Consider the following 115,343-nt stretch of genomic DNA (forward strand, 5'->3'; position numbering starts at 1 on the left):
ATCTTCCTGACCGGAATCTGCAAGGCGTGCGGCCCCGTCAAGGCCGACCTCAACGCGCACCGCCTCAACAAGGACGCCGACCCGCGGCGGATCGTCCCCGCCGAGGAACTGCGCCTGAACATGGCGGTAGCGCCCTCGGCAAAGCCCAACCGCCTTGGCGTCCTCGCCGGAGACCTCGGCGGGTTCCCCAACGGCCGCCGCCTGGGCGACGACGTCATCGACATCTCGCTCCAGGCCGTCGAGGGCGCGGCCCAGACGGGCAAGCTCGTGCCCGCGCTGGCCGACGGCGACAAGGTGAATGCCAACGACGCTGCCTTCGGCTCGTCGTTCCCCTATCTGGCACTGCCCAACACCAAGAGCGTCAACAAGTCGGCTGCCGGCAGCCCTGGCGCCCAGCAGTCGTCGCTGAAGACGGCACAGACATCGGCCGTCACCGCGGCAGGAGCGCTCCTGCTCGGCGTCGGCGGCTTCCGGATGCGCCGCAAGCGCACCACCGCCTGACCCTTTCCACCGCACACCACCTTCGGCGGGCCAGACGAATGCCTGGCCCGCCGGGGCCCACGCCTTGTCCCGGAGGTCTTCGTGGCCAGCGACCATCTTCGCCGAACGCCTCTGCGGCGTAGACATCTGCGCAGCGCGGCCGTCTGCATCGCTCTGGGGGCCGCCCTGTTCGCCGTCGGGGCGCTGGGCTTCTCGCCCCTGGGCTCCGCCACACCCGACGAGGCGGCTTCCTCCGGCGCTCCGCATGGCGGGTCCCTGCCCGCACTCCAGCAGCGCGCCCGCCAGTTCCCTACGGATCCGGACGCCTGGTCGGCCCTCGGGATGGCATACGTGCAGCAGGCCCGGCAGAACGCCGACCCGACCACCTACGCGAAAGCCGAGTCCGCGCTGCGCAGGTCGCTGAAGGTGCAGCCGGCCGGCAACGACCACGCGGAGACCGCTATGGCGGCTCTCGCCGCAGGACGGCACGACTTCGAGCGAGCCCTGACCTGGTCCCTCCAGGCCACCACGACGAATCCGTACAGCGCACCGGCATACGGCGTCCTGGCCGACGCCTACACCCAACTCGGCCAGTACCAAAAGGCATTCGACGCGGTGCAGCGCATGACCGACCTCCGGCCGGACAGCACGTCCCTGGCCCGGGCCTCCTACACGTGGGAACTGCGGGGCGACGAGCGCCAGGCTCGCCTTCTGATGAGTCGCTCCCTGACGGCCGCCGGCTCGCCGACCGAGCGCGCATTCGCCTTCACCCACCTCTCTCTCCTGGCCTCAGATAACGGCGACCCACGGACCGCGCTGGACGAAGCCCAGTCAGGACTGCGGGAGACTCCGCACGACAGCGGGCTGTTGGAAGCACGGGCCCGCGCCCTCACAGCGCGCGGGAACACCACGCGGGCCGTGCGGGACTACACCGAGGCCATCGCCGTCGCGCCCTTGCCCCACTACCTGCTTGCGCTGGGTGAGCTCCAACAGTCCCTGGGGCACCAGGATGAAGCCGAGGACCAGTACCGCGTCCTGCGTGCCCAGGAGGCGGTCCGCAAAGAGACCGGAGCGCGGCCGGACACGGACGCGATCCTCTTCGAGGCCGACCACGGAGATCCCCGAGCCGCCGTCGGCATGGGCCGCCAGGCCATCGCCGCACGCCCGTTCATCGCCGTGCACGACGCCTACGCCTGGGCACTGCATCGAGCTGACCGCGACGAGGAGGCGCTCGTCGAGGCAGACCGCGCTCTGACGCTGGGCACCCGAAGCGCGCTCTTCCTCTTCCACCGCGCGATGATCCATCAGTCGCTCGGCCACACGGCGGAGGCACGCGGCGACCTTCGACGAGCTCTCGCGATCGACGCGCACTTCCATCCCGTGCACGCCCCCGAGGCCCGCGCCGCTCTCGACAGAATCGACGGACGCCGATGAACCCGACTCCCCCACGCAGCCTTGCCACCGTGCTGGCAGCCATCACCTGCCTCGGTGCCGCCGCCATCGCCACCGCGACTCCCGCGACGGCGCACCCGCTGGGCAACTTCACCGTCAACCACCACACCGGACTCGTCCTGCACCCGCAACGCATCGACGCCCGCATCGTCGTGGACCGCGCGGAGATCTCCACCGCCCAAGAGCTCCAGGACATCGACACCGACCACGACGGTCGCGTCAGCGACAACGAGAGCACGCACTACGCGAGCCGGGCATGCAGTGCACTGGAGCGGCAACTCGTCGCCACCGTGGATGAGGGCCGTCTTCAGTGGCACCTCTCCTCCAGCCGTTTCAGCCGCCGCCCGGGAGAGGCCGGACTCCCGACCAGCCGCGTTCAGTGCGATGTGACAGCGCACGCGGATCTGCGCTCTGCGGCCGTCATCGCTCTACGCACCACATACGACACCCGGCGCGTCGGATGGCAGGAGATCACCGCGCGGGCCGACGGCTTGGCCCTGGCCTCCTCCAATGTGCCTGCCCAGTCCTCGACCGACGAACTGCGGAACTACCCCAAAGATCCGCTTGCGTCGCCTCTCAACCAGCGCGCGGCCGACCTGCGTACCGAGCCGGGCCGCGCGCAGGCACTGGCCTCGGTGCGCGACGTCCTGCCCTCGACCGGCCCTATCGCCACGGCGCTGTCCACCGTGCAGAACACCTTCGACTCGCTGCTGGGCGCCCGCGAACTGACCGTTCCCGTAGGACTGCTGGCACTTCTGCTGGCGCTCATTCTGGGCGCGTCCCACGCCGCCATGCCGGGGCACGGCAAGACGCTGATGGCGGCATACCTCGCCGGCAAGCGCGGCACTCCGCGAGACGCTCTGACCGTCGGTGCGACCGTGACCTTCACCCACACCGCAGGTGTCCTGGTGCTCGGACTGGCCCTCCCCCTCGCCACGAACCTCGCCGGCGAAGCAGTCCTCACCTGGCTCGGCGTCATCAGCGGCCTCATGATCACTGGCATCGGCCTGTGGCTGCTGCGCTCCGCACTCCTCAACCGCGACACGACGTCTCAACACCACGGCCACCACCATCATCACGACGGCCACGACCATCACGCGCATCATCACAGCGATCCCGGCCGTGCGGCGCACGCCCATCACCATTCGCGGCTCCCCCCACCTCACCGCGATCACGCTCAACCGGCCGAATCGGCGCCCGGATCTGTCGCACTGCTCACCAAAGAGGATCACCACCCCCATAGCCACTCCCACCACCACGCTCCACGGGCAAGGCGCAGCGGCCTCATCGGCATGGGGATTGCCGGCGGTCTCGTACCGAGCCCCTCCGCTCTCGTCGTGCTTCTCGGCGCCACCGCGCTGGGGCGAACCGCCTTCGGCATCACCCTTGTCCTCGCCTACGGCATCGGCATGGCCGGAACACTCACCCTCGCCGGACTCCTCCTGGTGCGCCTACGCGTGCGCATCGAGAACGGTCTGCGCTCAACGGACTTCACCCAGTGGAGGCGGCTGCGCCGCCTGGCTCGCTACGGTCCCGTAGGCACGGCCGCCCTCGTGTCCATCGTGGGCCTCGGCCTCGTCGCTCGCGCCGCCGTCGGCCCCTGGTGAACGACAGAAACTAAAGGAGCAGGAGCGGACCTGTCCCGTGTCCCGGGACTTCCTCGCTCCTGCTCGTTGCGGTGCCTACGGCTCAGAGGCCGATACCCAGGCCCAGACCGAGGCCGAGCCCGATGCCTCCGCCGTAGTAGTGGTCGTGACCCCAGTAGCCACCGTGGTGGTGCCACCCGGGACCGTCGTCCGTCGGCAGGGTACGGACCGCCTGAACGGTGCTCTGGGCGGGGGTCGCGGCCTGTGCGGCCCCGATCATGGGAAACGCGGCGGCGCAGGTGAGTGCGGCGACAACCGCACTTCTGGCGAGTGTGATGCGCATGAGGACTCCCATGTCCGAAAGCAACAACACCTCCGACGCTACGACCCCCCTCAGGCCCACGCCCGTTGGATCATGACGCTCAGCGAGCGTGGTGACACAAGGTGAAAACTGCAGCGTCCGAGAGGATCCGCTGTCAGCCGCGGGTTATGCGCCGGTATCGGCTGACCGCAAGGGGCATGAAAATTGCGATCACTGCGCATGAGCACAACAGCGCGTACACGGCGGCATGTTGGGTGGGCCAGCCGCTGGGTTCGCCGACGCCACGGGGGACCTCGTTGCCGAACAGGAAGCGGGCTGCCGTGGCTGTCGCGGAGACCGGGTTCCATTCGGCAACGACCCGCAGCGGAGTCGGCATCGTCGTGACCGGGACGAACGCCCCGGAAACGAAGGTGACGGGGAAGAGCCAGATCAGTCCGGCGCTCTGCGCGACTTCGACACTGCGGGCCATCAGGCCCACCGTCGCCCCGACCCAGGACATCGCGAAGGCGAAGAGCAGGATCACCCCGTACGCAGCCAGGGCGCCGGCCGCGGATCCTTCGACACGCCAGCCGACCAACACTCCGCACAGCGATGTCACCGCGAGGGTGACGGCGCTCATGGCCAGGTCGGACAGGGTGCGGCCGAGGATGACGGAGCCGCGCGGTGTCGGCAGCGCACGGAAGCGGTCCACCATGCCCTTGTCCATGTCGGCGGCCAGACCGATCGCGGTGAACGAGGCGTTGAAGGTGACGGCCTGCGCGAAGATTCCTCCCATCAGGAACGTGCGGTACTGGGCACCTCCCAGGCTTCCTCCGAAGACGTAGGCGAGGAGCAGGACGAACATGAGGGGCTGGACCAGCGCGGCCACCACAGCACCTGGGGTGCGGCGCAGGTTCACGAGATTGCGCCAGGCGATCAGGCCGCCGTCGCGCACGGTACGCATCGATCCGGTCGGCAGCCGGGTGCCGAGGTTCACTGTTGTCACGCGTGGGCTCCTTTTCGGCGGTGTCCACGACGTGCGGTTGTGGCGGGGCCTTCGGCGGCGCTGGGATCGCGACGTGGCCGGCCGGTGAGTGTGAGAAACACGTCGTCGAGTGTGGGGGGCGCCAGAGAGATGTCCGTCACCGCGATTCCTGCCGCTTCCAACGCGGCCAGGACGTACTGGAGATCAGCTGAACCGTTGTCGGTGGCGACCGAGACATGGCCTGTGCGTCCATCGGTCTTCGGCTGGTGCGGGCCAAGTGCGGCCAGCACCGAGGCTATCGCGCCGACGGCGTCGGACGCCGTGGCACGCAGCGAGATCCGATTTCCGCCGACGGCCGCCTTCAACTGGGTGGCCGTGCCGGTGGCGATGACGCTGCCGTGGTCGATCACGGCGACGGAGTCCGCGAGTTGGTCGGCCTCCTCCAGGTACTGGGTCGTCAGCAGGACAGTGGTGCCGTCGGCCACCAGATCCTGTACTGCCTTCCAGGTGTCGGCTCTGCCGCGCGGATCGAGCCCCGTCGTGGGCTCGTCGAGGAAGACGACCGAAGGCCGGGTGGTCAGCGCGCCCGCCAAGTCGAGGCGACGGCGCATACCTCCGGAGAAGCCCCCGCTGGGACGGTCCGCGGCCTCGGTGAGGGTGAACCGGTCGAGGAGATCGGTGATCCGCGCACGCGCGGCCCGACGGCTCATGCCGTGGAGCCGGGCGACGAGATAGAGGTTTTCCCGGGCGGTCAGGCGTTCGTCGACGGCGGCGTACTGGCCGGAGAGCCCGATCCGTTGGCGCACTGCCCATGGCTCGCTGCTGACGTCGTGTCCGGCAACCGTCGCCCGGCCGCCGTCCGGCTGAAGCAACGTGGTCAGGATGCGCACCGTCGTGGTCTTTCCCGCGCCGTTCGGACCCAGCAGCGCGAGCACGCTGCCCGCGGGGGCCCGCAGGTCGACCCCCGCGAGGGCCCGGCGCTCTCCGAAACTGCGTGTCAGCCCTTCGGCAACGATCGGGTCCCCGCCGCCGGGGAACGTGAGGTCGGGCGTTGCGACCGCGGCGAGCGGCAGGGGTTGGCGTGTTGCTCCCCGCAGATCCGTACGGGACGGGCTCATCGGCTGGCCAGCGCGCTGCGCGGCGTGAGGTCGGTCCAGTTGGCATCGACATAGGCGATGCAGTCCTGGCGGGACGCGGGCCCGTGGACCGGCTGCCAGCCTGCCGGCACGTCGGCGAATTCGGGCCACAGGGAGTGCTGGCCTTCGTCGTTGACCAGTACACGGTGCTGCACGGCAGGGTCGTCGAAGGGGTTGGTCATGGCGGGGTGCCTCGTTTCGTTCGCAGGGTGGGGTGTGGCCGGCCGGGCCGCAGTGTTGCGCCCGGGTTGCGCCCGGCGGTCCCTCGATGGGGACCGCCAGGCAGGTATGCGGTCAGTGGATGCGCAGCGCTGCTTCGAGAACGGGCCCGATGAGGGCCCGCGACTCGGGACGCAGCATCTGCGCGTGACCGCAGGGCACGTCGTGGACTTCGAGATCGCCCTTGACGTAGGGAGCCCACAGGGAGGGAGTCAGTCCGTTCGCCGGGTCCTCTTCCGTGGCGCGGAAGAACAGGACGCTGCCGTTGAAAGGGCGCGGGGTGTAGCCGCGCATCAACCGGGCCTGGTGGGCGAAGTTGTCGACCATGGTCTCGATGGTCGACGGGTCCAGCGCTCCCAGCGGACTGCCGGTGTCCCGCAACGCATCGCGTACGACCGCCGCGTCGAGTGGGGCATTTTCGTTCCATCCGGACAGGTCGAGGCCGAGCGCGGTCAGCAGGGCGCGGAAGACGGTGTCGCGTCCGGCGTCCTCCAGACCGTCGGCCGGTGCCACGGGGAAGGCGTCGAGGACAGCCAGCAGGGCCACTTCCTCGTCGGCGTCCTGCAGCTGGACGGCGATCTCCTGGACGACGTTGCCTCCGAAAGACCAGCCGAGCAGGTGGTAAGGACCGTGCGGCTGGACCGTGCGGAGCTGCGCGACGTAATGAGCCGCCATCGCCTCGATGCTGTCGGGCAGGTGATGGGTGCCGTCGAGATTGGGTGTCTGCAACCCGTAGACCGGCCGGTCAGTGACGTGCTGCAACAGACCTGCGTAGGACCAGGCGAGGCCGCCTGCCGGGTGGATGCAGAACAGCGGCGGCAGAGTGCCGGTCGTACGGAGCGGGAGCAGGCACGCCAGGTCAGCAGCGGCGCGGTCACCGCCCGCCGGCTGCTTGTCGTACTCGGTCAGGGCCACGGCGAGCCCGGCGGGTGTGGGTGTCTCGAACAGCGCGCGGATGCCGAGCTCGGTGCCGGTGGAGTCGCGCACCTGTGCCAACAGCCGGGCAGCCAGCAGCGAGTGCCCGCCGAGGGCGAAGAAGTCGTCGTCCGCCCAGCAGTGGTCGAGGCCGAGGGCCTCGGCGAACAAGGCGCACAGGAGATCCTCGCGCGGTCCGGCGGGTGGGCGGCCGGTTCCTCGTGCCATGAGTTCGTCGTCGGGGTCCGGCAGAGCGCCGGCGTCGAGCTTGCCACTGGCCGTGAGTGGCAGCGCGTCGACGGTGACGAATGCTGCGGGCACCATGTAGTTGGGCAGTTCGGCCGCCACGGCCGCTCGCAGGACGTCGCGGTCCGGGAGAGCTGGTGCGTCGGCCGCGGCCGATCGATATGCGGGCACGACATAGGCGATCAGCTGGTCCGCTCCGTTGTCCTCCGGTCGTGTCCTCGAACGGGCGATGACAGCGGCCTGTGCGAGACCGGGCTGCAGTTCCAGCACTGCCTCGATCTCCCCGGGTTCCACGCGGTAGCCGCGCACCTTGATCTGCTGGTCCGCTCGGCCGCGGAACTCCAGTCGGCCGTCCGCGGCGCAGCGGACAAGATCTCCGGTCCGGTACATGCGCTCGCCCGGCGGGCCGAAGGGGTCCGGTACGAAGCGGGTGGCGGTTTCGCCCGGCCTGCCGACGTACCCGCGGGCCAGGCACGCACCGGCGAGGAACAACTCTCCGGTCGAGTTGGGTGCGACGGGGCGCAGGAAGCGGTCGAGAACGTAGGCCCGCGTTCCGGCGACGGGTCGGCCCAGGACAGGAGTGTCCGTACCGTCGACGGGCGCGTAGAGGGTGTCCACTGTGGCCTCGGTGGGGCCGTAGAGGTTCCATACGGTCAGGTCGGGTGTTTCGCGAAGGCGCCGCCACAGGCCGGGCGGGACGGCTTCTCCGCCGAGGGCCAGCACGGACGGCCGGTGGCTGCCGGCAGGGTCGCAGAGTCCGGCGTCCAGCAGCGCGGCAGCATGGCTGGGCGTGGTTTCCAGTACGTCGACGGCTTCTTGGCGGACCAGGCGGACGAGGGCCGCGGGGTCCCGGCGGGTGTCGTTGTCGACGATCAGCAGTTCGTTCCCGTCGAGCATCCACAGGACCGGGTCCCAGGAGGCGTCGAAGGACAGGGAGGCGGTCAGGGCGACACGCAGCCTGCGTCCTCCGACGGCGGTGCGGGCCGGGGCGAAGAGGGCGTGGCGGTGGTGCTCCCACAGCTGGGCCAGTGACCGGTGCTCGACGGCAACTCCCTTGGGACGTCCCGTGGAGCCGGATGTGTGCAGGACGTACGCCGTGTCGTGGGGGCCGGGTGACGCCGCTGGCGGAGGGATGGCGGGCAGCGCGGCCAGAGCGGACTCGGTCTCGGCGGCGTCCAGCAGGACCGTCTGCCAGGGACCGTCGGGGATCCGGTCCCTGGTGGTCGTGGTCGCAAGGACCACCACGGGTTCCGCGTCCTCCAGCACAGCGCGGACCCGCGCCGCGGGCAGGGCGTCGTCGAGTGGGGCGTAGGCGCCGCCTGCGGCCAGCACGGCGAGCATCGCGGTGATGGATCCGGCCGAGCGCGGCAGCAGGACAGCGACCGTCCGGTCCGGTCCGACACCGTGGGCTCGTAGGAGCTGGGCCAGCCGCGCGCTGTCCTGGGCCAGTTCGGCGAAGGACAGGGAGTGTGTGCCGTGGCGTACGGCGATGTCGCTGCTGCGTGCCGCTGCGGCCGTGGTTTCGAAGCCTGCGACCACGGTCGGGTGGAGCGGAGTCGACTGGGGGTCCTGCCCGCGGGCGAGCAGACCCTCGCTTTGCCGGGTCAGTGCGTCATGGCGGGAGAGCGGCACGTCCGGCTCCGCGACGACGAGCCTGACCAGCTCGACGAAGGAGTGCGCCAGGCTCTCGGCCGTCTCGGGGTCGAAGAGGTCCTTCGAGTACTCCAATTCCCCGGTCAGCTGTCCGTCGACGGACTGCTCCGAGAAGTTGAACGACAGGTCAAACTTGGCCGCCGTCGTGTCCACTCCCCGCACTGTGGCCTGGAGGCCCGGCAGGTCGAGAACGGGCTGCCCGGCGTTGTTGAGCGAGAGCATCACCTGGAAGAGGGGATGCCGGGCGAGCGAGCGCGGCGGGGCCAGATGCTCCACCAGTGATTCGAAGGGCAGGTCCTGGTGTGCGTACGCGGCCAGGTCGGTCTGGCGGGCGCGCGCCAACAGGGCGCGAAAGTCCGGATCACCCTCGGTACGCACGCGCAGCGTCAGGGTGTTGACGAAGAAACCCACAAGTCCTGCGAGGGCCTCGTCGGACCGTCCGGCGACGGGGCTGCCGACGACGATGTCATCGCCTGCTCCATGCCTGTCCAGCAGCGCGCAGAGGACGGCGTGCAGGGCCATAAAGGTGCTGGCACCCTCGCGCCGGGCCAGGGCGCCGAGCCGGTAGCCGTCCTCCTTCGTGAGCGGCAGGGTGATCCGGCCGCCGCTGCCGGAAGGGTGTTCCGGGCGGGGCCGGTCGGTCGGAAGGGACGCTTCGAAGGGCGCACCCGCCAGGACGTCCTTCCAGTGGCTGAGCTGGCGGGCGTGGAGGCTGTCGGGGTCCTCGGGAAGGCCCAGGACGTCCTGCTGCCAGAGCGTGTAGTCGCCGTACTGCACCGGTAGCGCAGCCCACGCGGGGGCGCGACCGCTGCTCCGGGCGGCATAGGCGGCGGCCAGGTCCTGTGCCAGCGGACCCATGGACCATGCGTCGGCCACGATGTGGTGCAGCGTCAGGAGCAGGACATGCTCCTCCTCAGTGATCCGCAGCAGGTCTGCGCGCAGCGGCAGGTCCTCGGAGAGGTCGAACCCCTTTCGGGCTGCTGCGGCCAGCGCCTCGGCGATTCCTTCCTTGGTGCACGGCGTGACGGTGAGGGCTGGGCTGAATCCCTCTACGGGCAGGACGTGCTGGACCGGGGTGCCGGACCGGTCGGCCGGTTCACGGAAGACCGTGCGCAGGCTCTCGTGGCGGGCGACGACGTCGCTGAGCGCACGGTGCAGCACTTCTGTGTCCAGGTGCCCCCGCAGGGTCACCGCCATGGGGAGGTTGTACGAGGGGTCCGCCGGGTGCATGCGGTTGAGGAACCACAGCCGGTTCTGCGCGGAGGACAGCGGGAGGTCGGCGGGCCGGACGGTGCGGGCGCGCAGCGACGGCCGGCCGCGGGCGGCTCCGTCGAGATGCGTGGCGAGCCCCGCCGGGGTGGGGTCCTCGAACAGGGCGCGCACCGGGACCTCTACGCCGAACGCGTTGCGGATGCGGTTGACGATCCGGGTGGCCAGCAAGGAGTGACCGCCGAGCGCGAAGAAGTCGGCGTCGCGGCTGACCGGACCGGTGCCCAGACACTCCGCGAAGAGCGCGCAGAGGATCTCCTCCTGCGGCGTGCGCGGACGTTCTCCGTCGTGGGCCGCATCCGCCTCCGGCTCCGGCAGGGCGGCGAAGTCCGTCTTGCCGTGCGCGGTCAGGGGAATCTCGTCGACCAGTGCGAGGCGGGTCGGTGTCATGTATGCGGGGAGCCGGTCGGCGACGAAAGAGCGCAGCAACGCGGCGGTCGGCTCTCCCGCCGCCGTCTCGGGCACGGCCCAGGCGACCAGCCGGCCGCCGTCCTCACCCTCCTGGACGGTGACCACCGCCTGCCGGACAGCCGGGTGTGCGGTCAGTGCCGCTTCCACCTCACCGGTCTCGACACGGAATCCACGTACCTTGACCTGGCTGTCCGTACGGCCCATGAAGACAAGGGAGTTGTCCGGGCGCCTGCGGACCAGGTCGCCGGTCCGGTACATGCGAGTGCCAGGGGGGCCGTAGGGGTCGGCGAGAAAGCGGTCCGCGGTCATGCCGGTCGCTTCGTCGTATCCACGGGCCACACCGGCCCCGGCGAGGTACAGCTCCCCGGTGACGCCGGGCGGCGTGGGACTCAGGCGGGCATCGAGCACCCGCGCGTGCATCCCTGTGATCGCCCGGCCGATGGCAGGTAGTGAACCACGCGTCACCGGAGCGATCACGCTGTCCACGGTCGCCTCGGTCGGCCCGTAGAGGTTCCACACCGTGACGCCGCTCAGCTCCGCGAGTTCGTTCCACTGAGTCTCGTTGACGGGCTCGCCACCCAGCGCCACGACGCGCGGCCAGGGCTTGCCGGGTGCGAACAGCCCGCACGCGCGCAGCTGTTCGAGGAACGAGGGAGTTGTCTCGATGACGTCGATCCGTCGTTCGTGCAGCAGCCGCACGAGCGCCTCGGGATCGCGGCGGCTCGCGTCGTCGACCAGATGCAGTTCGTGTCCCGCGACCATCCACAGCAGGGGGTCCCAGGAGGCGTCGAAGGTCGCCGCCGCGGTGAGGGCCACACGCAGCGGACGACCATTGTTCGCACGCTCGGCGGGGGCGATCAGATGACGCGTGTGGTGCCGCAAAAGATTGGCCAGTGCCCGGTGCTCCACGACCACGCCCTTGGGCCGGCCGGTCGATCCTGAGGTGTGCAGGACGTAGGCGGGAGCGGAGGCGTCCGGTGAGCTCGAGGGAAGGGCGATCGTGTCCACGTCCCCCACGGGCATCTCGTCGAGACAGTGGACGGGGACGCGCACGTCCGCCAGCTCCACCAGGCACTGCCGTTCGGTGAGCAGCACGGCCGGCTGTACGGAGTCCAGGATGTGCGCATTCCGTTCTGCCGGGTGCGTCGGGTCCAACGGTACGTAGACCGCTCCCGCGCGCAGCACGCCGAAGATGGCTGCGATCTGCCGTCCGGACCGGGGCAGCGCGACAGCGACGCGGTCCCCTGGCCGGACGCCCGCGGCAACCAGGCGCCGTGCCACGCCGTTCAGCTCGTCGGACAGTTCACCGAACGTCAGGGAGCGATGCCCTTCGGCCACGGCGATGCGGTTCGGGGTGACCGCCACCTGCATGTCGAGCACGTCGTCGACGCTGTGCACCAGGTCCTGCCCCCGGTGCACCTCACCATCGCGCGGGCCGGTGTCGAGGGCCGCCTCGCGTTGTTCCCTGGTGAGCATGTCCAGGGTGCTCAGGGGGGCGTCGGGAGTGGCGAGCGCCGAGCGCAGCAGGCGAACGAAATGGTCGACGAACCGGCGCACCGTGCTTTCGTCGAAGAGATCGGAGCTGTACTCCACCTCTCCGCTCAGGCCCGCGGGCAGCCCGTCGGGGCCGTGCGATTCGGTGAGGTCCCAGGTGAGGTCGAACTTCGCGCTGTGTCGGTCGGCGGTCAGCACGTGCGCCTTCACACCCGGCAGTTCGAGGCGGGGCGCGGCTGTGTTGTTCAGCGCGAGCATCACTTGGAAGAGGGGGTGCCGGGACAGCGACCTCGGCGGGGCGAGCGCTTCCACCAACTGCTCGAAGGGCAGATCCTGCGCGCCGTAGGCACGCAGGTCTGTCACGCGCGCACGCTCCAGGAGCTCCCGGAATGCCGGGTCGCCTCCAGCATCGACACGCAGGACCAGCGTGTTGACGAAGAAGCCTACGACGTCGTGGAACTCCTCTTCGTCACGGCCCGCGACCGGCGTTCCGACGACGATGTCGTCGCCCGCACCCAACCGTTGCAACAGCGTGGCGAGCACACCGTGCAGCACCATGAAGGGGCTGACACCCGCCCGCCGGGCAAGGGCGACCAGAGCGCGGTGCTCTGCGGCCTCCACCCGCACGGGTACGCGGCCTCCGCGGAAGGTGGCCCTCTCCGGCCGCGGCCGGTCGTAGGGCAGGGGGATTTCGGGCGGCAGGCCCTTCAGCGTCTCCCGCCAACCGGTCAGCTGGCGTGTGGTGAGGGAGTCGGTGTCCGTGCGGACGCCGAGCCGCACCTGCTGCCGCAGTGCGTAGTCCGCGTACTGCGCGGGCAGTGGCGTCCAGCCGGGCGCCTGCCCCTTCAGACGGGCTTCGTATGCCTCGCTCAGGTCGCGGATCAGGGGCCTCATCGACCATCCGTCGGCGACGATGTGATGGAGCGTGAGCAGGAGGAGGTGGCTCCGGGTGGTGGCGCTCGGATCGCTGGTGGGCACCAGCACGGCATGGATCGGGGGCTGCCGGGAGAGGTCGAAGTCGGGGCCGGGGAAGTCGCCGGGGCGGGCGTCGGGCCGTAGGGGGCTCGTCCGCAGGGCCACGGTGCACGCGTCCGGAGCCAGCACGACCTGGTGCGGTCCCTGCTCGTCGTGCCGATAGACGGTGCGCAGGCTCTCGTGCCGCGCCAGGAGGTCGGCGAAGGCAGCCTGGAGGGCGTCCACGTCGAGATCGCCCTCAAGACGAAGGGCGATGGGGATGTGGTAGCGCTCACCGCCCTCTCCCATGTGCTCCAGGAGCCACAGGCGGTGCTGGGCCGCTGAGAGGGGCAGCCGGGCCGGGCGCTGCCGGGCGACGGCTGAGGCCGCCCCGCCCGCAACCTTTGTGCGGGTGCGCTGGGCGTCGACGGCCAGCGCGAGTGCGGCGGCCGTCGGTGCTTCGAAGAGGGCGCGAACCGGAAGCCGGACGTTCGTACGCTCGGCCACGGAGCTCAGCAGGCGCGTGGCCAGCAGGGAATGGCCCCCGAGGGCGAAGAAGTCGTCCTCCCTCCCGACTTCGGCCACGCCGAGCAGATCGGCCATCGCTGCGCAGACCTGCTCCTCCGTCCTCGTGACCGGTGCGTTCGAGGAGCCGGCGGAGACGGCGGTGGCCTCCGGGAGCGCGGACGTGTCCAGTTTCCCGTTCGGGGTCAGTGGGAGCCGCTCGACGAGCGCGTAGGCGGCGGGCACCATGTGAGCAGGCAGCGACGTCACGAGCGCGTCCCGGACCGGGCGCACGTCGTCGCGTACCTGTGCGCCCGCTGCGTCGCCGGACGGTACGAGGTAGGCAGCCAGCCGCTGTCCGTCCGGGCCGCCCCCGAGGACGACCGCGGCCTGCGCGACTCCCGGCAGCGCAATGAGCGCGGCTTCGATCTCCGCCGTCTCCACCCGGTGCCCGCGGACCTTGATCTGCCCGTCGCTGCGCCCGACGAACTCCAGCGAACCGTTCTCGTGCCACCGCACCAGATCTCCGGTCCGGTACATCCGTGCCCCCGGCTCCCCGAAGGGATCGGCGAGGAAACGGTCCGCGGTCAGGCCGGGCTGTCCCACGTAGCCGCGCGCCACCCCCTCTCCGGCGAGATAGAGCTCCCCCGTCACACCGCTCGGCAGCAGATGCAAGGCCGCGTCCAGGACGTAGGAACGTGCCCCTCGGACAGGGCGCCCGATCAGCGGATCCGTCCCGCGCACGCGTGCGGTGACGGCGTCCACCGTCGTCTCGGTCGGTCCGTAGAAGTTGTAGGCGACAAGGGAGCGCTCGGCGGCGAGGCGCTGCCACAACTCGGCGTTGACCGATTCGCCTCCGAGGGCGATCACCGTGGGACGGTGCGGCGTTGTCCCGCCTGTGCTGGTGTCATCGGCGGTGAGGCCGGCCGCCAGGAGCTGTTGCAGGAAACTGGGGGTGGTCTCGATGACGTCCACGCGCCGGGTGCGCAAGAAGGCGACCAGCGCCTCGGGATCACGGCGCGTCATGTCGTCCACGATGTGCAGGTGATGTCCGCTCAACATCCACAGCAGCGGATCCCAGGAGGCGTCGAAGGAGGTCGCAGCGGTGAGCGCCACGCGCAGCTGACGCCTCTGAGCGGCTTGCGCACTCGCGTGGGACTCCGAGCGATGGTGGGCCAGCAGGTTGCTGATCGAACGGTGCTCGACTAGCACTCCCTTGGGCCTGCCCGTCGATCCGGACGTGTAGATGAGGTAGGCCGCGTCCTCACCCCGCGGGGCGCTCGTGGCAGGGTCGGGCGCCTCGCCCGGGCCGTGGGACAGGGTCCGGACCTTCGTGCCGGTCGGTGCCAACGCGGCGACCGGGCTGTCGGACGCGCAGATGAGCAGCGCGGGAGCCGCATCGGCCAGCAGATGAGCGATGCGCTCATCCGGATAGGACAGGTCCACGGGCAGGTAGACGGCACCGGCGCGCAGGACGGCAAGCGGAGCGACGACCGTGTCGAGTGAGCGGGGTAGCGCGACCGCGACGACCGCACCGCGCTCTGCGCCGTGGTCCCGCAGGGCGGTGGCCGCTACGTCGACGGCTCGGTCCAGCTCGGCGAACGTGAGGTCTCCCGTGCCGTCACCGACGGCTGGTGCGTCGGGCATCTCGCGGGCCAGCCGTGACAGGACCTCCGGCAGAGTGGGCTCTTCAGCGGCCGTTCGCCCACCCAGCCTCGTGCCCTCCCTGTCGTCCGACAGGCCGGTTCCCATGGCCAGCAGTACGTCCTTCTCCTGCGGGCTCGCCAGTTCCAGTGCGCCGAGGCAGCGCGCCGGGGACGACGCCAACTCCTCGGTCACCCGCACGATCCGTTCGAGGTGTCCCGCTGCCGCGCGGTCGTCGTAGAGAGCCGCGTTCGCCAGGACATCGACCCGTGCGCCGGTCCCGCCGGGCGCGGGATGCACGGCGAGCGTGAGGTCCTCGACCGGCCCGATCGAGAGATTGTGCAGCGTGCCGGACGCAGCACCGAAGCGGAGATCCCCGTCGAAGGCGAGCACGTTCACCGACGGCCCGGTCAGGGGCTCGCCCTGCCGAAGGCCCCTTTGCCGCCGCAGTTCCTGGGCCGGGAACCGCTGGTGACGCAGCACGGCCCGCAGGGCGAGCGTCGTCTGTCGCAAGAGGTCCTTGGCCGCGTCCTGGGCGGACAGCCGCAGGCGCAGCGGAAGGACCTGGGACATCATTCCAGGCGTCGCCCGTGCGACCTGGGTTCGCCTCCCGGTCACCGGCATGCCGAGCAGCACGTCGCCCGCTCCGCGCATCCGGTGCAGATACGCGGCCGTCCCCGCGACAAAGAGCGTGGGCCAGGCCACCTTGGCGCTCCGCGCGCCGTCCCGCAGCCGCTGCCACCGTTCGCTGTCCAGCACGACCGACTGCCGCAGCACCTGTTGCCCCGCAACACCCGGGGCATCGCTGAGCCGTTCTGGCGACGGGGCTCCCGCGAGTTGGTCGCGCCAGTACGCCGCGTCCTCGCTGTACTGCGCCGACTCGCGGTACTGACGGGCCTCGGTGACCAGTGGTTCAAGGGGACGAGATTGGAAGGGTACGTCGGCGCCGTCCGCGAGCAGGCCGTACGTCTCGGCGATACGGCTCAGCGCCAGGGCCGCACCGTAACCGTCCAGCACCAGGTGATGCGTGCGCAGGTACAGCAGATGACGTGCCCGCGAAAGCCTGTACAGAGCGAAGGACGTGACCGTCGCACCACTCACGCCCACAGGTCTGGCGAGATCCCGGCGCATGGCCTCGTGAGCCTCGGCCTCACCATTCGCATTCGCGGACAAGTCGATGAGTGGAACCTCGACAGGCAGGTCACGTCGAACCACCTGCCGCGCCGTGGAGTCTGCCCCCTCATCGGATATCGCGGCACGCATCGCGTCGATCTCGCCCGTCACATGGGCCACGGCCCGAGACAGTGTCGTAGGGTTCAACTCCCCCTGGATGTCGACGTACTCCGCGATCGTGAACTCACTGCTCAGCGGACGAAGCGTGTGCGCGAACCACAACGACTCCTGGGCGGGAGTCACCGCGAGCGAGTCGGCAGAGTCTTCAGTGATGCGCTCTCCCCCAGTACCTGTAACGCGTGCCGACACCCTCGATCACCCTTCCGGTCTAACACGACTCGATGCATGTGCGAAGACCCCCACACATCGACTTCCGCGCTTAATCCGAGACGCATGGGACTACGGATTGGTGTGTGACGCGAGACACCCTTTGTTACCACTGCGTAGAACGTCCGCATCGAACCTCGAACGCGTACCCATCCATCGCACGGGAGGGCTACGGATCAACGACGTACGGCATCGCGGCGGCAGCTCGCCGTCATTCGAACGAGAGGGCACACTCGATGTATCGATCAGCGTGGGGCAGGGCATTGAGCGGTATAGCCATGGTCGGCAGCGTCGCAACGTTGGGCCTCGCAGGGGCAACTGGCGCGTCAGCAGCTGACACGTCCGCCGCAGCGGCTGCGAAGAACTCAGCGCACTCCTCGCCGCTCATGGACGACAGGGCAGCGGGCTTCAAGGACTACCAAGGCTCACAGGGCTTCAACCTGTGCCTGCTCTCCCGGTGCTCCATCGGATCGGAGAACCACACGTCCGGCGGAATAGGGCTCGTACAGGGAGGAAACCTGTGCCTGTTGGCTTCATGCGAGTTGCGGCCGTGAGAGCTCGTCACAGGATCTCGCTGAACGGTCCTGGTCGGGCGTGACTGTCACGAGCGGGTAGCTCTCGGAGATGTGACGACCCAGCCGGTGATCGCGGACGATGACTCGTGGAAGCCGTTCGCGCCGTAGTGCCACTCTGGCCCCGGTCGGCCGCTGGGGCCGCCGCCCTGAGGACGACCGGCTGCGCCGGCAGGCGTTCTGGACGTCCTGCAACAAGCCTCGCCTGGCAACTCCTCCCCCTGGCGTTGGGTTCGGCTCCAGGGGGAGACCTGCTTGCAGCGACAACGAGAAGCGCACGTAGATGGGGATCGCTCGCTTCAACTACACCCATCCAATGCCGTGTGGTTCACCCCTTGCCTGCGTGACAGCTGCCTTCTCCCAAAGGCCCGCTTCCTGCGTCACCTCGGGGAGTTGGGCTTCCGAAGGGCGAGCCCCTATGACTTTGGGCAGGGGAAGGGGAGATGCGTCGAGTCGGTGAGCCAGGCAGCCTGGCGCGGTGGCCGAACTGTCGCGGATGACGTGACGTGCTTCTTCATCCCGGACTTAGAGGTCGTTGCCGGACCTGCATGTCCCGGATGCCTCGGTGGAGCACTGGCAGGCCGTCCTCGACAGAGAAGGGCTGGAAATGTCACTACCCTGAAAGGAGGAGGTGCTTCCGGCCCCCCCCGGTCGGAGGCCGCGCTGTCACAATCTTCCGTTTCCACGCTGACGTCGACGTCGACCTGCGGGAGGCGCAAGGCCAGAAGCGACTGAATGTGTTCTGCAGGTTCCTCGGGAGATCGGGCGGCGGCAGGGCAAGCCCGTGCTGATGGACACGGCGGGCGACTCGGCGCCACCGCGCTGGGCCGAACCGCCTTCGGCATCACCCTCGTCGACGACGGCATCGCCATGATCGGAACACTCACCCTCGCCGGACTCCCCCGGTACGCACCGCGCATCTGCCTGTACGCACCAAACCGACAGCCGATGAGAGCGACAAGCACAAGGCGCTCAAGAAGCGGATCGCGCGTGCCGCACACCATCACGGCCTCTCCGCGCAGATCGAAGCCCGCAGCACGGACGGCAAGATACGCAACGACGTCTTAGTATCAGGCAGCGCAGGCCATATCGGCTGGGAGGCCCAATACTCCCCGATCACCGCATCGACCGTTCGACGGCGTTCAACCGCCGCTGCAGACCGAGGGATCATGCCCTTATGGGTGACCAACGATGACCGGGCGGCCCTGATCGACCGAGCGCCCTGGGTGCGCGTGGATGACCTGCCCTGGCGGGCCATCGCCTCCGACCGCGCGATGCTCGTACGCGGCGGGGTACGGCATTTACAGGACTGGGCCTGCACGCCGGCCGCCCCCAGACCCTGCCCGCTCAACGGCAGTTCGTGCGGTGGCCTGCACGTCGCCTGGTCCCTGCCGGCGCTCTGCCTGCCGCCCAAGCCCCACACCGGGGTCGACGCCCTCGTCGCAGCCAGCGCCGAGGGCGACTACGTGCCCATGAAGATCCCTGCCCAGCACAACCCCCGGGCCTCGACCCGGCTGTGGACCCCGGCAGCCGACCGGGACCGCTGGCGCAACATCATCGGCGAGGACGAGGCACTGCCCGACGCGGAACCACCGATGCAGGCGACTCTGACGTTCACCGAGGAAGATCTCGACTCGACCTGCCGCTACGGTGAGGACACCCGGGTCTTCGACGACCGGCGACCGCGCCGCGACCACGCTGACGCATCGGGCCTGCACACCTTCCCCGAGGTACCTCAGCGGATCTTCCGTATCCCCCGCCAACCTCAGCGCCTCAACGTCAGCCCCGAGCAGCGCGCCTAAGCATCCCAACGCTGCGGTTGTCGCATCTGGCAGATCGGTCCCTGTGCCGGCTGCGGCACACCGATTCACCGCTACGGCCCAGGGTCCGCGCATGCCTGCGCCGACTGTCGACGGCGTGCGCGCTAGACGACGGCGTAGGACGGCCACCTAGAACCACGGCGGGCAGCATCCCGGGACCATCCCGGCGGGCCAGGTCCTGGCCGCGCGAGTGCCGTCGCCACCGACCAGATCGCGGCGTCGTCTCTCAGCCGACCCAACGGTACGAGCAGCCGTCCGACCGCCCGCTGGCGCTCACCACGGACGCCACCGGATCCGCCTGCGTGAAGCGGCCCTGTTATCTGTGGCAAGGGGGGAAGCGGTGCCAACCGTCGTGCAACTGCCGGCCGGGAAGGCGTTGACCGTCCGCGCGGTGGCCGACGCCTTCCTCGGCTCGCTCCGCAACCCGAACACCGTCCGCAGCTACTCGACCGGGCTTGGCAAGACCGCCGAGTGAATCGGGGAGGCCCGCCCGCTGGTCGGTCGCGGACGACGAGATCGGCGAGGCCCTGGAACTGCTGTGGGGCACTGCGGCGGTCAACACCTGGAACGCCCGCCGGGCGACGGTCCTCTCGTGGCTGGGCTGGTGCACGGAGTACGGCTACGACAGTCCGTCCGTTCCGGCCTGGACGAAGCGCCTCGCGGTGCCGGACTCCGAGACCCCGGCCCGCTCGAAGATGGCCCTGGACCGGCTCATCGCCCGCCGCGATGCCCATGTGCGGGAGAAGACGCTGTGGCGAATGCTCTACGAGACCGCAGGGCGGTCCGAGGAGATCCTCGGTGTGAACATCGAGGACCTGGATCTCGCCGCCCGCCGCTGCCCAGTGAAGGCTAAGGGTGCCCGGAGCAAGGCCCGCCGGCACGGGCAGGCCCGGGAGGACTTCGTGCTGGAGACGGTCTACTGGGACGCCGGCACCGCCCGGCTCCTGCCCCGGCTGCTGCGCGGCCGCACCCGGGGCCCGGTCTTCGTCACCCACCGCCGTCCCGGCCCGGGGAAGGTCGTCAGTCCGCGCGACGTGTGCCCGGATACCGGCATGGCCCGCCTCTCCTACGGCCAGGCCCGCGCACTGCTCGATGAGCACACGGCCGTGCGCGGGCCGGGAACCGGCTGGGACCTGCACGAGTACCGCCACTCCGCCCTCACCCACCTTGGTGAGCAGGGTTCTTCCCTGCTGATGCTCATGGCGAAATCAAGGCACAAGAAGCCGGAGAGCGCCCGCCGTTACTTCAAGCCGTCGCACGAGGCGATCTCGAAGCTGACCAGTCTCCTCGCGCCCGGTGACAACTACAGGTGACCGCCGGGGGTCAGGAAGTCAGGATGCGGACCTGTTCGTGAGAGCACTTCAGGGCACCGGCGATGCGGCGCAGGGGCCAGCCTTCTTCTCGGGCGGCGTGGATGGCTTCGCGCTGGGCGCATGCGTACAGGTCGGCGAAGGCTTCGTTCAGGGTGCCCAGGGCGTGCAGGCGGTCGGCCACCGGGGCCTGGGCGAGTTGGTCGCACAGGTCGTTGAGGTGACGGGCCTGCTCGTCGACGGCCGTGGTCCAGTCATTGGAATGGGACACGGGCGATGCCTTTCGTACGCGGCAGGGGCCGGGCGGTTCGGTCGTCCTTCAGCTTATGACGCGCTCGGACGCCGAAGGGACCCGTAGCGCGAGCAGGGCGGTGTCATCGGCGGCCCAGCCCTCGCCGTAGGCATCCAGAACATCGTTCAGGCGGGCAATGGTGGCTTCGGCGTCCAGGCCGTGGCACTGGGCGAGGACACGCGCCAGGGCCTCCTCGCCGAAGGGGACGGGCTTGGCACGGCCGGGGCGGTGTGGGGGGCGGGCGTCAGTGGCGCCGTCGGTGTAGAGCAGAAGGAGGTCGCCGGGGGCCAGCCGGAAGCGGACGTCGGTGAGACGGACCTCGCGGAACGTTCCGAGCATGCTGCCGTGACGGCCGAGTTCCTGGACGCGGCCGTCGGCACGGCGAATGAGGGCAGGGGGGTGTCCGGCCAGGCAGAGACGACCGGTGATGCCGCCGGCGGAGGGGCGGAAGGTGGCGTAGGCGGCGGTCAGGAAGCGTTCCCCGCCGCGCTGGTCGATCAACGCCTCGTTCAGCCAGTTGCACACGGCGGCCGGGGACAGGACGCGCGAGCCGGCGGCGCGCAGGGTGTAGCGGGCCAGGGTGGTCTCCTTGGCCGCGGCGATGCCCTTGCCGCACACGTCGCCGATGTACGCGCACCACCAGGGCCCCTTGGCGTGGTAGAGGTCGTAGAAGTCGCCGCCGACGCCCGCGTCGGCGACGGCGGGGCGGAAGGAGGCCGCGGCCTGGACGTGGTCGGGTGTGACGGCCAGTCGCGGGGGCCGGAAGCTGTCCTGGAAGCTCACGGCGAGCTCCCGGCTGGTCTCCAGCGCCGCGCGGCAGTCGGCCAGCGACTGGCGCAGATGCAGTTCGTTGCCCACAGCCCGAGCGAGGGTGGCCAGCGTCGTCGTCTCGGTCGCCGACCAGGTGCGCGCCTCGGTGTCGATCACGCAGACGCTGCCCAGCACCTCCCCGCCCGGCCCGAGGATCGGATGCCCGGCCCAGGCGCCGATCTTCATCGCCTCCACCGAGGGGTGGCGGCGGGTACGGGGGTCGCTGCGGGCATCATCGACGACGAAGGGCTCTCCCTCCAGGCCGACGACGTAGGAGCAGAAGCTCTCCCGCACACTGTTCTGCCGCTCCCGCACGCCTTCGGCCGGTACCCCCAGGCACGCCTTCCAGAACGAACGCTCGCCGTCGACGAAGGTGACGAAGGCGCGGGCGCAGCCGGTGACGCCGGCGGCGACCTGGGCCAGGTCGTCGAAGACGGCCTCCGGGTCGGTGTCCATCATCCCGGTGGCCCGCACCGCGGCCAGCCGGGCCGGGTCGCTGAGCGCGGCCGGGAGGCCGTCGTCGCGCAGACCACGCGGGTAGATCACGCCGCTGCTGTCGTCCATCAGGCCGTTTCCGCTCGTCTTCGGGACTGCTCCCGGACGGAGCAGCGAACAGCGTCAAATTTCTTGACGGCGGTCCAGAGTAGCGCCACCTCCCAAGGCGACAGGCCCGCCGGTGCGGTGAGGAACCTCACCGCCCGCCCGGCCATGGATCACATCTCGTCCGCGGCATGCCGGTCGCGCAGGGGCCGCAGCCCGCCAGGCAGGTCGGAGAGCTGGAAGGAATACCGGCCGAGCACGTTGATGTGGTGGCGTACGAACGGCGAGAGCCGGGCCACATCCTCGCCGAGGACGTCGAAGCCGTCGGCGCGCAGCTGGTTCACCGGTGCGGGCACCTCGACGACGACGCCCTGCTGTGGCTCGCTGCCACCCGCATCACGCTCGCGGTATGGCGCAACACACCCGCCGAGACCTGACATGCGGCTAAGAGTCCGCTCCACAGCGGCACCATAATGCGGATCAACACGGCAACCACCCGACTCGTGCGCTCGATGCTGTCGTTCGACCATGTCGACTGGATCGGTCTCGGTCTCGCGAACGTCGACCCGTCTCGGGTTCTACCGGCCGGGCAGTCTGTTCTCGAGCTCGGGCTGGCCTGCCACAATCCTGACGACCCGGCGCACGAGGATGATCCACGCGAGGAACTCGCGGAGATGGCACAGGACGCGATCGCCTGGAGGCGAGCGTACTGCCTTCGCGAGAAGACGTTCGGCCTGCGAACCCGTGTCGACGACCGGGAGAATGCGCGCTGGAACGTGCACGAGCTCGTAAGCCTAAGGGCTGTCCCGTAACTGTGGTTGCGGGACAGTCGTCAGGCGCTCGGTTTCCTCCACAGGTGCCGCTCGTCCAGGGTCCCGAATCGCACGTCTCCGCGTTCAAGGTCGACGAGGATGGGCCAGCAGTCCAACAGTTGCTCTCTCGCATCACGCGAGGCGAGGTACTGCACAGAGTTGTAGGGCACGATCAGGAGCCCGTTGCTCTCACGGACCCGCTCTGCATCGATGGCGAGAGGCGGCTCGTCATCGCGTTGGCTGTGCGCGAGAAACGCCACCGCGAGTTGCAGGGCCTCGCCCGGCTCCACCATCCGTCTCCAGTCCGTCGGCTCGGAGAAGGCACTCTAACCCGGCCTGGGATGATCTTGGTGTGGCTGGTGTGATCACGGCGTCAGAGCCGTCTTGGATACGTCCGTTCACCGGGCTGAGCCCGCGCTCCTTCGGCAAGTTGGTGACCGCGGTGCAGCGCGAGAGTGCCGCCGAATCACGGACGGGTCGTCCGTGGGGCCTGTCGCTTGAAGATCGTATTCTCCTGGTCGCGGCCTACTGGCGAACCAACTTGACCATGCGCCAACTGGCCCTGCTATTCGGGGTTTCGAAGTCGGCGGCCGACCGGATCATCGACCACATTGGCCCTCTGCTGGCCTTGCCGCCCCGAAGCCGGTTCGCGAAGGGCACTGTGTTGATCGTGGACGGGACGTTGGTGCCCACTCGAGACCATGCGGTGGCCGAGCAGTCGAAGAACTATCGGTACTCCACAAATCACCAAGTCGTCATCGATGCCGACACCCGCCGGGTCGTTGTGGTTGGTCGGCCGCTGCCCGGCAACCGGAACGACTGCAAGGCGTGGGAGGAATCGGGGGTCAAGGCAGCGGTCGGCCGGACGACCGTGATAGCTGATGGCGGCTATCCAGGGACCGGATTGATCATGCCTCACCGCCGCACCCAGGGTGAGGAACTGCCCGGCTGGAAGCGGGAGCATAACCGCTCACACAAGCAGGTTCGTGCCCGAGTGGAGCACGTCTTTGCCCGGATGAAGACCTGGACAATCCTCCGCGACTGCCGGCTTAAGGGCGACGGTGTCCACCATGCCGTGCGCGGCATCGCCCGACTGCACAATCTCAACCTTGCTGGATAGCGCCATGACCGAACTCAGGCAGGTCCCTCACCCTCGTCCGCCAGCGGCGTGCGGCGTGTGCCGCGGCCACTGCGCGCCCACCTGTTCCACCACAGCGGCCCGGAACGCTTCCAAAAGGACGTATCCGGGATACGTCCCAAACGCTCCGTACTTCCAGCGGTAGTAGCACGACCAGTAGCTCACCACGCGCCGCTCCGTGCGCGCGAAGAAGGCCGGATTCCGAGCGATGAACTCACCGTAGGCACGGCGCTGGGCCGAGCCCGGGTCAGCGAGCCCGGGTAGGCCCCGGCCGATCGCCTCGATGATCTCCAGCACGTACTCGCCGGCCAACTGCATTACAAACGGGACCACCCACGGCTTGCCCGACGCCACGATCCGCTCAAGGTGCCGCTGGCGAACCCGGCCATCGTGGTGCCGGGAGTACAGGCAGTGCAGAATCGCCTGCTGTGTCTCGGACAGTTGCCCATCCGAGCCGACGCCCGGTTCCTCGTTGTAGATGCGCGACGGGATGGCGACGGTCTCGCCCTGCACCTCAACCTCGAAGGGCATTACCGGCGCGAACCTAGCCTCCGGCATGACCCCTAGGACGCTGCGCACATCGTCGGCAAGACGGGTCGGAAACGCTGCCGTCAGCGCATGGGCGACGTTCGACGGGTCCCGGGGCAGCTGCACCACAGGAGGATATGCGGCGAACCTCTCGGTCACTCAACCGCCCGCCTCAGCGTTGCGGGACAGCCCTTAGGTTCGACGAGTGGCTCACGAACCGCCCGGCCGACATCGCGGACACCACAGAACTCCGTCGGCTGCTCCATGCCGGGCCCGACCTGCTGCCCGAGGAGGCCGCCGAATGGTGCGTGGATGGTGGCATCGGCTACGTCTGCGGGGACGACCACGCGAACGGCTGCTGGCGGTGCGGCATCCCGCTGGCAACGGAGCATTCCACGGGCGAGCGGCCCCGGCCGCCGACACCGTACCCGGCACTGGCCGAACTCGCGGGCCCTCACCCGTAGATGTCATCTGAACGAAGCACTGTCCTTCAGCCTGCCTGAATTCCCGTAACGGGAACGGGCATCGTGAGCGGGGCAGCGCAGGTGCACAACCGTGGGAGGGCCGCGTGCGCGGGGACCTGAACGAGCGGCAGCACGCCGTACTCTCCTGGGTGAGTCAAGGGTGCCCCTCCGGGTTTTGGCCGGACAGTACGTACAAGGTCAGCGCTCAGGCTCTGCAATGCCGAGGACTGATCAAAGTCAGCAAACGACGTGGGTGTTGGAACGCCGAGCTCACCGATAAGGGACGACAGTATCTCGCCGATACCGGTATCGGCCCACGGGACCACGACGCCGAAGCACCTGAGGCGCCGGAGGATCTGGCGACACGACGCCCCCAATCGACGCCGAAGACCCGCACGAACTACACCGACCAGCTCCTCGAAGAGCTGGCAGCCAACAACAACCACCTCGTCAAGGCAATCGGATCCGGCCCGCACGCAGTGAACTGGGCATCGCGGATCAGCGCCGCACGCCAGTCCGGCAAGATCCCGCACTCACAAGAGCTCCGCGGAAAGCAGACCTACTACGGCTACGAAATCAAGCTCGTCGACATCCCAGCCTGGCGGCTCACCGAACTCACCCCCATCAACGTGCCCGCGAGACTCACCCAGCCCCATCCAGTGGTCATGGCCCTCCAAAGGCGCCCCCAGGGCATGGGGCTGACCAAATCCGTACACAACCGAGCCCTGCGCCTCATCCAAGCCCTTGTCACCGACGCCGAATCAAAGGGCCACACGACCACGCTCGGCCCCACTCCGGACGCTCCCCCGCCACGCCACCGCCGGCAGGCGGCACCGCACTTCACCATCACCGCGCAAGACGAACCCGTCGACGTCCTCGTCCTTCAGGAAGACCACAGCAAACACATCCCCACCGACAAGGAACGCGCCGACGCCCAGAAGCACACATGGATGCGCATCCCCCGCTTCGACTACACCCCCGCCAACCGGCTGCGTTTCATCCTCCGGGGCGGCACCCCGCACCGCGGTAGCGAATGGGCCGACCTACCCAACCGCCCACTGGAAGACCAACTTGCCGAAGTCGTGCAGGAAGTCGACCTCCGCGGCGAAGCCGCGGAACAACGCCGGCACGCAGACGAGCAGGACCAGGAGGCGGCACGGCAGAACCGCGAAAACGCCCTGCACAAAGCGCATTCCGCATACACCCGCGCCTACCGCGTCGAACGCCTCGAAGAACAGACAGACGCCTGGCACGAAGCCAAGCGCCTGACCGAATTCGTCACAGCAATACGCAACCGCACCGCTTCCCTGTCACCTGGGCAGGAAAGGACCGAGATCGAAGAATGGCTCGCATTCGCAGACGCCCACCTTCAGCAGCTCACCAAGGCGACCTCGGCGCCGAAGCTGCTCTCGCCGCCAGCACCCAGCAACGCGGATCTTGAGCCGTATCTCGCTCCTCTGAGGCCCTCGCGAACCGAGGTCTCCCGCAGCCCCCGAAGACGGGAAGCCAGAGCCCCCCAGACCAGACCTGATGGGTCGTCAGAAAACCAAGAGCGATCCTGACGATCCATCAGTTCATGCGTCAAACGTGCGTCAAATATGCGTCGAACATGCGTCAAGATATCGCCCGTAACGCACACAACGCACATAACGCACACTGGCTAAAACAGCAGGTCAGCGGCCTTTTTCGGCAGGCTCAAGGATCGCGACGCACTCAACATGATGGGTCATCGGAAACACGTTGAGACGAAGGCGCCCCTCGCATCTCCAAGCACAACACCCAAAGGCCGCCGTACACGTAGAGTGACAGCAAGAGGCAAGCCCTGAGCACCGCCCCAACACCCAGAGCGCAACGCCCGCTGGGGAGAATCTGGGGAGAATCCAGCCCGCCGGGGAGCGCCTGGGGAGAATCGACTGCATAAGACCGCGCAACTGTGAAAGACCCAGAAAGACCCATCGGCCCAGTTCAGCGCACCTCATGAGCACGAACCCCCAGGTCAGCGGGACGCGGTAGAGGACTTCAAGAAGATCTCGTCGTGGGCGGCCATTCTGTTTGCACCCACGTTGGTGGGAACGATTTACGGGATGAACTTCGAGAACATGCCGGAGCTGGGCTGGAGCTTCGGATACCCCTTCGCGATCGGCTTGATGGGAGTGGTCTGCGCCGGTTTGTATGTGGTTTTCAAGCGACGGGACTGGCTCTGAGGCTCTCCTGGGAGCCCGTGCGGCGGCTACGCCGTGAACCAGGCCTGCAGCCAGGGCTCGTAGTGGGGGCTGTTCCGCTGGGCGAGGAGGCGATACAGCTTGGCCGCGGGGGATGTGGGGTCGATCGCCCGGGTGCCGTCGCGGTGGGGTGGGGGCAGCGCGCTGAGTACGCCGGCGTCCCAGTTGCGGCGGCGTAGGTAAGCGGCTGCGGCGTCGGGCCTCAGTTCGATCAGGGGCAGTCCGTAGCGGGGCGTCGTCGTGTTGACCGTGTCGGGTGAGGAGAAGAGGAAGTCCAACGGCTGCTGCACCATGCGTCGTTTGCGGTCGTCCATGTCCTCGAGGCGGAGGGTGGGCAGGCCTCCTTGGTCCAGGAACCCGATGGCGAGGGCGAGTTGGGCGATCTGTGGCCCGTCGGTCCGCTCGGTGATCTCGTCCAGCTGCAGGATCCGGTGGTAGTGCCAGGACAGAGAGTCGAGTTCGAGGATGCCCGGGTCGATGGGCTCACCGGCGTGGGGCAGATCGTGGGTGAATTCCTTGCGGCTGCCCAGGCCCGCGGCGAGCGCAAGATGGGCGGCGGCCTGTGTCCGGGCATGGATGAGTCGGGTCTGCACTCGCCATCGACTGGTGCTGATGCGCTTCTCTTTCCACCGCACGTCCTCGGAGGGCGGGGGCAGCGGGAAGGCGCCGTCCAGGCTTTCCAGGCGTTGCAGGGCAGCGTGGGCCCAGTAGCAGGCGTGGCGGGCCGGGACCCAGGCCGGCATCCGGGTGGGGCGGGGGCTCTTGAGGACGTCCTCGAGCCACTTCAGCCAGATGCCGGCAAGGCCGAGACAGTGCTGGTGGGCGGCCTCGGCGATCTCGAGCTGTGATCCTGCCCGGTCGTAGCTGCGCAGATCCGCCAGGCGGGTGACTCCGGTCATCGCGTAGTGCAGGGCGGTGTGTTGCTGTCCGCCCTGTTTGTTGGCGACCATCGCTCTGCCGCGGAAACGGTGGGTGGCGTAGCCCTGGTGCTGCTCCGTCCGGAAGGCCCTGATCATGCGGTGCAGTTCGTCCAGCTGTGCTTCGGCTTCGGGTATGGCACTGCTGATGCAGACCGCGTCCCACTCCACGTAGTGGTCGGCCAGGGCGAGTGCTTCGAGTTCCTCGCTGTCCAGGGTTCGGTCCGCGATCTCGGCTCGCTTGCGCAGATAGGAGTCGATGAAGGGGTACTTGTCCTCGGGTGAGGAGCGGCCTCGGATCAGCAGGGCCAGTTCGACGAGGTCGTCGGCATGGACGCGGTCGGTCTCGTGCAGAACGCGGTGGCTGCGGGCGGGCAGGGTCTGCGGGCGCAGCCGGGGCTGATCGTTGCGGTGGCGGGCGAGGAGTATCTGGGTGGCAGCCGCTACGGCTGGGGCGTAGCGGCGCAGCGGCAGGGCCATGTCGGCGGGGCCCACCATGGCCGCCACGGCGGTGCCGTCCTCGAGGAAGCGGGCCATGCTGTGCAGCACCGCGGCCTGGAGGAACTTCGGCGAATCGATGCTGGCGAACACCGCGCGGCTCAGCGCGGCGGCCGCGGCCTGGCGGAAGTGTTCTCCGCCCGCGCGGTAGGCGGAGGGGCGCTCGAGGTGGGGAACGCCGTGATGGCTGAGGAGCCACAAGCGGCCCGCGGGCGACCAGGTCGGCGTCAGCGTGTAGTGCAGGTAGCTGTGGGCGCGCAGCGCCGCGGTGTTCTGGTGTTTCCGCAGCGTGTGGGAGGTGGCGGTGGCGTCGCGCTGGACGGCGGCGGAGATGTCGTGCCGGGTCAGGTCGAGGTAGTGCTCGGCGTGCTCGGCCGCCGTCCGGCGCAGGAAGTCCCAGAGCAGCTCATCGCCCAACTCGGGCGCCCCGGGCATATGGGGGTCCAGGGCGGCACGTGCACGCTCCAGGGCGGCTCTGCGCAGCCGGAGCTCGGGCCAGGTGCCGAGGGGCCCGTAGGCGTACGCGCTGTCGGCGGGCAGGGCGGCAGCGCCCTGTGCGGTGCAGGCTTCTTCTTCGGGCAGGTGTCTGATCTCGTCGACGCACAACCGCCTGATCTCGTCGACCAGCGCGCCGCCGCAGGTCTGTTCCCAGTGGCGCACCGCGCTCTCCCCCACGGCGGGGTCCGCCCTCAGGCCGGCCCATTCCCGGGAGACCGGGTAGTGCTCGATACCTGCGGCGGCCCGCAACGCCGCGGCCACCGTGGCGGGGGCGGTGCGAAAAGGCGTGTCGTGCTGCGACTTGGCAGCCAGCGCGTCCAGCGCCTTGGACAGGAAGCGCTGCAGGGCGTATAGGGCATCGGCGCGCCAGCCCGCTGTGTCGAGGACGAAGACCGCCAGCGGACCGAGGCGCTGGAGGGCGGCCACGGTCATGCCGCGGCCTTCCATCAGGGCACTGTGGGCGGCCAGGGCCTGCCGGAACAACGAGGCGCAGTCGGACGGCTCAGGCACCTGCGGTCCTAATGGTGTCCCCCGGTCCACGGTTACTCCTCGGCGACTTGGATGAGGGCGGCTGCGGAGCGCAGCGCCGAGCGGGTCTCCTGCAGGTACCAGGCCGAGTCGAAGACACGGCGGCTGACACCGGGGGGCGTACCGACCGTCTCCAGCTCCACCTGGTGCGGCACTCCCAGTACACGGACGGCGTCCCAGTGCTGGTACGGGGCGTAGATGTGGGTGCTGATCAGCAGCAGACGGCCGCCGTCCAACCGGACGTCCTTGGCGAACTGCCGGTAGGTGTCGGCGCTGTTGGCGTTGCGCTGTGGATCGCTGCTGCGTGCGGCGTACACGCTCAGGGCCGGCTTGCCGTCGCGATGCGCGCTCAGCTGCGCCGCTTTCGGATCGTCGGCGGGGTCTCCTTCGAGGTCCGTGTTCCAGGGGCCGGCTGAGGGGAACTCGCGTTCCGCCAGCGCCTGCAGCATGCCGACCTCGGTGGTGGCCTCCGGCGCGAAGGCGGCCGCGTCGGCGCGCTCGGCCTCGTGCAGTTCGCGGAACGAGCCCAGCAAGCACACCCGTTCGGCGCCGAGGGTTCCGGCGGCCAGCAGTCCGGTGACGAATTCGGTGCGGCTACGGCAGCCGGTGGCCAGGCCACCGAGGATGAGCAGCCAGTCGTAGTGGCCACCGCGCGGCGGCTGCGGATCGACCAGGCCCAACTGGGCCGCGCATCCGAGGATGCGGTCGGCGAGTGCCTGGTCGCCGTCGGTCTGCACGATGTCCAGACGGCTGCCGCCTCCCCGCCGGTCCCAGACGTCGGAGAAGTCGACCAAGGCCGCCACCTGCTCGGCCAGGGAGTCCTTCTGGGGCCAGGTGCCGCCGGACAGCTCGACCAGTTGCCTGAGAGCGGGGTTGTCGATGAACTCGCGGACGCCTTTCAGCGGGTCATGCTCGGGGGTGAAGATCCAGCTCTGCATGGTGGAGGTCCTCCTTCTTGCGGGGCCGGGCGGCGGGCCGGGCGGCCCGCGCGCGTCACCACCGGCTCAGAATGCCTGTCGTGGCGTCAACCGCACTGCGCGCGGGCGAAGTTACGGGTTTTTCGCACTCGCTGCGAGAATCCCGCAATCTGTCCCTTCTTCTCCGCGTGAGCGCCGCCGGCACCGCAGAGTCGGTAGCTGTCAGGCCACTGTGGCCCGGACACCAAGTGACTCCCGAGGAGAACGCCATGCGTCCCGCCCGCCCCGACGACGGAAACGACCCCGACAACTGCAACATCCACGACAACCGCAAGGGCATCACCGTCCGCCTGCTCATCCTGCTGACCCTGGCCGTTGCCCTGCGGCAGGCAGGCTGGGAGTGGGAGCAGGTACGAATCCTGTACGAACTGCTGGCGGCCGCCGTGGTCATGGCCGGCGCACCGCAGGGCTCGTGAGGGCATCACGCCCCCTGCTTCCGCGGTCGGAGGCAGGGGGCACGCCCATCTCTGCGCCACAGGCGCCGGTGCGGGCACACTGCTCACGACGCGTACCGTCGGGCCCGCTCGACGAGGGCATCAGGCAGCCGGTCGCGCAGCGTCAGGGCCTGGGCGGCGCATCCCACCAGGACCGAGTCCACGGTCACCGTCCCCGTCGGATGGTCGATGACGATCCGGTCGGGATCGTGGCCGGGCAAGGCCTCCAGGGCCAGGGCATACAGGTCGGCCAGGATGTCGGCGGGCGGATCGTCCATCCGCATGTCCTGATGGTCGGCCAGGCCCGCGGTCGGCTGAATGTTCAGCATCCAGTACAGGGAGAACAGCACCACGTGGACGACGAGGTCGTCATCGCCCTGACGGTGAGCCTGCCGGCCCACCGCACGCAGCCACCGCCAGGGCCGGTCGATCCCGCTGTCCCCGGTTCTCATCTGCGCCAGCACCGCTTCCTGCATGGTCGGCGCTCCCGCCGCCTGCGCGATGGCCAGCGCGCCCTGGCGGACACCCCGGTCATCCACCGCCGCCAGGAAACGCGGCAGCAATGCGGCGGCCGCTTGCAGATCCTTCTCCCCCACGCTCACCGGCCGGGGCTCGACGACCGGCTCGGGCTTCTTCCTGTTGAACAGCGCCACGGCGCACCCCCACTCACCAGGACCCGCCCCCCGGCGCGTCCTCCCCAAGTCCACCGCCGCAGCCCATCCGTTGAAAGTTGCAGCAGTGGGGGTCCTCACTGTCCCCGCGCCCATGCCCTTTCGTCAATAACATGACCATAAAAGGTCACTTCTTCTCTCATCAGCTCCTAATAAAGTTCATTTCGACGTAGGGAATCCACGTACAGACGGCCGAGATGTTCACTGAGCAACAGGACAACACCGGCGTCGCACAGGGCAGAAGCGCACCTTCGCCCACACGAAAGCTGGAAGATCCTCCGCGACTGCCGTCTCGAAGGTACTGGCGCACATCACGCCATGCTCGGCATTGCACGCCTGCACAACCTCGTCGTCGCCGGATCTCGGTATGCCGTTGTTGTCCGCTAAAGATGCGTGCATCCAGAAACTTCCTGAATCCCCCACACCGAAAGCCAAGCAGCCGTCAAGCTACTGGCCCTTACAAGGAACAGGATCACCTCCTTCTGATCAAATCACGGACAAGGCAGGCAAATCGCCAGTTTGCGCTTGACGGGCCATCAGTCCGAAGCACATAGTTTCTTCACCGCGAACTCGCAGGCTGTTCGTGGTTTCGGCGCTTCAGCGGGTGCCGAAAAGGGTCGCAAGGGGGCGAACCGGAGCATTTTGCACGTCGCCTGCTCGGGGGCCGAAATGGGGACGCAAAGCCCGTGAAACACTTATGGGTGTGCCTGGTTACATATGCGGTACTTGTCGCGGGTCTGCTAGTTCTTGAATTCGACGCCTATGGGAATGCGTCGAATTCAAGCCGGCCGGGAATTGCCGCCCTGCACGGCGGCTACTGGTACGAGGACTCCGGCTGGGCCACTTGGCCGCGCTACTTCGCCGACCGGGGATACGCCGTCTTGTCCATCGGCTATCGGCTGAATTCCGACGCCGCCTGGCCCATTCCGAGGGCCGACGCCATCCCCGGCATGCCGGAAAAGACGCTCGCGAGGATCGAGGCCCACCTCTGACCTCGCGGAGTGCAAGACCGCCACACCGGCGGCCAATCCAACCCAGCAGGTGCCGTCACGCCAGGCGGCTCGACGGGGTGGCGCCCGCACCGGCCACCACCCCAGGCAGGAAACCCGTATGTCCCCCCGCATCCATCATCTCGCCGACCGTCTGATGCCCGGGCGCGCCCGCGCCCGCGAGGAACAGGCCGCACAAGCCAAAGCCGCGCAGGCCGCCGAAGCGGCCCGAAGACACCAGCAGAAGATCGCGGATCGGCGACACGCCCTGCTGGAGTCGGACACCTCGGTGCGCACGGTCCTCTTCGAGGGCCGCACCTATTACGGGCGTACCGTCGACCGGTTCACCGCATCCGGCGCCAGCGCCCACAACCTCGTCCTCATCGCCGATGCCCTGGAGCAGGCCGGAATCGCATACTTTCTCGTCCCCGGCCGCTCCCGCACCCGCCACGTGGTCGCCGTGCGCCGCGCCGACCGCAAGAAGCTCCTCGACACCCTGCGGGCCGCCTACGGGACCAGCCCGCTGTACGCGCTCAAGCCCACCAGCCAGGCCCTACCGGACGATGCGGTTCTGTACGCCGATGGCTCCCTGCCCACCACGCTCAAGCGGCAGGACATCATCCGCTTCGGCGAAATCCTGCTCGGCCCACACGGGCAGGTGCTCGCCGACCTCACCTACGGCTGCGACGTCGAATTCTGGCAGGACGGCCAGCAGTTGCTGGACGACGACCGCGGCGCCACTCGCATCGAGGCCCTGCGCACCCAGGCACCGCCCGCGGTGCTCGCCGACGCTCTGGTCGCACCACGCCCCAACGCGGTCACCGACGTACTGCCCTCGGTCACTCGCACCACGGCCGTCCGCACCATCGAGCGCCGCGACTACCCGACATACGAGAGCTTCACCCAGCCCCGCATCGACACCGCCGACTTCCCCATCGACCTCGTCTACACCTGGGTCGACGGCTCCGACTCCGACCTCACAGCCCGACGTGAGTCCTTCCGCACCGGTCCCGATGCCCCCCGCATCCACGCGCGCGAGACCGGCGCATCCCGCTACACCAGCCGGGACGAGCTCAAGTACTCCCTGCGCTCGGTGGAGATGTACGCCCCATTCATTCGGAACATCTACCTGGTCACCGACGGCCAGAGGCCCGTCTGGCTCGCCCCGAACGCACCCGGCATCCAGGTCATCGACCACAAGGACATCTTCGCCGATACGACCGCGCTTCCCGTCTTCAACTCCCACGCCATCGAAACCCAGTTGCACCACATACCGGGCCTCTCGGACCGATACCTCTACCTCAACGACGACGTCTTCTTCACCCGCCCGGCCACCGCCGGACAGTTCTTCCACGGCAACGGCATCGCCAAGCTCCCCTTCTCTCCCTTCCAGCTCGGCGTCGACGCCCCTCACCCCGATGAACCCGCACCGAACTCGGCGGGAAAGAACGTCCGCGAACTGATGCAGAAGACCCACGACCGCTTCACCGTCTCCAAGTTCAAGCACGCCCCCCATCCTCAACTTCGCAGCGTACTGACCGAGTTGGAAGAACTCTTCACAGAGGATGTGCAGCGGACAAGCCAGTCCCGGTTCCGCGCCACGACGGACATCGCCATGGCAACCTCGTTGCACCACCACCACGCCTACCTCACCGGCCGCGCTGTGCCCGGCACGTTCAAACTGCGCTACGTCGATGTAGGCAAGCCGGGCCTGGCTGCGGCTCTCGACGAGTTCCAGCCGGGGCACCCACTCGATTTTCTGTGCCTCAACGACGTCAACACCGCCGCCCCTGAGCTGGAGCGCGTGGCGGGCACCCTGCGCGACTTCTTGGAGAGTCAGTTCCCATTCGCCAGCCGCTGGGAAACGCCCAACATGCAGGGCTCCCAGCCAATTCCAAGCTGACGTGTCCGAGGGCGTGTTCAACCGGATGGTGACCAGGCGGCCCGCCACACCAACCAGGGTGAACAGGCCGGTACCGCCAGGTCCTCTACCTGGCTGTCTCTGAGTACCCCTCACCGCTCGATCAACACAGCAACACCCCTGTCTTGTCACCGTCAACAGCCCAGCAGAAGGCCCATCCATGAAGCGAACACTCACGTTGATCACCGCGCTTGCCGTCACCGCGCTGTCGCCGACTACGGCGCACGCGGCAGTCAAGCAGGCCAAGTCCCCAATCAGCTGCGAGTCGCGGACGTTCACCTCAAAACCGGGCCCGAGCTTCAGCGATCCGGAGGACGCCAATGCCCAGATGAACGTCATGGGTCCCATCATCGAATCGATCAACAGCGCCGGTTGCGGCCAGACCATACGCGTCGCCATGTACTCGATAGGAAGCACGAACCCGGGCCCGGAATTCGCAGGCGCCCTGATCGCCGCACACCAGCGTGGCGTCATCGTCAAGGCCCTGATGGACTCCCACAGCGACAACGCGACCTGGCAGTCGATGGTCAACGAGCTGGGCAACGACCCACAAGCCGAAAGCTTCGCCGCGCTGTGCCCGGGCGGCTGCCTGACCCACTTCTCCGGCTCCGCCCTGCACGCGAAGTACTACATGCTCAGTGGCGGCAGCGACGCCAACAGAACGGTGACCGTCAGCAGCGCCAACCCCACCTCCGCCCAGGCCAACACCGCGTGGAACAGTGCCGCCACCGTCAAGGGGAACGTCGACCTGTACAACTCCTATCTCCGCTACTTCACAGCCATGTCCAAGGGAGCACTCAACGGCCCGGGCCCGCTGGTGCCCGACTACTACAACTCCGACAGCGGTGTGGCGGCTCGAAAGCTGTACCCAGCCTCCTATCAGTGGCCCAAGGCGCGCGACAGAAGCGACACCTGGGTCGACTTCCTGAACAACGTCAAAGCGCCGGCCACGATCAACATCGCCATGTTCCAGTGGACCTCTCACGGCGAACCGGGCGACCGGAACTATCTGGAGCTGCCGAAAAAGCTGGTCAGCCTGGCAGGAACTGGCGTAAAGATCCACATACTCTTCACCGCCGGCATGGTTGATGACAGCGTGCAGGACTACCTGAAGGACCGGCCGAATATCGAGATACACGACACCACTCGCGGCACCGACGCGAACGGCAACGCCCTGCATTACACGCACGACAAGTACATGCTGGTCAGCGGCGGTTACGCGAGTGCGTCCGACACCAGAATCGTGTTCGTCGGCTCCTCGAACTGGACGAGCAACGGCATCTGGCACAACGACGAGTCGGACCTGCAATTCATCGGCCAGTCCGACTACGACGCGTTCATGACGGACTGGCAGAGTCAGTTCAACCGCTGCTGTGGAACCACGGCGCGGCAGCTGGGTGCCGAGAAGCGCGCCGAGAGTACGGCACGCGAGATTCCCATCGATCCTCGGCAGGCCCAGGAGTAGACAATTCCGCCCACACACCCGCTGGGCAGCTGACGAAGTCCAGTGAACGGTGCGAAGTCTGATCGGCGCCGCCGGCGTGCTCTGCGAGTCGCCCGACTGTCCTGTCGGGAACGCCGGTCCCCACGCTGGGATCTGACATCGAAGAGGTCGAGGCCCCCACCCCTGCGTGGGGGCCTCGGTCTTTGGGTTGTCCAGGAGCAGCAGGCCGGGGACTGCTGCTCCGTCGTCGAGGTCAGCCAGGGCCGGATGCCGTCGTAGAACATTCGCTCGGCGAACAAGGCGCAGCGCTCGACGGAAGTGAGCGCAATGGTGGCAAGTGCGGTAGACGCTTGGCCACTGACCAACGGCCCTGACGCCTCGCGCTCTGCGGCTCCGCATCCCCCAAGGGACCGCCTGTGGGGAGAATCCGGGGAGAGCGCACTACGTAACCGCAGATGAAGCCGAAACCCCCTGAAAGATCGGTTCAGGCAGCCCAGGGAGCGGCGCGACTGGCTCTGAGCGGCCGCCCGGGGAGGCGCGGCGGTGGTGGCGCAGGTCACACCATGCGATCCCGTTCGGCCGGGCAGGCGATCCGGAGCTCGCCTGGGACACCCAGGGAGAACGATCGCACCAACCCCCTGGGAGGTACTCATGTCGTCGAAGCGACGTCGTAAGAAGAAGGCCCGCCGCAAGAACGGCGCGAACCACGGCAGCCGTCCGCAGTCCTGACGGCGGTCACGGACGAGGCGGGGCGGCACTCAGGTGCCGCCCCGCTTCAGGGCGTCTGCCACTTCTGTGCCGAGTTGCCCGAGCACCAGGCGATCTGGAGCGGGGTGCCGTCCGCGGTGGCGGCGTTGGCCACGTCCAGGCATTTGTCGGCGGCGACGTTGACGACGTCGGCGTTGGGCGAGATGCGCCACTGGCGGACCTGGGACTTGTCGCAGCCGACCATGGTCAGGCGGGCGCCGTCCTTGGTCGAGTTGGCCACCGTCGACAGGCACGTGCCCTGGTTGCGCAGGGTGCCGTCGGAGGCGAAGAACCAGACCTGGTCGGCGCCGCCGTCGCAGGAGCGCAGTTGCAGGCCCTGGGACGCGCGCTGGACGCATTTGCCGGCGAGGCCCTTGACCGGGCCGCGGGGGCCGGTCAGTTTCTGCGGTTCCGCGGCCTTCTTGGCGGTGTCCGGCGAGGAGTCGGAGCTCTTCTTCTCCGCACCGCCCGAACCCGTGGTCGGCTTGGTCACGGTCGCGGGGGCACCCTCGTGCACGGTGACGGTGGGCGTCGGCTTCTCCGCGTGCTCTTTCTTGCTCTTCGATCCGGCCGTCGCGCTCTGCGATCCGTCGGGGGACGGCGCCGAGCCGGGACTCTCCGCAGCGGAGGCCGACGGCGAGGCGGGCAGCTCCGCCCGCGGGGGGTCCGACTCCGAGGAGAGGCCGTGGGCGAGGGCGGTGCCGCCGAGGACCGCGCCGGTGACGGCGGCGACCGATCCCACCGTCACGAAGACGCGGCGGCCGGGCATCAGCCCGATGCGGACGCGGGACGGCTTGCGGGTGTAGGCCTCGGAGAAGCGGGGCGGTGGCACGGGACCTCCGGCGGTGGCTGGGATCGGGGGCGGGGGTGGCGGGGGTTCAGCGGAGGGCGCCGGACACGGGCAGGTCGGCCTCCTCCAGGACCATCAGCTGGGCGGCGCCGGGGTCGACCAGCTCGGCCATGCGCAGCGCCTGCCGCTCGGTCATCTGCTGGAACAGCTGGCGCGCGGTGCGGCCGTTGCCGAACGCCGCGTCGCGCGGGATGGACTCGATGTGCGTCGACAGCGCTGTGCGGGCGCCCTCGCTCAGCTCGTAGCGGTGGCGCTGCGCCTGGTGCTCCACGATGGAGACGACTTCCTGGGAGGTGTAGTCGGCGAAGAGCAGGGTGCGGGTGAACCGGGAGGCGAGGCCCGGGTTGGACGAGATGAAGCGGTTCATGTCGGCGGGGTAGCCGGCGGCGATGACGACGACCTCGTCGCGGTGGTCCTCCATCAGCTTCACCAGCGTCGCGATGGCCTCGTGCCCGAAGTCGTTGCCCACGGCGGCCGGTACGAGCGCGTACGCCTCGTCGATGAAGAGCACTCCCCCGCGCGCCCGCAGGAACGCCTCCGTCGTCTTCGGGCCGGTGTGGCCCACGTACTCGCCGACCAGCGCGGAACGGTCCACCTCCACCAGGTGGCCGTGGCCGAGCAGACCGAGCGCCTTCAGGAGCCGGCCGTAGAGCCGCGCCACCGTCGTCTTGCCGGTGCCGGGGTTGCCGGCGAACACCAGGTGGCGGCTGAGCGGTGGCGCGGGCAGCCCCGCCTCCTGCCGCATCCGCACGGTCTGCATCAGCTTCACCATGCCGCTGACGTCGCGCTTCACGCCGTCGAGACCCACCAGCTCGTCCAGTTCGGCCAGCAGGTCGTCGAGCGTCTCGGGTTCGGGCTCCGGCTCGCCCTCCAGGGACGGCTCGGTGCCGCCCGGGGCCGCCGGCACACCGCCCGCAGGTGCGGCCGGGACGCCCGGGGCGGACGGGACCGGTGCCGCGCCGCCCGCGCCCATGAGGTTCGTCGGGAGCACCGCAGTGGTGACGTCCACGGCGACGCACTCCTCGAAGACCGGCGCAGCGCCGTCGCCGAGCCCCACGTCCCGCGCGCAGTCCAGGACGCGGCAGCGGCGCAGCGTCGGCGCGGCCCCCGCCCCGACGTGCACGGCGGGGAATCCGCTGCCCGACAGGTCGCAGTCGGTGAGGGTGCCGCCCGAACCGGCGCCGAACAGCACGCCGTTCTTGCCCGCGCCCGTCACCCGTACCCCGCGGAGCTCCGGCTCGGCGCCGTCGCGGACGACGATGCCGCTGCCCGCCGCGTCGGCCACGGAGCCGCCGTCCATGGTCAGCTTCGCCCCGCCGTCGACCGTGATGCCCGCGCCGCCCGCCGACACCACGTCGACGTGCGCCAGCTCCACGACGGCACCGGCCGCCACGACCACGCCGTCACCGCTCTGTCCGGCCAGCCGTGTTCCCCGTACCTCGCACGGCGCGGTGGAGGTGAGCCGCAGCCCCGCCTCGCCGCCCGTCACGGTCGAGTCGCGCAGCGCGAGGCCGCCCTCGCCCGAGGTGTGGATCCCGTCCATCTGCGCGCCCACGAGCGCGCAGGTGTCGACCTCGGCGCGCGCCGCCTGGGCCACCGTCAGCAGATGGGCTCCGCCGTCGCGCAGCCGGCTGCCGGTCAGCCGGGCCCGGGACTCGCCACCGAGGCGTACGGCGCCCGCCGCGCAGTCGGCGACGGTGGCCCCGGCCAGGTCCACCACGGACCGTTCGCCGCCGGTGACGCCTGCCCCGCGCGCACCCGTGAGGCGGCAGGAGTCCGCGCGCAGACGTGCCTCGCCGGCCGCGACCAGGGCGTCCTCGCCGGCGTCGACGATCCGGCAGTCCCGCAGTTCCACCACGGCGCCGTGCTCCGCGTGCACGCCCGCGCGGGCCGGTGCCACCACCCGGCAGTCCTCGAGGAGGGCGGCCGAACGGTCCTGGGCCAGCAGCCCGTTGCGTCCCGCACTCGTCAGGAGGCCGTCGCGGACCAGCAGCCGCGCCGCGCCGCGCGTGCGCACGGAGGAGCCGGAGTGGTCGCGGATCCGGAGCCGCTCCGCGGTGAGCGTCGCCGCGTCCGAGAGCACCATGCCGATGCCCTGCACGGACTCGATCACGGTGTCCTCGGCGTGTGCCCGGCCGTCCCCGCGCACGTGCAGCGCCGCGTGGTGCGCCCCGTGCAGCCGGACACGGCGCAGCCACAGCACTCCGCCGGAGGTCGGGTCGTCGAGCAGCGGGCCCATGTCGTCGGGGATCTCCGGGAAGCCGCTCGGCACGGGGGCCGTGACCGGCCTGGTCGAGCCGAGCACCTCCACCCGGCCGTGGGCCACCTCGCAGTCCTCCAGCGTCAGCGCGGACGCCTCCGCCACCCGCAGCAGGACCTGCGTCGGGTCGGTGCCGCGCACCACCAGGCCGCGCAGCGCGCAGGCGGGCGCGGCGACCGTCACCGCGCCGCCGGTGGGCGGCCGCAGCACCACCGAGCCGGTGCCGGACTCGGGCAGGAGCGTGACCCGGCGGCGCAGGTGCAGCTCCTCCTCGTACTCGCCGGGCGCGATCGCCACCACGGCGCCGGACGGGGCGGCGGCGAGCGCGTCGGCGAGGGTGCGGTGGCTGCCCCGGCCGCGCGGGCCGACTCTGATCACCGGTTGCTGGTTCATGCTGTTCCTCCGCCGTCCCCGCCCGTCTCCGCCGGGGCCGCGGGCGCGGTGATGCCGAGCCAGTCGCGCACCTGGGCGCCGAAGAAGAACGTGGAGAAGGACTTGTCGATCATCTTTCCGATCGCCGGCATCACGAAGATGTCCATGACGCCCTGCCGGTGGTACCAGCGGCCGGCGATGTTGTTCTGCATCAGGGTGCGGGCCGCGCCGATGGTCGACCCGCCGATGAATCCGCCGAGCGCTCCGGCTCCGCCGTATGCCGCGGCGTCGGCGCCGCTGAGGTACACCGTGTTGCCGTCGGCGTCCTTGACGCCGAAGACGGCGGCGGTCGCGGCGCCGCTCGCGAAGGCGCCGACCGCGCCGCTGATGGAGCTGTTGGCGAAGTCGTAGATGCCGGAGCGCCAGCGCATGACCTTCTCGTTGCCGGCCCACTCCGAGCCCCAGCTGTCGTCGTTGGGGCGGACGCCGTAGGGCTTGCCCGCGTCGACGTTGGAGAGGCCGTTCTTCCAGGCGCCGCCGCGCCCTGCGATCAGGTGTCCAGTGGTGAACACGCCCTTGCTGCCCGCGGCGATGGTCGCGCCGAACGCCGCCTTCGCCACGTCCATCGGCGTGAACGGCTGCCCGGTGACGGCCGACGCGATGCCGTAGACGGCGAGGTTGAGGACGAAGTCGACGATCCATTCCTGGCCCATCTCGACGGCCAGTTGCTGGAACGCCTTGCTGAGGAACGGAGCGTAGGTGGCCTCACCGGCGACCGAGGGGCCGAACTTCCACCGGTTGGGCTCGCGCAGCATCCGGCTGAAGCCCCGGTACTCGTTGGCGAGTCCGGTGAAGTTCGTCTCGCGGCCGACCGGTGTGTGGGTCCAGTCGGGTGTGACACGGTCCAGCAGCGTCGTGCGGCCGAAGGCGTCGGTGTTCCAGACGTATCCCGACATGGAGCGCTCGTTGATGACGGTGGTGCCGTCGGCGGCGTACTGCCGCCAGTGCTTGCCCCACTCCTCGCTCTCCAGGAACGTGTTGTTGGTCAGCAGCTTCTTCTCGCGGACCACCACACCGGTGTCGAACTCCTTCCACACGTGCGCGTTGAAGGCGTCCCCGGGGTTCGCGGTGTACTCGCGTACGCGGAAGGGCTGGTCGGTGAAGAAGGAGCGGACGGCGCCGGTGGTCTGCTTGACCGGGATCACCTGGATGTCGTGTCCGAGGCTGGTGACGCTGTCCTGCCAGCGCGCGCCCGGCTTCCACGAGGTGAGGGCCGTGTTGCCGTCGTACCAGGTGCGGACGCGGTCGCCCTGGCCGGTGCCGAAGTCCTTGATGTTGCCGTGCCGGTCGATCTTGTTCCAGTTCCAGACCTCGACGCCGTGCACGTCCCGCGAGACGCGCCAGGCGTCCACGACGTCGCCGTCGGAGAGCACGCGGTGCTCGCGCAGCAGCAGGCCGCCGTTGTCGAAGTCCTGGTACGACTCCTTGTCCCAGCCCCAGCGGTCGACGTCGCGGCTCTGCGCGGTGTAGCGGGTGCCGGTGGTGCCGTGGGCGTCGGTCCAGGTGAAGTGGGTGCCGTCGGCGTGGCCCGTGGCGCGGATCTCGACGGTTCCGGCGCCGTTCGGCGTCGGCCAGGTGTCGGAGCGCGACAGGACGAAGCCCTGGTGGTCGAAGCGGGTCCAGTCGCCGGTGCCCGAGTGCACCTGTACGCGGAAGTTCCGGTCGCCGCTGCCCGCGGCGCCGTCGGGCCGCACCGCGGGACGGGGACGGAACTCGACCATGGAGCCGTCGTCCAGGCCGGTGCGGGCCACGTGCCAGCCGTCGCCCGCTCCGCCGTGGGTGTACCAGTCGGCGTCCTGGCGGGTGGGGTGGAACTGGTCCTGCCACAGCGTCGTGCGGCCGCCGTTGCCCGGCGTCACCTGGAACTCGCCGTTGACGTAGGTGCGGGTGCCCTGGAGCTTGCCGTCGCCCTCCGACCACGGCAGGTGGTTCGGCTGCGGCGGGACACCGGCCGCGTGGGCCGCGGTGGTGGGCAGCGCGACGTCGCCGGTCTTCAGGTCGTTGCCGCTGCCGAGCTTGCGGGTCTCGCGCACGACTTCGCCGACGTGGGCGCCGCCCGGCGTCGTGGCGATGTCGGTGACGGTGCTGTCCATCGAGGTGAAGCGGATGCCGCTGACCGGCGCTCCGCCACCGGCCGGGGTCTGCGTCCACCGCGCGACCTGGAGCCTGCTGTCCCCGGCGAGCCAGGGCGCGGCGTGCTCCAGCTGGTTGGTGCGGTAGTCGAAGGTCATGAAGCGGCGGAAGTTGACCGGCGGGCGCTGCTCGGCGAGACGCTGCACCTCAAGCGTGGAGCCGTTCGCCAGGTCCTTGCCCGCGCCGGTCTCCTTGGCCTGCGGCGAGTGCGTGACCCAGCTGGTCTTGGGTGTGCCGTCGGCGTTCATCTCCAGCTGGAAGTAGCGGCGTACGTCGTGCGGGCTGGCCTGGAAGCGGCCGAACTTCTCGTGCACGACGATCGTCCGTCCGGCGTGGTTCGGGTCGGGCATGCGGTCGGTGAAGCCGCGGCCGGGGCCCCAGTCGCGGGTGCCCTGCGCGAGGTGCTGGAAGGTGTCGTCGTAGCGGTGCCAGGTGCCGGTGGCCAGCGACTGGGTGGCGGGGTGGTTGTCCAGGGTGCCGAGGACGTGGCCGCCGTCCGGGTTGAGCTGGAAGTGCCGGACGCGGACGTCGAGTCCGTTGACGCTGCGCACGTCGAACCAGCTGCGGCCGCTCTCGCCCCAGTGCCGGGTGCCGTGCCGGACGACCGTGCCGCCCGCGTCGACCTCGGCCCAGGTGCCGCGCTGGCTGGTCCGCGCGAAGTCGCCTGCCCCGCCCGTGCCGTGGAAGGCGTACAGGGTGGTTCCGCCCTGGAGCGGCCGACGCTCGTACACGTCGTTGCCGGAGTGGCTGACGAGGCTGACGCGGCCGTTGTCCAGGCCCTTGGCGCCGATGGTGCCGCTCTCGAACCACGCGCGGTCGTTGTGGGGCAGGACCGCGCCGGCCGGGCTCTGCTTCACCAGCTGCCAGGTGCCGGTGGAGCCGTCGGCGGGGTAGGTGAGGTCGTAGTGGCGGTTCGGCTGTGCCGCGCCCTTGTGGATCGACACGATCCGCTCGCCGGAGAGCCGGCCTCCGGCCTCGTAGGTCCTGAACTCGCCGCCGCGCGCGCCGGGTCCGTCGGTGACGCGGAACTCGGTGCCGTGCGCGACGACCTGGACGCCGGGCACCTGCTGGAGGTTGCCGTCCACGACGCGCGGCAGGCCGTCGGTGGTGACCAGGTACCGGGAGGCGTTCGGGGTGCCGATGCGGACGTCGGAGAGCTGGGCGAGGTCGTAGGTGGTGCCGCGGACGCCGTCGGTGACATGCGGTCCGAGGCCGTGGCCGTCCGCCGGGCGGATCGTGGCGCGCAGGTCGCCGCCCGCGCCGAAGAGCCGTACGTCCCCGGCGGTCGCGGTGACGCGGAACTCCCCGGTGGTCAGCGTCTCGACGGTGTGGCCCGCGAGCGGCTGGAGGTGGGCGTCCAGGACGCGGGGCGCGGGAACGCCGACGGTCTGGAGGTGCTCGGTGCCGCGGGCGCCGGTTCCGTCGGCGAGTCGTACGGCTTCGAGGCGGGTGGTGCCGTCGGCGGCGTGGACGGTCACCGTGGTGGCGTCCGTGACGCGCAGTTCGTTGCCCGGCATCGGCGTCAGCGTGGTGTTCGGCACCGGGGCGCCGTCGGCGCCGCGCACGGCGTGCGGGAGCCCGCCGCCGGCCGGCACCATGGCGAGCCGGTCGTTGCGGCCGCCGAGCCGCACCACCTGGTGCGTCAGATCGCCCGCCGCGTCGACGAGCACGTGGTGGGCGCCGTCCTCCACGCGGAAGCCGCCCGCCGCGTTCCCGGTCTGCGGCACCACGTGGCCGCCGCCGACGGGTGCGAGCGTTCCGTCGAGCAGCTGCGGTCCTGCCGTACCCGGCACCGTACCGACCAACCGGTTGTTGAGACCGGGGACGTGGAGGGCGGTGGCGTCGAAGGAGTGGGTGCCGTTCGCGCCGTGGACCCGGATGTCGCCGCGCGCGTCGGTGACGTGGAAGGTGCCGGTCGGCGTGCGGACGACGCCGTGTCCGGCGACATCCGTGCCGAGGCCGGTCCTGGGGTGCGGTTCGAGGGTGCCGTCGGCCCGGGTGAAGGCGAAGGTGTCGGCGCCCGCGCCGTGCGGGCCGCGGAGGGTGACCACGTCGTGGGTGACGGCGCCCCGGACGTCGACGGCGATGTGGACCGCGCCGTCCTCGATGCGGAAGCCGCCGCCGGTCAGCGCGGTGACGCCCGCGCCGTGCACCGGGGTGGCGTCGGGCCGCACCAGGCCCGTGGGCAGGCCGTCGTCGCCGAAGCGGACGAGGGAGCCGCCGAGCCCGCCGCCGTGTACCGGGAGGGCGGTGAAGAGCGGGTCGCCGCCGCGGACGTCGTGGACCGTGACCGTGGCGTCCGCCTGCGAGAGGTGCAGGGTGTCGCCGTGCCGGACGAGGTTCGTGGCGGGAACGGGGGTGCCGGTGGCGGTGAACGGGTGCGCCACCGGGTTGTGCCCGCCGACCGGTACGTGGGCGAAGAGCTGCTGTCCGCCGGGGCCGGTGAGCCGCACCGCGTCATGGGTGTGGACGCCGCCCGCGTCGAGGACGAGGTGCTGCCCGCCGTGCTCGACGCGGAAGCCGCCGCCGTCGAGCGCGGTCACCGAGGCGCCGTCGAACGGCCTGCCGTCGGAGTGGACGAGCGTGGGCGTCCCGTGCGGTCCGTCGGCCGGACGCACGAACGCGCCGTCGAGGCCGCCGCCGGTCACGGGGAGCGCCTGGTGGGAGAAGGCGCCGTCGGCGCCGTGGACGTCCACCAGGCCGCCGGTCCCGGTCCGGTTGACGTGGTAGACGCCGCCGCCGTCGGCCGGTGCGGTGACCGTGCCGCCGGTGGCCGCCCCCATGTCGTCGGTGAGGGTCAGCGGCGCGCCGCCTCCGTGCGGGCCGACGACGTGCAGGTGCGCCGCCTCGGCTCCGGCGCCTTGCAGGCGCAGGCCGTCGTGGGTCGGGAGGCCGGTGGTGGGGCTGTGCGTCTGGAAGCCGTTCGGGGTCGGCACGTGGAGGCCGTTGTCGACCAGGCGGACCGGGCCGCCGCCGAGCGGCAGGCCGTCGGAGCCGAGGTGGCGGACGGACAGCGGCGCGTTGTGCGCGTCGAGCCGCAGCACCACCGTCGAATCGCCGAAGTGGCCGCCGCGCAGGGCGAACGTCTGCTCGCCGCCGGTGAAGCGGTAGTCCGTGCCGTCGAAGGTGAAGTCGGAACGGTACGAGCGCACTCCGCGCGTCCACTCGGCGTGCAGCCGGGTCAGGCCGTCCGTGCCCTGCTCCGTCCAGGCCGTGACGGGGTGCCCGGCGGGGGCGCCGGTGACGGTGACCGTCGGCCGCGCCCCGTCGGCCGCGGCGGTCACCTGGAGGTCGACGCCCGTCAGGCCCGGGACGTGCACGGTGAGCGGGGCGGGCACGGGCAGCGCGGGGACGACGGCGTGCCCGGCCGAGGAGCCGAGCCCCGTGAGGCCGCCGGATCCGCCGGGCACCATCTCCAGGGCCTCGGTTCCCGAGCCGCCGGTCACGTGGACGTCGATGACCTCCTCGGTGATCAGCCGGTGGCCCTGCGCCGCGTCGAGGGCGAAGTCGAGGCGCCGGATGCCGTCGCCGTGCGGGAGGTCGTACTCGAGGCGCAGGATCCGCTGGTCCCCCTGAGTGAAGGAGGACGTGCGCACGTCGGTGGAGCCGTTGCCGCGGACCGTGACGTCGACGAGGCGGCCGTCGCCGGAGGCCGCGGCGGGCGTGACGTCGACGCGCACGCCGGGCAGGTGCGGGATATTGGTGAAGGTGTGCTGGAGGTCGTACGAGACCTGGACCATGCCCACCCGGATGTCCTGGTGGAAGACGGACTTGCCCGCGCCGAACCCGGCCAGGGCGTCGAGCGGGCCCGGGGCGTGCCGGGTGAGGTCGCCCGTCGCGTTCCCGGTGCCGAGGGCGTCCGTGTGCGGGGTGGCGGGCGGGGTCAGCGCCACGTCGTCGCCGCGGAAGAGGGCGTTGAGGCCGGCGAGGGAGACGCTGCTGCCGTCCAGGGCGGGCGGTGCGACCTTCCCGAGCGCGTTGCCGCCGGTCGGCTGGACGGCCGGGGGCACCTCGACGTGCGTGCCCGACGGGACGCCGGTCGCGGCGGGGGCGGTCACCGGGGGCGTCGCCTGTGCGGCGGTGGCGGGCAGGGGCGTCGGGGCGACGTGCGGTGACACGATCGCCGGGGTTCCGGCGGCGCCGTGCGCGTCCACCGTGGGCACGTCGACGGTGTGCGCGGCCGAGCCGTTCGGCACCGGGGAGGTGGTGTGGAGGTCGGCGGTCTGGCCGCCCGGGGTGTGCAGGTCTCCGGCGGGGACCTTGAACTCGGCGCCGGGCGCGGCGCCGTTGAACGACGGTGTGTCGAGGTGCCCGGCACCGGAGGCCGCGCCTGCGACGCCGCCCGCCGTCGAGGGGTTCACGGCGGGCGGGGTGACGGCAGCGCCGGTGACGCTCGGGGAGGCGACGTGCCCGACACCGGACGCGCCCACCCCGCCGACCGAAGGGACGGACACCGCCGAGGTGTTGACGGCGGGCGGGGTGACGGCCGCGCCGGTGACACTCGGCGCGGCGATGTGCCCCACACCCGAAGCGTTCACACCACCCACCGAAGGCACCGACACCGACGAGCCGTTGACCGCAGGCGGAGTGACCGCCGCACCCGACACACCCGGCGCCGCGATGTGCCCCACACCCGAGGCGCTCACACCACCCACCGAGGGCACCGACACCGTCGACGTGTTCACGGCGGGCGGGCTCACGACCGCGCCCGTCACGCTCGGCGGCGTCAGGTTCGCGATGTTCACCGCCGGTGCCGTCGGCGGCGCGAGGTTCACCGACGGTGCGCCGCCGAGGCCGCCCGTGCTGACGGCGGTGACCGGCGGCACCTCCAAGTGGGCCGCACCCGGGGCGAGATGGGAGAGCGCGGGCATGGAGATCGGGGTCGTGGCGGCGTTGAGGCCGCCGACCGGCACGGTCAGGCCCTCTCTGCCGATCAGGCCCGTCGCGCTCGGCAGGTCCGTGATCTGCGACCCCAGCGAGGGCAGGTCCACGTGGGTGAGGTTCGTGGAACTCATGTGCAGCGCGGGGGCGTTCAGCGAGGAGATCGCCGGTGCCACGTTCGGCACGTTCGCCGACAGGCCGCCGGGGACCATGTTCCCCCCGAACGCCACCGAGTGCGCCGGGGTGATCGCGCCGAGCGAGGGCAGCTGCACGCCCCCGGCCACGGCCCCGACGTGCGGCACCGAGCCGAGCCCCGCGACGGCCCCGACCTGCGGCGTCGAGACCGCCGGGGCGCTCACCGCGCCGATGCCCGGGGTGGCCGTCGAGCCCAGGCCCGGCATCGACACCGACGGGACGCTCACCGCGCCGACGGCCGGCGCCGCCCCGGGAGTGAGGCCGGCGACGTCCGGCGCGGCGCTGATGCTCTGCACCGGGCCGAGGGTCGGCAGCGGCATGTTCAGCCCGCCGCCGGAGACGCCGAGCGCGCCCACCGAGGGGATGTCCACGATCTTCGTACCGACGGAGGGCGGGGCCAGGTCGAAGGAGACGCCGAACTGCGGCAGCGAACCGAAGTTGACCGCCACGGGCATCGCGTTGCCGACGCCGCCGCCGAAGCCCGGCAGGCCCCCGCTCGGCACCAGGTTCATCGACGGCAGGTCCACGCCGTGCAGGCCGACGTTGCCGATGTTCACGCCCATGTCGGCCGCGGCTCGGGTGGGCGGGGTCGCCATGCCGCCCAGGCCGATGTGCGGCAGGCTGGTGAGCGCCGTGCCGGGCGTGAAGAGCGTGAACCCGGAGGCGACCCCGCCGGAGACCTTGCTGGCCGCGCCGATGAACTCGCCGTTGACGAAGGCCCCGTAGCGGTACATGCCGAAGATGCCGCGGTCGATGAAGCCGATCTTCATCGCCAGGGCCAGGCCGCCGCCCATCTCGTCCGCCGCCACCGGCAGGAAGAGCCGCAGGCCCTTCAGCCCGCTCAGGCCGTTGGCCATGCCGCTGCCGAAGCCCTTGATGCCGTTGATGCCGGTGGCCAGGGCGCGCAGCCCGAAGAAGGACTTGGCGCCCGCCATGTTGATGACCATCAGGTCCACGGCGGCGGGGAAGAACCCGAAGCTCTTGCCGAGCGTGGCCGGGTCGAAGCGGAGCCCGTTCAGTCCCTTGAGCCCGTTGAGACCGTTCAGGCCGGGCGAGAAGTGCAGGCCGCCGAAGCCCTTCATGCCCTTGAGGCCGTTCAGCCAGACGCTGGTGGCCTTGAAGGAGTCGTCGATGCCGAGCGTGAGGCGGCCGAAGAGGCCGAGCGCGTTCGGCCCGCCCGTCAGCAGGTTCTTGCCGCCGGCGAAGCCCTTGGTGCCGAGGCCCTTGAGGCCGCTCCAGAGCTGGCCGACCTTCAGGCCCTTGGTGGTCGGCGCGATGACGCCGAGGATCGACATGATGAGGTCGGTGACGCTGGCGTTGCCGTTGGCGAAGTCGACCGCCGTCTTGATCAGCAGCGCCACGTTGAGGGCGATGGCGAACAGCGCGACCGGGCCGCCGACGAGGATCGCCGGGATCACCAGGATCAGCGCCAGCCAGCCGAGCGCCTTCCAGATCTCCTCGCACTCGTCGATGGGCGAGGCGATGGACTCCGCCGCCGTCTCCAGCGCGCTCGCGGCCGTCTGCGCGGCCTTCTCCAGGATGTCCTTGGCGTCGTCCGCGGTGGCCTTGTGCGCGTCGCGGCCCGCGTCGTCGTCCTCGGCGAGCGCCGACGCCTGGCTCAGCGCGTCGTCGGCCCTGCGCTGCTGCTCGCGCATGACGCCCGCGTAGGTGCGCAGGGCGCTGCGTGCGTCCTCCTGCGCCTGCCGGAATGAGGTCACGTACTTGCGCAGGTCGTCGTCGATGATCTTCCGCAGCGCGTCGCCGGTCTTGCCGACGAACGCGCCGCCGCTGGTGTCGCGTACCTCGGTGAGCCCCTTGTCGATGACGTCGGCGAGCGTCACCAGGTCGCCCTGGGAGGCGATCACCTCGTCGATGCCCACCGGGTCGCCCGGCGTGGGATCGGAGTCCATGCGGAGGGCGTTCCAGTCTCCGGGGCGGGGCATCGGCCGCTTCCTCCTGGGTCTTCACCGGCACGGTCGCTTCGGTTGGCTGTCCTCACCACGCACCAGGGGGCCCGGCGGTTCACCCGGGTCCCGGGAATTTTCACGAACCGCGCGGAATCCGTCGGGCCGGTCGGTGAACCGATGGGCCTCCTGGTGCGTGGACGGGGCGAAAGAAACCGGTGAGGCTCCGCGAGGGGAAGGCGACAAGGTGGCGGACTTCTCGATCGACTACTCGCTTCTGCAGCAGGTCCAGCAGAAGATGCACTCCCTGGCGGAGCAGGCCGACTCCGGCGGCGCCACGGGCGCGTTCAAGGAGCTGGGCGAGGCGGCCGCGTCGGACCGGCGCGGCACGCTCGGCCACGCCGGGCTCTCCACCTCGTTCAACCTCTTCTACCGGCGCTCCTCAAGCCGTACCAAGGACGCCAAGGACGGTCTGAACCAGCTGGCCGACATGTTCGCCTCGGTGGCGAACACCTTCTTCGACGCCGACGCTCAACTCGCCGGATCGGCGGGGCTGATGGGCCAGAGCATCGGGCTCAGCGACTGGCGCAACGAGAAGGCGGCCCACGACGAGTGGGTCCAGGACAAGTCCGAGTGGGATTCCTACCTGGAGAAGATCGGCGCCACCGACTACTTCGCGGAACACCCCGACGACTCGATCCGCATGGTGTGCACCAGCCCGGACGCCCCCGCCTTCTGCACCGCGTGGAAGGCCGACGACGCGGCCGGCACGGCGCCCATCAACCCCGGTGACGAGCCGCCCAAGCCCTCGGAGACCCCGCCCACCTCGTACTCGTACGAGGACAGCAAGGGCAAGGTCGACGTGACGGTCGAACTCGACGACGACAACAACGTCATGAAGGAGACCCAGAAGATCACGAGCACGGACGGCCAGTCCTACACCTCGACCACCGTGTACGACAGCGCGCCGAAGATGGTCGGTCCCGAGGGCGACCAGTTCGACGCCCGCGACTACACGATCACCACGGACTACGCCGACGGCTCCACGACCACCACCAAGGTCGTCATCGACGACGACGGCTCCGGAACGATGACGGAGACCGACGACGACGGCGAAACCACCGTCTCCACCCGCAGCGGCCCCGACGCCGACTGGGTGTCGGAGGACGACGGGGACGACGACTGACCAACCCCCGCACCCCGCTTCACCCACAGGAGAGGAACACCCATGGCCGGCAACATCGCCCTGAGCTACCCCGAGATCGAGCGGGTCTCCGGCGTGCTCGACACCAGTGTCGACTCCACGCTGGTGCCGCGCATGTCCGAGGCCAAGCAGGAGGTGGAGACCCTCCTCACCAACGGCCTGGTGCTGAGCAAGTCCAGCCCCCAGCTCACCGACCAGTACAACGACTTCAACACCAAGCTCACCGACGCGATGAACGCCATCAAGTCCTTCGCCGACCAGTTCCGTCAGATCAAGACGAGCTTCGAGTCGATGGACGCCGACATCGCGGAGAAGGTCGCCAGCAGCGGCAAGTAGGTCACGGCCGGCATCCCCACCCACCCACATCAGGACGGAGAAAGAACACGATGGCCAACACCGACATCTACGCCGATTACGACCAGGTGGCGACGACCGCCTCCACGATGAGCAACAAGCTCGCCGACATCTCGCACGAGCTGGCCAACCTGGAGACGACCGTCTCGGGTCTCCTCCACGACGGTCTGGTGCTCGAGAAGGCCAGCAAGGCGCTCCAGGACTCCTACGACGACTTCAGCCGCCAGCTGAAGGAGTCCTCGCAGGGCATCCAGTCCTTCGCCGACACCTTCTCCAAGATCGCCGAGGGCCTCGCGCAGGCGGACTCCGACATCACGACGTCGGTGCAGAACGCCGGGAAGTGACCGCGCGCGAAGGGGCCGGCATCCTGGTCGAGGGTGCCGGCCCCTTCGCACGTCCCGGCCGGGGCCGGTCCGTCAGTCGCCGAGCGTCGTGAGCGGCACCTGGACCGCGACCGCCCCGCCGGCGTCGCCGGCCGTCCAGCCGCGGCCTACCGGCAGCGCCATCCGGACCTGTTCGGCGGAGAGCCGTACGCCGATCAGGTCGCCCTCGCCGATGCTCTTCGGGCCGAGCAGCACACCCTGACGGGCCCGGCGTGCCACGCCGACCCAGCCCAGCGTCGACATCGACTCCGGCAGCCCGGACAGCAGCAGCCCGAGCCCGCGGTCGCGGCCCGAACTGGCCACCTCGCGCAGCACCTTGTCGGCCGCGCAGTTGAGCATCAGGTCCGCGTCGTCCACGACGACCACCGCCGGCCGGTCCCGGACCTCCTTCAGCGCGGCGGTCACCGCGTCCGCCGACGGGTCGGGATCGGGCAGCAGGTTGACCAGGTCGTGGCCCGCGAGGCCGCGCAGCGGTGAGGAGCGCGGCGTGAGGATGATCAGTGCCGTGCCGGAGAGCAGCAGCGACACGCTCATCGCCAGCAGGGTCGTGGACCGACCGGTGCGCGGCGGGCCCGCCACCACGAACGAGCCGCCGCCCTCGGCGAAGTCCACGAGCAGCGGCTCCGCCTCGTCGCCGCCCACGCCGAGCAGGGCGCGCAGCGGCTTCCGGCGCGCCTCGGGCACTCCGCCCATCGCCGACTGGAAGGTGACGCCGCCGGGCAGCGCCGCCACCCGGAACGGGCGCCGCGCGGTGGGCACCGCACGGTCCCGCTCGGTCGCCGCCTTGCCGATCGCCCGCAGCGCCGACGCCTGGTCGACGTCGGCCGCCGACTCGCCCTCGCCGGGTGCGCCGAGCAGCGCGACCTGGGTCTCGACGCCGCTGGGCGCGTGCCAGCCGCGGCCCGGCGGCACATGGGTGGGCGCCTGATTGCGGGGCATGCCCGCCAGGTTGTAGTCGCTCGGGTCGGCCTGGCGGAGCAGCAGCCTGCGGTCGTTGTGCGCCGCGAGGCGGCCGCCCAGCAGCAGCCGCTCGGAGGTGGCGATCACGTGCATGCCGGCGGCGGCGCCCTCGCGGAGCAGCCGGACCACCTCGTCGTGGAGGCGGCCGCCGTCGTAGTCGTCGAGCATGCCGCTCAGCGCGTCCCAGCCGTCGATCATCAGCAGCAGGTGCGCGGGCCGCCGGTCGGCGGGAACCCGCTGCCGCACCTCGGTGATGTTGGCGCACCCTTCCTGGGCGATGAGGCGCTGCCGGGCGGTGAGTTGGGCGCCGAGCCGCCCGATGAGGCGTTCCAGGCGTTCGGCGTCGTGCCGGGAGACCACGGCGCCGCAGTGCGGCAGGGTCTCCAGTGCCGAGAGGCCGCCGCCGGCCGCGTCGATGCCGTAGAGGTGCAGGTCGGCGCTGGAGAGCACGTTCGCCGCGGAACCGGCGACGGTGCGCAGCAGCTGGGTGCGGCCCGAGCGCGGCGAGCCGATGACGTAGAGGTGTCCGAAGGTGGCGAAGTCGATGGTGCCCAGGCGGCGTTCCTGCGACGAGGGCAGGTCCAGCAGCCCGTACGGGACCAGCGGCAGGTCACCGCTGGGCTCGTCCGCGGGCGGCAGTTCGCCGAGGGAGAGGTGGTCCTCCAGCGACGGGAGCCACGGGCTTGGCTGCTGCTCGAAGTCCTTCAGGCGGCCGGTCGCCTCGATGGCGGCGTCGACCAGCGCCCGGAGATCGGTGGGGCGTTCCTCGGCGACGAACAGCTCCTCGCCCTCGCTCTCCTCGCCATCGCGCGGCGGACGGCCGAGGCGGCCCCAGCTCAGCTCGGTGCCGCGCACGGTGCGGGTGTGCTCCGCGTCGGCGTCCCCGTCCTCCGCGCCGGGGCGCTCGGCGCCCACCCACGCGGTCTGGAACGGCGTCGGCGCGCCCGCTCCCCTGCGCAGCAGAGCCCGGCCCGGGGTGTGGGCCGAGATCCCGGCGGCGTCGGGGGCGTTGATGATGTCCTGGCTCTCGGAGCGGTCGGTGACCCGCAGCGCGATACGGAGGTTGGTGTTGGCCCTGATCTCGTTGGAGACCGAGCCGCTGGGCCGCTGGGTGGCGAGCACCAGGTGGATGCCGAGCGAGCGGCCGCGCTGCGCGAGGCTCACCAGGCCGGGGATGAAGTCGGGCAGCTCGCGCACCAGCGTCGCGAACTCGTCGATGACCAGCAGCAGCCGGGGCAGCGGCGCGAGTTCCGGGTCGCGGGCGCGCTTGGCCCGGTACTCCGGGTGGTCCTTCGCACCGACCTGGGCCAGCAGCCTTTCGCGGCGCTTGAGTTCGGCGTCGAGGGAGGAGAGCGCGCGCCGGACGAGGTGGCCGTCCAGGTCGGTGATCATGCCGAGGGCGTGCGGCAGTTCGGCGCACTCGCGGAACGCGCTGCCGCCCTTGTAGTCGACGAGGACGAAGGCCAGTTCGTCGGGCCGGTTGGCCGCGGCCAGCGAGCCGATCATCGTCTGGAGCAGTTCGGACTTGCCCGAGCCGGTCGTGCCGCCGATCAGCACGTGCGGGCCGTCGCGGACCAGGTCGACGCGGAGCGCCCCCTCGTAGCCGCTGCCGAGGGTGAACGTGGTCGACGCGGGGTGGCGGGCCCAGGCGCGCAGCAGCCGGGTGGCCTCCGGCGGCTCCAGGTCGAGCAGCGGCAGCAGCCGTACGCCGTCGGGGAGTCCGGAGTCGCTGTCGAGGGTCACGTCGCGCATCGGGGAGAGCGCGCGGGCGACTTCCTCGCACCACGCGGTGTCGACCAGGTCGGCGCGGACGTCGGTGACCGAGGGAACGCCCGAGGCGCGGACGCTGAGCCGGCTGCCGGAGGTGGTGACGACGACGTCGCACTCCTCGGGCAGCAGCCGCTCCCGCTCGTCGAGGCAGAGGCTGAAGATCCGGACCTGCGGTCCCTGGGTGAGGACCTGGACGACGCCGGGCACGTCGCGCAGCCGTCGCGCGCCGTCCATGACGACGAGGACGTCGGGTTCGCGGGCCAGCGCGTCACCGAGCGGTGAGGCCGCCGCGGCGAGCCGGGCCTGGACGTCGCCGACCAGTTCGCTGACGCGGTGGGCGGTGGACTCCGGGTCGCTGCCGAGCGCGATGACGGCGGCCTCGGTGCGCGCGGGCCGCAGATGGGGCAGCCAGCGGACCCAGTCCCAGTCCTTCGCGTGCGCGTCGGTGGTGAGGACGACGATGCGCAGGTCGCGCGGGCTGTGCAGGGCGGCGGTCTGGGCGACGGCCCAGCGGGCGACGGTGCGCGGGGTGCCGGAGCCGCCGCTGACGCCGACCACGCCGAAGTCGGCGAGTTCGACGCCGAACGGCACGTCGGCCAGGCGCCAGTGCACCTCGCGGTGGTTGGTGTCGCGGGCCTGGTCGTGGATGCGCTTGAGGGAGGGCCGGGTGACGGTGCCGAGGCGCAGGGTCAGCCAGTCCGGGTCGCGCCGTCTGCGCTGCCACAGCCGGTGGCCGGGGCCGACGGCCGTCAGGAGGATGCCGGCGGGGTCGGGGAAGGTCTCCCCGCGCACCTCGCGCTCGTCGACGGTGGAGCGGCGCATCTCCCGTTCGAGGGCGGCGCGGCGGAAGCGGAACACCCGGAGCGCGTCGGCCTGCTGGCGGCGGCCGGTGCGGCGGCCGATGACCCAGTTGCCGACCGCCATGACGGGCGTGAAGAAGATGAAGATGACGAAGTAGAAGGACCGGAACAGGCTCATCATGACCAGGCCCATCACCAGGGGCATCATCATCATGAGGAGCGGGAACGGCCGCGGCCCCTGCTTGCCGGGCGGGCCCGGCATCGTCAGGGACTCCTGGTCCAGGTGGGGCGCGATGCGCGGCGGGCGGTTGTACTCGACGCCCACCCCGTCCGGCGCCGGGTTGACGGCGGCGTCCGGCTCGAACGGCGTGCCCAGGCGCAGCAGGTGGTCGCCGAGGGAGAGGTCGGCGTAGGCGGGCCACCGGGTCGAGTCGTCGCTGGGCGGCGGGAGCTGGGAGACCGGGGGGAGGTCCGGCTCCTTGGGGAGTCCGTCGGGTCCCGCGGGCTCCGGCTCGTCGGTGTGACCGCCGGGGCCGCCGTCCTGCCGCCCGGCGGGTTCCTCCGCGGTCAGCGGTGTGCCCGTCTCGGGGTCGACGGGCGGCGGGGGCGTGAGGCTGCGCAAGCCGCAGGTGTCGGGGTCGGCGTCCTTCGGGAGCCGGAAGGTGGCGGTGCCGTCGGTGGCGACGGTGATCCACACGCCGTTCTCCGGGGCGTCGCCGCCGAAGAGCCGCAGCGCGCAGCCGCGGTCGGTGCCGGCCTCGTGGCTGCCGGGGCCGAGCCGCCAGACCCGGCCGGCGCCGGGGCCGCCGACGTGCCGGATCTCGGCGATGACGGGTTCGGCGTCCGGCGGCTCCCAGGACCGGGTGGCGCTGGGCTCGGCCACGGGGGCGCCCGCGCCGAGGACGGAGCCGTCGCGCACGCCGCTGCCCGCGAGGGGGGCCTCGCGGGTCAGGCGCCGCTCGCCGAGGTAGAGGGTGTCGGCGCCGAGCGCCTCACCGAGGTCGCCGACGGTGGCGCCGTCGGGCACGTCGAGCATGTGGTCCGCGCGTCCGCCGCTCGGGTCGGCGGTGGTGACTATGAGTTTCACATCGGTCCAACGGGGTCGCGGTTCGGGTGGGGAGGGAGCTGGGAGACAGGCCCTAGCGGCCCGGGCTGTGCCGCGGCGGCGGAGGGGCCGATCTCACCGGGGCGGAGGCCGGGAGCGGGGCGTGCTGTGCGGCGCCCGCCTCCTGGGGTGCGGGGACGCCGGCGGACACCTCCCACGGCGCGGGCGCGGACGTGCCGGGCTCCGCCGTCCAGGCCGCCGCCGGCTCCTCCTCGAACAGGTCGGTGCTCTGCCGCTCGGGCGAGCGCGAGCCCATCGGTGCGGGGGGAAGGACCGCGGGCAGCCGCCACAGCACCTTCGGCAGCGCCCGGCCCAGTGCCTTGGCCCGCACCAGCAGCGGGGTGCCGGTCAGCAGGACCTGGCCGTGGCGGTCGGTCAGCAGGGTGCGGGTGTGGCCGCGGCCGGCGCCCAGCAGGACGACGCGGCAGGGCGGGCGGGGTGAGGCGAGGCCGGCGGGCAGCGGGTCGGGCAGTTCGGTGGCGACGAGGAACGGCGGGATGTTGAGCCGCGGCAGCGCCTCCTCCGCCGTGCGGTAGGCCTCGCGCACCGGTGGGCCGTCGAAGTCGCGGTGGACGCCCTCGGCGACGACGACGAGCGAGGCGGGCAGCCGTGCGTCGAGCTGCGCCGCAATGGCCTGCAACAGCGGCGGCGCGGCCTGCGGATGGCCCTCGACGCAGAGCGAGGCCGGGCCGGTCGCCGCGTCCAGGAACGCCGCGTGCGTGTCGGTGGCGCCCAGCGCGATCAGCAGCGGGGGTACGGCGTCGGCCTCCGGTGTCACCAGGGGAAGTTCGTCGCGGCGCGCCCGCCATTCGCCGGTCGTGTCCGCGGCCTCCTGCCAGCAGCCCGTGGGCTCCGGCATCTCCCGTCCGGCGAGCAGCACCCTGACCGTTTCGGTGCCGACCAGGACGGCGTAGGGCCGAGCGGGCGCGGCGGCGAGGCGGGCCGCGGTCAGGGCGCGTTCGGCGTCCCGCCACGTCACCGGGTCGCCCAGCAGGCGGCGCAGCAGCTTGCGGTCCCGTTGATGGACGAGCCAGATCCGCACCGGCGCCACGAACGCGTAGGCGGTCACGGCGACCTCGCGCCGGGCTCGGTGCCACGCGCGTCGCCAGCCGCCCAGGCGCCTGGCGACGATCCGCAGCACCAGGAAGATCAGCAGCAGCACCCCGGCCACGCCGAGCCAGCGGTAGATCGTGTCCTGGTGCGCACGGAAGAACGCGAAGGGGTCGACGTTCCTCACGCGGCCATGACCTCCCGCCGCAGGGCCCGCAGCGCGTAGTGGGTACGGGACTTGACGGTGCCCTTCGGCACGCCGAGCGCCCGCGCGGTGTCCTCGCCGGACTCGTCGACCAGGTGCACCCGGGCCAGCACCTCGCGGTGTTCGAGCGAGAGCCGTGCCATGGCCTGCGCGATGACTTGGCGGTTGACTACGTTGTCAGCGATGTCCGTGCCGGCCGGGCGGGTCAGCAGCGGTTCGGGCACGGCGCCCACCGGTATGCAGCGCTCGCGGCGGTGGGCGTCGACGGCGAGGTTGCGCGCGACGGTGAACAGCCAGGCCTGGCGGTGCTCGTCGTCCTGCTGGGCGCAGCGGTCCCAGGACAGCCAGGCCCGCAGCATGGTCTCCTGCACGATGTCCTCGGCCCGGTGGGCGTCGCCCGAGGTGAGGCGCAGGACGTATCGCAGCAGCCGGGCGCGGTGCGGCTCGGCGGGCGGTACGCCGTCGGCGGACGGGGCGGTCCCGGTGGGACGCAGTGCCGTAGTTCTTCGCGGCGCGACGGCGCCCTGGCGCAGAGGTGAGGAGGTCCGAGCGGTGCGCATGCTTGCTCCTGAACGGCTCATGGGTGGGGGATTCGCGTTTCACGCAGACCTGGCCCTACGAGAAGAGGGTCTGTCGTGAGCACCTGGCCATACTAGGAATAGCTCACCGTGGAAAACCTCAGATGATGCGCAGATTTTACAAGTCGGCCTCGCGAAGGCCCCTTTCAAGCCTGCGATCAGGCTTCCTGCGAGGTCGGAGCGGTCCGGGAAAGCCCGGAATTCATCAGCAGTTCGCTTTGGAGGGCCCCGGCGGACGGGCTCGGAATTCCGGTCGCCAAGGCGGGCGGCAATGCGCGGCGCCATGCCCGATATCGCGATTCGGCGCCGTGCCAATGCCCGTTCGGGCACGGCGCCGAACGCGTGCTCACTGCCGCTCGTCGATGTGCGCGCGCCGGGCGCGCAGTTCGTTCTGGACGCGGGCCACGTCGTCGGCGTAGGGGCGGTAGAGGAGCGTCAGGAACGCGCCGTTGACCAGCATGAGGATCACGAGGGTCCACAGGAAGACCGTGCGCAGGCCGATGGCGTCGCCGAGGAATCCGGCGCCGAGGCTGTAGGCGGCCCAGGCCAGCGCCTCGAAGACGGAGACGTAGAGCGCGAAGGCGGCGCCCCGCAGCTCGGGCGGGGTGATGGCCATGACCATCGGGCGGTTGATGCTCGGGTTGACTCCCTGGGTGGCGCCCATGAGGGCGAAGAAGACGCTGAACACGGCGATGCTGCCGTAGTCGAACTGCGTGCCGAAGAAGGCGACGAGGGCGAAGACGAACTGGGCCGCCTGGAGGACCGCGACCGGTCCGTGGCGCGGGCTGCGCCGCGTCGCCCGGTCGGCCGCGACGCCGCCCAGCAGCGTGCCGAGGAAGTAGCCGATGCCGAACGGCAGCAGCACGAACGACGCCCTCTGGGTGCTGAAGCCGTACTCGTCGACCAGGAACACCACTCCGAACGTACCGACCAGAAGGTGGCCGGAGAGGAGTCGTGAGACCAGGAGGATGACCAGGCTGCGGATCCTGAGCAGCGACAGCGCCTTGGTCCGGGTGAGCTTCGCGTGCGCGTCCCGCGTGGCCCGGTCGAGGTCGGCGAGCTGCTCCTCGGCCGCGCCCCGCCCCGGGTCGCGGAACCAGATCCAGAGCGCGGCGCCCAGCAGGATGTTGAAGGTGCCGATGCCCCACAGGCCCCAGCGCCAGCCGTCGTCGACGCCCGCCAGTTGGCCCTTGAGCGGGCCGATTCCCGCGCTGACCAGCGAGACCGCACCGTAGACGACACCGACCGCGCGGCCGCGGGACGAGCCGCCGAAGAGGTCGCCGATCAGTTCGCTGATGATGGGGTGCGCGGCGGCGTAGCCCGCCGCCAGGACGGTGTAGAGGACGAGGAGTTGGGCGAAGTTCTGCGAGAAGCCCGCGGCCACGCCCCAGACTCCCCACAGTCCGGTGGCCACGACGAGGACGCTCTTGCGCGACCAGCGCTGGGCGGCCCACACCCAGAACGGGCCGGTGAAGGCACCCACGACCTTGCTCGCGGCGGTCAGTACGCCCAGTGCGCCGAGCGAGACCCCGAGGGACTGCCGGATGAGCGGGAACAGGCTGCTGACCAGGCTCGCCTCGGTGCTGTCGACGAGCATCGTGCCGCCGAGCAGGGACAGTTGCCGCCAGCGGCCCGTGACCTGGACCTCGGCGGTGGGTACGACGGCGCTCCGGCCGAGCTGGGTCATCGCGCGCTCTCGTTTCTCCGGGCGAGTTCCTCGGCGACGTGGCGCAGGCCCTGCGCGGGGAACATCGCCCCCGCCATCGCGGCGACATCGATGAGCGGTGTGGCGCCGAGCATCTGGAGCAGCTCGGAGTCGGCGACCCCGGGCAGGTGCCGGCGCAGCACCTCGACGGCCACCGGGTCGGAGAGCAGCGCGTTGAGGGGCGTACGGAGCGAGAGGCGTCCGGCCGGGTAGTCCTCGGCGCGGGGCAGCGGCAGGGCGGACCGCTGGGCCCGGTCGCGCTGGGCGCGGACCAGCAGGTGCTCGTGTGTCACCGGCCCCTCGGCGGGCAGCCCCAGGCGTTCGTACTGGCTGGGCGGCGCGTCCTCGGCCCGCATCAGCTCCACCATCAGGCCGGCCATGCGCAGTTCGGCGGCGTCGTCGACCAGCGGCTCGCGCTGCTCGGGGTCGGTCTCCAGGTCGAAGAGGAGCGTGCCGTGGTGGTACGGGTTGACCAGGGTGCGGCCGGGCACGCGCACGGTGCGGACGTTCTTGGTGAAGTCGAACGGCTCGGCCAGTTCCATGTCGACGAGTTCGGCGGGTGAGAAGCGGCCCCGCATGTGCGTCGGCATCAGGGTGTGCTCGAACAGGGGCGCGTTGCCGGGCGAGGCGGGTGCCCGCATGTAGACGTACCGGCCGTCGGTGACGTTGACGTGCCCGCCGTGCATGCCGAAGAGGCCGGCTTCCCGTACGGGGACGTCCTCGGCGATCGGCAGCGGCTCGCCCCGCATGTCGCGCGGGCGGTCGACGCCGAAGAACTCCAGGAACGTCGGGGCGAGGTCGACGGTCTGCACGAGCGACGCGCGCCGGGCTCCCGCGGTGGCCGCGCGCGGGTCCCAGGCGAAGAGCGGCAGATGGACGAGTTCGTTGAACCAGGGCTGGACGCTCTTGCCCCACCAGCCCTTCTCGCCGAGCAGCAGGCCGTGGTCGGTGCAGACGATCAGCAACGTGTCGTCCCACAGCGCGAGTTCGTCCATGGTGTCGAGGACGCGGCCCAGCGAGTGGTCGCACATCGACAGCAGAGCCGCGTACTCGAACCGGCCGTGCTCGACCTGCTCGGGGGTCTCCACGACCCGCTTGTAGTCGGGCCAGTCGAAGTGCGGGCCGTCGTAGTCGTGCGGGTAGAGGTCCTTGTACGGCTGGTGGCTGAAGAACGGTTCGTGCGGGTCGAAGGTCTCGATCTGGACGAACCAGCGGTCGGCGGCCGCGTTCGTGCGGACGAACTCCAGGCCGGCGTCGAAGGTGAGGGTCTGCGGGTGCGTCTCCTCCGTCGCCATGTGGGGGCGGTTCACCCAGTCCTGGCGGTAGGCGCCGAAGCGGACCTTCTTCAGGTCCTCGGGTATGACGGGGTCGGCGACCTGCCCCTTCCACGGGTCGCCCTCCTGGCCGCGGAAGAACTCCCAGGTGTGGTACCGGCCGTGGTAGGTGGCGCCGCCGTCCTCCCAGTAGTGCGGGTGGTCGCTGACGAGGTGGGTGTAGACACCGTTCTGCTTGAGCAGTTCCGGCATGGAGTCGTCGAACGGTTCCAGCGGGCCCCAGCTGCGGTGCAGGAAGTTGTGGCGCCCGGTGTGGATCTCGCGGCGGGCCGGCATGCACGGCATCGAGCCCGCGTACGCGTTGTCGAAGGTGACGGCGCGCTCCGCGAGGCGGGCGAAGTTCGGCGCGTGCGTCCAGTCGGCCCCGTACGGCGGCAGCATGTGCCGGTTGAGGCTGTCGAACATCACCATGATGGCTCTCATCGCAGGGGCTTCCCTTCGGTCAGGCCGCTCCGGGTCCGCTCCAGCCAGGCGACCCAGCGGTCCACGGCGTCCGCGCCGAGCCGGTGCAGCGCGTTGTGGATCTCCAGGTCGAGCTCCTGGTCGAGTCCGGGGACCGGGTCCTCGTAGTGCAGGGTCCGGTCGCGACCGCGGTTCGCGGCGATCTGCTGGCGGCGGTGGGCGAGTTCGGTGTCGACGAGCCGGATCGCCGCCTGCCTGTCGAGCGGCCCCGTGACGCTGAGCCGGGCGATGAAGTCGATCTCCTGGAAGCGGCTCGGCGGCTCGTAGGGCGAGCGCACCCAGTCCAGGAGGACGTCGTGGCCGAGCGGTGTGAGCCGGTAGACCTTGGCGTCGGGGCGCCCCTCCCGCAGGTCGACCTCGTGCCGCACCCAGCCGTCGGCCTCCATCTGCCCGAGCTTGCGGTAGATCTGGCTGTGGTGGGCCCGCGCCCACAGGAACTGTCCCTCGGTCTCCAGCCACTTGCGCAGGTCGTAGCCGCTGTAGGGGCGACGGGTCAGCAGACCCAGCAGGACGTACTCGAACTTCACGCGCGCACTCCAGAGCGTCGGGCGGTGGAAGGAAGGTGCGGCGCGAAGGTCACCCGGACCTATGTGCGACTTCACCTATGTGCGAATTCATATATGCGCGCCTGGAGTACGTCAATGGCCCGACGGCCGTCAGTCGTCCTCGCCGGCCTCGGCGAAGGTGAAGTAGGACGCGGTGCCGGTCAGGTCGAACAGCCGCCGCACCACCGGCTGGAGCGGTCCGCGCAGAATCAAGTGGCCGTCCGTGCGGCGCAGTTGACGCTGGGCGTGCAGCAGGGCGTTGAGGAGGGCCGAGTCGGCCCACGTGAGCTCTCTGAGGTCGACGATCGTGACGCGATCGACGTCGCTCAGCTGAACGGTGAGGGCGGCGTCGTCCCATTCGAGCCTGCCGCCGACCACGATCGTGACCGTGTCACCGTCATCGGTCCGCGTGACCACGGCGGCGTGCCGCTCGTCGGACGGGGAGTGCTGGTGCTGGTGGGGGTGGGGGGTTGCTGTCATCGCTGTCTTCCTGGCGCGCCGACGCGCGTATCACTCGTTCGAGTGGACGGGATCCGTGACCGGGCTCGGGGAGCACTTCAAGGGCAGCAGGAAAGTACGAGGATCGGATGAGCGCGGAGGTTCGCATGGGCTTGCGGCACGGCATCGACGAAGTGCACGGCGTTCCCGACAGCCCTCGCGAGGCCCGGCACGCGGTCGGCGCACTCATGCGCGAGCCGGCCGGTCCGTATTCGAGCGAAGCCCACACGGACGCGGCCATGGCCGTCGGCGAACTCGTCGCGCACGCCTTGCAGCACACGCCCGGCATCAGCCGGTTCGCGGCGTTCGCGCACGACGGCCTGCTGGATCTGACCATCGACTACCGGGACGGTCCACCGGCCGACTTCCAGCACGGCGGCGCCGCCACGCTCCGGTGGACGGTCGTGAGCGCCCTTGCCGCGTCCGTCACCTTCACGCGCCCTCACGGCAGGGGGCACCGCGTCCGAGTTCTGCTGCACCTGCGCTGAAACCACCCTGCTCGTCCGTCTCGCGTACACCGTCCCGAAGTCCTCTACCCCCACAAACACGAGTCACTGTCCCTCTTTCGGGGGATTAGGAAGATCAGTCGACCGGCGGAAAGGGCGAGGCCCGACGAGCGCGGAGCTCGTCGGGCCTCGTTCAGCGGTCGGGGTGCGGGTGCTGTCACCAGGTCCCGGGGGCGGGCGGAGCGACGACGGCGGGACGGTCGTCGCACGTGATGGTGTTGGGGAGTTCCCAGGGGGCGAGCCAGGGGCCGGTGGTGCCGCCGCCGTCGTTGCCTCCGAGGTCCTTGACGGTGAACTCCGATCCGGTGGCGGGGAAGTTGAAGGAACCGCAGTTGTTGATGCCGACGGCGCCGACGTTGCGGGCGTCGACGTTCTCGAAGGAGGCCGAACCGGCCGCGCGGGCGCTGAGCACCGAGGTGCCGGTGCCGTCCACGCGGATGTCCTTGAAGTGGACGCCCTCGATCTTGTACTTGTCCTTCACCGGGAAATCGGAGACGAACATGGCCGCGTTGTAGGTGTTGTCCAGGAAGTGGTCGCCGGTGACCCGGATGTCCGCGTCGATGTCCTTCTCCAGCGCGTAGAACCAGATGGCGCCGAGACCGATCCGCCAGTTCAGCTCGAACGTGCCCGCGCGCACGGTGGTGTTGTCCGTGATGTCGAGCCGGCCGCCGAACGGTTCGGCGCCGAAGCGGGAGCCGACCTGGATGGCGCTGCCTTCCCTGACCGGGTCGGCGACGAGGTTGCCGGTGACGGTGTTGTCCGTGCCGCCGTAGATCGCGATGCCGTTGGCGAGGACCGGGGTCTGGACGGTGTTGCGGGCGAAGGTGTTGCGCGCGTTGCCGGTCTTCTCGGACCACATGGCGAGCCCGTCGTCGCCCGTGTTGCGCACGAAGTTGTCCGACACCGTCGAATCGGTCACTCCCGTATGGAAGTTGAGGCCGTCGGCGATCTGGTCGGCGATGACGTTGCCGGTGACGCGCAGCCCGCGCATCGGGCCGTCGAACCACAGGCCGACCTTGGTGTGGTGCAGGTAGAGACCCGAGACGGAGGAGTCGTTGAGCGCGCCGCCCACCGCGTTCACCTGGTCGGTGTCGATCCGCTCGCGGACGTCTCCCTCGACGGCGAAGCCCGACAGGTGGACGTCGCTGCTGCCGCCGTCCGCCGCGTCCTTGCCGTAGAAGCCGACCCCGGTGTGCACCGAGCCGTCCGGCGCCGGGGTGCTCAGGGCGACCTCGCGGCCCTTGAAGACCGTGTACCAGCTGCCCGCGCCGACGATCGTCACGTCGTCCACGACGATGTGCCGGTCGACCCGGTACGTGCCCGGCGGGACGTACACCTTCAGGTGCTTGCGCTGGGCGAAGGCGATGGCCTTGTCCAGGGCGTCGGCGGAGTCGCGGCGGCCCAGCGGATCGGCGCCGAAGGCCAGCACGTTCGCGGCCACGGGCACGATCTTCGGCGCGCCCACGAGCTCCGAGTCGAGCAGGTCGATCACGGTCCAGGCGGCCGGGGTCCGGGCCGGCACGCTCAGGCGCACGGTGTCGCCCGCGTGGTAGGTCCGGCCCAGCTTCAGCCGCTGCTCGTCGTAGAAGTGGCTCGGCCGGAACGGCTTGTCGACGGCCGGGGCGGGCGTGGTCGCGCTCGGCACGCACTGGCACTCGGTGATCCACCAGTCGGGGTGGAGCAGGTCGGCCTGCGGGTCGTTGCTGAACGGGTACTGGTTGTAGAGCCACGAGTACTGCGAGGTGAGCGTCATCGAGGCGCGGCGCGCGCCGTTCACCGAGACGTCGAGCGGTGCGGTGATGCCGCCGCCGTGCGCGGAGTCCGGGATGCTGTAGCGCACCGTGAGGGCGTTGGCGGTGCGCGGCAGGGTGAAGTCGACGTACTGGCCCGGCCGGAGCTTGACGGCGCTGCGTCCCGACGCCTCGGACGGGAGGGTGTACGCGGTGCGGTCGGGGCCGATGACCGTACCGTTCGTCGAGGCGTTCTCGGCCTCCTGCTCGGCGAAGGGCACATCGGCGCCACGGCCCGCGACGAGTGCCGGGTCGAGGCCCGCGCGCGTCACGGCGGGCCCGGCGGCCGGGCCCGGTGCGGCCATGGCGTCGGTGCCGACCAGTGCGAGGCCGAGGGCGGCGGACACCGCGACGAGCGCGGTGACGGTCCTGGCGGGTCTTCGCGGCGGGACGTCGAGCCGTCCCGCGGCCGCGCGGGTGCTGTACCACGACATCAGGTTCCTCGTTTCTCTCACGGGTGCGGTGACAGTAGGGCGGCCGTGGCCGCTCCCACAAGAGAAGAGCGAGGAGTTTTCGTCGCCGAATCAGCAATCTACGTACTTCTGTTGAGATTTTGCGCTCATACAGGAGGCGCGGGCGGCAGCTCCACGGTGGAGACGACACGGGTGAGCGACGGCGCGCGCGGCACGGACCCGAACCCGAAGCGGACGGGAGGGTCCACCGCGCGCAGCGGCCCGAGGTCGGTTCCGTCCCAGGTGGCGTCGACGGCGGTGATCAGGTGGTGGTCGAGGGCCGCGTACCACTCGCGTCGTCCGCCTCCGGCGCTGCCGCGCGTCCGGACGCCGGACATCAGCCACCGGGCGGGGAGGTCGCACACGGCCGCCCAGGCCGGCTCGACCGCCACCCGGCGCGGGACGGCGCGCAGCACCTGGCCGAGCAGGTCCCGGCGTCCCGGAGTGAAGCTGAGCCGCAGGGGCCCGGCGGTCACCCGCCACGCGGCGGGCGCCGGTTCGACGGTCACGGGGCAGTGGGTGACGGCGTCGAAGGTGTAGGTGGCCGCCACGAAGTCGGCGACCCGGGGCGTGGGAGCGAGCAACTCCCGGTATCCGTCCGGGTGTTCCACCATCACGTCGGCGAACGGGCCCCAGGGCGACCGGGGCCAGTGGCCGACGACCAGACGGGTCCCGGAGGCCGTGCCGGCGCCCGCGATCCACCCGTCGAAGCGCAGCCGACGGCCCCGGCGGGTCGCCTCTCTCACAGACGGGGGCGCTTCACGGCGACGGCGAGCTCCATGGCCTGGCCCGTGCCGTAGCTGGGAGCGATCGTGCTGAACGCCTCCCAGCCCTCGGCTCCGAGGTCGTTGAGGTCCTTCTCGATCTGCTCGTAGTCGAAGCCCTTCATCCGCAGCTTGTACTTCAGCACCTTGTATTCCCAGGCGGCCATGCGTTCCCAGCTCCTTTCACGAAGTGACGTCTCTCCCCTACCCGGCGGCGGCGCTCCGACGGCGCGGGGACCGCGCCGTTCACCCGGAGGCACGGACGCGCCGCCCTTCCGTGTCAGAGCGCCCGGGCGGTGAAGGGGCCGACCGTGAAGGTGTCCCCGCACACCTCGAGCGAGCCGGGAGCGGTGGCGGTCAGCGAGGCGGTGTTGTTCGGCGGGTAGACCTTGAGGCGCGAGGGCTTGGCCCAGCACTTGCCGTCCGTCACGCCCCGGTCGGGGGTCTGCACCACCGCGTGGGCGGTCCTGCCCGCCTTGAGCACGACGGTCCGCACGCTGCCGTTGTTGGACCGGGTGGCGGGCTTGCCGATGCGCTGACCGGCCTTGTCGGTCAGCGAGAGGCCGGGATAGCCCCGCAGCGCGCAGGTTCCGTCCGAGGTGTTGGTCAGGGTCAGGTCGAAGTACTTGCTGTTCATCTCCTGTCCCGTCGGCTTCAGCGCGGTCTTCAGGTCGTCGGTGGTGCAGTCGCTGCCTTTCGCGGGCTGCGCGGTCGCGGCCAGTTTCTGGCTCTGCGGTGTCGCGTCCAGCTGCTTCCCGGCGTCGGTGTCGGCTCCGCACGCGGTCACGGCGACGACGCCCACGGTCGTCAGCGCCGCCGCGCAGAGGCGCGTGTTCCTGGTCTGCTTCCTGCTCTTCTCACCGTTCTTCTTCGTCGCGTCCATAGGAATCGCCTGTCCGTAGCGGCCGAGGACATGCACGCGTCGTGGACGTCGGCCCGCATTCCCACGCCTTGCCCGCCCGCCTCACACGGTTCTCCCACCCTCGTGCGGCACGGTCGGAGCCCTGAGGAGTTGTTCTGTCACGCCGCCAGGAGGAGAACCGTTGACCATTGCAGGCGTCCGCAGAAATGTTCCGTTGTGGCTGGGCCTCGCGGCGCTCGCGGCCGGGCTGGTCGCGTGCGACGGCGCGCAGGGCAGTTCACCGAGTAGTTCTTCGAGCAGCTCTTCGCCCCGGCATCCCAACATCGTGTGGGTGCTGACCGATGACCTCTCGTCCGACCTGGTGAACTACATGCCGCACGTGAAGGCCATGCAGAAGGAGGGGCTGTCCTTCTCGAACTACACGGTGACGGACTCCCTCTGCTGCCCGTCGCGTTCGTCCATCTTCACGGGCAAATTCCCGCACAACACCGGGGTGTTCACCAACATGCCGCCGGACGGCGGCTTCCAGACCTTCCACGACAAGGGCAACGAGTCCAAGACGTTCGCCACCGCCCTCCAGGGGCAGGGCTATCGCACGGCGATGATGGGCAAGTACCTCAACGGATACGAGCCCGACATGACCGTCAGCGACGAGAAGAACTACGTACCGCCGGGCTGGGACGAGTGGGACGTGGCCGGGAACGGCTACAAGGAGTACGACTACACCCTCAACCAGAACGGCCGGACGGTCGCATACCAGCACGATCCCGAGGACTATCTGACCGACGTCGTCAGCGGAAAGGGCCAGGACTTCATCGAGAAGTCCGTCCGGGACGACAAGCCCTTCGCCCTCGACATCTCCACGTTCGCCCCGCACGGCCCGGCCACCCCGGCGCCGCAGGACCGGGACAGATTCAAGGATCTGAAGCTGCCGCGGCCGCCCGCGTTCGACAAGACGCCGGCCGACGCCCCGCAGTGGCTGCGGGACAAGAAGTCCTTCACGCCCCGGCAGATCAAGAAGATCACCCAGACGTACCGCAAGCGGGTGCGTGCCGTGCAGGCCGTCGACCGGATGATCGGTGACCTCCAGGAGAAGCTGAAGAAGGAGGGCGTCTACGACGACACGGTCTTCGCCTTCGCCTCCGACAACGGCTTCCACATGGGCCAGTACCGTCTGATGCCGGGCAAGCAGACGGCCTTCGACACGGACGTGAACGTGCCTCTGGTGGTCACCGGGCCGGGCGTGCGGCGCGGCGCGACCACGGACGCCGTCGCGTCCAACATCGACATCTGCCCCACGTTCACGGACCTGGGCGGCGGCGAGCCCGACCCGAAGGCCGACGGCCGCAGCCTGGTGCCGCTGCTGAAGGGCGGGACCCCGAAGGACTGGCCGAAGACCGCGCTGGTGGAGCACCACGGCCCCGACACCTCGGCGAAGGATCCCGACAAGCCCCGTAAGGGCAGCGGCAATCCGCCCTCCTACGAGGCGCTGCGCACCGACCGGTCCACGTACGTCGAGTACCGCAACGGGTCCCACGAGTACTACGACCGCGCCAAGGACCCGGACATGCTGCACAACGTCTACGGCAGGCTGTCGTCGGAGACGAGGGCGCGGCTCACGTCGACGCTGAAGAAGATGCGGGCCTGCGAGGGATCGGAGGAGTGCGGCGCCGCCGCCGGTACCGGCTGAGCCGGGCCGGGTCAGCGCGCCGACGGGAGGCGGACGGTGACCGCCGTCCCCTCCCCCGGCGCACCGCCGACGTCCACGGTGCCGCCGTGCGCGTGGGCGACGGCCGCGACGATGGCGAGCCCCAGGCCGCTGCCGTCGCCGCTGTGCGCCGGATCGCCGCGGTAGAAGCGGTCGAAGACCCGCGGCAGCGCCTCTGCCGGGATGCCCGGACCGTCGTCGGCGACGGTGAGCGTCACCCGCGGGGCGGCCGGGCCGCCGGACTCCACGCTCACCCGCGCGGCCGTTCCGGGCGGCGTGTGGCTGCGTACGTTGGCCAGCAGGTTGTCCACCACGCGCCGCAGCTGCTCGGCGTCGCCGTGCACCGTCGCGCCGTCCTCGACGTGCACGCTCAACGAGGCGTGCGGGTCCACGACTCGGGCGGCCGACACCGCGTCGCGGACGAGCGCGGCCAGATCCACCGGGGACCGTCCGCGGGCCGGTGCGCCGTCGAGCCGGGCGAGCAACAGCAGGTCGTCCACGAGCCGTTGCATGCGCAGCGCCTCGGTGGTGATGCCGTGCATCACGCGCTCCCGCCGGTCCGGGGTGCCGACGGCGCCCTGGTGGTGCAGGTCCGCGTAGCCGAGCACCGCGGTGACCGGGGTGCGCAGTTCGTGCGAGGCGTCCGCGACGAAGCGGCGCAGCCGGTCCTGAGTGGTGCGTTCGACGGCCAGCATCGTGTTCAGGGCCAGGCCGAGCCGCCCGACCTCGGTGTCGTCGTCGGCCGGCGCGACCTGCCCGGCCCGGTCACCGGACGCGATGGCGTCCGCGTCCCGCGCCATCGTCTCCAGGGGGCGCAGGCCGCGGCGCAGCACCCACAGGCCCGCCGCCGCGAGCAGCGCCAGCACCCCGGCGGTCGCCGCCGTCTCGACGATCAGCACCTGCCGCAGGGTGCCCTGCACCTGGTCCAGAGGGGTGGCCGCGACGAGCGTGCCGCGGCCCGGCACCGTCTGCACCACGAGCCGGTAGTCGGGGCCGCCGGCCTCCGCCGGTCCCACCGTGAGCACGCCCGTGCCACGGACCCGGGACAGCGGGACCGGCAGGCGCGGTGCGGCGTCGTCCGGGTCCCGCAGCCGGGGCACCAGGTCGCGCACGGTCCCGTCGGGCCTGCGCAGCTGGAGGTAGAACTCGGAGGCGCCGAGCAGCCGGACGTCGTTGCCGAGCTGCCCGTCCGGCGCCGCCTGCCGCAGTTGCTGCGTGACCCGTTGCCGCACCGCGCGCAGGGTGACGTCGGTGCGGTGCATGAGATCGCTGCTCAGGGCCGTGTACACGACGGCGTCCAGGGCGATCAGGGCGACGGCCACCAGACCGAGCAGCGCGAGGAGCAGGCGGCCGCGCAGCGAGCGGGGCCGGACCGAGCGGCGCCGGGGCCCGGCGGGCCTCACGCGGAGCCCTGGTCGCGGAGGATGTAGCCGATTCCGCGCCGGGTCTCGATCAGGCCGGGACCGAGCGCGTCGAGTTTGCGGCGCAGGTACGAGATGTAGGTCTTCAGCACTCCGTGGTCGCCTTCGCCGAAGTCCCACACGTGTTCCAGGAGCTGCTCGTGGGTGAGCACCCGGTTGCGGTTGAGCATCAGATGGCGCAGGAGCTTGTACTCGGTGGGCGAGAGGTCCACGAGAACCCCGGCCCGGCGCACCTCGTACGTCTCGGTGTTCATCTCCACGTCCCCGCAGACGAGCAGCCGGGGCTCGGCACGGCTCTCGCCGCGGCGCAGGACGGCGCGGACCCGGGCGGCGACCTCGGCGAGCCGGAACGGCTTGGTGATGTAGTCGTCGGCGCCGAGGTCGAGGCCGCCCACGATGTCCTGCCCGCTCTCGCGCGCCGTCAGGAAGATCACGGGGGTCGCCGCGCCGGCCTGCCGCAGCCGCCGTACGACCTCGAACCCGTCGATGTCGGGCAGCATGACATCGAGCAGCACGAGGTGCGGGGCGTGCTCGCGGACCGCGGCGAGGGCGGCGAGCCCGGCCGCCGCCCGGTCCACCTCGTACCCGAGGAACTCCAGCGAGGTGGCGAGGACGTCCAGGATGGCCGGCTCGTCGTCGACGACGAGGAGCCGGGTGCCGGGCGGGACCTCCGGTGCGTTCATCCCGGTGTCCTCCTTTCACGGCGCGCGGAGCGCTTCTTCAGGTACAGCGGAAGGCCGTACCAGCACAGAGCGAACCAGACAAGGATCGCTCCCGCGAGGATCTCGGCGAGCAGATCCGGCAGCACCACGTGGAGGATCAGGAGCACCGTGCCACTGATGGTGAGCGACAGGAGCACCAGGCCGGTCACCATCAGCCGCCCGGCGACCGTCACCAGATCGTCCTTCATCCGCTCGCCGGTCAGGAGCCGGTGCAGCGCCACCGGGGCTATCAGCGCGCCGGTGGCGGCCGCTCCGAGGATCACGGTGGCCACGTAGACGTTGGTGTCGAAGGTGCCGAGGCCGTCGAAGCGTGAGGTGAACGCCACACTGAGCAGGAAGCCGAAGAGGATCTGCACTCCCGTCTGGGCGACCCTAGTCTCCTGGAGCACCTCGGCCCACCGGCGGTTGGCCCGCTCGTGCGCCTCCTCCTGGGCACTCTCCGGGCTCGTCCCCGCGGCCGTGTCCGGTCTCGCGCTCTCGTCCGTGCTCATCGGCGCCTCCTTCGTAGACACCTCTGATGCCCGCAGTCCTCGCGCTTACGTACGCACCGCACACGGAGTGAACGACTCGTCCGGAACGGATTGTCCGGTGACCGGCGGAAAGCGAGTACCGTTCCCGTTGACGGCGCGCGGCGCCGTCCCGCGCCCGACGGCTCGCCCACAGCGCCGCTCCCCTGCAGACAGGCAGTTTCCCGTTGGTTGACGTCGACCCACCGTCCGAGGACCCGGGCGGTCACGAGTCCGTCGTGGCACACGGGGAGAACCGGGTGCTTCAGGCGCTGCACGACCTGTACGGCATGGGGGTCGGGCTGCAGGATCTGCACAGTGGTTCCCAGCTGATGATCCAGCGTTCCCAGCGCGGTGCCGTGGCGGTGGACCGCGTCATGTCCAACAGCAGGTTCTCCTTCGACGCCGGTCCCATCGACAGCCTCATGGTGCTGCATCTGCGCGGCGGGACGTACGAGACGACGACGGGCGGCGTCTCCGCGCACGTGGCCGGCTGGGAGCCGCTGATCGCCTTCCAGCCGGGCAGCAACGCCATCGGCACCGTGGATCACATGGACACGCGCACGATCACCATCGACATGGACCTGGTGCGCTCGGTGAGCGACACCGCGCACGACGACCGGCGGCGGCTGCGCTTCACCAGCCTCACCGCGCCCTCGCACGGACTGCGTCAGGCGTGGATGACGACCGCCGACTACGCGGCCCGCGCCCTGGAGACGGAGAGCGCGGCGAACCCCCTGTTCCACGACACCGTGGCCCGCGCCCTGGCCGGCACCGCGCTCGCCGTGTTCCCCAACACCTTCGAGCTGGACGATCTGCACTACACCCGGGCGGGGTTCGTGGGCGCGGCGACCGTGCGGCGTGCCCAGGCCTTCGTGGAGGCGTGTGCCGCGGAACCGCTGACGCCCGCCGTCGTCGCCGCGCACGTCCAGCTGTCCGCGGCGGCGCTCGAGGACGGGTTCCGCCGGCATCTCTCCTGTTCGGTCATGGACTTCGTCACGCGGCTCCGGCTGCGCCGGGCCCATGAGGAGCTGGCCGCCCTCCCCGCCGGGACCTCGGTCGCGCAGGTGTCGGCCCGGTGGGGCTGGACCAGCCACCGGCGGTTCGTGGACGACTACCGCAGGGTCTACGGCGAGATCCCCCGGCAGCGCACCGGGGCGTGACGGTACGGGCTATCGTCCGGGAGCCGTAGGGCCCACGGAGACGACCATGAGGGCGATGTCGTCGCGGCCGTCGGGCGGCAGGTTCCTGAGGAGGTGCTCACACATGTCCTCGGGGGCGCGGGGGCCCTTCACCGCGATCGCGGAGAGACGGGAGAGCGAGGTGTCGATGTCCTCGTCGCGCCGCTCGACGAGACCGTCCGTGATCATCATCAGGAGGTCTCCCTCGGTGACGGCGACGCGCGTCGCGGGCGGCTGCTTCAGGCCGAGCCCCAGCAGCGGGCCGTGGTCCCGAAGATAGGTCTCGTCGGCATCCCTGAGCAGCAGCGGCGGCAGATGTCCCGCGTTGGCGACGTGGAGCACAGGGGCCCCGTCCTCGACGAGCATGATGCACAGGGTGAGCGTCGCACCGCGGGCCACGGTCCGCAGGAGCATGTCCAGGCGCTCCAGGATCACGTGCGGAGGGTGGCCCTCCAGGGCGTACGCGCGCAGGCCGTGCCGGATCTGCCCCATGACCATCGCGGCTTCCAGCGAGTGCCCGGCGACGTCGCCGACGGCGACCATGACGCCGGACGGCGTGGTCAGGGCCTCGTAGAAGTCCCCGCCGATCTCGGCGTGTTCGCTCGCCGGCAGATACCGGACCGCGAGCCGGGCGCGCGGTGTGTCGGGCAGCTTCTCGGGGAGGAACGAGCGCTGGAGGGTCAGAGCGAGGTTGTGCTCCTCGCTGTAGGTGCGCAGGGTCTCCAGGGCGAGCGCGGTGGTGTGGGTGACCTGGGCGAGGAGTTCCGCGTCCTGCTCCTCGCCGTCCGTCGTGGCGTGCGGCTGCGCGACGGGTACGGAGATGCAGGTGGGGGGACGGCCGCTCTTCGTGCGGGCGGCCGCGAGGAGGTGACGGCCGCCGTCGCCGGGCGACACGTACGGCATCACATGGACACCGCTGCCCTTCAGGGCGGCCGCCACGGTGTCGAGGCCCGACCCGTCGGGGGCCGGAGCGTCCGGGTGGCGACGGGTGTGCACGGTGCCGTCGGGGGCGGTGAGCCGGACGACGGCCGGGCGGTCGAGAACAGCGGCCGCGCCGACGGCCGCCGCCTCGGCCAGGTGCGGGGCGTCGGGAGCGCTGTAGAGGGAGAGGGTGGTCCGGTGCAGCTGGTGCAGGCGCTCGGCGAGCGTCTCGGCGCGGCGGCGGGCCCGGGTGTAGCGCAGGGTCGCCGAGAGGGTGGCGATCAGTTCGTCGGGGGCGACGGGTTCGGTGAGGTAGGCGTCGGCGCCCCGGTTCAGGCCCTGGGTGCGGTCGTGGACGGAGACCGCGGTCGCGGAGATGTGCAGGACCGGGACCCAGGCCGTGCGCGGTGAGGCCTTGACGCGCTCGCACACCTCGAAGCCCGTCATGTCCGGGAGCTGTACGTCGATGATGGCGGCGTCCGGGACCCGGGGCGTGTGCCGAAGCACCTCCAGGGCCTGCGTGCCGTCCTCCGCCTCCAGGGTCTCGTGGCCGGCCCGGCGCAGGGTGGTGCCCAGGACGTAGCGGGTGATGGGGTTGTCGTCGACGACCAGGACGAGGGCGGGGCCTCCGTCGGATGCGGAGTGCGTCATGGCCGGGGGGCGTCCTTCCCGGGTTCGGCCCCGGGGGCGGGACCGGCGTCGGGGAACAGCGCGGCGGCCAGGGCGGCTGCGGTGGCACGGGCCTTGGGCAGGACGGTGCGGCCGCGCAGCCGTGCCCGGTCGATCTCCGCGAGGTCGGCCGAGGAGAGCACCGCCACGGGCAGGTCCCGGGTGTCGGGGTCGGCGTCCAGGGCCGACAGCAGCGCGTAGCCGTCCGGGGACGGCATCATCAGGTCGAGGAGCACGGCGTCGGGGCGGGTCCGGCGGATCGTCTCCAGGGCCTGTCCGCTGTCGGTCACCTCCGTGTGCCGCCGGGCCAGTTCGCGCAGGGCGGGGCGCAGGGCGGCCAGGGACGCGGGGTCGTCGTCCACGACCACCAGCGAGTCGATCGGGAGCCGCGGGGACGGGGCGGCGGGGGTCGGTGCGGGCGGCAGGGCGGGCAGTTCCACCGTCGCCCGGGTGCCGTGGCCCGGCCGGCTCGTCAGGGTGAGGCGGCCGCCGAGGATGCCGGTCAGCCGGCGGGCGTAGGGCAGCCCGAGGCCGGTGCCCGCTCTGCCGCGCTGGTGCACGCCCCGTACCTGGTAGAACTCCTCGAAGACCTTCTCCAGTTGGTCCTCGGGGATGCCCACGCCGGTGTCGTGGACGGTCCAGACGCACCAGTCCCGGTCCCCGCGGCGTTCCCGGGTGAACGTGAGACCCACCTCGCCGTGCTCGGTGAACTTCAGGGCGTTGGACAGGACGTTGCGCAGGACGCGGGTGAGGATCACCTCGTCGGTGACCAGGGTGCACTCCCCCTGCGGATCGTCGATGCGCAGCCGCACGCCCTCGCGGGTCATGCCCTGCATCGTGCCCCTCAGCAGGTGGTGGAGTGTGCGCAGGTCGACCGGCGCACAGTGCGGATCGAGCCGGCCCGACTCCGCCTTGGCGACGTCCAGCAGCTCCTCCACGAGGGCGAGCATGGTGGTGCCCGACGCCGAGATCATCGTGATCTGCTGACGTTGCTCGGGGGTCAGCTCCGGCGAGTCGGGGGCGAGCAGCAGCCGGGCCAGGGCGATCACCGAGTTGATGGGCGAGCGCAGCTCGTGGCTGACGTTGGCCCAGAACCGGGTCTTGCTCTGCGACGCGAGTCTCAACTGACGGGACTTGTCCTCGAGCTCCGCGTAGAGGGCGACGACGCCGGTGTTGGTCTCCTCCAGTTCGCGGGACAGCTCGGAGTACATGGCCACGACGCCGCTGTTGGTCTCCTCCAGCTCGGCGTTGAGCCGGGTCAGTTCCTCCTGCTGGCCGCGGGATTCGTCCAGGGCCGCCAGCAGGTTCCTGTTCTGCAGCCGCAGCACCTCTTCCAGGTCGACGCCGTCGACGGTGTGCAGGGCGGTGCGGCAGGCGGCCGCCGCCTCGTCCGGGCGGTCGGCCGCGAGGGGCGTCCGCTGAGCGAAGAGCACTCCTCGGCCGTCAAGGTCGGGCGTCACCGCGTCCAGCAGCCGCCCGGCGGCCGCCGCGATCCGCGGGGAGAGCGTCCGCGGTTCGGTCCAGGCCAGCCGCGCCTCGACCTGTATCCCGTGGTCCACGACCGCCAGGCCCAGGTGGCCGCTCAGTCCGGGCGTCCGCAGCAGATCCTGGCCGGCCTCGCTGAGCACGGTCACCATGCGCACCAGGTCCTGCCCGCGGACCCCGGCGGCCCGGCAGACGGCCTGGAGACACCGGCGCAGCATCAGGACGGACTGCTGGTCGTCCAGGGCGGTGGCGTACAGCTCGTACGCCACCGGTGCGCCGTTCATCGGCGCGCCGCGGGGACCACGACGATCCCCGCGTCGTCGCGACGCAGGCCCGCCTGGTTGAGGATCTGCCCGGCGATCACCGACGGGTGGCGGGTGAGCAGTCCCGGCAGGTCGGTGGGTGACCAGCGCTGGTGCAGGCCGTCGGAGTGCATGACCAGGGCCGACCCCGGTGTCAGGTCGGCCGAGTAGGTACGGGTCGTCGGCATCTGCACCCCTACGATGCCGGGGTGCGACAGCAGGGCCGAGCGCCGGTCGTGCTCCACGACGAACGCGCTGATGTTGCCGATCCCGCACAGGGTCACCCGCCCGGCGCGCCGGTCGACCTCGGCCACGGCCAGGGCCGCTCCGCGGCTGCCGCGGAGTCCCTCGTGCAGTTGGGAGACGATGTCGCGCGGCTGCTCGGCCGCCGTCTCGCGGAAGATCTGGCGTGCCCGGTCGCTGACCCGGGCGGCCAGCGGCCCGTGACCGAGTCCGTCGCACATGAGGACCGTGAGGAGCCCGGGCTCGCTCCCGTCGGCCGGAGCGACGGCGCGCACCGCCCAGGTGTCACCGCAGACGGTCTCGCCGCTGATCGGGCGGGTCAGTCCGGCGGCCACGGGGCGCGAGCCCCACCCGTCGGCGGTGGCGGGCCGGGGGCGTTCCGCACGGAACCGCGCGAGCAGGGCCGTGCCGCGCCCCGGCAGCGAGTGCAGGTCGAAGGTGTCGGCGAGCCGCTCGATGGCGCCCAGGCCGATCCCGAGAGTTCCGGTGCTGGAGTGCCCGTCGCGGACGGCGCCGGCCACGTCGGCCATGCCGGGGCCCGTGTCGAGGCACAGGCACTCCACCTCCACGCGGCCGTCGGTCCGGCTGGGTCGCAGGACGATCGCACCGTCCTCGGCATGCCGCAGGAGATTCGTCGCGATCTCGGTCACGGCCAGCGAGACGTCGGCGATCCGGCGGTCGGTGAACCCGACGCGGCGGGCCAGTGCCGTCGCCTCGCGACGCGCCGACGCGGCCAGCGCGTCCCCGGCGCGCAACCACACCACGTCCTCGGGTTCGGTCACCGAGGCTCTGCTCACCGGTTCCACTTGACCACGCTCACGGTGGTGCCCTGCGGTCCGGTCTTCAGGTCGAACTCGTCGACGAGACGCCGGGCACCGCTGAGTCCCAGGCCCATGCCGCCGCCCGAGGTCCAGCCGTCGGTGAGGGCCAGCTCCAGGTTCTCGATGCCGGGGCCCTCGTCGCGGAACTCCACCCAGACGCCGGTCCGGCTGTCCTTCGCGGTGACGCGGACCCGGATGACGCCACCGTGCCCGTAGAGCAGCATGTTGCGCCCGAGCTCGCTGGCGGCGGTGACGAGCTTCGTCTGGTGCACCAGGGACAGGCCCGCCTGCTGTGCCAGGGTGCGCACGAGCTGGCGGGCGGCGACCACGTCGGCGTTGCGGACGACGGTGACCGTCTCGGTCGGGGCGGAGTCGGCCTCGTGGTCGTTCACGGCCGTACGCCGCGCTCGGGTCGCGAGCCGCGCAGCAGCGCGAGGCCCTGTTCGAGGTTGAGCGCGGTGCGGACGCCGTTGAGCGAGAGTCCCAGCTCCACGAGGGTGATGGCGACGGCCGGACGCATCCCGCAGACGATCGTCGTGGCGCCGAGGATCCGGGAGATCGAGGCGATGGTCGCGAGCATGCGGCCGACGAACGAGTCGACGATCTCCACGGCGGAGATGTCGATGATGACGCCGCGCGCGCCGGAGGCGACGATCCGCTCGGACAGGTCCTCCTGGAGATCGAGGACCGTCTGGTCCTCCAGATCCGTCTGGATCGACACCAGCAGGACGTCACCGATCTTCATGATCGGAACGCGGTCGCTCACAGCGTGCCCTCCGCCAGCAGCCGGCGCTGGCGGTCGGCGTCGGCCAGCGCGAGACGGAGCGCGTCGGCCAGCGTGGCCTTGGTCGGGATGTCCCCGAACTCCACGCCGAGCGCCACCAGCGTCTGGGCGATCTGCGGGCGGACCCCGGAGATGGTGCAGGTGGCACCCATCATGCGGGCGGCGACCACCGTCTTCAGCAGATGCTGGGCGACCTGGGTGTCCACCGTGGGGACACCGGTGATGTCGATGATGGCCTGCGTGGAGTTGGAGTCCACGAGCGCCTGGAGCAGCTTCTCCATGACGACCTGGGTCCGCGCGGAGTCGAGGGTGCCGACGAGCGGCACGCCGACGACGCCCTCCCAGAGCTTCACCACGGGCGTCGACAGCTCCAGAAGCTGCTCGGCCTGCGAGGAGATGATCTCCTCGCGCGTGCGGGCGTGCTCCTCCACCGTGAAGAGGCCGAGGTCGTCGAGGAGCCGCGCCAGCGCCAGATAGGAGCCGACGGCCGTGTCGTCACCGGTGAGGCTGGGCTCCAGCACGTCCTTGAGCGCGAACACGCCGACAGCCGTCTCCGTGGGCGTGAATCCCTGGCGCGCCCGATTGCGCGACAGCTCCACGAGCAGGCTGCGCACCTCGCCGAAGGCATCCCCCCGGCCGGCCAGGCCGCCCTCCTCGATCGCGCCGGTCAGCGCGTCGTAGAGCTCGCCGAGCTCGCGGTTGAGCTCGGCCTCGCTCAGCCGCCCGCGCAGCGTCGTGGCCACCGAGCGGACCCACTTCGCCTGGAACTCGTCACGCTGCCCCACAAGCAGCTCGTGGAGGCGCTGCGCGCCTGTCTCACTGGTCACGTCGGCCCTTCAGACTGGTCGATCAAATGGTCAATGCCGGGTGAGGATACGCCATAGGAACAGACGTCCGACCAGCACTCTCGATATCGGGACATCTCCGAACCCGGGCCGATCGCGGAGGACTTTCCGTGCGCGGCGGGAACACCTGCCGCGCACGCGGAACCGGCTCAGCCGGACTGCCGCTCACGTGCCACGGTCTCGGCCAGCTTCTGGAACTCGCCGAGGTCGTAGTTGGCCAGGGCCGAATCCAGGTTGGTCACCGCACCGAGACGTTCGACGAACCCCTTGGGGTCGTACTCGATCTGCAGCGCGACCCGGCTCGTGGTCGCGCTGAGCCGGTGGAAGGTGACGACCCCCGCGTGCTCCACACCCTCGACGGTGCGCCACGCGATCCGGTCCTCGGGAACGGTCTCGGTCAGCTCGGCGACGAAGTTCTTGTCGGCGCCCGGCAGTTCGAGCTGCCAGGCGAACCGGCGCTCGTCCAGGCGTTCCACGAGCCGGACATGGCTCAGGAAGGCCGGCCACCTCGACACATCGCTCCACAGCTCCCATGCGACGGCGACGGGCGCGTCGAGATCGACGGTCTCCAACAGCGACGCGGACATGCGGGCCTCTCTCTCCCGTCCCGCAGGAAGGCCACGGTCTCTCCGGGCTGCGGCACGATCCTTCGGTACCCCTTCGGGGCGAGGACACGCCTACCGGCTTCCGCGGCCGGGCGGGGCTCAGCCGGCCGTGCGGGAGGCGTCGAGGGTGACGCGAATGATCTTGCCGTGCGCGTCGGGTTCGACCGAGAGGTCGGTGCTGAGCCGCCGGACCACGAGCCAGCCGTGTCCGCCCGGCACCGCGGGTGCGGGCGTCCTCGGCGTCGGCGGCGTGGGGCTGTGGTCGCCGACACAGATGATCAGCGACTGTCCCTCGACGCGGACCTCGAAGTCCCTGACGCCTCCCGCGTGCAGCATCGCGTTGGTGACCAGTTCGCTGGTGACCAGACAGGCGTCCTGCTGCAGCAGGGCGGCTTGCTGCTCAGGGAGCGTGTCGCACAGCGGCTGGAGCACCGATCTGACGCGGCTGCGCGCTTCGGGGCAGGTCAGGCTCATGGTCCCGTGTCCGGGCGGGCTCGCCATCCCGGCCCCTTTCTGCACTGTCGGTCTTGTTCGTTCGGTTCCGTCCGAACTGCGTGTCCGTCCCACCTGCCCGCCCTGGACCGCGGCACACGGGCGGAACCCGGAGTGCCGGTCGGCCGAGCCGTCACCGGGGTTCGGCGCCGCACTCGCGCAGGGCGGTGCCGAGGTCCGCCGCGACGTCGAGGATCTCGTCGGCTCCCGTGATCTCGAGCAGTCGCTCGACGCCGGGGTGCAGCGGTCCGGCGATCCGCAGCGGCCTGCCCTCGGCCCGGTGGTCGGTCTGCGCCCTGAGGAGCTGGTTGAGGAGCACGCTGTCGGCGAAGGTGAGGTCCGACAGGTCGATCACGGTGGCCTTGGTGTGCGGGTCGTGCAGCGCCTGGGCGAACGCCTCGACGACCTCTGCGAGGTTGTGCAGGTCCGCCTCGCCGGAGATCGTCACCGCGGTGACGCTTCCGTGCTGCTCAACGCGGGTGTCGTTTCTGCCTGATGTCATGGCCCGTACCTTCGCACACCCACGGGCGCGCCCGCGCCGTCACCTGTGGTCCCGCCCGGCAGGACCCTGTCGCGTTCGTGCCCGGTGACAGAAACGACAGGCAGCGATCCGGTCAGGGGGTTCCGTGGCGCCCCGGGGCGGCGGCCGTCTCCGCTTCCTGGGGGAAACCGGTCGCCGCCTGCCCGCTGTCGCGCATGATGCCGCACCACATGCAGTCGCTGCCGTGCAGCGGCGACGGGAGCCAGAAGGCCTCCGCAGGCATCGACGGCTCTGGCGGGTAGGCGGGGGACGAGTCCATGCCTCTGCCAGTGCCCGCGCTCGGGCCGGTGACACGGGCGCGAGCGCTCCAACCTGCGCAGCTCGCGCTCACGCCGCCGGCGTGGTCTCCGGCCGGGTCAGCGCGTCCGGCTCCGCGGCGGTCGCGACGGAGGCGGGGACGATGCCGGTCCCGGCGCCGTCCGCAGCGTCGTCGGGAACCCGCTGCGCCGTGTCGCCCAGCACAGAGTCGTCCTCGGGACGGGCGCCGGGGAGCTGGTGACGCGCGGCGACGAGGGCGCTGTCGATGTCCCGGGTGCCGGTGGTCACGCACAGCGTGTAGGCGATGTCCTCCATGCGGCGCCGGGCTTCGGGGGACCCTTCCTCCGCGTTCAGCGCGAGCAGGGTCGCGTACTGCTCCAGGAGCCGGGTCAGGACCGCGGGATGCGCGAGAAGCATGCGCGACTGCCAATCTGATCGTGGGCTGGGCGCCCGGACGACGGTTCGCGTCCCCAGTGCCCGGCCCGGGCGCATGCATGCGTCTCCCCGGCATCACGGGCATTCCGGCATGGCGCCCGGGAGCCGTGGGCCCGGGCGGAGGCGTGTGGGGCCGGTGATGTGGGGCAATCGGGGAGGAACACACGACCTTCGGTCGCCATCGAGCCCGTACCAGGAAGAGAGCGAGGCCGCCATGAGCTTTGCGGACGCGACGGAGCAGCCCGGTATCAGCAGCGCCGATGCCAGGTCCCAGGTCCGCTCGGTGCTGATGGAGGTCTGCTGCGGCCTTCCCCTGCCCGAGGCCCGGCGCCTGCGCGACGACGCCTTGCTCGTGGTCAGTGAACTGATAGCGAACGCGCTCCAGCACGCGGGCGGCGTGACCCGCTTCAGCATCCGTCTGAACAGCGACGAGCTGCAGTTCCGGGTCAGCGACAGCAGCGGTGTCCGTCCGCGCTCGCCGGACAACGAGGCGGGCCGGCCGGGGTGTTACGGCTGGGCGATGGCCCGGCGGCTCTGCTCGCGTCTCCAGGTCACCACGGACGCGGTGGGCAAGACGGTCACGGCCGCGCTGGCGCTCCCGCGCGCGGCGCAGCTCTGAAGCCCGGTCAGCTCGCGGCCCGGTACTCGCCGCGCCGATGCCTTCCCCGGGCCGCCTCCGGATCGAAGGAACCGCCCCCGCTCACCCTGTCCTCCTGAATGGCCCGGGCCGCCGTGGAGTCGCCGGCGACGAGGTCCACCATGACGGACCCGGCCGGGGCGTGTCTGGACAGCTCGGTCATCTGCGCCACCAGACGGCGCGCCTCGTCGATCGTCCGCGCGCCCGTCCGGTCCAGCCCGGCGGGCGCACCGTGGATCAGCACATCGAAGGGCACCCCGTGCCCCTTGCCGGTGGTGACCGACGCCTCGATCCGCATGTCGCCTCCCTGAGTGACGCGTCGCCGCGTTCGCCGCACGACCGGAATCCCGTACCCCGAGAACGGCCGTGTACCGCGTCGGATCCGAAGGGGACCCGGCGGCCGGCCGCCGAAGCGAGCACGAATACGTGTCCGAGCCAGGGGTACCCGGCCCGGCGCGGGGAGATCTTGTGTCCATACGGCGAAGGAATTGAGGCCATACCTATGTCCGGCACGACGGTGCAGCAGGCGGAGCGGCGAGCGGTCGACCCGGGGCTGGTGGAACGGGCCTACGCGGACCCGATGTCCATAGCGCCCCGTGACGCCCGGGAGCTGGGAGCCCACTTCTTCGAACGTCTCTCCGCGCTCGAAGAAGGCACGCGCGCATACCAGTACGCAAGAAACACCCTGATCGAGATGAACCTGTCGTTGGTGCAGTACGCGGCCTCGCGGTTCAAGTACCGCGGTGACGAACAGCGTGAGGACATCGTCCAGGTCGGGACCATCGGGCTGATCAAGGCGATCGACCGCTTCGACCTTTCCCGCGAGGTCGAGTTCACCTCCTTCGCCGTTCCTTACATCGTCGGTGAGATCAAGCGCTTCTTCCGTGACACCTCGTGGGCCGTGCACGTGCCGCGCCGGCTCCAGGAAGCCCGGGTCGAGCTGTCCCGGGCCACCGAGGAACTGCAGACCCGGCTGGGCCGTCTGCCGAGCACCCGGGAACTGGCCGAGCTCATGCAGCTCGACCCCGCCGAGGTCGCCGAGGCGCAACAGGCGGCCAACGGCTACAACTCCGTCTCCCTGGACGCGACCGTGAGCGCGGGCGCGGACGAGTCGGACACTCTTCTCGCCGCCTTCGTCGGGCGCGAGGACGAGCGCTTCGAGCTCGTCGAGAATTTCCACGCGCTGGCCCCGCTGATCGCCGGTCTCGACGACCGGGAAAGGCTCCTCGTCCATCTCCGGTTCGTGGAGGAGCGCACGCAGCAGCAGATCGCGGAAGAGATCGGCTGCTCGCAGATGCATGTCTCCCGGCTGATCAGCCGTCTCGTGGCCAAGCTGCGCAGCGGTCTGCTGGCGGAGGACGACGCGACGCTCTGAACCCGCGCCGGGCGGGCGGCGAAACGGGAAGGGGCGGGCGGCCGAACGGCTCCCACCCTTGCGCGTTCGTTGGCGCCGTCAGGCGGAGTTCGCGCTCCGCAGCCACGCGATCGCCTCGTTCCGGTCGGACGCGAGCGGGAGAACGAGGTCCGTACCGGTGATCTCCATGACCCGCCGCACCACGGGCAGCACCGGACCGCACATCATCAGGGGACGCCGTTTCACCTCGTGGCCCGCGCGGGTCGCGAGGAGCTGGTTGAGCAGCGCACTGTCGGCGAAGGCCAGCTTCGAGAGATCGATGAGCGTTCCGGCGGTCGAGGGGTCGTGGAGCGCCGTCGCGAGGGCGTCCACCACGTCGGGCACGTCCTCCATGTCCGCCTCGCCGCCCAGATGGACAACGGCTATGCGTTCTTGCAGGTCAAGCACTACTTCAACGCTCGCGGACTCCATGAGCAGCACCTTCGCACACCAGAGGCCGCCGGCGCACCCCGCCCCCGCGCTCACCGGCGTTCAGCGGCCGGGCGGCGAGGTCAGGCGATGCGGACCGCCGCCCTGATGATCTTCCCCGTCCCGTCGGGCCGGATCACCACTTCCGCCCGCTCGGCCAGTCGCTGCACCAGGTCCCAGCCGAAGCCGCCCGGTTCCGTGGCGTCCCGGCGCGGCGACCTGGGCCGCCGGGTACTGCGGTCGCCCACCTCGATCACGACGCTCCCGTCGTCGGCGTACGCCTCGAACCAGTAGAGCCCCCCACCGTGGCGGCGGGCGTTCGACACCAGCTCGGAACAGATCAGCTGTGCCTCGGCCGTCACGGTCCGCGCCCGGGGCGTCTCCCCGGAATCGGTGTCGAGGCAGGAGAGGATCGCACGGCGCACCAGCGCACGCGCCTCCGCTCCCGTCAGGTCGAGCGGCGCCGAGGCGAACGCCGCCGGTGGACGGGCGACGTCACGGCCGTCGGAGTGCTCCGGTCTCATGCCGATCTCCTGCCCTCGTCCAGCACGAGCACCACTGGCCTGCGCGAATCCCTCACTGTGCACGCTCGTGACCTCCGAGAGTGAACACGTCCAGGGTTCCGGTGACGGTGAGCAGCCGCTCGACCGCCTCCCCGATCGGGCTGCGCAGCACGAGCCGCCGCTGCCGGGTGGACTGGGTGTGCAGAGCCTGCAACAGGGCGTGCAGCAGGGTGGAGTCGCCGAATCCCACCCCGCTCACGTCGATCTCCAGGACGCGGGGCTCGACCGCGAGGACCTCGGTGAGTGCTTCTGTGAGCAGGTACTCGGAGTCCTCGTCGCAGTCACCGGCGACGACGACGGTCGACAGCTGCGGATCGCGGTGCACGGTGATCTGCAAAGAAGCTCGCATGCACGCATTCTTCCACCCGTACCGAAACGGCTTTCGTCACCGTTCCGCAACAGCCGTGAACCACCTGACCAGGCGCCCCGTAGACCCCGGTGTGCGCGGATCAGTTACCGCGGCGAATCGAGACGAGAGAAGGCACCGAGATGGCCGGCGGCAACATCCAGATCAGCCCGGACGAGATGCGGGAGGCCTCGACCTGGCTGCAGAACCAGAAGGAACTCATGCAGCAGAGCCTGCACGAGGCCAACACCAAGATGGACGAGATGGTCGAGGCCGCCTACGCGACGCCGGGCTCGGAGTCCAAGTTCCGCCCGTACTGGGAGGAGTACAAGAACGGCACCGAGAAGGCCATCGAGGGTCTCCAGGGCGTCAGCGAGTTCATCAAGCAGGTCGCCGACGCGTTCGTCGACACCGATGACCAGACGGCCGGCTCCATCGGCTGAGGCTCCCCCGCATCGTCCGGCCCCGCTCTCCCCGTGAGGGCGGGGCCGGGCGGCTGGGACAGGAGAGGAGACACCGATGGGCAACATCAGCGTGCCCGTGCAGGACCTGAAGGACACCGTCAGAGAGCTCCAGAACATCGGGGACCTGATCGGGAACTCCGCGACGCTCTACCACGCCGCCGGCGAATCGGGGGACTTCAAGAGCCTGGCCGGCGACAGCAGACTCGCCGACGCCCTCGACGCGTTCGACAAGGCGTGGGTGGCGGGTCACGAGCGGGTGCACGACAACGTGAAGACGTTCGCCGACAACACGGACACGATCGCCGAGAACTTCACGCAGACCGACGAGGACAGCGCCAGCTCGCTGGACGACGACAAGCAGGAAGCGTGACGCGAGCACGTCGCGCCGAAGGGACAAGCGCCATGACGGAACCGGCCACGGAGCAGCGAGAGGCGGCCGCGCCCGCGGAGTACAGCCTGAGGTTCCCCGATTCGTGGTGGCATCTCGACCTCGACCCGAGCACCCGGGACGCGTCGATCCGCCGCCGTGTCGAGGCGCAGGTGGAGAAGGCCCCGCAGCTGACCCGCGAGCAGCTGGACGGGCTGATCCGCAATACCCGGCGCATCGCCCGCGAGGCGCACGCGCAGGGTGCGCTGCGGGCCGCGGGGATGCTCAGGATCCTGCGCGCGGGCAGCGGCCCCCTGGTGCTGAGTGCCACGACGGTGGTGCTCCGGATCTCCGTCCACGAGGACGACGCGGAGGATCTGGCGGACGTCGTCATGGCCGCCGCCGTGCAGATCGGCACCGAGGCGGAGGGCACCGGCATGCCGCCCGGCGAGGTGGAGCTGGTGGAGCTGCCGCACGCCGGAGCGGCCGGGCGGATCACCCGGATCGAGGACGTGGACTACCGGGGGACGCCGGTGCCCACCGCGGTGCGGCACACCCTGGTCCCGGTGCCGAACACCGACGACTACCTCGTGCTCTCCAGCTCGACCCCCAACGTGGATCTGGCGGAGCAGTTCTACGAGGTCTTCGACGCGATCGCGGAGTCGCTCCGCTTCGACGGCGGGGCCGGCGCGACGGAACCGGCGGCAGCCGGCAGCCCCACGAACAAGACCGAAAAGGACAAGTGAGGTCAGGCCATGACGCGCCCTGCGGTGTCCGATTGGGAAGACGTCTTCGGGTTCTCGGACGACCCGACCCCGGGTGACGCCGACATGCTCGGGGATCTCGCCCGCCAGTACCGTTCCGTGGCGGACAACGCGGGCGACGCCCTGCCCCTGGTGTCCGGCCTGGAGAACAACCAGGTCGGCGAGGGCAAGTCGATGGACAAACTCCGCGACAAACTCGGCGACCTGGCCAACCAGGTCCGCAAACTCCACGACTCCTACGACCAGGCAGCCGGCGCCCTCGACACCTACGTCCACTCCCTGCGCGACCAGCAGCGCAACGCCGACAACGCCCTGGAGAAGGGGCGCGAGGCCAAGGAACGGCTCGACTCCGCCAACGACATCGTCAAGGCCGTCGGCGCCGACATCACCACCCTCGACAACGCCAAGCCCGACAAGGACGACAAGGAAGCCCGCGCCGGGAACCAACGCGCCCTGGACGAGGCCCACTCCAAGCAGTCCTCCGCCCAGGCCGACGCCGACGACGCCCAGGCCGACCTGGACGCCGCCCGCATGCTCGCCGAGGACGCCCGCCAGGTCCGCGAGGAAGACGCGGCAACAGCCGCCCAGAAACTCGACGACGCCCGCGACGACTCCGTCGCCGGCTACAGCCTCTGGGACAAGATCAAAAAAGCCTTCAGCAAAATCCTCGGCATCATCAGCGCCGTCCTCGGCGTCATCGCCCTCCTCATCCCCGGCCTCCAGGGCCTCGGCATCGCCCTCACCATCGGCGCCGTCCTCACCGGCGCCGCCTCCCTCGGCATCAACATGTCGATCATGGCCGAGACCGGCGACTGGGACATCGCCGAGATCGTCCTCGGCATCGTCGGACTCGCCGCAGGCGGCGGCGCGCTCCTCAAGGGCGTCAAGGGAATCGGCGCCGCCCTCAAGGGCGTCAAACCGAACGCGGTCAAGCCGCCCGACGTCCGGATCAGCAGCCGCGGTCTGAACAGCCGTACCTGCAAGACCGACCCGGTCGACGTGGCCAGCGGCGAGATGGTGCTGCCGCAGACCGATCTGGATCTGCCGGGCGTGCTGCCGCTGACCGTCTCCCGCACCCATCTGTCGAGCTACCGCTACGGCCAGTTCTTCGGTCCCTCCTGGGCCTCCGTCCTCGACGAGCGCCTGGAAGCCGACGAACAGGGCCGGGTGTCCTGGGCCCGCGAGGACGGGTCCGTCCTGACCTACCCGGCGCTGCCCGCCGCCGCCACGGACGGGCAGGTGTGGCCCGAGGAGGGGCCCCGGCTGCCGCTGGCCCGTGGCGGGACGGGCCGCGCGGGCGAGGCCGTCTACCGCGTCGAGGACCCGCGCACGGGCGTCGTCCGCACGTTCGCGGACCTTCCCGGCGACGACAGCGGCCTGTTCTGGCTGACCGGGTGGCACGACCGCAACGACAACCGGGTCACGGTCGAACGGAGGCAGGACGGCGCCCCGACGGCCCTGGTCCACTCCGGCGGCTACCGTGTGACCGTCGAGTGCGCCGTCGGCCTGGTGACCGGGCTCGCGGTCGCCGCGCCGGGTGGTCCGGTGGAAGTGCTGTCCTACCGCTACGACGCCGAGGGCAACCTCGCGGAGGTCGTGAACTCGTCGGGCACACCGCTGGTGTTCGGCTACGACGACCGGGCCCGGGTCACCTCCTGGACGGACCGCAACCACTCCACGTACCGCTACGTGTACGACGACCACGACCGCGTCACCGAGACCGTCGGCCCCGACGGACACCTCTCCTCGCAGTGGTCCTACGACCCCGCCGAGCTGCGCACCCACTTCACCGACGCCTGCGGCGCCACGACCGTCTTCCAGCTCAACGACCTGTACCAGGTCGTCGCCGAGACCGATCCGCTGGGCCATGTCACGGCCACCGAGTGGGACCGCTGGGACAACGTGCTGGCCGAGACCGACGCCCTCGGCCACACGGTCCGCTACACGTACGACCGGTCCCACAACCCGACCGGCATCGAGCTTCCCGACGGGAGCAGGTCCACGTCGGCGTACAACCGCCTGAACCTGCCCGTCACGCTCACCGGCCACGACGGCGCCACCTGGCGGCAGGAGTTCGACGAGCGGGGCAACCTGACGGCCGTCACCGCGCCCGACGGCACCGTGAACCGCTTCACGCACCACCCCAACGGCGCGGTCGCCTCGGCCACCGACCCGGCCGGTGCGGAGATCTCCTACGAGGTCGACGGCGCGGGCCTCCCGGTGGCCCTCGGCAACCCGGCGGGGCAGCGGGCCACGATCGAGCGTGACGCGTTCGGCAGGCCCGTGCGCGTCACCGACCCGACGGGTGCGGTCACCCGGGCCGAGTGGACGGTGGAAGGCCTGCTCGCGGCGCGCACCGCGCCCGACGGCCGCACCGAGCGGCTGACCTGGGACGGCGAGGGCAACTGCCTCAGCAGCACCGACGCCTCGGGCGCCACGATCCGGTACGAGTACGGTCACTTCGACCTGCCGACGGCCCAGGTCACACCGGACGGGGCCCGCCACACCTTCGCGTACGACGCCGAGCTGCGCCGCACCCAGGTCGTCAACCCTCAGGGCCTCACCTGGGACTACACGTACGACGCCGCGGGCAACGTCACGGCGGAGTCCGACTTCGACGGCCGGGTGACCGCCTACGAGCTCGACGGCCTGGGCCGGATCGTCTCCCACACCACGCCGCTGGGCGATGTGATCGCCTTCCGCTACAACTCCGTCGGCGAACTGGTGGAGAAGGACGTGGCCGGGGCGGTCACGTCGTACGCCTACGACGCGGCGGGCGCGCTCCTGCGGGCCGCGTCCGACACCTCGACCGTGGAGTTCGAGCGGGACCTCCTGGGCCGGATCGTGGCCGAGACCGTCGACGGGCGCACCACCCGCTTCACGTACGACCTCCTCGGCCGCCGCACCTCCCGCACCACGCCCACCGGTGTGCTCACCGAGTTCGGCTACGACGGCAGCGGGGCGCGCGACGCCCTCGTCACCGACGGGCACCGGGTGGAGTTCACGCATGACGGGGTCGGACGCGAGCTGGAGCGCGTCTGGGGCCCGGTGGCCTCCCCGGTGCGCGCGACGACCTCGTGGGACCCGGCCGGGCGTACGGTCGCGCACGCCGTCGTCGCGCCGGGCCGCACCCTGCGCGACCGGTCCTACACCTACCGGGCCGACAACCATCTGACCGGCGTCGTGGACCGCGCGACGGGCAGGCGCCAGGAGTTCGCCCTCGACCGGGTCGGCCGTCCGCTGACCGTGACCGGGGACGACGGAAGCGAGTCGTACGTCTACGACGCGGCGGGCAACCAGACCGAGGCGTCCTGGCCCGACCGGGCTCCCCGGGCCGAGGCCCGCGGGCACCGCTCCTACCGGGGCACCCGGATTCAAGAGGCCGGCGCGGTGCGTTACGAGTTCGACGACGCGGGCCGCCTGGTGCTGCGCCAAAAGCAGCGGCTCTCACGGAAGCCCGACACGTGGCGGTACGAGTGGGACGCCGAGGACCGGCTGACCGCCTGCACGACCCCCGACGGCGTGCGGTGGCAGTACACGTACGACCCGATGGGGCGGCGTACCGCGAAGCACCGGATGGCGCAGGACGGCCGGACCGTTACCGAGAGCACGGTTTTCACCTGGGACGACTCCTCGCTCGCGGAGCAGACCGACTCCGTCACGGGCGTCACCCTCACCTGGGAGCACGACGGTCACCGTCCGCTCACCCAGCTCGAACGCAGGCCGCGGAGCCAGGGCGGGTACGACTCGCGGTTCTTCGCGATCGTCACGGATCTGATCGGCGCGCCCACCGAACTCGTCGACGAGCGGGGCCACCTCGCCTGGCAGTCCCGTGCCACCGTGTGGGGCGGCACGGCCCACCACCGGGACGCGACCGCGCTGACGCCCTTCCGTTTCCCCGGGCAGTACGAGGACCGGGAGACCGGCCTGTACTACAACTACTTCCGCCACTACGACCCGGAGACCGGCCGGTACACGGCTCCGGACCCGCTGGGCCTGGCGCCGGCGCCGAACCCGGTGGCCTATGTCGACAATCCGCAGGCGTGGAGCGACCCGCTGGGTCTCGCGCCCTGCAACGAGGCGGACATCGGCTGGGCCGGCCGGGTCAAGTACGCGGGGCTCGACTCGAAGAAGCGGCCGAAGGGCGTGTTCGCCAAGCTCGACCAGGGCATGACGGGCGGGAAGACCCGTCCGAGCGCCCCGTCCGAGCCGCCGGGCTGGCAGTCGGGGAAGAACCTCAACCGCGGGCACCTGCTCGGCGCCCAGATCGGCGGCTCCAACAAGAGCGTGCTGAACTTCGTCACGCTGCACCGCCACGCGAACGCGCCGGTCCACGTCCACTACGAGAACGCGATCCGCAAGGCGGTCGACGCCGGGGAGAAGATCCAGTACAAGGTGACGCCCATCTACAAGGGGAGCAACCCCGTCCCCACGGACATGAGGCTGAACGTCCGCGGTGACCGGGGCTTCCAGTTCACCCACCACAAGACCGGGGCCCTGGTGAACCAGGTGATCTTCCCCAACAAGCCCAAGTAGTCCGGCCTCCTGACGGACGTACGACAGAGGGCTCCCGCACCGTGTCACGCAGGTGCGGGAGCCCTCTGTCGTACGTCCGTCAGACCAGGGCCGGCGGCAGCACCGTCTCCGGGACCTGGACGGTGCGCAGCACACCGTCGCCCAGGTGCAGGATCGCGCGGCCCGGGCGGGTCGCGCCGAGGCGGCTGCGGGGCACCTTGACGCCGATCAGTTCGCCGTCGCTCATGTTCTGCGGCTTGAGCAGCAGACCGCACCGGTTGCGGCGGGCCTCGGCGTGCCAGCCGGAGAAGCCCGAGGAGAGCCGGTCGGTCTGTCCTGCGACGACCAGGCCGCGGCGGTTCTCCGCGCCGGACTTGGCGATGGCGGTGAGGACGGGCTCGGCCTTCGTCTTGAGCAGCAGGTCGGCGTCGTCCAGGATCACCACGGCGCTGCGCGGCGCGGACGCGAGCGCCGCCTCCAGCGCGGTGGGGTCGAGGTCCGAGTCGGAGAAGACCGCGAGCACCCCGGGCCGTCCGGCGAGCTGGCGCAGCGGCGAGCGGGCGGGCGCGCCGATGACGACGGACGTCCCGACCGACAGCAGCGACATGGCCAGCGTCGCCAGGACCGTGCTGCGGCCGGAGCGGGCGGGCCCGGCGACCAGGAACGTCGGCGTGACGGCGAAGTCGGGCCCGACGGCGGTGAGTTCGTCGCCGCCGACGCCGGCCAGCGCCCACCGGTGGGAGGGCAGCGGCCGCGGCGCGTAGCGGATCGCCTCCTCCAGGGTGAGCCGGTCCGGCAGGGTGTCGACGCGGAACGGGCGGGCGCCGTCCGGCAGCCCGGCCGCCTGCTCGCGGCACCGCGCGGCGATCTGCTGGAGCGCCCCGGCCTGCGCCTGGCCCTCGGGGTTCTCGGTGAGGAGCGCGATCTGCACCTCGGCCTTGTCGGCGGCCCGGAAGGCGCGGCCGGGCGGGATCTCGTCGGGCACGTTGCGCTGGGTGATGCCGATCTGCCCGTACTCGGACTTCTCGTTGAGCTTGAGGACGAGCTTGTCCTCGGTGGAGCCGTTGACCCGGCTGGAGAACAGCGCACGGTCACCGGTCATCACGAGGTGGATGCCGACGCTCGCGCCGTCGCGGAGCAGGTTCAGCACGGAGCTGAGCAGGTTGCCGGAGTCGTATTCGCCGAGCTGCTTGTCGAAGACCTCCCAGCGGTCGATGAACAGCACGATGTGCGGGGGCCGTTCGGCCTCCGGCAGGGCGCGGCGCAGCTCCGGCAGGTCGGCGCTGCCGCGGGCGGCTAGCATCTCCTGACGCCGGGTCAGCTCACGGGTGAGGCGGGCGAGCAGCCGGGCCACCCGGTCGGGCTGGCTGCGCTGGGTGATGGCCCCGCAGTGCGGGAGCCGCTCGATGGGCAGCAGGGCGCCGTTGCCGCAGTCGATGCCGTACAGGTGGAGCTTGTCGTCGCCGTGGGCGGCGGCGAGGGTGCCGGCGATGGTGCGCAGCGTCTGCGACCTGCCCTGGCGGGGCGAGCCGATGATGTGCAGGTGGCCGAGGGTCGCCAGGTCGACCACCAGGGGCTGCCGGGCCTGCTGGGCGGGCAGGTCCACGACGCCGTACGCGACGGGCGGCAGGTCGTAGTCCGAGGGCGGGGGCGCCGGGAGTTCGCCGGTGACCAGGACCTCGGGCAGCGGCGGGAGCCAGGGGCTGTGCTGCGCGGGGATGCCCATCTCGCGGTCCGCCGCGCGGATCGCCGTGACGAGCCCGGTGAGGTCGGTCTCCACCTCGTCGGCGACGGCGGCGGCGCGGGGGCGCGCCGGGAGCGGTTCGCCGAGCCGCTCCCAGCCGACGGCCACCGCCCAGGGCGCGGGCAGCGAGGTGGTGGAGGCGCCGGGCCTGCGGCCGCCGACGCGTCCGGACTGGAACGGGACGAGGGAGTTCTGGCCGAGGCGGACGTAGGCGCGGCCGGGGTTGCTCTGCGAGATCCCCGCGGCCTCACCGGAGTTGAGGACGTCCTGACTCTCGCCGCTGTCGGTCACCCGGAGCGCGATGCGCAGGTTGGTGTTGGCGCGGATCTCGGAGGAGACGACGCCGCTGGGGCGCTGGGTCGCGAGGATCAGGTGGATGCCGAGGCTGCGGCCCCGCTGGGCGATGTTGACCAGACCCTTCACGAAGTCCGGCAGGTCGCGCACCATCGAGGCGAACTCGTCGATGACGATGAGGAGCCGGGGCATCGGCTCGCGGCCCGCGCGCGGTTCGCGCTCCAGGAGGTCGACGTAGTCCTCGATGTCCTTGGCGCCGGCGGCGGCGAGGATGTGCTCGCGCCGGGTGAGTTCGGCGGTCAGGGAGACGAGGGCCCGCTCGACGAGGTGGGCGTCGAGGTCGGTGACCATGCCGACGGTGTGCGGGAGGTCGACGCAGTCCTTGAACGCGGAGCCGCCCTTGTAGTCGACGAGGACGAACGTCATGGCGTCGGGGCGGTTGGCGACGGCGAGCGAGGCGACCAGCGTCTGGAGGAGTTCGGACTTGCCGGAGCCGGTGGTGCCCGCGACGAGGCCGTGCGGGCCGTCGCGCTTGAGGTCGAGGTGGAAGGGGCCGTCCAGGGAGACGCCGACGGCGGCGCGGGTCGAGCGGCCCCCGGCCGTCCAGCGGGCCTTGATCGCGGCGGACTGCGGCGGGTCGAGGGCGAGGACGTCGAGCAGGCGCGCGGAGTTCGGGAGCACGGCGGCCTCCTCGTCGCCGCCGCCCGGGTCGCGCAGCGGGCCCATCGCGCGGGCCAGCGAGCGGGCCCAGTCCGCGGAGACCACGTCGGGGCGGACCCCGCCGACGACGCCGCGGCCGGAGCGGCCGACGCGGACGGTGCCGCCGGGCTCCTCGGCGACGACGGCCTGGCACTCCTCGGGCAGCAGCCGCTCCTCGGCGTCGAGGCAGACGGCGCGGACGCCGACGGCCGGGCCGTCGCGCAGGATCTGGGTGACGCCGGGCAGCGAGCGCAGCCGGCGGGCGCCGTCGAGGACGACGAGGACGTCGGGCCCCGCGGGCCTGCCCCGCCGTTCGGCGGCCGTCTGCGTGGCGCGTTCGGCGATCAGCGCGGTGAGTTCGGCGACCCGGCGGGCGCAGGTCTCGGTGCCGTAGCCGATGCTGGCCGGGGTGTCGCCGGACTTCTTGCGCACGTGCGGCAGCCAGCGCAGCCAGGACCAGCCGTCGCGGCCCTTCTCGCCGGTCGTCAGCAGATGGATCTGGAGGTCGCGGGGGCTGTGCAGGACGGCGGCCTGGGCGACGGCCCAGCGGGCCACGGCGCGGGCGGTCTCGCCCTGTCCGGCGATGCCGAGGACGTCGTGCTCGCGCAGCGGCACGGTCACCGGGACGTCGTACGCGGTCCAGGGGTCCTGGCGGCGGTGCTCGTCCTTGGTCGGGTCGTGGAGGACGACGTCGGAGTCCATGTCGGCGGTGCCGATGCGCAGTTCGAGGAAGTCGGCGTCGGTGGTACGGCGCTCCCACAGCCGGCGGCGCGGGCCGACGGCGGTCAGCACGACCTCGGCCGGATCGGGGAAGCCCCGGCGGCGGGCGGTGCGCTCGGCCGTCAGGGCCTGGGTCGCGTCGCCCTCGATCCGGGCCTTCTTCTCCTCGTACTCGGCGACCCGGTCGGAGTGGGACCGGCGCCCGGTGCGCCGGCCCATGATGAAGTTGCCGACGATCGCGACGGGCGAGAGCAGGCCGAACAGCAGCATCGACATACGGCCGAAGATCAGCGCTCCGGCACCGGCCATCACCAGCGGGGCGAGCGCGGTGATCCACGGGAGCGGCCGGGCGGCGGGCGGGGCCGGGGGCGAGGGCAGCGTGAAGCGGGTCTCGGTGCCGGGCGGCCGCAGCCGGGGCGGCCGGTTGTAGTCCCAGCCGGTGCCGTCCTCCGACGGCTGCACGGCCGCGTCCGGCTTCTGCGGCAGGGCGAGTTCGAGGAGGCTGTCCCCGGCGAGGAGCTGGGCCCCGGGCGGCCAGGCGGTGGCCTCGGTCACGTCCTCACGGTCCAGTTGCAGTACGGCGCCGGCCGGCAGGGCGGCGTCGGGCGTGATCCGGCAGCGGCCGCCGGGGCTCACCGCGACGACGGCGAGCGGCCGGGCCGGGTCGGAGCGCAGCACCTGGGCGGTGCCGTCGTGGCCGAGGCCGATGCGGTACTCGCCCATGTCGAGGCGGTGCACGGCGCCCGCGCCGGTCCCGCCAACGGTGCGGATCTCGACGAGTCCGTCCGGTTCGCCGGCCGCGGCGCCCGCCGGGCGGCCCAGGCCGACGATGGCGGCGTGGTGCAGCGGGGCGTCCCCGAGCCGCAGGTCGGCGGGGAGCAGCCGGTCGCCGGCGTACAGGCCGAGACCGCCCGCGGGCCGCGGTACGCCGCCCGCCCCGGCGAGCGCCTGGGCGACGGCGCTCACGGGCGTGTCGGGGTCGGCGTCGAGGTGGATGTCGAACGCGTCACCGCCCTCCTCGACCACGGTCAACATCAACGACACGAAAACGTCCTCCAGCCGGGCCTGAAACGGGGGCCGGGGCGGCCGCCTCCGGCGGCGCCCCCACCACTGATGGCCTCTACGGACCGCGTCGGCGGATGGTTCACTCCCGTCCCTGGTGAACCATCCGTGGCCGCGCCCCGTAGTGGCCAACGGGTGCACGGCGCGGCGGCTGCGCGGTGCCGCTTGACAAGGAGTCGGAAGATGATCTGGTACGTCCTGGCCGTGGTGCTGGGGCTGGCGTTGATCTGCGCGGTGACCGCGCTGGTCGTCACCGAGCGCCGTCGGCCGCGCAAGGCGAAGCCGGTGGCGGCGTCGGCGGCCGTGGTGAGCCGCGGGGCGCTGGACGTGGTCAACGCGGGGCTGCGCCGGCTGACCGGCGAGTGCCTGCGCTCCGGCCGGTTGCTGCCGGACCTGTACGCCGTCGTCTACTCCGAGCAGCGGCTCGGGCTGCTTCTTGCCGCACCCGAGGCGGAGGCGCCCGCGCCGTGGGCCGCCGAACAGGACGGCGAGCGCTGGGTGATCTCGACGGACGATCTGCACCGGCCGGGTCCGGAGGGTGAGCCGGCCCTGCCGTTCGCGCTGACGGTGACGCTGGGTCTGGACGGCCCCGACCGGGTCCTGGTCGATCTGTCCCGGGCGACGGGCGCCGTGTCGCTGGCGGGCCCGCCGGACGAGGTGCGGGCGCTGACGCGCAGGATCGTCGTCGAGGCGCTGGCCGGTCCGGTCGGGGCGCTCGCGCAGGTGACCCTGGTGGGGTCGCTGTCCGACGGCACGCTGTTGCAGGGCGACGAGAACCGCAGCTCGCGGCTGCACAAGGCGGCCAGTCTGGAGGAGGCGTTCGCCGTCGCGGCGACACCGGGCGGCGGCCCGCAGGAGCCCGACGCGGCCGAAGTGACCCAGATCTTCCGGCTGATCGAGGGCAGCAGCCGGATCGCCGTCCAGGGCGAGGCACCCCATCTGTTCGTCGTGGACGCCTCGCAGCTGCCGCGGCGCGAGGGGGCACTGGCCGGTATGCGGCGCGGGGACGCGCTGCTGGTGCTCGGCGAGGCTCCCACGGGGTGGCGCTGGCGGGTCCTGCCGGACGGCACGCTGGACACCGGGCCGCTCGGCCTCGGGATCACCAGGCACGCGGGGCGGATGGCGTGAGGTTCAGCCGGAGTCGGGGTCGTGGCCGCCCGCGTACATCCCGCGGTTGTGCAGCGCCTCACGCATGGCGCGGGCGGCGTAGTACGTACGGGACTTGACCGTGCCCGGTGGCACGCCGAGGACCTTGGCCGTCTGGTTCACGCTGCGTCCCAGATAGTGGACGTGCAGCAGGACCTCGCGCTGGGCCGGCCGCAGGTCGCCCAGCGCCTCGATGAGCACCTGGGAGGTGAGCATGTGGTCCACGCCGTCGGACACCGGCACGTGGGCGAGTTCCGGGTCGCCGGTCTCCGGTGGTCTGGCCTGGCGGGCGCGGTGGTGGTCGATGACCAGGTTGCGCAGCGCGGTGAACAGCCAGGGGCGCACCGAGTCCGAGGTCGGGTCGAGTTCGGAGGCGTGCCGCCAGGCGCGGATGGCGACTTCCTGGAGGACGTCCTCGGCCCGGTGCCAGTCGCCCTCGAGGCGCCGGGCGGCGAACTGGAGCAGGGCACTGCCGTGCCGGTGGTAGAGGGCTCTGAGGAATTCCTCGGGGCGGGGTTCCGCGCCGGTGGCACCGGGCTCGGGCGGGGGGCCGGGTATGGAGCCTTCGGTGGAAACACTGGCCGACAAGGCCTGTCCTCTCCGGTCGTCTGTGGGGGTAGACGGGTGCGGTCGCCTGCGGGAACCGATGGCGCCGCCGCGGTCCGGCGGGCGACGTGGGGCGCGCCCGCCGGACCGCGGCGGCGAGTGAACTCGCCCGGCCGGTCAGCCGGGTTCGTTCGAGGAGAGCGAGCTCACCTCTCGGGAGGTCAGTTCCCGGCCGAAGACATGGACGTCCGCGATGTCACCGTTCCAGTGGTCGGCCGCCTTGCCGTTGAACTTGCCGCGGCCGATCACCACGGTGCCGGTCGGCTCGACACCGTTGGAGGCCTCTCTGGTCCCCGCGAGCCGGCCGTCCACGTAGATCCGCATCCGGTGGTCCTTCTGACTGTACGTGCCGGTCAGGTGGTACCAGTGATCGGGCTGAGGCTTTTCGGCCGTCTCCGCGACCGTGCGGGCGCCGAGGAAACTGAAGGCGAAGTTCCCGTCGGGGCCCGAGAATTGGAGGTAGAAGGTACTGGTCCGGTCGCCGTCCTCGGAGACGGCTGTGTGGATGCCGGTCATGTTCTGTGAAGAGGCGCGCACACGCGCGGCGACAGAGTAGTCCTGGCCCGCGGTGTCGAGCCGGAGGTTGGTGTCGGCCTGCCCCGTGCTGCCGTCGAGGCGCAGGGCGCCGCCCTGGGGGCCTTCGGTCCACCGGGCACCGCCACTGACCGTGGCGTCGTGCTCTCCGGCGCGCGCGGTGCCGGACCGGTGCAGGGGCCACCACCCGAGCCCCCGCAGCGGATCGGTCCTGCTTTCGGGACTCGACGTGGCCGGTTCGGCCCCGTCGGCGCCCTTCCCGGCGTCCTGGTCGCGCACCAGGTGGACCACGACGAACGCCAGGGCCCCGGCCAGTACGGCTATCGTGGTGATAAGTGGCCATCTGCGCGTCATGGAGGTCCCTTGCGATACGGCATAGCTGTGTCACTGGGGATACGGGGGTGACGGCAGAACGGTTCAGTGGGCATGCACCTTGTGAACGGGCTGTGCGCCGGGCCCACCCGGGGTCAGCCGCCGGTGCGGCTCGCCACGTAGGCGCGGTACTCGGTCAGGCTGTCGCCGCTGAGCGGGTAGTAGTCGGAGAGCCGGGCGCCCTGGTCGAGCCGGAGCCGGGCGAACGCCTCGCGGTCCTGGTGGAGCAGGGAGTCCTCGGCGAGCGGGACCGCCTTGTCCTGCGGGACGACGACCGCGCCGTCCTCGTCGGCGACGATCAGATCGCCGGGTGTGACGAGTGAACCGCCCACACCCACCGGCACGTTGAACGCAGAGGGGAACAACTCGGTCTGCGAGGCGTAGTGCGGAGTGACACCGGTGCACCAGACGGGGACGCCGAGCGCCCGGATCCGGGCCGCGTCCCGCACCCGGCCGTCGACGACGATGCCGGCGCCGCCGCGCAGCTTGAAGTAGCGCACCAGCATGTCGCCGAGGCAGCCGGTGAAGTGGCTGCCGTGCGCGGAGATCACCAGTACGTCGCCGGGCCGCACCGACTCCAGGACGCCCCACAGCGGGGTCCTGCGCTCGATGTCCTCCTGCTCCGCGCCGTTGAAGACGTCCTCGCGCTGCGGCAGGAACTGCAGGGTCACGGCGCCGCCGGTGACCTTGACGTCCGGCTCGCGGTGCAGCGGCACGGGGCCGTCGATGAAGGTCCGGGTGATGCCCATCTGGTGCAGCTTCGCGCAGGCGGTCGCCGCGCTCACGTCCCGCAGCGCCTCCACCATCCGTGCGGTGGGCCGGGTGTAGGACGCGGTGTGGACCGGCGCTCGCATCGACTCGTAGCCGGCGTGGTTCTCCCCATTCGGGTGCATGCACGTGCCTCTCCGCGCGCTCGTCGCACGCAACGCCAGTGACATCATCGCCTATCGATGGTAGATAACAGCCAATCGATTAGCGCTGTCAATGCTGTTCACATCGCCCCCGCGTCAGGAGCAAGCCGTGCCCGGTGCCCGCCATGAACCGCCTCAACTCCCTTCCCGCACCGACTGGTTCGAGGAGGCGCGGTTCGGCCTGTTCGTTCATTTCGGCCTCTACAGCATGGCGGCGCGGCACGAGTGGGTGCGCAGCCGGGAGGCCATGTCGCAGGAGGCGTACGACCGTTACCTGGAGCGCTTCGACCCGGACCTCTTCGACGCCCGCGAACTGGCCCGGGCCGCACGGGAGTCGGGCATGAAGTACGCGGTCCTGACCACCAAGCACCACGACGGTTTCTGCCTGTTCGACTCGGCGCTCACCGACTACACCTCGGTCCGGGCCACCGGCCGTGACCTGGTCAGGGAGTTCGTGGACGCGATGCGCGCCGAGGGGCTGCGGGTGGGGCTCTACTACTCGCTGCTCGACTGGCACCACCCGGACTTCACGGTCGACGAGCACCATCCGCTGCGCGGCACGGACGCCGAGCGGGAGCCGCGCGACATGGCGCGTTATCGCTCCTACATGGAGGGTCAGCTGCGCGAACTCCTCACGGGGTACGGCGACATCGACCTGCTGTTCTTCGACTTCACCTATCCGGAGAAGGGGGCGGAGGCGTGGGGCGCGGAGCACCTCATGTCGGTCGTGCGCGAGTTGCAGCCGGACATCCTCGTCAACGACCGGCTCGGCGTGCCGGGTGACTACATGACGCCCGAGCAGTACCAGCCGGACCGCCCCCTGGAGCGGGACGGCGAGCGGGTGCTGTGGGAGGCCTGCCACACGCTCAACGGGTCGTGGGGGTACGACCGCGACAACCACGACTACAAGGATCCGGCGCTGCTGGTGCGGATGCTGGTGGAGTCCGTGGCGTGCGGCGGCAATCTGCTGCTGAACGTCGGCCCGACCGGCCGGGGCGCCCTGGACCCGCGCGCCCGGGACACGCTGCGGGCCATCGCCGGGTGGAGCGCGCTGAACATCCGGTCGGTGCGCGGCGCCGGGCCGAGCGCCTACGCGCCGCCGCCGGGCGCGCTGTACACGCAGCGCGGCCGGTACCTGTATCTGCATCTGCTCGCCTGGCCGCTCAAGCACCTCCATCTGCCGGGGCTCGCCGGGCGGGTGCGGTACGCCCAGTTCCTGCACGACGGTTCGGAGATCCGTTTCCAGGAGATCGATCAGGCGCCGCCCGAGCACAACAACCTGGCGCCGCACAGCCAGCCCGCGGGCACCCTGACGCTGACCCTGCCGATCGCCCGGCCGGACGTGCCACTGCCCGTCATCGAACTGGAGCTGACCGCCGGCACCGGCGATGGCGATGAGTAGACCCGGCCCGTTGAGCGAGCGCCTGCTGCCCCTTCCGGCGGGGGCGCTCGCCGACCCCGCCGGGCGGCTGCCGGTGCCCGACGTCACGCGGCGCTCGGTGTGGGACGCCGTTCCCGGAACGCTAAGTGAGCGCGTACTGGGCGACGCGGCACGGGAGTTGGGGCGTCCGAAGCCCCGGCTGACGGCCGGGGCGTGGGCCCGTGCGCTGCGCGACGGGAACCGGAGTGCGTACGAGGACGCGGCCTGGCGGTTGCAGGAGCGGGTCTCCCTGCTGTGTCTGGCCGCCGTCCTGACCGGCGAGTCGGCGGACGCGGCCGATCCGGCGCCCGGCGCCTGCCCGCACCTGGACGCGGCGGTCGACGGACTCGTGGCGTTCGCCGAGGCGAGCACCTGGTGCTGGGCGCCGCACGAGCGGTTCGCGGCGGCGCGCGGCGAGGTCGTGCCGGATCCCGACGACCCGTACCCGGACCTGGGCGCGGCCGAGGTCGCCGCGCTGTTCGCGTGGGCGGACCACGCGCTCGGCCCGCATCTCGACCGCCGCGCGCCGGGGCTGCGGCGGCGGCTGCGGCGGGAGGTGGACCGGCGGCTGCTCGGGCCGTTCGAGCGCCGCAGGGACTGGGCGTGGCTCGGCGCGGACGGCGGCGCCAACAACTGGAACCCGTGGATCCATGGCGCGGTCCTGGCCGCCGCGCTGCTCCTGTGCGACGGCGCGGACGCCGAGGAGCGCCGCACCCGGCTCGTCTCCCTGGTGGTCGAGGGCCTGGACCACTACGTCCGCGTACTGCCCGACGACGGCGGCATCGACGAGGGCATCTCCTACTGGTGGGCGGGCGCCTGCCGGCTCCTGGAGATCCTCGATCTGCTCGCGGCGGCGGGCGGACCGGCGCTCGACGCCCGGGAACTTCCCCTTCTGGCCGCGCTGTTGAAGTACCCGCGGCGGATGCACCTCGGCGCCGACCGGTATGTGAACGTGGGCGACGCGCCCGCCCGTCTCGACACGGCCCAGCCCTGGCAGGTGCCGTTCCGGTGGGGCGGACGGCTCGGGCAGCCGGACACCGTGGCGCACGCGCTCGCGGGAGCGCGGCAGCAGGGCTGCGCCGCTCCCCCGCGGGCGGGACTGGGCCGGGCGCTGACCGCGCTGGCCGACCCGGACTGGTGCCGGGCGGTGACCGGGCCCGTACCGCGGCCTTCCTGGCCGGCCCGCGAAACCTGGCTGCCCCGGCTACAGGTTCTGGTGGCCCGGGAGGCGGCCGGGAGCACCGACGGGCTCACCCTCGCCGTGAAGGCCGGACACAACGGCGAGCACCACAACCATCTGGACGTCGGCTCGTACTGGGTGGCGGTGGACGGGCGGCCGCTGGTGGTCGACGTGGGCCGGCCCACGTACACAGCCGAGACCTTCGGCCCGGACCGCTATGCGGCCTGGCCTCTCACCAGCGGCTGGCACAACGTGCCCGAGCCGGGCGGTATCGGGCAGGCCCCCGGGGCCGCGTTCCGGGCGCGGGAGGTCGAAGCCGAACTCAGCGATTCCCGGACGGGGTTGAGCGCCGAGCTGAGTGCCGTCTATCCGCCGGGCACGGTCGCGCGCTGGGACCGCACGGTGTGCCTGAGGCGGGCGTCGGGCGAGACCCCGGCCGCGTACGTGAGCGTCGAGGACCGCTGGCGTGGCGGGCCGCCCGAGGTGGCGCTGCGGCACGTCCTGGCCGGGCATGTCGAGCACGGGGACGGCTGGGCCACGGTCACCGCCGCGGACGGCGGGCGGGGCCTGGAGATGCGCTGGGAGCCCGGCGCGGTCACCGCCACCGTGGAGCGCCGAAAGCTCGACGACCCCGTTCTGACCAGGAGTTGGGGAGAGGCGCTGAGCCGTCTCACGCTCACCGTGCGGACCCCGGGGCCCCAAGGCGGGCTCTGCGTACGGTGGTTGGTTGCTGCAGCACCCTTGAACTAGCGAAGGGGCCGTCCTAGCATCAGCAATCGATAGACGATAGTCGCTGAGACGCGGGCACCAGCACCTGCCCCGGCCTCCCCCACCCTCGGGCCACCTCCCCTTCACCGCTCCACCGGGAAGCCTGCGACTGCGTACCACCTATCGATTATTCACGACTACGCAATGGAGCGTGTCCCGATGAGAACAATGTGGCGCCGTGCCTGCGGACTCGCCGTGGCTCCCGTGGTGATGGCGTCGGCCGTCGCCTGTGGCGGCGGATCCGACCAGGCAGCGGGGGGCACGACCCTCCGCGTCATCGTGAACATCACGCCGAACCTGACGGAGAAGTACTGGAACGACCTCTTCGCCGGGTACGAGAAGGCGCATCCCGGAGTGACGGTCAAGCTCGAACTGACCGGCACCATCTCGGCCGACGCGAAGCTGCGGCAGGACCTCGCGGCGGGCGATCCGCCGGACGTCGCCCAGCAGATCGTGCCGACCGCCGACACCGCCGCGCTCTTCGCCGACCTGAGCGACGAGTCCTGGACCGCAAAGACGCCGCTCGCCGACCAGTACGCCGTGGACGGCAAGCGGTACGTGGTCGGCGTGGGCGAGCAGATCCAGTCGCTCGTCTTCTACGACAAGGCCGCCTTCGCGAAGGCCGGACTCGACGCGACGAAGATCCGCACCATGGACGAGTTCACGGCGGCCATGGGCAAGTTGAAGGGCGCGGGGTACAAGCCGCTCCAGACCGCCGGCCAGTGGGTGACCGGCTCGCAGTTCTCGATGATGGCCGACGCGGGCGTCCTCACCGACACCCCCGAGTGGACCGCGCAGCGCACCGCGGGCAAGGTCTCCTTCGCGGACAGCGGCTATGTCGACTACCTCAAGCGGTACAAGGGCTGGATCGACAAGGGCTACCTGGAGAAGAGCGCCCTCGGCGTCACCTACGCCGACGGCCAGACGGCGTTCCTGAACGGCAAGTCGGCGATGTACATCATGGGTTCGTACTTCGTGCCCGCCGCCGACGCCGCGAAGAAGAGCGACAGCATCGGGGTGTTCTCCGTACCGACCGACGGGGCCTACCCGTCCGGCCAGTTCGGCAACATCTCGAACCCGTACGTCGTGGTGAACAAGTCGCCGCACAAGGCCGAGGCGATCGACTTCGTGAAGTGGGCGACCACGAACCCGAAGGCCATCAAGAGCCAGCTGGCCTCGGACGGCAATCTCCGCTCCGGCTTCTCGTACCCCATGTCGAGCCTCGGCACCTCGGTGCAGAAGATCCTCGACAAGACGCCGTCGGTGATCGTGAAGTCGGGGGCCAACCAGCCGATCGCCGGGTACAGCGACGAGCTGAACAAGCAGATCCAGTCCCTGTACACGGGCGCCTCCGCCGAGGACGTCGCCGACGGATTGGACAAGTGGTGGAACTCGCAGGGCTGACCGACGCGCAGCGGAGCCTGCGCCGCCGGGCCCGGCTGCGGGAGTCGGCGCTCTCCTTCGGGATGATGGGCCCGGCGGTCCTGCTCTACACGGTGATGACGGTCGTACCGGTCGGTGTGGCCGTGTATCTCAGCCTCACCGACTGGGACGGCTTCTCGACCGCCGCGTTCATCGGACTCGACAACTACAAGCACCTCTTCGACGACCCGAGTTCGTCGGACGCCTGGTACGTGACCGGTCTGATCGCCGTGGCCGGCACCGTCCTGATGGTCGGCCTGGGGCTGGTCTACGCACTCGCGCTCAAGGCCCGCTCGCGCACCAACTCCTTCTTCCGGGCCGTCGCCTACTTCCCGCACGTGATCAGCGCGCTGATCCTCGGCTATCTGTGGGCGGCGATCCTCGGGACGAACGGGGCCATCAACAACACGCTCGCCACGTTCGGCATCGAGCCGGTCGGCTTCCTCTTCGACGAGCAGTTCGCGGTGATCTCCCTGATCGGGGTCATCGTGTGGGCGGGCTTCGGGTTCAACGTGGTGCTGTTCGTGGCCGCGCTCCAGACCGTCCCGGCCGAACTCCTGGAGGCCGCCGCGATCGACGGCGCCAGCAAACGGCAGATCAATCTGCGGGTCGTGATCCCCATGATCGCGCCCGTGGTGACGGTGGCGACGGTGCTCAACCTGGTGGGTCTGATCCGGGCCTACGACATCGTCGTCAGCCTCACCGGCGGCGGCCCCGCGGGGTCGACGCAGACGTTCACGTATCTCATTCTCGCCCGGTCCTTCGAGGGCACCAAGGTCGGTTACGCGACCGCACAGGCCGTGTTCCTGATGGTGGTGTCCGCCGTGCTCGCCCTCTTCGTGACGGCGCTGCGCAACCGCCAGGACCAGGCAGCGACAGGTCGGTGAGGAGCCGGTGGTGGTGGTACTGGAGGCAGAACCCGAGACGGCGCCCCGCAAGCGTCCGAAGGCCCGGCCCACCGGCCGGGACGACGGCGGGAGCGGCGCCCGGCGCGAGGAGACCCGCTCGCCGGTGCGCTGGGTGCTCCTCGGGGTGCTGTTCGTCGTGATGGTCGTGCCGATCTACCTGCTGGTCGTGAACGCGTTCAAGTCGCAGCAGGAGATCCTCGACAACCCGTTCTCGATCCCGCTCGGCGGGCTCACCTTCGCGCACATGGGCGCCGCGATCAGCAGCCCGCAGTTCAATGTGATCGGCGGCTACGGCTTCACGCTGTTCCTCGTCGTCATGGTGGACGTGCTGTGCATCGTGCTGGCGGGCCCGGCCGCGTACGCGATCGCGCGCAGCCTCAAGAAGCGCACGCAGCTGGTGCTGCTGTACTTCCTCGCGGGCACGTTCATCCCCGGCGCGGCCGTGATCATCCCGGTGATCTACGTCCTGCGGGAGATCGGTCTGGCGAACACGGTGACGGGGCTGGTGGCGCACGACGTGGCGTCCACGCTGCCGGTGAGCATCTTCCTGTTCGTCGGGTTCATCCGCACGATCCCGGTGGACATCGACCACGCGGCGACGATCGACGGCGCGGGCCGCTACCGCACCTTCTGGACCATCATCTTCCCGCTGATGCGTCCCGCGGTCGTCACCGTGCTGATCCTCAACTCCATAGGAATCTGGAACGACTTCGTGTCGCCGCAGATCCTGCTCAGCCCGTCCTCCGGGCACTACACGGTGACGACGGCGATCTACGCCGGCATCAGCCAGTACTCGACGGACCTGACGAAGGTGTTCCCGAACCTGCTGCTGGCCGTCGCGCCCGTCGTCATCTTCTTCATCTACATGCAGCGCCACATCATCAGCGGTCTCACGGTCGGTGCCGTGAAGGGCTGACCCTCCCCGTCGACCCCACGAGAAAGGATCACGGAGTGCCCAGGAGATGGAGACATCTGTCCGCGGCCGCCCTGCTCACCACGCTGACCGTGGTCGCGGCCGGGCATCCGGCCGCGGCCGGCGCCCAGGCCGCCACGACCTACTACGTCGGCCCGTACGGCGACGACGGCAACGCGGGGACGAACGCCACGGCCCCGTTCCGGCACATCCAGAAGTGCGCGGACGTGATGGTGCCCGGTGACACGTGCGAGATCGTGTCGGGCAGCTACGAGGAGACGGTCGTCCCGGCCCGCTCCGGCACCGCCGCGCAGCCGATCACCTACCGGGCCGCGGTCGGCGCGGACGTGACGGTGAACGGCGCCACGAAGGTCACCGGTTTCGACCCGGTGACCGCCGCCGACGTCACCGCGATCGCCCAGAGCGACCCGTACGCGGCGGACTCGCCGTTCAGCGACGCGGTGGCGGCGGGCCACATCTACAGCACCGACATCGACCTGGGCTCCGACGTGTCCACGGTGCAGGTGTTCACCGACAAGAAGATGGACGTCGAGGCCCAATGGCCTTATCCGGGAACGGACTTGCTCGATCCCACGCTCCAGTACGCCGGTACGGGCAGCGCGGACGCCACGATCGCCGACGCGGCCCTGACCCGCCCGGCAGGGTACTGGGACGGCGCGCGGGCCCTCACCGGCTACTGGTACGTCTCGGCGACCGGCACGGTGAAGAGCTCGGCGGTCGGCTCGGTGACCCTCGACGCGGCACCGCCGTGCGTCCACAAGGTCGTCCCCGGCGAGACGCGGTACGCGCTCTCCGGAAAGATCGGTGAGCTCGCCCACCCCGGAGAGTGGTTCTACGACCCGACGGCCGAGCGCCTGTACGTGTACGGGGACGACGACCCGGACCACCACACGGTGCAGGTCAAGCGGCGCACCCTGGGCTTCGACCTGACGGGCGCGAGCCATGTGAACGTCAAGGGCGTGAAGCTGTTCGCCACGACGATCAAGACCGGGGCCACCAGCACGGGCGTCACGCTCGACGGCCTGACCGGCACCTACCTGTCGCACTACACCGACATCACGCAGGGCGCGACGGACTGCGGGTCGACGGTGACGCGGGGCGTCGGTGACACCGGCATCGTCCTCGACGGCACGTACAACAAGATCGTGAACAGCGATCTGTCGCTGAGCGCAGGGAACGGGATCGCGCTGCGCGGCCAGAACAACACGGCCACCGACAACGTCATCCACGACGTCGACTACATGGGCACCTACGCGGCCGGTGTCGCCGTGCAGGGCAACAGCCAGACGGTCACCCACAACACCGTCTCGCGGGTCGGCCGCAGCGGCATCAACCTGCAGTGGAACACCGTTGACGGCCTGACGGCGGGCAAGGACACGATCGCGTACAACGACATCTCCGGGTACGCCCGGCTCAGCCTGGACGTCGCCGCGATCTACACCTGCTGCAGCGCGTACATGATGGGCTCGTCCATCGATCACAACGTGCTGCACGACCCGTCTCCGACTACGACGTCCACGACGTTCGGCATCTCCGGGGTCTACGCCGACAACGGGCAGAGCGATCTCGTCATCGCGAACAACGTCGGCTGGGGCAACCGCGAGGGCACGGTGATGCTGAACGGTCTGGGCACCGGCTCGCACGACAACGGCGTGTACAACAACACCGGCGGGATGACGCTCTTCTACGTCAAGGAGGCCGGCCAGTCCACGGGTACGCACATCGCCAACAACATCGGCCCGATCAAGGGCCTGGACGGCGCCTCGGCGGGTGGTCTCGTGGCCGACCACAACATGCTGGAGACGGTCGATCCGCGCTTCGTGGACGCCGCCGGACACGACTACCGGCTCGCGGCCGACTCCCCCGCCCGCAATGCGGGCCTCGCGCTGCCGGGCATCAACGACGGGTCCACGGACCCGGCGCCGAGCCTGGGCGCGTACCAGTACGGAGCGCCCGAATGGACGGCGGGAGCACGCCGTTGACCCTGGTGTGACACTAAGAGGGCCCGAGCCGGATGTCCGGCCCGGGCCCTCTCCTGCGGTCGGCTCACGCACGCTTCGCGGCGGCCGCCTTCTTGCGGGGCTTCTTCGTCTCCCGCGCGTCCGGCACCGGTCCGCGGCCCGCGGCGTGGTCGGCGAACGCCGCGGCCGCCTTGTCGGCATCGCCGTCCCGCAACAGGTCGACCAGGCGCCCGTGCTCATGCGCCATGGCCTGCCAGTCACCGTCGAAGAGCGGGTCGGAGATGGCCCGCAGCGTGCGCAGGCTCGGCTCGATGACCTCCCACATGCGGGTCAGGAACGGGTTGCCCGCGCACTGGCTGACCACGGTGTGGAACTCGATGTCGGCGACGCGGAAGCTGCTGACGTCGCTCGCGGCGACCGCCTCGTGCATCCGCTCCACCAGCGCGTCGAGCTCGGCCAGCTGCTCGCCCGTGATGTGCTGCGCGGCGAGCTGAGCGGCGAGCCGCTCCAGCGGTTCGCGCACCTGGCGGGCGTGTTCGGCGTCCTCTGCGGAGATCTCGACGACGAAGTGGCCGCGCCGCGGGACATGCGTGAGCAGCCCCTCGCGGGCGAGCCGCTTGACCGCCTCGCGCACCGGGGCCTGGCTCACGCCGAGCCGGCGGGCGATCTCCGACTCCACGACCCGGTCGCCCGGGCCGAGGTCACCGTCCACGACCGCCTGGCGGAGCAGTTCGTACACCTGGTCCGAGATCAGGGTCTTGCGGAACCGGTCCTTGTTGGTGGCCAGCGTGGAGACGAAGCCACCCGACGCATTAGATGCCATGAATTCCCAATCCTGCGCTGTGGCACGTCAGTTGGTCCAGATACGGATGTGCGGGACACGGGTATGCCGGCCATCGTACGCGCCCATCGTCTATCGATGGAGTCACATCGAGCTTTCCAACCGCTTGCCCAGCCACGCCAGTTTGACGACCTCGTGATCGGGTCCGCCGCCCTCGTGGTCGTTGAAGGGGTAGACCTCGATCCGCTTGTCGGCCTGGTCCACGCCCCGCTCGGCACCGTAGTGGTTGAACGCCGCGTAGACAGTGGAGGGCGGGCATATGTGGTCCATCAGGCCGACCGAGAACAGCGTCGGCGCGCTCGCCCGGCGGGCCAGCGAGGCGCCGTCGAAGTAGGAGAGCGTGCGGGCGACCGTGGCGGCGTGCTCGCGGTGCAGCTTCACGAACTTGGTGACCTCGACGTAGGGAATCGCGTCGGTGATCGTGGTGGCCCGCGGGAAGTGGCACAGGAACGGCACGTCCGGCATGACGGCCACCAGGTCGGGGACGAGCCCCGCCGCGGCGAGCGCGATGCCGCCGCCCTGGCTGGTGCCGGTGACGACGGTGCGGGCCGGGTCGACGGCCGGGTGCGAGCGGGCGGCGGCGACGGCGTGCACGGCGTCCGTGTACACGCGCCGGTAGAAGTAGCGCAGCGGGTCGAGGACGCCGCGGGTGAGGAAGCCGGGCGCGGCGATGTCGCCGGTGGCCGGGTCGGGATCGGGGGTGTCGGCGCCCTGGCCCCGGGTGTCCATGACGAAGTGCGCGTACCCGGCGTCGGCCCACAGCCGCTTCTCGTGCGGGGCGCCGCGCCCGCTGCCGTAGCCCAGGTACTCGACGACGACCGGGAGCGGTCCGGTGCGGGTGACCGGCAGATGGAACCAGCCGCGCACGGGGTGCCCGCCGTACCCGGCGAAGGTCACGTCGAAGGTGTCGATCGTCGCGAGCCCGTTGTGCACCGGGGTGAACGTCGCGTCGACGCCGTACCGCTCCTGCTCGGCGAGGGTCCGCCGCCAGAACGTGTCGAGGTCGGCCGGCTCGGGCAGGTCGGGGCGGTACTTCTCCAACTCGTCCAGGGGCAGGTCGAAATGAGCCATGGGGCGTCTCCGCGGAGGTCGGGGCCGGATCGTGGGCCGGTCATCGCCTATCGATCATCGAGGGAATCGAATCAGGGGCGTTCGAGCACTGTCAACAGCTCCGCGCACGGCCGGTGCGGCTCAGCCGGTACGCCCGGACGGCGTTGCCGTGCAGGACGCGCTCGCGCTCCGGCTCGGTGAGGCGGTCAAGTCCGGTGCGGGACAGGGCAAGTGAGTCGGCGCGGGTGCCGCGGGGCAGGCAGATCGGCCAGTCGGAGCCGACGAGGCAGCGGTCGGGGCCGAGCACGCCGACCACGTGCCGCACCAGGTCGGCGACGCGTTCCGGGGCGACGCCGTGCTGCTGGGTGAGCAGGCCGGAGATCTTGACCAGCACGTTCGGCGCGGACGCCGCCCGATCGAGGGCGCGGTACCACTCCCCCGGGTCGCCGGTGGCCAGGTTCGGCGGGTTGCCGAGGTGGTCGACGACGACGGTGAGGGCGGGGTGGCGGTCGGCGATGTCGGAGGCGGCCGCCGGCGCTCCGTGGTGCAGGTTGAGTTCGAGGACCAGGCCGGCCGCTTCCAGGACGGGGATCAGCGCGCGGGCCGATTCCGGGGTGTCGGTGAGTGAACTGCCGCCCATGCGCATCCCGTTGGGCCCGGTCGCGCCCCACTCCTCCAGCAGCCCCCGGAAACGGTCGGGGCCCTCCTCGCCGTGCACATGGAGATTGCCCACGTACCCGGCGACCAGGTCGGGACGGCGCAGCCGCAGCGCGCGCAGGGCGCCGGTCTCGCCCGTGTCGCCGCGCGCGGCCTCGACGAGGATCGCGCCGCCCAGTCCGTCGACGCCGGTGCCGGATCGAGCCAAGTCAGCCTCGCCGTACGGGCGGTGGTGCGGGCTTCCCGGTCTGATCCAGCCGAACCCCTGGGCCGGGTCCCACAGATGGGCATGGCAGTCGATCACGGTCCGCTCCCGAGTATTGACACGTCGGCTCCCCGCCGGTGACTCTAACCATCGGCTATCGATGGGCGATTGTTCAATACGGCAATCCGCATGCGACGAAGGAGCGGGTGTTCTCCATGCTCAGGTCTGAGCCGACCGGCGGCACACGGGCAGACGGCGAGGCCCACGGGCCTTCGCTGAGCGCCCGCCGACCCCTCACCGGCACACCCCGATGGGCGCTGCTGGAGCGGGAGTTGTTCGCGGCGCAGGAGAAGGCGTGGCGACTGTTCGCCGACCGCTACACCGAGGGGGACGGGCGGCTCGTCTTCCGCGACCGGCTCGGCGAGGGCATGGACGGCCGGGACGGCGTCGACGACTTCTACGAGCCGTTCTTCAACTGGCCGACGCTGTATCTGCTGGGCGGCAGCGCCGAGTTGCTGGCCGCGGCGCGCCGCCACTGGCAGGGGGTGAGCGCGCAGCTCTCCGAGATGGGCATGCTGGTGGACGGCCTGGAGCGCGGTTACGACTGGTTCCACCAGGGCGAGGGCCTGCTGCTCTTCTACGGCCTGTGCCTGGCCGACCCCGACGACCCGAGCCTGCGCGAACTGGCTTGCCGGTTCGCCGACTTCTACCTCCCGGGCGGCCCGAACTACGACCCCGAGCACCGGGTGCTGCGCGCCCCGCACAACGGCGCGGGCGGGCCCCGGTTCGGGTTCAGCGACGAGGAGCCGTACTTCCCGTGGAGCCTGGCCCTGCACCCGTACGGGCTGCCGCTGGACGGGTTCGACGGTGTCACCTCGTTCGGGCAGCTGGCCGAGTCGCCGGAGCTGGCCCGCGCCTACGGCCGGGCGATGTGGGACCGGATGGGGCGCGGCGACACCCTGGTGAACCTGGGCGCGACCGGGCTCGCCACCAACGCGTACCTGCTCAGCGGCGAGCGGGCCTACGCGGACTGGGTCGCCGAGTACGTCGGGGTCTGGCAGGAGCGCCTCGCCGGGCGCGAGGTCGTCCCCGACAACGCGGGGCTGAACGGCGAGGTGGGCGCCTACCTGGACGGCCGCTGGTACGGCGGCCACTACGGCTGGTCGTGGCCGCACGGCCTGTCCCCCGTGGGCAGTTCGGCCATCATCGGCGCGGCCAACGCCACCCTGCTGACCGGTGACCGCGGCTATCTGGACCTCGCCCGCAATCCGCTGGACGCGGTGCTGCGCCACGCCGAGCGGCGCGGCGCGGACGGGATGGGCACCCTCGGTGAGCGCTGGGAGCCGCATCTGCGGGCGATGGACGCCGAGCGGACCCTGATGGTGCCGCAGCGGCACAACGACTCCGGCTGGTTCGACTTCACCGTCATGCCGGGCCAACTCCCGCTCACGCTGTGGCACTTCAGCCGCGAGCAGGCCGACCAGGACCGGATCGAGGAGCTGCGCGCCGGGGCCGCGTGGGACTGGACGGCCGTGCACACCCAGCGGATCAAGGACGAGGCCGGGCACGAGGAGCCCTGGTACGAGTATCTGCAGGGCCGCAATCCCGGCTTCCCCGAGCGGATGCTGAGGAGCGCCCTCGCGAGCTGCGCGGAGCGGGTCGCCGCCATCGAGGGCGACACCACGGACCCGGCGACCGGCCCGGACGTCCTGGACATCCACCACTGGCAGCACCTCAACCCGGTGGTGACGGAAGCCCTGTTGCAGCTGACGACCGGCTCGCCGCAGGTCCTCTACAACGGCGGCCTCGCCCAGCTGCACGTCCGCTACCACGACACCGAGGCCCGGCGCCCCGGGCTGCCGCAGGACGTGGCGGCCCTCGTCTCCGACATCCGTCCGGAGCACACGGTGGTGGAGCTGGTGAACCTCGGCGGTGCGGCGCGTTCACTGCTTGTGCAGGCCGGCTCGTTCGCCGAGCACCGGATCACCTCCGTCCGCGCGGACGACGGCCCCGAGCAGCCGGCCGACGGCCCGTACGTCCGGGTCGCCCTGCCCGGCCACACCCGGCTGCGGCTGACCCTGACCATGACGCTGCGCGCGCGGGCCGCGGCGATCTCCTCACCCTGGGGGACCGTATGACGCACCGACTGCCGTTCGCGCTGCCCCGCCTCGGGATCGGCACCGCGCCCCTCGGCGGGCTCTTCGAGGAGGTCTCCGAGGAGGCCGCCGCGGCCACCGTCGAGGCGGCGGCGCGGGCCGGTATCCGGTACTTCGACACGGCGCCCCGCTACGGTCACGGACAGGCCGAGCGGCGGCTCGGCCGGCTGCTCGGCCCGGCCGGGATCAGCGACCCGGTGATCTCCACGAAGACGGGCTGGCTGCTGCGCCCGCAGCCGGACGGCTCGCCCGGCGAGGTCGTCACGGACTGGACGGAGCGCGGCATCCGGGAGTCCCTGGAGTCGAGCCTGACCCGCCTGGGCCGCGACAGCGTCGACATCCTGTACCTCCACGACCCCGACGACTACCCGGACGAGATCCGCCGCACCGCGTACCCGGCGGTGCGCAGGCTGCGGGACGAGGGGCTGATCCGGGCGATCGGCTTCGGGATGAACCACAGCAAGCAACTCGCCTCCTACGTGGACGAGTTCGAGGTCGACGTCGTGCTGATCGCGGGCCGGTTCTCGCTGCTCGACCACGAGGCGCTGGACACGCTGCTGCCGCTGTGCGCCAGGACCGGTACGGCGGTGGTGGTCGGCGGCGTCCTCAACACCGGCCTGCTGGCCGATCCGTCGCCGGACGCCATGTTCAACTACCGTCCCGTACCGGCCGAGGCGCTGGACAGGGCCCGGCGGTGCCGGGCCCTGTGCGCGGAGTACGGGGTGCCGCTGCCCGCGGCGGCCCTCCAGTTCCCGTATCTTCACCCGGCCGTCGCCTCCGTCGTCGTCGGCTGCCGTTCGGCGGCCGAGGTGACCGCGAACACAGAGGCGGCCCGCTTCCTGGTCCCCGACGCCCTGTGGCGGCGGCTCGCGGAGGAGGGCTTCGTACCGGAGTCGCTGCTCAGCCGGTGACGGTCTGAAGGGCGCGGTCGGGCAGGGCGCGGACGGCGTCGGCCGCGTCCCGCACGGTGTGCGTGGTCTCGCGCCGGGCCCGCGCCGCCTGCTTGCGGCCGCTGCTCGCGGCGCCGCGGGCACGGTAGGCAAGCGACGGCTTGCCGTGGGTGTCGGCCGCCGCGATCAGCAGTCCGCCGATGAGGGACACGTTCTTCACGAAGTGGGTGCGCTGCTGGCTCCGCCGCTCGGGGTCCTTCTCCTTCCACCAGGCGTGCCCGGCCAGGGTCGTCGGGACGAGCGACCCGGCGAGCGCGAGCGCGGCGAAGCGCGGGGCGATCCCGGTGGCGAGCATCAGTCCCGCGCCGATGTGCACCGCGCCGTTCAGCCGGACGAGCTGCTCCGTGTCGTCGGGCAGACGCGGCACGCGGGAGGCCACGGGCGCGGCGACCGGTTCGGCGGCGGGAGCCACCCGCCCGGGGGCGCGGACGGTGGAGAGCCCTCCGGTGATGAAGACGGAGGCGAGCATCGGACGTGCGTATTTCCTCAGTACAGCCATGAGGACCGCGTTCCCGGGTGCGCGCCGGACACGCATGGCGGTCTCGCCCGGACCGGCGGCTGTCCGTGGCCTGTGCGATCATGCGCCGACGATGAGCGGGACCGGCCTGGGGAGAGGCGGGGTCCCGTACCGCGAAAGTCAGGAGCACAGAACGTGATCTCGGGTGGGGAACAGGACGGCTCGTCCGTCTCGGACGAGGAATGGGAGCGATTCCAGCGGGAGTCGGCGGAGGGGGTACGGGACGCGCCGAAGGAGCCGTCGGCTCGCGCCCGCATGGTGACCTGGCGGCTGCGCGAGGAGCAGGGGCCGCCCTCGGGCTGGCGGGAGCACCGGCCGCCGCGGCGGCGGAAGCACTGGTACGTGATCGGGCTGCTGGCCGCGCTCGCGCTGATCGGCGTCGCGGTGTACCCGGGCCCGCTCAAGGGCTGGTTCGGCGGTGACGACCCGACCGACCCGACCCGCGCGACGCCGGCGGAACCGTTCCGGGGATCGCCCGCCGCGGACTGGGCGGACGGCGTGGCGGGGCTCGATCTGCCCGAGGCCGCCGCCACCGGCCGGATGAGCAAGGCGCAGGTGGCGCGGCTGCTGGACCGTACGCGGGACTTCTTCGTGGCGGCGAACCTCGACCCCGACGTCCTGCGCGGCGAGCGGCCGAACTCGGCGATCGCGTACATCGACCCGCGCCAGGACGACATGCGCACCTTCCTCGCGAAGGCGTTCACGAAGCCCGGGGCGAAGAACGATCCGACGCTGCTGTTCAGCCGCTTCGACCCGGAAAAGGCGCGGCTCGTCGGCGATGTCGTCAAGGTCCGGGGCACGATGACGTACGAGGAGGCCGCGGGCGGCGGTCTGGAGGTGCACACCGATGTCACGTTCGTGTACCCGGTGACCAGCGCCGACGGCAACGGTCAGGACGTGACGCGGACCATCGTGCGCCGCGACATCACGGTCGCCTGGGAGTCCGCGACGGCGCAGGGGGCAGAGCCCTCAGTGCCCCCGGCACCCTCTACGTTCTCCCTGCGCAGCTTCTACGAGTACGCGACCAACGCCGGCTGTGGCACGAACACCGCTTATCTCGACCCCGACTTCGGGGCGCACTCGGACGGCGGCGGCGAGGCCGTCGACCCCTACGACCGCAGTGAGCCGCTGGACAGTTCCGGGGGCGGGAACGGGGAGTGCGACACCGCGACGCGCTCCTGACGCGAGCGGGGGAACGGCGCCGTCGCGGCGGAACCGTGGCAGCCGTCGAGCTCGTCGGGGTCCCCGTCCTCGACGAGCTCGTCGGAGTCCTCGGGGTCCTCGGCCGCGGCGCTCTCGTCGTCGGGGTCGTCGGCGTACTCCCCGGAGTCGTACGGGTCGGGCTCGTCCGCGTCCTCGGCCTCCTCCAGGTCCCGCAGCCAGGAGGCGGTGAAGAAGCGTTCGGGGTCGGTCCGCTCGTGCGCCGGGAGCGCCGTCGGGGCTGCCATCACGGCCACCTCGTCCTCGGGTATCGGTAGGGGCATGCCTGCGTAGCGGGACGCCCCGCCGCCTTCAGCAGTAGACCCGAGGCGCCGGGGTCCGGCAGGCCGCGGCGGCCGGTCGGGTGAATCGCCCGCTCAGTTCCAGATCGCCTGGGCGACGGCCGCGCCGACGAGCGCGGAGCCGAGGCCGCCGAGCACGCTGCCGACCACGTTGACCAGCGCGTAGAAGCGGACGCCCGTCTCCGCGAGGCGCAGGGTCTCGTACGAGAACGTGGAGTACGTCGTCAGCGCCCCGCACAGGCCCGTGCCGACGAGGAGCTGAAGGTGGGAGGAGGCCGCGCCCGCCATGACGGCGCCGGTGAGCAGGCCGAGGATGAGCGAGCCGACGACGTTCACGGCGAACGTGCCCCAGGGGAACACCGTGTCGTGCCGGGCCTGCACCGTGCGGTCGGTCAGATAGCGCAGCGGGGCGCCGACCATGGCGCCCGCGATCACCAGAAGCCAGTTCACGCCGCTCCCCCGCCGTCGGTTCCGCCGGTGCGCCGGACGCGGGCGACCACGCGG

The 115,343-nt window shown here is 71.1% G+C and carries 89 protein-coding genes and 5 pseudogenes (1 of these 94 running past the window's edge); 38 read left to right on the top strand and 56 right to left on the bottom strand.

What is annotated here, in order from left to right; genetic code table 11:
• From K377_RS06515 to K377_RS06525, 3 genes are all read left to right on the top strand, one after another.
• Window positions 1-501, top strand: a 501-nt coding sequence (locus tag K377_RS06515) for a DUF4331 family protein (RefSeq protein WP_146614694.1), incomplete at its 5' end; no start/stop codon positions are given.
• An 81-nt stretch (window positions 502-582) separates the two neighbouring features.
• Window positions 583-1,914, top strand: a complete 1,332-nt coding sequence (locus tag K377_RS06520) for a lipopolysaccharide assembly protein LapB (RefSeq protein WP_111662221.1) — start codon at window positions 583-585, stop codon at window positions 1,912-1,914.
• Between the two features lie 29 nt (window positions 1,915-1,943).
• Window positions 1,944-3,539, top strand: coding sequence for a nickel transporter (locus tag K377_RS06525; protein WP_309252214.1), 1,596 nt, complete (start codon window positions 1,944-1,946; stop codon window positions 3,537-3,539).
• Between the two features lie 82 nt (window positions 3,540-3,621).
• Here the strand turns inward: K377_RS06525 and K377_RS06530 are convergent, their stop codons facing one another.
• From K377_RS06530 to K377_RS06550, 5 genes are all read right to left on the bottom strand, one after another.
• Entirely contained in the window at window positions 3,622-3,861 is a 240-nt protein-coding gene (locus K377_RS06530) for a hypothetical protein (protein ID WP_146614695.1), read from the bottom strand.
• A gap of 133 nt (window positions 3,862-3,994) precedes the next feature.
• Window positions 3,995-4,783: an ABC transporter permease gene (locus K377_RS06535; RefSeq protein WP_111662645.1), complete on the bottom strand. Its 789-nt coding sequence runs from the start codon at window positions 4,781-4,783 to the stop codon at window positions 3,995-3,997.
• Window positions 4,784-4,821: 38 nt separating this feature from the next.
• Window positions 4,822-5,922, bottom strand: a complete 1,101-nt coding sequence (locus tag K377_RS06540) for an ATP-binding cassette domain-containing protein (RefSeq protein WP_111662223.1) — start codon at window positions 5,920-5,922, stop codon at window positions 4,822-4,824.
• Complete coding sequence (locus K377_RS06545) at window positions 5,919-6,122, bottom strand: MbtH family protein (RefSeq protein WP_111662224.1); 204 nt, start codon at window positions 6,120-6,122, stop codon at window positions 5,919-5,921. The genes K377_RS06540 and K377_RS06545 overlap by 4 nt, the downstream gene beginning before the upstream one ends.
• Before the next feature lie 112 nt (window positions 6,123-6,234).
• Window positions 6,235-16,695, bottom strand: a complete 10,461-nt coding sequence (locus K377_RS06550) for a non-ribosomal peptide synthetase (protein WP_111662646.1) — start codon at window positions 16,693-16,695, stop codon at window positions 6,235-6,237.
• Between the two features lie 1,082 nt (window positions 16,696-17,777).
• On the opposite strand from K377_RS06550, the pseudogene K377_RS42165 reads away from it, so the two are divergent.
• From K377_RS42165 to K377_RS06570, 3 genes and pseudogenes are all read left to right on the top strand, one after another.
• Window positions 17,778-18,195: pseudogene (locus K377_RS42165) on the top strand (hypothetical protein).
• 307 nt (window positions 18,196-18,502) lie between these two features.
• Window positions 18,503-19,123, top strand: a complete 621-nt coding sequence (locus K377_RS06565; RefSeq protein ID WP_111662227.1) for a hypothetical protein — start codon at window positions 18,503-18,505, stop codon at window positions 19,121-19,123.
• Window positions 19,124-19,481: 358 nt separating this feature from the next.
• Window positions 19,482-20,454, top strand: a pseudogene (locus K377_RS06570) (tyrosine-type recombinase/integrase).
• 10 nt (window positions 20,455-20,464) lie between these two features.
• Here K377_RS06570 and K377_RS06575 read toward each other — a convergent pair.
• The 3 genes from K377_RS06575 to K377_RS42170 all read right to left on the bottom strand — a co-directional run bounded on the left by K377_RS06575 (window position 20,465) and on the right by K377_RS42170 (window position 22,533).
• Window positions 20,465-20,722 carry a helix-turn-helix domain-containing protein gene (locus K377_RS06575; protein ID WP_146614696.1) on the bottom strand — a complete coding sequence of 86 codons (258 nt, stop codon included), beginning with the start codon at window positions 20,720-20,722 and terminating at the stop codon, window positions 20,465-20,467.
• Between the two features lie 48 nt (window positions 20,723-20,770).
• Window positions 20,771-22,117 (bottom strand): PP2C family protein-serine/threonine phosphatase, encoded by a 1,347-nt coding sequence (locus tag K377_RS06580; RefSeq protein ID WP_111662229.1) that lies wholly within the window; start codon window positions 22,115-22,117, stop codon window positions 20,771-20,773.
• A 149-nt stretch (window positions 22,118-22,266) separates the two neighbouring features.
• Entirely contained in the window at window positions 22,267-22,533 is a 267-nt protein-coding gene (locus tag K377_RS42170; RefSeq protein WP_202455705.1) for a Tn3 family transposase, read from the bottom strand.
• A 33-nt stretch (window positions 22,534-22,566) separates the two neighbouring features.
• Here K377_RS42170 and K377_RS06585 point away from each other — a divergent pair, with 33 nt between their 5' ends.
• Window positions 22,567-22,905 (top strand): hypothetical protein, encoded by a 339-nt coding sequence (locus K377_RS06585; RefSeq protein WP_237551811.1) that lies wholly within the window; start codon window positions 22,567-22,569, stop codon window positions 22,903-22,905.
• Between the two features lie 20 nt (window positions 22,906-22,925).
• Here the strand turns inward: K377_RS06585 and K377_RS06590 are convergent, their stop codons facing one another.
• Window positions 22,926-23,198, bottom strand: a complete 273-nt coding sequence (locus K377_RS06590) for a YrhB domain-containing protein (RefSeq protein WP_111662230.1) — start codon at window positions 23,196-23,198, stop codon at window positions 22,926-22,928.
• Window positions 23,199-23,257: 59 nt separating this feature from the next.
• On the opposite strand from K377_RS06590, the gene K377_RS06595 reads away from it, so the two are divergent.
• On the top strand, window positions 23,258-24,025 hold the full coding sequence (locus tag K377_RS06595) for a transposase (RefSeq protein ID WP_111662231.1): 768 nt from the start codon (window positions 23,258-23,260) through the stop codon (window positions 24,023-24,025).
• 27 nt (window positions 24,026-24,052) lie between these two features.
• Here the strand turns inward: K377_RS06595 and K377_RS06600 are convergent, their stop codons facing one another.
• Window positions 24,053-24,697 carry a hypothetical protein gene (locus tag K377_RS06600; RefSeq protein ID WP_111662647.1) on the bottom strand — a complete coding sequence of 215 codons (645 nt, stop codon included), beginning with the start codon at window positions 24,695-24,697 and terminating at the stop codon, window positions 24,053-24,055.
• A gap of 71 nt (window positions 24,698-24,768) precedes the next feature.
• Between K377_RS06600 and K377_RS42690 the strand changes: the two are divergent.
• The 3 genes and pseudogenes from K377_RS42690 to K377_RS06630 form a co-directional block, all read left to right on the top strand.
• Window positions 24,769-24,960: pseudogene (locus tag K377_RS42690) on the top strand (hypothetical protein); the annotation flags it as partial.
• 179 nt (window positions 24,961-25,139) lie between these two features.
• On the top strand, window positions 25,140-26,597 hold the full coding sequence (locus tag K377_RS41570; protein WP_181512497.1) for a hypothetical protein: 1,458 nt from the start codon (window positions 25,140-25,142) through the stop codon (window positions 26,595-26,597).
• A 450-nt stretch (window positions 26,598-27,047) separates the two neighbouring features.
• Window positions 27,048-27,239, top strand: a pseudogene (locus tag K377_RS06630) (CorA family divalent cation transporter); the annotation flags it as partial.
• 26 nt (window positions 27,240-27,265) lie between these two features.
• Here the strand turns inward: K377_RS06630 and K377_RS41575 are convergent.
• Together K377_RS41575 and K377_RS06640 are read right to left on the bottom strand one after the other, a co-directional pair.
• Complete coding sequence (locus K377_RS41575; RefSeq protein ID WP_161195139.1) at window positions 27,266-29,680, bottom strand: hypothetical protein; 2,415 nt, start codon at window positions 29,678-29,680, stop codon at window positions 27,266-27,268.
• Between the two features lie 32 nt (window positions 29,681-29,712).
• Window positions 29,713-30,636 (bottom strand): hypothetical protein, encoded by a 924-nt coding sequence (locus K377_RS06640; RefSeq protein WP_111662235.1) that lies wholly within the window; start codon window positions 30,634-30,636, stop codon window positions 29,713-29,715.
• A 248-nt stretch (window positions 30,637-30,884) separates the two neighbouring features.
• On the opposite strand from K377_RS06640, the gene K377_RS06645 reads away from it, so the two are divergent.
• On the top strand, window positions 30,885-31,091 hold the full coding sequence (locus K377_RS06645; RefSeq protein ID WP_111662236.1) for a hypothetical protein: 207 nt from the start codon (window positions 30,885-30,887) through the stop codon (window positions 31,089-31,091).
• Window positions 31,092-31,174: 83 nt separating this feature from the next.
• Here K377_RS06645 and K377_RS06650 read toward each other — a convergent pair whose 3' ends face one another.
• Window positions 31,175-31,762 (bottom strand): hypothetical protein, encoded by a 588-nt coding sequence (locus K377_RS06650; protein WP_111662237.1) that lies wholly within the window; start codon window positions 31,760-31,762, stop codon window positions 31,175-31,177.
• Window positions 31,763-32,466: 704 nt separating this feature from the next.
• On the opposite strand from K377_RS06650, the gene K377_RS06655 reads away from it, so the two are divergent.
• The 4 genes from K377_RS06655 to K377_RS42820 all read left to right on the top strand — a co-directional run bounded on the left by K377_RS06655 (window position 32,467) and on the right by K377_RS42820 (window position 36,863).
• Window positions 32,467-32,772 (top strand): hypothetical protein, encoded by a 306-nt coding sequence (locus K377_RS06655; RefSeq protein WP_146614699.1) that lies wholly within the window; start codon window positions 32,467-32,469, stop codon window positions 32,770-32,772.
• Between the two features lie 118 nt (window positions 32,773-32,890).
• Entirely contained in the window at window positions 32,891-34,672 is a 1,782-nt protein-coding gene (locus K377_RS06660; RefSeq protein ID WP_111662239.1) for a stealth family protein, read from the top strand.
• Window positions 34,673-34,850: 178 nt separating this feature from the next.
• Complete coding sequence (locus K377_RS06665; protein ID WP_111662240.1) at window positions 34,851-36,155, top strand: phosphatidylserine/phosphatidylglycerophosphate/cardiolipin synthase family protein; 1,305 nt, start codon at window positions 34,851-34,853, stop codon at window positions 36,153-36,155.
• Window positions 36,156-36,785: 630 nt separating this feature from the next.
• Window positions 36,786-36,863, top strand: a complete 78-nt coding sequence (locus K377_RS42820) for a 50S ribosomal protein bL37 (RefSeq protein WP_370443954.1) — start codon at window positions 36,786-36,788, stop codon at window positions 36,861-36,863.
• A 46-nt stretch (window positions 36,864-36,909) separates the two neighbouring features.
• On the opposite strand, the gene K377_RS06675 is transcribed toward K377_RS42820, so the two are convergent.
• From K377_RS06675 to K377_RS06685, 3 genes are read right to left on the bottom strand one after another with little or no spacing between them, the layout of a single operon-like run.
• Window positions 36,910-37,713: an RICIN domain-containing protein gene (locus tag K377_RS06675; protein ID WP_111662242.1), complete on the bottom strand. Its 804-nt coding sequence runs from the start codon at window positions 37,711-37,713 to the stop codon at window positions 36,910-36,912.
• Window positions 37,714-37,759: 46 nt separating this feature from the next.
• Complete coding sequence (locus K377_RS06680) at window positions 37,760-40,384, bottom strand: right-handed parallel beta-helix repeat-containing protein (RefSeq protein WP_111662243.1); 2,625 nt, start codon at window positions 40,382-40,384, stop codon at window positions 37,760-37,762.
• Window positions 40,381-49,575: a hypothetical protein gene (locus K377_RS06685; RefSeq protein WP_111662244.1), complete on the bottom strand. Its 9,195-nt coding sequence runs from the start codon at window positions 49,573-49,575 to the stop codon at window positions 40,381-40,383. Before K377_RS06685 ends, K377_RS06680 begins: the two co-directional genes overlap by 4 nt.
• Window positions 49,576-49,783: 208 nt before the next feature.
• On the opposite strand from K377_RS06685, the gene K377_RS06690 reads away from it, so the two are divergent.
• From K377_RS06690 to K377_RS06700, 3 genes are read left to right on the top strand one after another with little or no spacing between them, the layout of a single operon-like run.
• Complete coding sequence (locus tag K377_RS06690; protein WP_111662245.1) at window positions 49,784-50,722, top strand: serine/arginine repetitive matrix protein 2; 939 nt, start codon at window positions 49,784-49,786, stop codon at window positions 50,720-50,722.
• 42 nt (window positions 50,723-50,764) lie between these two features.
• Window positions 50,765-51,076, top strand: coding sequence for a hypothetical protein (locus tag K377_RS06695; RefSeq protein WP_111662246.1), 312 nt, complete (start codon window positions 50,765-50,767; stop codon window positions 51,074-51,076).
• Between the two features lie 50 nt (window positions 51,077-51,126).
• Window positions 51,127-51,438, top strand: coding sequence for a WXG100 family type VII secretion target (locus K377_RS06700; RefSeq protein WP_111662247.1), 312 nt, complete (start codon window positions 51,127-51,129; stop codon window positions 51,436-51,438).
• Window positions 51,439-51,510: 72 nt separating this feature from the next.
• Here K377_RS06700 and K377_RS06705 read toward each other — a convergent pair whose 3' ends face one another.
• The 7 genes from K377_RS06705 to K377_RS06735 form a co-directional block, all read right to left on the bottom strand.
• A complete protein-coding gene (locus tag K377_RS06705; protein WP_111662248.1) occupies window positions 51,511-56,094 on the bottom strand; it encodes an FtsK/SpoIIIE domain-containing protein in 4,584 nt (1,527 codons plus the stop codon).
• A 52-nt stretch (window positions 56,095-56,146) separates the two neighbouring features.
• Window positions 56,147-57,349 (bottom strand): hypothetical protein, encoded by a 1,203-nt coding sequence (locus K377_RS06710; protein ID WP_111662249.1) that lies wholly within the window; start codon window positions 57,347-57,349, stop codon window positions 56,147-56,149.
• Complete coding sequence (locus K377_RS06715) at window positions 57,346-57,927, bottom strand: sigma-70 family RNA polymerase sigma factor (RefSeq protein ID WP_111662250.1); 582 nt, start codon at window positions 57,925-57,927, stop codon at window positions 57,346-57,348. Before K377_RS06715 ends, K377_RS06710 begins: the two co-directional genes overlap by 4 nt.
• 364 nt (window positions 57,928-58,291) lie before the next feature.
• Complete coding sequence (locus K377_RS06720) at window positions 58,292-59,632, bottom strand: MFS transporter (protein ID WP_111662251.1); 1,341 nt, start codon at window positions 59,630-59,632, stop codon at window positions 58,292-58,294.
• Window positions 59,629-61,407: a sulfatase gene (locus tag K377_RS06725; protein WP_111662252.1), complete on the bottom strand. Its 1,779-nt coding sequence runs from the start codon at window positions 61,405-61,407 to the stop codon at window positions 59,629-59,631. The genes K377_RS06720 and K377_RS06725 overlap by 4 nt, the downstream gene beginning before the upstream one ends.
• A complete protein-coding gene (locus K377_RS06730; RefSeq protein ID WP_161195140.1) occupies window positions 61,404-61,973 on the bottom strand; it encodes a PadR family transcriptional regulator in 570 nt (189 codons plus the stop codon). The genes K377_RS06725 and K377_RS06730 overlap by 4 nt, the downstream gene beginning before the upstream one ends.
• A 129-nt stretch (window positions 61,974-62,102) precedes the next feature.
• Window positions 62,103-62,471 carry an STAS domain-containing protein gene (locus K377_RS06735; RefSeq protein WP_111662254.1) on the bottom strand — a complete coding sequence of 123 codons (369 nt, stop codon included), beginning with the start codon at window positions 62,469-62,471 and terminating at the stop codon, window positions 62,103-62,105.
• A 107-nt stretch (window positions 62,472-62,578) separates the two neighbouring features.
• Between K377_RS06735 and K377_RS06740 the strand changes: the two genes are divergently transcribed.
• Window positions 62,579-62,977 carry a hypothetical protein gene (locus K377_RS06740; RefSeq protein ID WP_146614700.1) on the top strand — a complete coding sequence of 133 codons (399 nt, stop codon included), beginning with the start codon at window positions 62,579-62,581 and terminating at the stop codon, window positions 62,975-62,977.
• Between the two features lie 175 nt (window positions 62,978-63,152).
• Here K377_RS06740 and K377_RS06745 read toward each other — a convergent pair whose 3' ends face one another.
• The 4 genes from K377_RS06745 to K377_RS06760 all read right to left on the bottom strand — a co-directional run bounded on the left by K377_RS06745 (window position 63,153) and on the right by K377_RS06760 (window position 66,884).
• Window positions 63,153-65,219, bottom strand: a complete 2,067-nt coding sequence (locus K377_RS06745) for a glycosyl hydrolase family 28-related protein (RefSeq protein WP_111662256.1) — start codon at window positions 65,217-65,219, stop codon at window positions 63,153-63,155.
• Between the two features lie 125 nt (window positions 65,220-65,344).
• The gene (locus K377_RS06750) at window positions 65,345-65,983 is read right to left on the bottom strand and encodes a hypothetical protein (protein ID WP_111662257.1); all 639 of its coding nucleotides are present in this window, start codon (window positions 65,981-65,983) and stop codon (window positions 65,345-65,347) included.
• Complete coding sequence (locus tag K377_RS06755) at window positions 65,980-66,168, bottom strand: DUF4177 domain-containing protein (RefSeq protein ID WP_111662258.1); 189 nt, start codon at window positions 66,166-66,168, stop codon at window positions 65,980-65,982. Before K377_RS06755 ends, K377_RS06750 begins: the two co-directional genes overlap by 4 nt.
• A 113-nt stretch (window positions 66,169-66,281) precedes the next feature.
• On the bottom strand, window positions 66,282-66,884 hold the full coding sequence (locus K377_RS06760; RefSeq protein ID WP_111662259.1) for a DUF4232 domain-containing protein: 603 nt from the start codon (window positions 66,882-66,884) through the stop codon (window positions 66,282-66,284).
• 160 nt (window positions 66,885-67,044) lie between these two features.
• On the opposite strand from K377_RS06760, the gene K377_RS06765 reads away from it, so the two are divergent.
• Entirely contained in the window at window positions 67,045-68,553 is a 1,509-nt protein-coding gene (locus K377_RS06765; protein ID WP_202455619.1) for a sulfatase, read from the top strand.
• 11 nt (window positions 68,554-68,564) lie between these two features.
• Here the strand turns inward: K377_RS06765 and K377_RS06770 are convergent, their stop codons facing one another.
• Genes K377_RS06770 through K377_RS06780 form a run of 3 tightly spaced genes read right to left on the bottom strand, consistent with a single transcriptional unit; the run spans window position 68,565 to window position 71,205 of the window.
• A complete protein-coding gene (locus K377_RS06770) occupies window positions 68,565-69,974 on the bottom strand; it encodes a HAMP domain-containing sensor histidine kinase (RefSeq protein WP_111662260.1) in 1,410 nt (469 codons plus the stop codon).
• Window positions 69,971-70,675 (bottom strand): response regulator transcription factor, encoded by a 705-nt coding sequence (locus K377_RS06775; protein ID WP_111662261.1) that lies wholly within the window; start codon window positions 70,673-70,675, stop codon window positions 69,971-69,973. The genes K377_RS06770 and K377_RS06775 overlap by 4 nt, the downstream gene beginning before the upstream one ends.
• Window positions 70,672-71,205: a DUF6328 family protein gene (locus tag K377_RS06780; protein WP_220093171.1), complete on the bottom strand. Its 534-nt coding sequence runs from the start codon at window positions 71,203-71,205 to the stop codon at window positions 70,672-70,674. Before K377_RS06780 ends, K377_RS06775 begins: the two co-directional genes overlap by 4 nt.
• A gap of 254 nt (window positions 71,206-71,459) precedes the next feature.
• Between K377_RS06780 and K377_RS06785 the strand changes: the two genes are divergently transcribed.
• The gene (locus tag K377_RS06785) at window positions 71,460-72,383 is read left to right on the top strand and encodes a helix-turn-helix transcriptional regulator (protein WP_111662262.1); all 924 of its coding nucleotides are present in this window, start codon (window positions 71,460-71,462) and stop codon (window positions 72,381-72,383) included.
• 9 nt (window positions 72,384-72,392) lie between these two features.
• Here K377_RS06785 and K377_RS06790 read toward each other — a convergent pair whose 3' ends face one another.
• The 11 genes and pseudogenes from K377_RS06790 to K377_RS42700 all read right to left on the bottom strand — a co-directional run.
• Window positions 72,393-73,973: a fused response regulator/phosphatase gene (locus tag K377_RS06790; RefSeq protein WP_111662263.1), complete on the bottom strand. Its 1,581-nt coding sequence runs from the start codon at window positions 73,971-73,973 to the stop codon at window positions 72,393-72,395.
• Entirely contained in the window at window positions 73,970-75,760 is a 1,791-nt protein-coding gene (locus tag K377_RS42695; RefSeq protein ID WP_111662264.1) for a hybrid sensor histidine kinase/response regulator, read from the bottom strand. The genes K377_RS06790 and K377_RS42695 overlap by 4 nt, the downstream gene beginning before the upstream one ends.
• Complete coding sequence (locus K377_RS06800; RefSeq protein WP_111662650.1) at window positions 75,757-76,818, bottom strand: ATP-binding SpoIIE family protein phosphatase; 1,062 nt, start codon at window positions 76,816-76,818, stop codon at window positions 75,757-75,759. The genes K377_RS42695 and K377_RS06800 overlap by 4 nt, the downstream gene beginning before the upstream one ends.
• Window positions 76,815-77,234, bottom strand: coding sequence for an ATP-binding protein (locus tag K377_RS06805; protein ID WP_258394981.1), 420 nt, complete (start codon window positions 77,232-77,234; stop codon window positions 76,815-76,817). The genes K377_RS06800 and K377_RS06805 overlap by 4 nt, the downstream gene beginning before the upstream one ends.
• Entirely contained in the window at window positions 77,231-77,608 is a 378-nt protein-coding gene (locus tag K377_RS06810; RefSeq protein ID WP_111662265.1) for an STAS domain-containing protein, read from the bottom strand. The genes K377_RS06805 and K377_RS06810 overlap by 4 nt, the downstream gene beginning before the upstream one ends.
• Window positions 77,605-78,453, bottom strand: coding sequence for an STAS domain-containing protein (locus tag K377_RS06815; protein ID WP_111662266.1), 849 nt, complete (start codon window positions 78,451-78,453; stop codon window positions 77,605-77,607). Before K377_RS06815 ends, K377_RS06810 begins: the two co-directional genes overlap by 4 nt.
• Window positions 78,454-78,620: 167 nt before the next feature.
• Complete coding sequence (locus K377_RS06820; protein WP_111662267.1) at window positions 78,621-79,058, bottom strand: SRPBCC family protein; 438 nt, start codon at window positions 79,056-79,058, stop codon at window positions 78,621-78,623.
• Between the two features lie 117 nt (window positions 79,059-79,175).
• Window positions 79,176-79,577: an ATP-binding protein gene (locus K377_RS06825; RefSeq protein ID WP_146614702.1), complete on the bottom strand. Its 402-nt coding sequence runs from the start codon at window positions 79,575-79,577 to the stop codon at window positions 79,176-79,178.
• 124 nt (window positions 79,578-79,701) lie between these two features.
• Window positions 79,702-80,070, bottom strand: coding sequence for an STAS domain-containing protein (locus tag K377_RS06830; RefSeq protein WP_111662269.1), 369 nt, complete (start codon window positions 80,068-80,070; stop codon window positions 79,702-79,704).
• Between the two features lie 112 nt (window positions 80,071-80,182).
• A complete protein-coding gene (locus K377_RS41580; protein ID WP_161195141.1) occupies window positions 80,183-80,332 on the bottom strand; it encodes a hypothetical protein in 150 nt (49 codons plus the stop codon).
• Between the two features lie 233 nt (window positions 80,333-80,565).
• A pseudogene (locus K377_RS42700) lies at window positions 80,566-80,784 on the bottom strand (DUF5133 domain-containing protein); the annotation flags it as partial.
• 232 nt (window positions 80,785-81,016) lie between these two features.
• Here K377_RS42700 and K377_RS06840 point away from each other — a divergent pair.
• The gene (locus K377_RS06840) at window positions 81,017-81,421 is read left to right on the top strand and encodes an ATP-binding protein (RefSeq protein ID WP_111662271.1); all 405 of its coding nucleotides are present in this window, start codon (window positions 81,017-81,019) and stop codon (window positions 81,419-81,421) included.
• 7 nt (window positions 81,422-81,428) lie between these two features.
• Here K377_RS06840 and K377_RS06845 read toward each other — a convergent pair whose 3' ends face one another.
• Complete coding sequence (locus K377_RS06845) at window positions 81,429-81,737, bottom strand: hypothetical protein (RefSeq protein ID WP_111662272.1); 309 nt, start codon at window positions 81,735-81,737, stop codon at window positions 81,429-81,431.
• 204 nt (window positions 81,738-81,941) lie between these two features.
• On the opposite strand from K377_RS06845, the gene K377_RS06850 reads away from it, so the two are divergent.
• Window positions 81,942-82,814: a SigB/SigF/SigG family RNA polymerase sigma factor gene (locus K377_RS06850; protein WP_111662273.1), complete on the top strand. Its 873-nt coding sequence runs from the start codon at window positions 81,942-81,944 to the stop codon at window positions 82,812-82,814.
• Between the two features lie 78 nt (window positions 82,815-82,892).
• Here the strand turns inward: K377_RS06850 and K377_RS06855 are convergent, their stop codons facing one another.
• The 3 genes from K377_RS06855 to K377_RS06865 all read right to left on the bottom strand — a co-directional run bounded on the left by K377_RS06855 (window position 82,893) and on the right by K377_RS06865 (window position 84,173).
• On the bottom strand, window positions 82,893-83,240 hold the full coding sequence (locus K377_RS06855; protein WP_161195142.1) for an STAS domain-containing protein: 348 nt from the start codon (window positions 83,238-83,240) through the stop codon (window positions 82,893-82,895).
• Window positions 83,241-83,344: 104 nt separating this feature from the next.
• Window positions 83,345-83,785, bottom strand: coding sequence for an ATP-binding protein (locus K377_RS06860; RefSeq protein ID WP_111662275.1), 441 nt, complete (start codon window positions 83,783-83,785; stop codon window positions 83,345-83,347).
• Between the two features lie 52 nt (window positions 83,786-83,837).
• Window positions 83,838-84,173, bottom strand: a complete 336-nt coding sequence (locus tag K377_RS06865; RefSeq protein WP_111662276.1) for an STAS domain-containing protein — start codon at window positions 84,171-84,173, stop codon at window positions 83,838-83,840.
• Window positions 84,174-84,313: 140 nt separating this feature from the next.
• Here K377_RS06865 and K377_RS06870 point away from each other — a divergent pair, with 140 nt between their 5' ends.
• From K377_RS06870 to K377_RS06885, 4 genes are all read left to right on the top strand, one after another.
• A complete protein-coding gene (locus K377_RS06870; protein ID WP_111662277.1) occupies window positions 84,314-84,613 on the top strand; it encodes a WXG100 family type VII secretion target in 300 nt (99 codons plus the stop codon).
• A 76-nt stretch (window positions 84,614-84,689) separates the two neighbouring features.
• Entirely contained in the window at window positions 84,690-85,004 is a 315-nt protein-coding gene (locus K377_RS06875; protein WP_111662278.1) for a hypothetical protein, read from the top strand.
• A gap of 32 nt (window positions 85,005-85,036) precedes the next feature.
• Window positions 85,037-85,747: a hypothetical protein gene (locus K377_RS06880; RefSeq protein ID WP_111662279.1), complete on the top strand. Its 711-nt coding sequence runs from the start codon at window positions 85,037-85,039 to the stop codon at window positions 85,745-85,747.
• Between the two features lie 24 nt (window positions 85,748-85,771).
• Entirely contained in the window at window positions 85,772-90,301 is a 4,530-nt protein-coding gene (locus K377_RS06885) for a DUF6531 domain-containing protein (RefSeq protein WP_161195143.1), read from the top strand.
• Window positions 90,302-90,380: 79 nt separating this feature from the next.
• Here K377_RS06885 and K377_RS06890 read toward each other — a convergent pair whose 3' ends face one another.
• Window positions 90,381-94,772: an FtsK/SpoIIIE domain-containing protein gene (locus K377_RS06890; RefSeq protein ID WP_111662281.1), complete on the bottom strand. Its 4,392-nt coding sequence runs from the start codon at window positions 94,770-94,772 to the stop codon at window positions 90,381-90,383.
• Between the two features lie 210 nt (window positions 94,773-94,982).
• Here K377_RS06890 and K377_RS06895 point away from each other — a divergent pair, with 210 nt between their 5' ends.
• Window positions 94,983-95,927: a hypothetical protein gene (locus K377_RS06895; protein ID WP_111662282.1), complete on the top strand. Its 945-nt coding sequence runs from the start codon at window positions 94,983-94,985 to the stop codon at window positions 95,925-95,927.
• A gap of 3 nt (window positions 95,928-95,930) precedes the next feature.
• Here the strand turns inward: K377_RS06895 and K377_RS06900 are convergent, their stop codons facing one another.
• From K377_RS06900 to K377_RS06910, 3 genes are all read right to left on the bottom strand, one after another.
• Window positions 95,931-96,533 carry a sigma-70 family RNA polymerase sigma factor gene (locus tag K377_RS06900; RefSeq protein WP_111662283.1) on the bottom strand — a complete coding sequence of 201 codons (603 nt, stop codon included), beginning with the start codon at window positions 96,531-96,533 and terminating at the stop codon, window positions 95,931-95,933.
• 135 nt (window positions 96,534-96,668) lie between these two features.
• Window positions 96,669-97,439, bottom strand: a complete 771-nt coding sequence (locus K377_RS06905) for a LamG domain-containing protein (protein ID WP_111662284.1) — start codon at window positions 97,437-97,439, stop codon at window positions 96,669-96,671.
• Window positions 97,440-97,552: 113 nt separating this feature from the next.
• The gene (locus K377_RS06910; protein WP_237551812.1) at window positions 97,553-98,350 is read right to left on the bottom strand and encodes a ribonuclease activity regulator RraA; all 798 of its coding nucleotides are present in this window, start codon (window positions 98,348-98,350) and stop codon (window positions 97,553-97,555) included.
• A 127-nt stretch (window positions 98,351-98,477) separates the two neighbouring features.
• On the opposite strand from K377_RS06910, the gene K377_RS06915 reads away from it, so the two are divergent.
• The 6 genes from K377_RS06915 to K377_RS06940 all read left to right on the top strand — a co-directional run bounded on the left by K377_RS06915 (window position 98,478) and on the right by K377_RS06940 (window position 106,982).
• The gene (locus K377_RS06915) at window positions 98,478-99,770 is read left to right on the top strand and encodes an alpha-L-fucosidase (protein WP_111662285.1); all 1,293 of its coding nucleotides are present in this window, start codon (window positions 98,478-98,480) and stop codon (window positions 99,768-99,770) included.
• Window positions 99,771-99,780: 10 nt separating this feature from the next.
• A complete protein-coding gene (locus K377_RS06920) occupies window positions 99,781-101,718 on the top strand; it encodes a heparinase II/III family protein (RefSeq protein ID WP_237551813.1) in 1,938 nt (645 codons plus the stop codon).
• 177 nt (window positions 101,719-101,895) lie between these two features.
• Window positions 101,896-103,140, top strand: coding sequence for an ABC transporter substrate-binding protein (locus K377_RS06925; RefSeq protein ID WP_161195145.1), 1,245 nt, complete (start codon window positions 101,896-101,898; stop codon window positions 103,138-103,140).
• On the top strand, window positions 103,119-104,045 hold the full coding sequence (locus tag K377_RS06930) for a carbohydrate ABC transporter permease (RefSeq protein ID WP_258394982.1): 927 nt from the start codon (window positions 103,119-103,121) through the stop codon (window positions 104,043-104,045). Before K377_RS06925 ends, K377_RS06930 begins: the two co-directional genes overlap by 22 nt.
• Before the next feature lie 10 nt (window positions 104,046-104,055).
• Window positions 104,056-104,982: a carbohydrate ABC transporter permease gene (locus K377_RS06935; RefSeq protein WP_258394983.1), complete on the top strand. Its 927-nt coding sequence runs from the start codon at window positions 104,056-104,058 to the stop codon at window positions 104,980-104,982.
• A gap of 35 nt (window positions 104,983-105,017) precedes the next feature.
• On the top strand, window positions 105,018-106,982 hold the full coding sequence (locus K377_RS06940; RefSeq protein ID WP_258394984.1) for a right-handed parallel beta-helix repeat-containing protein: 1,965 nt from the start codon (window positions 105,018-105,020) through the stop codon (window positions 106,980-106,982).
• A 64-nt stretch (window positions 106,983-107,046) separates the two neighbouring features.
• Here the strand turns inward: K377_RS06940 and K377_RS06945 are convergent, their stop codons facing one another.
• From K377_RS06945 to K377_RS06955, 3 genes are all read right to left on the bottom strand, one after another.
• Window positions 107,047-107,784, bottom strand: a complete 738-nt coding sequence (locus tag K377_RS06945) for a GntR family transcriptional regulator (RefSeq protein ID WP_111662287.1) — start codon at window positions 107,782-107,784, stop codon at window positions 107,047-107,049.
• A gap of 102 nt (window positions 107,785-107,886) precedes the next feature.
• Window positions 107,887-108,873 carry an acetylxylan esterase gene (locus K377_RS06950; protein WP_111662288.1) on the bottom strand — a complete coding sequence of 329 codons (987 nt, stop codon included), beginning with the start codon at window positions 108,871-108,873 and terminating at the stop codon, window positions 107,887-107,889.
• Window positions 108,874-108,964: 91 nt separating this feature from the next.
• Window positions 108,965-109,813, bottom strand: a complete 849-nt coding sequence (locus K377_RS06955; RefSeq protein ID WP_161195146.1) for an amidohydrolase — start codon at window positions 109,811-109,813, stop codon at window positions 108,965-108,967.
• A 116-nt stretch (window positions 109,814-109,929) separates the two neighbouring features.
• On the opposite strand from K377_RS06955, the gene K377_RS06960 reads away from it, so the two are divergent.
• Both K377_RS06960 and K377_RS06965 read left to right on the top strand, forming a co-directional pair.
• Entirely contained in the window at window positions 109,930-111,852 is a 1,923-nt protein-coding gene (locus tag K377_RS06960; RefSeq protein WP_111662656.1) for a hypothetical protein, read from the top strand.
• Entirely contained in the window at window positions 111,849-112,781 is a 933-nt protein-coding gene (locus K377_RS06965) for an aldo/keto reductase (protein WP_111662290.1), read from the top strand. Before K377_RS06960 ends, K377_RS06965 begins: the two co-directional genes overlap by 4 nt.
• Here the strand turns inward: K377_RS06965 and K377_RS06970 are convergent.
• Window positions 112,771-113,319, bottom strand: coding sequence for a DoxX family protein (locus K377_RS06970; RefSeq protein WP_111662291.1), 549 nt, complete (start codon window positions 113,317-113,319; stop codon window positions 112,771-112,773). The two genes, K377_RS06965 and K377_RS06970, sit on opposite strands and share 11 nt — an antisense overlap.
• A gap of 153 nt (window positions 113,320-113,472) precedes the next feature.
• Here K377_RS06970 and K377_RS06975 point away from each other — a divergent pair, with 153 nt between their 5' ends.
• A complete protein-coding gene (locus K377_RS06975; protein ID WP_111662292.1) occupies window positions 113,473-114,519 on the top strand; it encodes a hypothetical protein in 1,047 nt (348 codons plus the stop codon).
• Here K377_RS06975 and K377_RS06980 read toward each other — a convergent pair.
• From K377_RS06980 to crcB (K377_RS06990), 3 genes are all read right to left on the bottom strand, one after another.
• Complete coding sequence (locus K377_RS06980; RefSeq protein WP_146614703.1) at window positions 114,447-114,821, bottom strand: hypothetical protein; 375 nt, start codon at window positions 114,819-114,821, stop codon at window positions 114,447-114,449. The two genes, K377_RS06975 and K377_RS06980, sit on opposite strands and share 73 nt — an antisense overlap.
• A 93-nt stretch (window positions 114,822-114,914) precedes the next feature.
• The gene (gene crcB, locus K377_RS06985; protein ID WP_111662294.1) at window positions 114,915-115,289 is read right to left on the bottom strand and encodes a fluoride efflux transporter CrcB; all 375 of its coding nucleotides are present in this window, start codon (window positions 115,287-115,289) and stop codon (window positions 114,915-114,917) included.
• Window positions 115,286-115,343, bottom strand: partial view of a fluoride efflux transporter CrcB gene (gene crcB / locus K377_RS06990; protein WP_111662295.1) — the end only. It continues 443 nt past the right edge of the window; 58 of the gene's 501 nt are visible here — the last part of the coding sequence; its start codon lies beyond the right edge, outside the window; its stop codon occupies window positions 115,286-115,288. The genes crcB (K377_RS06985) and crcB (K377_RS06990) overlap by 4 nt, the downstream gene beginning before the upstream one ends.

The organism is Streptomyces sp. PsTaAH-137, from assembly GCF_003259365.1.
In the GTDB taxonomy this organism is placed as follows: domain Bacteria; phylum Actinomycetota; class Actinomycetes; order Streptomycetales; family Streptomycetaceae; genus Streptomyces.

Coding starts and splice junctions, on each gene's coding strand:
- K377_RS06745 (WP_111662256.1), bottom strand. CDS start 65,219: ATGTCGTGGTACAGCACCCGCGCGGCCGCGGGACGGCTCGACGTCCCG.
- K377_RS06850 (WP_111662273.1), top strand. CDS start 81,942: ATGTCCGGCACGACGGTGCAGCAGGCGGAGCGGCGAGCGGTCGACCCG.
- K377_RS06860 (WP_111662275.1), bottom strand. CDS start 83,785: ATGAGACCGGAGCACTCCGACGGCCGTGACGTCGCCCGTCCACCGGCG.
- K377_RS06895 (WP_111662282.1), top strand. CDS start 94,983: ATGATCTGGTACGTCCTGGCCGTGGTGCTGGGGCTGGCGTTGATCTGC.
- K377_RS06760 (WP_111662259.1), bottom strand. CDS start 66,884: ATGGACGCGACGAAGAAGAACGGTGAGAAGAGCAGGAAGCAGACCAGG.
- K377_RS06905 (WP_111662284.1), bottom strand. CDS start 97,439: ATGACGCGCAGATGGCCACTTATCACCACGATAGCCGTACTGGCCGGG.
- K377_RS06580 (WP_111662229.1), bottom strand. CDS start 22,117: ATGGACGACAGCAGCGGCGTGATCTACCCGCGTGGTCTGCGCGACGAC.
- K377_RS06840 (WP_111662271.1), top strand. CDS start 81,017: ATGAGCTTTGCGGACGCGACGGAGCAGCCCGGTATCAGCAGCGCCGAT.
- K377_RS06680 (WP_111662243.1), bottom strand. CDS start 40,384: ATGAACCAGCAACCGGTGATCAGAGTCGGCCCGCGCGGCCGGGGCAGC.
- K377_RS06925 (WP_161195145.1), top strand. CDS start 101,896: ATGAGAACAATGTGGCGCCGTGCCTGCGGACTCGCCGTGGCTCCCGTG.
- K377_RS06945 (WP_111662287.1), bottom strand. CDS start 107,784: ATGGCATCTAATGCGTCGGGTGGCTTCGTCTCCACGCTGGCCACCAAC.
- K377_RS06590 (WP_111662230.1), bottom strand. CDS start 23,198: ATGGTGGAGCCGGGCGAGGCCCTGCAACTCGCGGTGGCGTTTCTCGCG.
- K377_RS06685 (WP_111662244.1), bottom strand. CDS start 49,575: ATGCCCCGCCCCGGAGACTGGAACGCCCTCCGCATGGACTCCGATCCC.
- K377_RS06725 (WP_111662252.1), bottom strand. CDS start 61,407: ATGAGAGCCATCATGGTGATGTTCGACAGCCTCAACCGGCACATGCTG.
- K377_RS06890 (WP_111662281.1), bottom strand. CDS start 94,772: ATGTTGACCGTGGTCGAGGAGGGCGGTGACGCGTTCGACATCCACCTC.
- K377_RS42820 (WP_370443954.1), top strand. CDS start 36,786: ATGTCGTCGAAGCGACGTCGTAAGAAGAAGGCCCGCCGCAAGAACGGC.
- K377_RS06910 (WP_237551812.1), bottom strand. CDS start 98,350: ATGCACCCGAATGGGGAGAACCACGCCGGCTACGAGTCGATGCGAGCG.
- K377_RS06950 (WP_111662288.1), bottom strand. CDS start 108,873: ATGGCTCATTTCGACCTGCCCCTGGACGAGTTGGAGAAGTACCGCCCC.
- K377_RS06645 (WP_111662236.1), top strand. CDS start 30,885: ATGCGTCCCGCCCGCCCCGACGACGGAAACGACCCCGACAACTGCAAC.
- K377_RS42695 (WP_111662264.1), bottom strand. CDS start 75,760: ATGAACGGCGCACCGGTGGCGTACGAGCTGTACGCCACCGCCCTGGAC.
- K377_RS06825 (WP_146614702.1), bottom strand. CDS start 79,577: ATGGCGAGCCCGCCCGGACACGGGACCATGAGCCTGACCTGCCCCGAA.
- K377_RS06960 (WP_111662656.1), top strand. CDS start 109,930: ATGCTCAGGTCTGAGCCGACCGGCGGCACACGGGCAGACGGCGAGGCC.
- K377_RS06880 (WP_111662279.1), top strand. CDS start 85,037: ATGACGGAACCGGCCACGGAGCAGCGAGAGGCGGCCGCGCCCGCGGAG.
- K377_RS06755 (WP_111662258.1), bottom strand. CDS start 66,168: ATGGCCGCCTGGGAATACAAGGTGCTGAAGTACAAGCTGCGGATGAAG.
- K377_RS06700 (WP_111662247.1), top strand. CDS start 51,127: ATGGCCAACACCGACATCTACGCCGATTACGACCAGGTGGCGACGACC.
- K377_RS06870 (WP_111662277.1), top strand. CDS start 84,314: ATGGCCGGCGGCAACATCCAGATCAGCCCGGACGAGATGCGGGAGGCC.
- K377_RS06530 (WP_146614695.1), bottom strand. CDS start 3,861: ATGCGCATCACACTCGCCAGAAGTGCGGTTGTCGCCGCACTCACCTGC.
- K377_RS06695 (WP_111662246.1), top strand. CDS start 50,765: ATGGCCGGCAACATCGCCCTGAGCTACCCCGAGATCGAGCGGGTCTCC.
- K377_RS06585 (WP_237551811.1), top strand. CDS start 22,567: ATGCGGATCAACACGGCAACCACCCGACTCGTGCGCTCGATGCTGTCG.
- K377_RS06740 (WP_146614700.1), top strand. CDS start 62,579: ATGAGCGCGGAGGTTCGCATGGGCTTGCGGCACGGCATCGACGAAGTG.
- K377_RS06735 (WP_111662254.1), bottom strand. CDS start 62,471: ATGACAGCAACCCCCCACCCCCACCAGCACCAGCACTCCCCGTCCGAC.
- K377_RS06660 (WP_111662239.1), top strand. CDS start 32,891: ATGTCCCCCCGCATCCATCATCTCGCCGACCGTCTGATGCCCGGGCGC.
- K377_RS06540 (WP_111662223.1), bottom strand. CDS start 5,922: ATGAGCCCGTCCCGTACGGATCTGCGGGGAGCAACACGCCAACCCCTG.
- K377_RS06545 (WP_111662224.1), bottom strand. CDS start 6,122: ATGACCAACCCCTTCGACGACCCTGCCGTGCAGCACCGTGTACTGGTC.
- K377_RS06820 (WP_111662267.1), bottom strand. CDS start 79,058: ATGTCCGCGTCGCTGTTGGAGACCGTCGATCTCGACGCGCCCGTCGCC.
- K377_RS06790 (WP_111662263.1), bottom strand. CDS start 73,973: ATGACGCACTCCGCATCCGACGGAGGCCCCGCCCTCGTCCTGGTCGTC.
- K377_RS06535 (WP_111662645.1), bottom strand. CDS start 4,783: ATGCGTACCGTGCGCGACGGCGGCCTGATCGCCTGGCGCAATCTCGTG.
- K377_RS06780 (WP_220093171.1), bottom strand. CDS start 71,205: ATGAGCACGGACGAGAGCGCGAGACCGGACACGGCCGCGGGGACGAGC.
- K377_RS06875 (WP_111662278.1), top strand. CDS start 84,690: ATGGGCAACATCAGCGTGCCCGTGCAGGACCTGAAGGACACCGTCAGA.
- K377_RS06830 (WP_111662269.1), bottom strand. CDS start 80,070: ATGACATCAGGCAGAAACGACACCCGCGTTGAGCAGCACGGAAGCGTC.
- K377_RS06845 (WP_111662272.1), bottom strand. CDS start 81,737: ATGCGGATCGAGGCGTCGGTCACCACCGGCAAGGGGCACGGGGTGCCC.
- K377_RS42170 (WP_202455705.1), bottom strand. CDS start 22,533: ATGTCAGGTCTCGGCGGGTGTGTTGCGCCATACCGCGAGCGTGATGCG.
- K377_RS06980 (WP_146614703.1), bottom strand. CDS start 114,821: ATGCCCCTACCGATACCCGAGGACGAGGTGGCCGTGATGGCAGCCCCG.
- K377_RS06640 (WP_111662235.1), bottom strand. CDS start 30,636: ATGCAGAGCTGGATCTTCACCCCCGAGCATGACCCGCTGAAAGGCGTC.
- K377_RS06865 (WP_111662276.1), bottom strand. CDS start 84,173: ATGCGAGCTTCTTTGCAGATCACCGTGCACCGCGATCCGCAGCTGTCG.
- K377_RS06970 (WP_111662291.1), bottom strand. CDS start 113,319: ATGGCTGTACTGAGGAAATACGCACGTCCGATGCTCGCCTCCGTCTTC.
- K377_RS06775 (WP_111662261.1), bottom strand. CDS start 70,675: ATGAACGCACCGGAGGTCCCGCCCGGCACCCGGCTCCTCGTCGTCGAC.
- K377_RS41580 (WP_161195141.1), bottom strand. CDS start 80,332: ATGCCTGCGGAGGCCTTCTGGCTCCCGTCGCCGCTGCACGGCAGCGAC.
- K377_RS06665 (WP_111662240.1), top strand. CDS start 34,851: ATGAAGCGAACACTCACGTTGATCACCGCGCTTGCCGTCACCGCGCTG.
- K377_RS06715 (WP_111662250.1), bottom strand. CDS start 57,927: ATGCGCACCGCTCGGACCTCCTCACCTCTGCGCCAGGGCGCCGTCGCG.
- K377_RS06965 (WP_111662290.1), top strand. CDS start 111,849: ATGACGCACCGACTGCCGTTCGCGCTGCCCCGCCTCGGGATCGGCACC.
- K377_RS06720 (WP_111662251.1), bottom strand. CDS start 59,632: ATGACCCAGCTCGGCCGGAGCGCCGTCGTACCCACCGCCGAGGTCCAG.